The organism is Amphibacillus xylanus NBRC 15112, assembly GCF_000307165.1.
In the GTDB taxonomy this organism is placed as follows: domain Bacteria; phylum Bacillota; class Bacilli; order Bacillales; family Amphibacillaceae; genus Amphibacillus; species Amphibacillus xylanus.
In genome coordinates this window covers 922,742-1,038,084 of record NC_018704.1, presented here as the reverse complement: position 1 = coordinate 1,038,084, position 115,343 = coordinate 922,742, and the positions used below count along the sequence as shown (strand labels likewise).

General features: G+C 35.4%; 108 protein-coding genes, 2 tRNA genes, 1 pseudogene and 4 other annotated features (1 of these 115 cut by a window edge). Of the genes and pseudogenes, 28 read left to right on the top strand and 83 right to left on the bottom strand.

The window, feature by feature from the left end; genetic code table 11:
• The first annotated feature begins 74 nt into the window (after positions 1–74).
• Positions 75–254: an H-type small acid-soluble spore protein gene (locus AXY_RS05120; RefSeq protein WP_015009725.1), complete on the top strand. Its 180-nt coding sequence runs from the start codon at positions 75–77 to the stop codon at positions 252–254.
• 622 nt (positions 255–876) lie between these two features.
• Here the strand turns inward: AXY_RS05120 and AXY_RS05115 are convergent.
• Positions 877–1,815: a nuclease-related domain-containing protein gene (locus AXY_RS05115; protein ID WP_015009724.1), complete on the bottom strand. Its 939-nt coding sequence runs from the start codon at positions 1,813–1,815 to the stop codon at positions 877–879.
• A gap of 303 nt (positions 1,816–2,118) precedes the next feature.
• Here AXY_RS05115 and AXY_RS05110 point away from each other — a divergent pair.
• Positions 2,119–2,192, top strand: a tRNA-Gly gene (locus AXY_RS05110).
• Between the two features lie 5 nt (positions 2,193–2,197).
• Positions 2,198–2,271: transfer RNA gene (locus AXY_RS05105), tRNA-Arg, on the top strand.
• 208 nt (positions 2,272–2,479) lie between these two features.
• Here AXY_RS05105 and AXY_RS05100 read toward each other — a convergent pair.
• From AXY_RS05100 to AXY_RS05070, 7 genes are all read right to left on the bottom strand, one after another.
• Entirely contained in the window at positions 2,480–2,752 is a 273-nt protein-coding gene (locus AXY_RS05100; RefSeq protein WP_015009723.1) for a phage holin family protein, read from the bottom strand.
• Between the two features lie 374 nt (positions 2,753–3,126).
• Positions 3,127–3,645: a metallophosphoesterase family protein gene (locus AXY_RS05095; RefSeq protein ID WP_015009722.1), complete on the bottom strand. Its 519-nt coding sequence runs from the start codon at positions 3,643–3,645 to the stop codon at positions 3,127–3,129.
• Positions 3,645–4,256: an XTP/dITP diphosphatase gene (locus tag AXY_RS05090; RefSeq protein WP_015009721.1), complete on the bottom strand. Its 612-nt coding sequence runs from the start codon at positions 4,254–4,256 to the stop codon at positions 3,645–3,647. The genes AXY_RS05095 and AXY_RS05090 overlap by 1 nt, the downstream gene beginning before the upstream one ends.
• Positions 4,253–5,008 carry a ribonuclease PH gene (rph, locus tag AXY_RS05085; protein WP_015009720.1) on the bottom strand — a complete coding sequence of 252 codons (756 nt, stop codon included), beginning with the start codon at positions 5,006–5,008 and terminating at the stop codon, positions 4,253–4,255. Before rph ends, AXY_RS05090 begins: the two co-directional genes overlap by 4 nt.
• 106 nt (positions 5,009–5,114) lie before the next feature.
• Positions 5,115–6,173 carry a GerMN domain-containing protein gene (locus AXY_RS05080; protein ID WP_015009719.1) on the bottom strand — a complete coding sequence of 353 codons (1,059 nt, stop codon included), beginning with the start codon at positions 6,171–6,173 and terminating at the stop codon, positions 5,115–5,117.
• A gap of 90 nt (positions 6,174–6,263) precedes the next feature.
• Positions 6,264–7,082, bottom strand: coding sequence for a glutamate racemase (racE, locus tag AXY_RS05075; RefSeq protein ID WP_015009718.1), 819 nt, complete (start codon positions 7,080–7,082; stop codon positions 6,264–6,266).
• Positions 7,083–7,106: 24 nt separating this feature from the next.
• Positions 7,107–7,529, bottom strand: a complete 423-nt coding sequence (locus AXY_RS05070; protein WP_051007549.1) for a MarR family winged helix-turn-helix transcriptional regulator — start codon at positions 7,527–7,529, stop codon at positions 7,107–7,109.
• 260 nt (positions 7,530–7,789) lie between these two features.
• On the opposite strand from AXY_RS05070, the pseudogene AXY_RS05060 reads away from it, so the two are divergent.
• The 5 genes and pseudogenes from AXY_RS05060 to AXY_RS05045 form a co-directional block, all read left to right on the top strand.
• Positions 7,790–8,613, top strand: a pseudogene (locus AXY_RS05060) (IS3 family transposase); the annotation flags it as partial.
• Complete coding sequence (locus AXY_RS12770; RefSeq protein WP_155835469.1) at positions 8,606–8,749, top strand: hypothetical protein; 144 nt, start codon at positions 8,606–8,608, stop codon at positions 8,747–8,749. The pseudogene AXY_RS05060 and the gene AXY_RS12770, both read left to right, overlap by 8 nt.
• A 28-nt stretch (positions 8,750–8,777) precedes the next feature.
• A complete protein-coding gene (locus AXY_RS05055; RefSeq protein ID WP_015009714.1) occupies positions 8,778–9,107 on the top strand; it encodes a hypothetical protein in 330 nt (109 codons plus the stop codon).
• 27 nt (positions 9,108–9,134) lie between these two features.
• The gene (locus AXY_RS05050) at positions 9,135–9,368 is read left to right on the top strand and encodes a hypothetical protein (protein WP_015009713.1); all 234 of its coding nucleotides are present in this window, start codon (positions 9,135–9,137) and stop codon (positions 9,366–9,368) included.
• 307 nt (positions 9,369–9,675) lie between these two features.
• Positions 9,676–10,266: a hypothetical protein gene (locus AXY_RS05045; protein ID WP_015009712.1), complete on the top strand. Its 591-nt coding sequence runs from the start codon at positions 9,676–9,678 to the stop codon at positions 10,264–10,266.
• A 45-nt stretch (positions 10,267–10,311) separates the two neighbouring features.
• Here the strand turns inward: AXY_RS05045 and AXY_RS05040 are convergent, their stop codons facing one another.
• Complete coding sequence (locus tag AXY_RS05040; protein ID WP_407919031.1) at positions 10,312–10,560, bottom strand: helix-turn-helix domain-containing protein; 249 nt, start codon at positions 10,558–10,560, stop codon at positions 10,312–10,314.
• Between the two features lie 205 nt (positions 10,561–10,765).
• Here AXY_RS05040 and AXY_RS05035 point away from each other — a divergent pair, with 205 nt between their 5' ends.
• On the top strand, positions 10,766–11,200 hold the full coding sequence (locus tag AXY_RS05035) for a YslB family protein (protein ID WP_015009710.1): 435 nt from the start codon (positions 10,766–10,768) through the stop codon (positions 11,198–11,200).
• Between the two features lie 54 nt (positions 11,201–11,254).
• Here the strand turns inward: AXY_RS05035 and uvrC are convergent, their stop codons facing one another.
• The 6 genes from uvrC to zapA form a co-directional block, all read right to left on the bottom strand.
• Entirely contained in the window at positions 11,255–13,042 is a 1,788-nt protein-coding gene (gene uvrC / locus AXY_RS05030; RefSeq protein WP_015009709.1) for an excinuclease ABC subunit UvrC, read from the bottom strand.
• Positions 13,043–13,180: 138 nt separating this feature from the next.
• Positions 13,181–13,495, bottom strand: a complete 315-nt coding sequence (gene trxA / locus AXY_RS05025; RefSeq protein ID WP_015009708.1) for a thioredoxin — start codon at positions 13,493–13,495, stop codon at positions 13,181–13,183.
• Between the two features lie 177 nt (positions 13,496–13,672).
• Positions 13,673–16,024 carry an endonuclease MutS2 gene (locus AXY_RS05020; RefSeq protein ID WP_015009707.1) on the bottom strand — a complete coding sequence of 784 codons (2,352 nt, stop codon included), beginning with the start codon at positions 16,022–16,024 and terminating at the stop codon, positions 13,673–13,675.
• Between the two features lie 8 nt (positions 16,025–16,032).
• A complete protein-coding gene (polX, locus tag AXY_RS05015) occupies positions 16,033–17,757 on the bottom strand; it encodes a DNA polymerase/3'-5' exonuclease PolX (protein WP_015009706.1) in 1,725 nt (574 codons plus the stop codon).
• 55 nt (positions 17,758–17,812) lie between these two features.
• Entirely contained in the window at positions 17,813–18,355 is a 543-nt protein-coding gene (locus tag AXY_RS05010; RefSeq protein ID WP_015009705.1) for a CvpA family protein, read from the bottom strand.
• A 4-nt stretch (positions 18,356–18,359) separates the two neighbouring features.
• Positions 18,360–18,623, bottom strand: coding sequence for a cell division protein ZapA (gene zapA / locus AXY_RS05005; RefSeq protein ID WP_015009704.1), 264 nt, complete (start codon positions 18,621–18,623; stop codon positions 18,360–18,362).
• Positions 18,624–18,744: 121 nt separating this feature from the next.
• Here zapA and rnhC point away from each other — a divergent pair, with 121 nt between their 5' ends.
• Positions 18,745–19,677 (top strand): ribonuclease HIII, encoded by a 933-nt coding sequence (rnhC, locus tag AXY_RS05000; protein ID WP_015009703.1) that lies wholly within the window; start codon positions 18,745–18,747, stop codon positions 19,675–19,677.
• A 318-nt stretch (positions 19,678–19,995) separates the two neighbouring features.
• Here rnhC and pheT read toward each other — a convergent pair whose 3' ends face one another.
• Both pheT and pheS read right to left on the bottom strand, forming a co-directional pair.
• On the bottom strand, positions 19,996–22,422 hold the full coding sequence (gene pheT, locus AXY_RS04995; protein WP_015009702.1) for a phenylalanine--tRNA ligase subunit beta: 2,427 nt from the start codon (positions 22,420–22,422) through the stop codon (positions 19,996–19,998).
• 15 nt (positions 22,423–22,437) lie between these two features.
• Positions 22,438–23,472, bottom strand: coding sequence for a phenylalanine--tRNA ligase subunit alpha (gene pheS / locus AXY_RS04990; protein WP_015009701.1), 1,035 nt, complete (start codon positions 23,470–23,472; stop codon positions 22,438–22,440).
• Positions 23,473–23,555: 83 nt separating this feature from the next.
• Positions 23,556–23,796, bottom strand: a binding site (T-box leader).
• Positions 23,797–23,947: 151 nt separating this feature from the next.
• Here pheS and AXY_RS12550 point away from each other — a divergent pair.
• Positions 23,948–25,564 carry a LysM peptidoglycan-binding domain-containing protein gene (locus AXY_RS12550; RefSeq protein WP_015009700.1) on the top strand — a complete coding sequence of 539 codons (1,617 nt, stop codon included), beginning with the start codon at positions 23,948–23,950 and terminating at the stop codon, positions 25,562–25,564.
• Positions 25,565–25,596: 32 nt separating this feature from the next.
• Here the strand turns inward: AXY_RS12550 and AXY_RS04980 are convergent, their stop codons facing one another.
• Positions 25,597–26,337, bottom strand: a complete 741-nt coding sequence (locus AXY_RS04980) for a TrmH family RNA methyltransferase (RefSeq protein WP_015009699.1) — start codon at positions 26,335–26,337, stop codon at positions 25,597–25,599.
• Positions 26,338–26,439: 102 nt separating this feature from the next.
• Here AXY_RS04980 and sspI point away from each other — a divergent pair, with 102 nt between their 5' ends.
• The 5 genes from sspI (at position 26,440) to AXY_RS04955 (ending at position 30,085) form a co-directional block, all read left to right on the top strand.
• On the top strand, positions 26,440–26,658 hold the full coding sequence (sspI, locus tag AXY_RS04975) for a small acid-soluble spore protein SspI (RefSeq protein ID WP_015009698.1): 219 nt from the start codon (positions 26,440–26,442) through the stop codon (positions 26,656–26,658).
• Between the two features lie 217 nt (positions 26,659–26,875).
• A complete protein-coding gene (locus AXY_RS04970; RefSeq protein WP_015009697.1) occupies positions 26,876–27,487 on the top strand; it encodes a lytic transglycosylase domain-containing protein in 612 nt (203 codons plus the stop codon).
• Between the two features lie 116 nt (positions 27,488–27,603).
• Positions 27,604–28,248 (top strand): cobalamin B12-binding domain-containing protein, encoded by a 645-nt coding sequence (locus tag AXY_RS04965; RefSeq protein ID WP_015009696.1) that lies wholly within the window; start codon positions 27,604–27,606, stop codon positions 28,246–28,248.
• Entirely contained in the window at positions 28,249–29,406 is a 1,158-nt protein-coding gene (locus AXY_RS04960; RefSeq protein WP_015009695.1) for an ABC transporter permease, read from the top strand.
• Positions 29,399–30,085 carry an ABC transporter ATP-binding protein gene (locus AXY_RS04955; RefSeq protein ID WP_015009694.1) on the top strand — a complete coding sequence of 229 codons (687 nt, stop codon included), beginning with the start codon at positions 29,399–29,401 and terminating at the stop codon, positions 30,083–30,085. The genes AXY_RS04960 and AXY_RS04955 overlap by 8 nt, the downstream gene beginning before the upstream one ends.
• A gap of 83 nt (positions 30,086–30,168) precedes the next feature.
• Here AXY_RS04955 and AXY_RS04950 read toward each other — a convergent pair whose 3' ends face one another.
• From AXY_RS04950 to AXY_RS04840, 23 genes are all read right to left on the bottom strand, one after another.
• The gene (locus tag AXY_RS04950) at positions 30,169–31,245 is read right to left on the bottom strand and encodes a M42 family metallopeptidase (protein WP_015009693.1); all 1,077 of its coding nucleotides are present in this window, start codon (positions 31,243–31,245) and stop codon (positions 30,169–30,171) included.
• Positions 31,246–32,119: 874 nt separating this feature from the next.
• Positions 32,120–32,566 (bottom strand): dUTP diphosphatase, encoded by a 447-nt coding sequence (gene dut / locus AXY_RS04945; RefSeq protein WP_015009692.1) that lies wholly within the window; start codon positions 32,564–32,566, stop codon positions 32,120–32,122.
• A 72-nt stretch (positions 32,567–32,638) separates the two neighbouring features.
• Entirely contained in the window at positions 32,639–33,205 is a 567-nt protein-coding gene (locus tag AXY_RS04940; RefSeq protein ID WP_015009691.1) for a VTT domain-containing protein, read from the bottom strand.
• 73 nt (positions 33,206–33,278) lie between these two features.
• Positions 33,279–33,533: a DUF1294 domain-containing protein gene (locus tag AXY_RS04935; protein WP_015009690.1), complete on the bottom strand. Its 255-nt coding sequence runs from the start codon at positions 33,531–33,533 to the stop codon at positions 33,279–33,281.
• Between the two features lie 80 nt (positions 33,534–33,613).
• Positions 33,614–33,973, bottom strand: a complete 360-nt coding sequence (gene rplT / locus AXY_RS04930; RefSeq protein WP_015009689.1) for a 50S ribosomal protein L20 — start codon at positions 33,971–33,973, stop codon at positions 33,614–33,616.
• A gap of 42 nt (positions 33,974–34,015) precedes the next feature.
• On the bottom strand, positions 34,016–34,210 hold the full coding sequence (gene rpmI / locus AXY_RS04925) for a 50S ribosomal protein L35 (RefSeq protein WP_015009688.1): 195 nt from the start codon (positions 34,208–34,210) through the stop codon (positions 34,016–34,018).
• A gap of 33 nt (positions 34,211–34,243) precedes the next feature.
• Positions 34,244–34,747, bottom strand: coding sequence for a translation initiation factor IF-3 (gene infC, locus AXY_RS04920; RefSeq protein WP_041450268.1), 504 nt, complete (start codon positions 34,745–34,747; stop codon positions 34,244–34,246).
• A 173-nt stretch (positions 34,748–34,920) separates the two neighbouring features.
• Positions 34,921–35,049, bottom strand: a sequence feature (ribosomal protein L20 leader region).
• Between the two features lie 43 nt (positions 35,050–35,092).
• Positions 35,093–35,431, bottom strand: coding sequence for a hypothetical protein (locus tag AXY_RS12255; RefSeq protein ID WP_051007530.1), 339 nt, complete (start codon positions 35,429–35,431; stop codon positions 35,093–35,095).
• A gap of 107 nt (positions 35,432–35,538) precedes the next feature.
• Positions 35,539–37,488, bottom strand: coding sequence for a threonine--tRNA ligase (gene thrS, locus AXY_RS04910; RefSeq protein WP_015009685.1), 1,950 nt, complete (start codon positions 37,486–37,488; stop codon positions 35,539–35,541).
• 67 nt (positions 37,489–37,555) lie between these two features.
• Positions 37,556–37,783, bottom strand: a binding site (T-box leader).
• Positions 37,784–37,840: 57 nt separating this feature from the next.
• Entirely contained in the window at positions 37,841–38,641 is an 801-nt protein-coding gene (gene ytxC / locus AXY_RS04905; protein WP_015009684.1) for a sporulation protein YtxC, read from the bottom strand.
• A gap of 137 nt (positions 38,642–38,778) precedes the next feature.
• Positions 38,779–39,708: a primosomal protein DnaI gene (gene dnaI, locus AXY_RS04900; RefSeq protein ID WP_015009683.1), complete on the bottom strand. Its 930-nt coding sequence runs from the start codon at positions 39,706–39,708 to the stop codon at positions 38,779–38,781.
• A 22-nt stretch (positions 39,709–39,730) separates the two neighbouring features.
• The gene (locus AXY_RS04895) at positions 39,731–41,056 is read right to left on the bottom strand and encodes a replication initiation and membrane attachment family protein (RefSeq protein ID WP_015009682.1); all 1,326 of its coding nucleotides are present in this window, start codon (positions 41,054–41,056) and stop codon (positions 39,731–39,733) included.
• A 62-nt stretch (positions 41,057–41,118) separates the two neighbouring features.
• Entirely contained in the window at positions 41,119–41,589 is a 471-nt protein-coding gene (nrdR, locus tag AXY_RS04890; protein WP_015009681.1) for a transcriptional regulator NrdR, read from the bottom strand.
• A 22-nt stretch (positions 41,590–41,611) separates the two neighbouring features.
• Positions 41,612–42,007, bottom strand: a complete 396-nt coding sequence (locus AXY_RS04885) for a hypothetical protein (RefSeq protein WP_015009680.1) — start codon at positions 42,005–42,007, stop codon at positions 41,612–41,614.
• Between the two features lie 144 nt (positions 42,008–42,151).
• Positions 42,152–42,751, bottom strand: a complete 600-nt coding sequence (coaE, locus tag AXY_RS04880; protein WP_015009679.1) for a dephospho-CoA kinase — start codon at positions 42,749–42,751, stop codon at positions 42,152–42,154.
• A gap of 39 nt (positions 42,752–42,790) precedes the next feature.
• On the bottom strand, positions 42,791–43,414 hold the full coding sequence (gene ytaF / locus AXY_RS04875; RefSeq protein ID WP_015009678.1) for a sporulation membrane protein YtaF: 624 nt from the start codon (positions 43,412–43,414) through the stop codon (positions 42,791–42,793).
• 90 nt (positions 43,415–43,504) lie between these two features.
• The gene (mutM, locus tag AXY_RS04870; protein ID WP_015009677.1) at positions 43,505–44,335 is read right to left on the bottom strand and encodes a DNA-formamidopyrimidine glycosylase; all 831 of its coding nucleotides are present in this window, start codon (positions 44,333–44,335) and stop codon (positions 43,505–43,507) included.
• 13 nt (positions 44,336–44,348) lie between these two features.
• Positions 44,349–46,991, bottom strand: coding sequence for a DNA polymerase I (gene polA, locus AXY_RS04865; protein WP_015009676.1), 2,643 nt, complete (start codon positions 46,989–46,991; stop codon positions 44,349–44,351).
• Between the two features lie 79 nt (positions 46,992–47,070).
• Positions 47,071–48,459, bottom strand: coding sequence for a two-component system histidine kinase PnpS (gene pnpS, locus AXY_RS04860; RefSeq protein WP_041450109.1), 1,389 nt, complete (start codon positions 48,457–48,459; stop codon positions 47,071–47,073).
• Complete coding sequence (locus AXY_RS04855) at positions 48,443–49,150, bottom strand: response regulator transcription factor (RefSeq protein ID WP_015009674.1); 708 nt, start codon at positions 49,148–49,150, stop codon at positions 48,443–48,445. The genes pnpS and AXY_RS04855 overlap by 17 nt, the downstream gene beginning before the upstream one ends.
• Before the next feature lie 186 nt (positions 49,151–49,336).
• The gene (icd, locus tag AXY_RS04850; protein WP_015009673.1) at positions 49,337–50,608 is read right to left on the bottom strand and encodes an NADP-dependent isocitrate dehydrogenase; all 1,272 of its coding nucleotides are present in this window, start codon (positions 50,606–50,608) and stop codon (positions 49,337–49,339) included.
• 53 nt (positions 50,609–50,661) lie between these two features.
• Complete coding sequence (locus AXY_RS04845) at positions 50,662–51,777, bottom strand: citrate/2-methylcitrate synthase (protein ID WP_015009672.1); 1,116 nt, start codon at positions 51,775–51,777, stop codon at positions 50,662–50,664.
• Between the two features lie 111 nt (positions 51,778–51,888).
• Positions 51,889–52,356, bottom strand: coding sequence for a DUF441 domain-containing protein (locus AXY_RS04840; protein WP_015009671.1), 468 nt, complete (start codon positions 52,354–52,356; stop codon positions 51,889–51,891).
• A gap of 165 nt (positions 52,357–52,521) precedes the next feature.
• On the opposite strand from AXY_RS04840, the gene AXY_RS04835 reads away from it, so the two are divergent.
• Positions 52,522–53,622 (top strand): AI-2E family transporter, encoded by a 1,101-nt coding sequence (locus tag AXY_RS04835; RefSeq protein WP_155835468.1) that lies wholly within the window; start codon positions 52,522–52,524, stop codon positions 53,620–53,622.
• On the opposite strand, the gene AXY_RS04830 is transcribed toward AXY_RS04835, so the two are convergent.
• From AXY_RS04830 to dnaE, 7 genes are all read right to left on the bottom strand, one after another.
• The gene (locus AXY_RS04830) at positions 53,619–54,014 is read right to left on the bottom strand and encodes an FxsA family protein (protein WP_015009669.1); all 396 of its coding nucleotides are present in this window, start codon (positions 54,012–54,014) and stop codon (positions 53,619–53,621) included. The two genes, AXY_RS04835 and AXY_RS04830, sit on opposite strands and share 4 nt — an antisense overlap.
• Positions 54,015–54,100: 86 nt before the next feature.
• A complete protein-coding gene (gene pyk / locus AXY_RS04825; RefSeq protein WP_015009668.1) occupies positions 54,101–55,864 on the bottom strand; it encodes a pyruvate kinase in 1,764 nt (587 codons plus the stop codon).
• A gap of 51 nt (positions 55,865–55,915) precedes the next feature.
• A complete protein-coding gene (gene pfkA, locus AXY_RS04820; RefSeq protein WP_015009667.1) occupies positions 55,916–56,875 on the bottom strand; it encodes a 6-phosphofructokinase in 960 nt (319 codons plus the stop codon).
• Positions 56,876–57,075: 200 nt separating this feature from the next.
• Entirely contained in the window at positions 57,076–58,023 is a 948-nt protein-coding gene (locus tag AXY_RS04815; RefSeq protein WP_015009666.1) for an acetyl-CoA carboxylase carboxyltransferase subunit alpha, read from the bottom strand.
• Positions 58,020–58,886 (bottom strand): acetyl-CoA carboxylase, carboxyltransferase subunit beta, encoded by an 867-nt coding sequence (gene accD, locus AXY_RS04810; RefSeq protein ID WP_015009665.1) that lies wholly within the window; start codon positions 58,884–58,886, stop codon positions 58,020–58,022. Before accD ends, AXY_RS04815 begins: the two co-directional genes overlap by 4 nt.
• Positions 58,887–58,937: 51 nt before the next feature.
• The gene (locus tag AXY_RS04805; RefSeq protein WP_041450266.1) at positions 58,938–60,092 is read right to left on the bottom strand and encodes an NAD(P)-dependent malic enzyme; all 1,155 of its coding nucleotides are present in this window, start codon (positions 60,090–60,092) and stop codon (positions 58,938–58,940) included.
• 243 nt (positions 60,093–60,335) lie between these two features.
• Entirely contained in the window at positions 60,336–63,644 is a 3,309-nt protein-coding gene (gene dnaE / locus AXY_RS04800) for a DNA polymerase III subunit alpha (RefSeq protein WP_015009663.1), read from the bottom strand.
• Positions 63,645–63,807: 163 nt separating this feature from the next.
• On the opposite strand from dnaE, the gene AXY_RS04795 reads away from it, so the two are divergent.
• Positions 63,808–64,140 carry a YtrH family sporulation protein gene (locus AXY_RS04795; protein ID WP_015009662.1) on the top strand — a complete coding sequence of 111 codons (333 nt, stop codon included), beginning with the start codon at positions 63,808–63,810 and terminating at the stop codon, positions 64,138–64,140.
• Complete coding sequence (ytrI, locus tag AXY_RS04790) at positions 64,140–64,643, top strand: sporulation membrane protein YtrI (RefSeq protein ID WP_015009661.1); 504 nt, start codon at positions 64,140–64,142, stop codon at positions 64,641–64,643. The genes AXY_RS04795 and ytrI overlap by 1 nt, the downstream gene beginning before the upstream one ends.
• 70 nt (positions 64,644–64,713) lie before the next feature.
• Here ytrI and AXY_RS04785 read toward each other — a convergent pair whose 3' ends face one another.
• The gene (locus AXY_RS04785) at positions 64,714–65,655 is read right to left on the bottom strand and encodes a DHH family phosphoesterase (RefSeq protein WP_015009660.1); all 942 of its coding nucleotides are present in this window, start codon (positions 65,653–65,655) and stop codon (positions 64,714–64,716) included.
• 21 nt (positions 65,656–65,676) lie between these two features.
• Positions 65,677–66,990, bottom strand: a complete 1,314-nt coding sequence (locus AXY_RS04780) for a DRTGG domain-containing protein (protein ID WP_015009659.1) — start codon at positions 66,988–66,990, stop codon at positions 65,677–65,679.
• 206 nt (positions 66,991–67,196) lie between these two features.
• On the opposite strand from AXY_RS04780, the gene AXY_RS04775 reads away from it, so the two are divergent.
• Positions 67,197–67,646: a universal stress protein gene (locus AXY_RS04775; RefSeq protein WP_015009658.1), complete on the top strand. Its 450-nt coding sequence runs from the start codon at positions 67,197–67,199 to the stop codon at positions 67,644–67,646.
• Positions 67,647–67,716: 70 nt separating this feature from the next.
• Here the strand turns inward: AXY_RS04775 and AXY_RS04770 are convergent, their stop codons facing one another.
• From AXY_RS04770 to ezrA, 9 genes are all read right to left on the bottom strand, one after another.
• Positions 67,717–68,913, bottom strand: coding sequence for an acetate kinase (locus AXY_RS04770; protein ID WP_407919030.1), 1,197 nt, complete (start codon positions 68,911–68,913; stop codon positions 67,717–67,719).
• A gap of 118 nt (positions 68,914–69,031) precedes the next feature.
• Positions 69,032–69,994, bottom strand: a complete 963-nt coding sequence (locus tag AXY_RS04765) for a class I SAM-dependent methyltransferase (protein ID WP_015009656.1) — start codon at positions 69,992–69,994, stop codon at positions 69,032–69,034.
• Between the two features lie 146 nt (positions 69,995–70,140).
• The gene (ytfJ, locus tag AXY_RS04760) at positions 70,141–70,578 is read right to left on the bottom strand and encodes a GerW family sporulation protein (RefSeq protein WP_015009655.1); all 438 of its coding nucleotides are present in this window, start codon (positions 70,576–70,578) and stop codon (positions 70,141–70,143) included.
• A gap of 20 nt (positions 70,579–70,598) precedes the next feature.
• Positions 70,599–71,099 carry a DUF2953 domain-containing protein gene (locus tag AXY_RS04755; RefSeq protein ID WP_015009654.1) on the bottom strand — a complete coding sequence of 167 codons (501 nt, stop codon included), beginning with the start codon at positions 71,097–71,099 and terminating at the stop codon, positions 70,599–70,601.
• Positions 71,100–71,249: 150 nt separating this feature from the next.
• A complete protein-coding gene (locus tag AXY_RS04750) occupies positions 71,250–71,450 on the bottom strand; it encodes an alpha/beta-type small acid-soluble spore protein (RefSeq protein WP_015009653.1) in 201 nt (66 codons plus the stop codon).
• 111 nt (positions 71,451–71,561) lie between these two features.
• The gene (thiI, locus tag AXY_RS04745; protein WP_015009652.1) at positions 71,562–72,764 is read right to left on the bottom strand and encodes a tRNA uracil 4-sulfurtransferase ThiI; all 1,203 of its coding nucleotides are present in this window, start codon (positions 72,762–72,764) and stop codon (positions 71,562–71,564) included.
• 6 nt (positions 72,765–72,770) lie between these two features.
• Positions 72,771–73,910, bottom strand: a complete 1,140-nt coding sequence (locus AXY_RS04740; protein ID WP_015009651.1) for a cysteine desulfurase family protein — start codon at positions 73,908–73,910, stop codon at positions 72,771–72,773.
• A 204-nt stretch (positions 73,911–74,114) separates the two neighbouring features.
• Entirely contained in the window at positions 74,115–74,513 is a 399-nt protein-coding gene (locus AXY_RS04735) for a hypothetical protein (RefSeq protein ID WP_015009650.1), read from the bottom strand.
• Between the two features lie 13 nt (positions 74,514–74,526).
• Positions 74,527–76,227 carry a septation ring formation regulator EzrA gene (gene ezrA / locus AXY_RS04730; RefSeq protein WP_015009649.1) on the bottom strand — a complete coding sequence of 567 codons (1,701 nt, stop codon included), beginning with the start codon at positions 76,225–76,227 and terminating at the stop codon, positions 74,527–74,529.
• A gap of 187 nt (positions 76,228–76,414) precedes the next feature.
• Between ezrA and AXY_RS04725 the strand changes: the two genes are divergently transcribed.
• The gene (locus AXY_RS04725) at positions 76,415–76,906 is read left to right on the top strand and encodes a GAF domain-containing protein (RefSeq protein ID WP_015009648.1); all 492 of its coding nucleotides are present in this window, start codon (positions 76,415–76,417) and stop codon (positions 76,904–76,906) included.
• A 564-nt stretch (positions 76,907–77,470) separates the two neighbouring features.
• Here AXY_RS04725 and AXY_RS04720 read toward each other — a convergent pair.
• A complete protein-coding gene (locus tag AXY_RS04720) occupies positions 77,471–79,330 on the bottom strand; it encodes a sensor domain-containing diguanylate cyclase (protein ID WP_015009647.1) in 1,860 nt (619 codons plus the stop codon).
• A gap of 492 nt (positions 79,331–79,822) precedes the next feature.
• Here AXY_RS04720 and rpsD point away from each other — a divergent pair, with 492 nt between their 5' ends.
• Complete coding sequence (rpsD, locus tag AXY_RS04715; RefSeq protein WP_015009646.1) at positions 79,823–80,425, top strand: 30S ribosomal protein S4; 603 nt, start codon at positions 79,823–79,825, stop codon at positions 80,423–80,425.
• A 489-nt stretch (positions 80,426–80,914) separates the two neighbouring features.
• Here rpsD and tyrS read toward each other — a convergent pair whose 3' ends face one another.
• Positions 80,915–82,177: a tyrosine--tRNA ligase gene (tyrS, locus tag AXY_RS04705; RefSeq protein ID WP_015009645.1), complete on the bottom strand. Its 1,263-nt coding sequence runs from the start codon at positions 82,175–82,177 to the stop codon at positions 80,915–80,917.
• 56 nt (positions 82,178–82,233) lie between these two features.
• Positions 82,234–82,459, bottom strand: a binding site (T-box leader).
• Between the two features lie 131 nt (positions 82,460–82,590).
• Here tyrS and AXY_RS04700 point away from each other — a divergent pair.
• Entirely contained in the window at positions 82,591–85,584 is a 2,994-nt protein-coding gene (locus AXY_RS04700; RefSeq protein ID WP_015009644.1) for a transglycosylase domain-containing protein, read from the top strand.
• Positions 85,585–86,040: 456 nt separating this feature from the next.
• Here AXY_RS04700 and motS read toward each other — a convergent pair whose 3' ends face one another.
• The 4 genes from motS to AXY_RS04680 all read right to left on the bottom strand — a co-directional run bounded on the left by motS (position 86,041) and on the right by AXY_RS04680 (position 90,000).
• A complete protein-coding gene (motS, locus tag AXY_RS04695) occupies positions 86,041–86,802 on the bottom strand; it encodes a flagellar motor protein MotS (RefSeq protein ID WP_015009643.1) in 762 nt (253 codons plus the stop codon).
• On the bottom strand, positions 86,789–87,613 hold the full coding sequence (motP, locus tag AXY_RS04690; protein WP_015009642.1) for a flagellar motor protein MotP: 825 nt from the start codon (positions 87,611–87,613) through the stop codon (positions 86,789–86,791). Before motP ends, motS begins: the two co-directional genes overlap by 14 nt.
• 88 nt (positions 87,614–87,701) lie before the next feature.
• The gene (gene ccpA / locus AXY_RS04685; RefSeq protein WP_015009641.1) at positions 87,702–88,697 is read right to left on the bottom strand and encodes a catabolite control protein A; all 996 of its coding nucleotides are present in this window, start codon (positions 88,695–88,697) and stop codon (positions 87,702–87,704) included.
• A gap of 238 nt (positions 88,698–88,935) precedes the next feature.
• Positions 88,936–90,000, bottom strand: coding sequence for a bifunctional 3-deoxy-7-phosphoheptulonate synthase/chorismate mutase (locus tag AXY_RS04680; protein ID WP_015009640.1), 1,065 nt, complete (start codon positions 89,998–90,000; stop codon positions 88,936–88,938).
• A 302-nt stretch (positions 90,001–90,302) separates the two neighbouring features.
• On the opposite strand from AXY_RS04680, the gene AXY_RS04675 reads away from it, so the two are divergent.
• On the top strand, positions 90,303–92,438 hold the full coding sequence (locus AXY_RS04675; protein ID WP_041450107.1) for a cell division protein FtsA: 2,136 nt from the start codon (positions 90,303–90,305) through the stop codon (positions 92,436–92,438).
• Between the two features lie 297 nt (positions 92,439–92,735).
• Positions 92,736–94,475 (top strand): IS1182 family transposase, encoded by a 1,740-nt coding sequence (locus AXY_RS04670; RefSeq protein ID WP_015009638.1) that lies wholly within the window; start codon positions 92,736–92,738, stop codon positions 94,473–94,475.
• 277 nt (positions 94,476–94,752) lie between these two features.
• Here AXY_RS04670 and AXY_RS04665 read toward each other — a convergent pair whose 3' ends face one another.
• From AXY_RS04665 to AXY_RS04610, 12 genes are all read right to left on the bottom strand, one after another.
• Positions 94,753–95,238: a YtxH domain-containing protein gene (locus AXY_RS04665; RefSeq protein WP_015009637.1), complete on the bottom strand. Its 486-nt coding sequence runs from the start codon at positions 95,236–95,238 to the stop codon at positions 94,753–94,755.
• A 34-nt stretch (positions 95,239–95,272) separates the two neighbouring features.
• On the bottom strand, positions 95,273–95,695 hold the full coding sequence (locus tag AXY_RS04660) for a DUF948 domain-containing protein (RefSeq protein WP_015009636.1): 423 nt from the start codon (positions 95,693–95,695) through the stop codon (positions 95,273–95,275).
• Between the two features lie 177 nt (positions 95,696–95,872).
• Positions 95,873–97,171, bottom strand: a complete 1,299-nt coding sequence (gene murC / locus AXY_RS04655) for a UDP-N-acetylmuramate--L-alanine ligase (RefSeq protein WP_015009635.1) — start codon at positions 97,169–97,171, stop codon at positions 95,873–95,875.
• Positions 97,172–97,274: 103 nt separating this feature from the next.
• On the bottom strand, positions 97,275–98,384 hold the full coding sequence (locus tag AXY_RS04650) for a nicotinate phosphoribosyltransferase (protein ID WP_015009634.1): 1,110 nt from the start codon (positions 98,382–98,384) through the stop codon (positions 97,275–97,277).
• Between the two features lie 122 nt (positions 98,385–98,506).
• A complete protein-coding gene (locus AXY_RS04645) occupies positions 98,507–100,618 on the bottom strand; it encodes a DNA translocase FtsK (protein ID WP_015009633.1) in 2,112 nt (703 codons plus the stop codon).
• Positions 100,619–100,746: 128 nt separating this feature from the next.
• Entirely contained in the window at positions 100,747–101,352 is a 606-nt protein-coding gene (ytpR, locus tag AXY_RS04640) for a YtpR family tRNA-binding protein (RefSeq protein ID WP_015009632.1), read from the bottom strand.
• A 2-nt stretch (positions 101,353–101,354) separates the two neighbouring features.
• The gene (locus AXY_RS04635) at positions 101,355–102,182 is read right to left on the bottom strand and encodes a DUF1444 domain-containing protein (protein ID WP_015009631.1); all 828 of its coding nucleotides are present in this window, start codon (positions 102,180–102,182) and stop codon (positions 101,355–101,357) included.
• 113 nt (positions 102,183–102,295) lie between these two features.
• On the bottom strand, positions 102,296–102,616 hold the full coding sequence (locus tag AXY_RS04630; RefSeq protein WP_015009630.1) for a thioredoxin family protein: 321 nt from the start codon (positions 102,614–102,616) through the stop codon (positions 102,296–102,298).
• 20 nt (positions 102,617–102,636) lie between these two features.
• Entirely contained in the window at positions 102,637–103,677 is a 1,041-nt protein-coding gene (locus AXY_RS04625; RefSeq protein ID WP_015009629.1) for a PTS transporter subunit IIC, read from the bottom strand.
• A gap of 121 nt (positions 103,678–103,798) precedes the next feature.
• Positions 103,799–104,314, bottom strand: coding sequence for a hypothetical protein (locus tag AXY_RS04620; RefSeq protein ID WP_015009628.1), 516 nt, complete (start codon positions 104,312–104,314; stop codon positions 103,799–103,801).
• Between the two features lie 79 nt (positions 104,315–104,393).
• Positions 104,394–104,918, bottom strand: coding sequence for a DUF84 family protein (locus tag AXY_RS04615; protein ID WP_015009627.1), 525 nt, complete (start codon positions 104,916–104,918; stop codon positions 104,394–104,396).
• Between the two features lie 65 nt (positions 104,919–104,983).
• The gene (locus AXY_RS04610) at positions 104,984–106,051 is read right to left on the bottom strand and encodes a M42 family metallopeptidase (RefSeq protein WP_015009626.1); all 1,068 of its coding nucleotides are present in this window, start codon (positions 106,049–106,051) and stop codon (positions 104,984–104,986) included.
• A gap of 151 nt (positions 106,052–106,202) precedes the next feature.
• Between AXY_RS04610 and AXY_RS04605 the strand changes: the two genes are divergently transcribed.
• Complete coding sequence (locus AXY_RS04605) at positions 106,203–106,523, top strand: PepSY domain-containing protein (RefSeq protein WP_015009625.1); 321 nt, start codon at positions 106,203–106,205, stop codon at positions 106,521–106,523.
• Positions 106,524–106,563: 40 nt separating this feature from the next.
• Here the strand turns inward: AXY_RS04605 and AXY_RS04600 are convergent, their stop codons facing one another.
• Both AXY_RS04600 and AXY_RS04595 read right to left on the bottom strand, forming a co-directional pair.
• Entirely contained in the window at positions 106,564–107,358 is a 795-nt protein-coding gene (locus AXY_RS04600) for a phosphotransferase family protein (RefSeq protein ID WP_015009624.1), read from the bottom strand.
• A 115-nt stretch (positions 107,359–107,473) separates the two neighbouring features.
• On the bottom strand, positions 107,474–108,373 hold the full coding sequence (locus tag AXY_RS04595) for a hypothetical protein (RefSeq protein ID WP_015009623.1): 900 nt from the start codon (positions 108,371–108,373) through the stop codon (positions 107,474–107,476).
• 183 nt (positions 108,374–108,556) lie between these two features.
• Here AXY_RS04595 and AXY_RS04590 point away from each other — a divergent pair, with 183 nt between their 5' ends.
• Positions 108,557–108,775, top strand: coding sequence for a DeoR family transcriptional regulator (locus tag AXY_RS04590; protein WP_015009622.1), 219 nt, complete (start codon positions 108,557–108,559; stop codon positions 108,773–108,775).
• A 50-nt stretch (positions 108,776–108,825) separates the two neighbouring features.
• Here the strand turns inward: AXY_RS04590 and AXY_RS04585 are convergent, their stop codons facing one another.
• Both AXY_RS04585 and AXY_RS04580 read right to left on the bottom strand, forming a co-directional pair.
• The gene (locus AXY_RS04585; protein ID WP_015009621.1) at positions 108,826–109,539 is read right to left on the bottom strand and encodes a pseudouridine synthase; all 714 of its coding nucleotides are present in this window, start codon (positions 109,537–109,539) and stop codon (positions 108,826–108,828) included.
• A 13-nt stretch (positions 109,540–109,552) separates the two neighbouring features.
• Positions 109,553–111,184, bottom strand: a complete 1,632-nt coding sequence (locus tag AXY_RS04580) for a putative polysaccharide biosynthesis protein (RefSeq protein WP_015009620.1) — start codon at positions 111,182–111,184, stop codon at positions 109,553–109,555.
• A gap of 161 nt (positions 111,185–111,345) precedes the next feature.
• On the opposite strand from AXY_RS04580, the gene AXY_RS04575 reads away from it, so the two are divergent.
• Positions 111,346–112,602, top strand: a complete 1,257-nt coding sequence (locus AXY_RS04575) for a BaiN/RdsA family NAD(P)/FAD-dependent oxidoreductase (RefSeq protein WP_015009619.1) — start codon at positions 111,346–111,348, stop codon at positions 112,600–112,602.
• A 449-nt stretch (positions 112,603–113,051) separates the two neighbouring features.
• Here the strand turns inward: AXY_RS04575 and AXY_RS04570 are convergent, their stop codons facing one another.
• The gene (locus AXY_RS04570) at positions 113,052–114,437 is read right to left on the bottom strand and encodes an alanine/glycine:cation symporter family protein (protein ID WP_015009618.1); all 1,386 of its coding nucleotides are present in this window, start codon (positions 114,435–114,437) and stop codon (positions 113,052–113,054) included.
• 387 nt (positions 114,438–114,824) lie between these two features.
• A protein-coding gene (locus tag AXY_RS04565) for an HD domain-containing protein (RefSeq protein WP_015009617.1) crosses the window boundary here: on the bottom strand, positions 114,825–115,343 show its 3' portion. Its footprint extends 60 nt past the window's final position; 519 of the gene's 579 nt are visible here — the last part of the coding sequence; the start codon falls outside the window, past its right edge — the gene reads right to left on this strand; it ends in the stop codon at positions 114,825–114,827.

Sequence of the window (115,343 nt, the reverse complement as noted above, 5' to 3'; positions counted from 1 at the left end):
GAACAACTATAATCAAGTATGTTTTTATTTGATTAGTCAATATTATTAATGATTAAACTAAAGGAGTTGAAAATATGGATGCTGTAAGAGCCCAAGAAATTGTGATGATACCTGATATGGTGCATGTTACTTATCAAGGTCAGAAGGTTTTTATTGAGCACGTCGATGAAGATCAAGAATTAGCAACGATACACCCATTAGACAACCCCGAGGAAAAAATCAGCGTATCAGTTGATCAACTAGTCGAGCATTAAGTTTTAAACCTGCAAAGCAAATTGATGTTATGTAATCCATCCGTTTTTAAACATCGTCTCTTAATTTGAGGCGATGCTTTTTAGTTTAGCGTGAGATCTTTAACGAATCGGTTTAAATTTGGGTTGAGGGTTGATGATTGTGGCGAGATTTTTAATATTTGTGCGCTTTTTGTGGCTAAAAGTTCACGATTTGGGTGGAATCATTAACATTTGAGCATCTTCTCGGGAGAAAAGTTTAAGATTTGAGTGGAATCGTTAACGTTCCAGCACTTTTCTAAGCCAAAGGTTTACGATTTGGGCTGAATCCTTAACGTTTCGGCTTTATTATCTGTCAAACGTTTACGATTTAACCGAATATTTAACCTTTCTGCAATTTTCCCTGTCAAAGGTTCACGATTACAGCGGAATCTTCAACCTTTGTGATCTTTTTATGGCGAAACGTTAATGATTTGGGCAGAATCGTTAATGTTTTAGCATTTATCTAAGCCTAAAGTTAACGATTTTAAGCAAATCTTTAATGTTTCAGCAGTTTTTATGACAAAAAAATAAAGATTATAGCGGAATCTTCAACATTTGAGCAATTTTTCGACCCAAACGTTGAAGATTCCTAGTTAACCCATAGTTACATTGATTTAGCCGCTTCCTCATACTCAGTATAATATGACGCTGGGCCAAGTCGCTTTAAAATATAATTTTTATTTAGAGCTTTTCTAACTGTGTTAATCGAAACGAGCTTTCCCGATCCGCACCACTGATAAATATTATTAATCCTTAGCTTCTTCTCAGGAAAAAGAAAACGAAACTCTTCTATATTAGCTAGGACTGCCTCAATATTTGAAGAGACTTTTTTGCAATGCTGGCACTTCAACTTATTTGGACTAAACTTACCCATATAAGAATAACAATCAAAACAAATTACACCTTTTTTTAATTGATCAAAATCATAGCTAAAGCGAGTTTCATGCCGATTAGTTAAAAGTCGCTTGGTTAATAATTGATTAGCCAGTTTATGGTGCATTTGACTTAACTGATGAGATTCACTTTTTAACGATTTAATAAAGCGGTTAATTTGTGTGGGGAAAATCATTTCTGTATTGAGCGGGGCTTGATACAGGGTGAACTCTTGGTTGATAAAAACAAGTCTCGCGTTGACTTTAATATTAAAACCAACGCTTTGAAGAAATTGTCTTAGGAGTGAGGCGCAGCGATTCAGCTGTAGCAGTGGGTTGCGAATTTCTTTACCGTATATATTTTTAAATAGTTGTCCATCAAGATAATAGTCACCTTCTAAATTTTTCACTTCTAATAAATAAAGTTGATTTTCAAAAATCAACAACGTATCCACTTGAAAAATTGAATGACCTATTTCCAAAGTTAAATCTCGTAAAATCAAAACCTCCTCCGGTAATTCCTCTAATCGCTGATCTAGTTTTCTCTCCCCTTCCAATCCTTTTTCTAAGCTCAAATAATATTGATACTCATCCTTTGATAAGGCACTCCGCAGATTTAAAGATCGAAGTGTCCTTAGCTCATTTGATATTACGCGTTGATTGATAAACATTGCTCACTTCCTTTCTGTAAAAATATCATAGAATAATTTATTAATCGATTCAAATTGACAAATTAGCGAATCAACGGGATTATAAGGTTAGTTCTAATAAAATTTTAAATCAAAACAACAAAACACCTTAAATAATTAACGCAAAAATTTGTTTTCATTTTAAAAAAATTTGCTATAATAATCTATGTCAGGTAAGATTTTATTAATTTTTTAAATAAAAATGAAAAAAGTAATTGACAACAGATTGAAAAGTGACTATAATAAATCTTGTCCGTTAAAACAGACGAAAAAAATATGAATTATGCGGGTGTAGTTTAATGGTAAAACCTCAGCCTTCCAAGCTGATGACGAGAGTTCGATTCTCTTCACCCGCTCCAATTATGTCCCAGTAGCTCAGCAGGATAGAGCAACGGCCTTCTAAGCCGTCGGTCGGGCGTTCGAATCGCTCCTGGGACGCTACTAAGAACCCTTACAAACATTGAGTTTGTGAGGGTTTTTCCTTTTACCAAAAAACTTAATTCTTTTATCGTGTGACAAACATGTGCCATTTTTAAAATACAACTTTCTTTTTTATCATTAGGAAAGCCTTGCAAATATTGATTTTGCAAGGCTTTTTGTTCTTCCATAATTTGTTAGTGGAATTTTTTTATACAAGCGTCACTTTTTATTCTTCAGGATCGTCACTTTTACATTTTACTTGTTTGTACAGTTGATTACCAAAAACTGCTGATCCACTCACTAAAATCCCCTGAATAACACTGTCAAAACTAAAACCAATCATCCCAACCGCAAATACAACACCTATTACAAGTAAGATATAAGGGATTAACCAATCTTGAATATTCGGAGTATCTTTAATAATTTTCCCTAAAATCATCAAAGTAGGGATTATTACTAATGCATCTTCAATTAGATATTCTTTTAGTAAATCTACCATAATATATCACTCCTTTCCCTTTATCAATACGCTTTTAGGCTTGGCTTAATGACGTCATTTTACATGGTGATATGCTTGTTTTTTAAAACTTGGTCACAACTCCCGATAAACAAGAAAAAAAGCCGGGTCTATTGACCACGGCTTGATTTACTAAAAATTAAACACTACAAAATATAATTAATAAGGAACCATAAGATCCCGAAAAAAACAATCAATATTGCTGCTTATTTGATAAATGCAACAGCAACTCTACTAGGATCGCTTTTCGTTTCTTTGCGTTCTTTCTCTTTACGCTCATCCATGTTGTTCACCTCAATAATCAGAATTTATATTACTGATTACTGAATAACTCTTGAAATTATTACTAAAAATGACTAAACCAATTTTGTTGAAAAAGCTAGATCCTTAACTTCTTCACTATTGAGTCGGTAAAAGTGTACTTCATACTCATTGGCATCATTCCATTCTAAAAGAGCATAAGTTTCTTCTTTTCGACCACGTGGGTAACGAATACTCCCTGGATTAATGACAAGCTGATTTCCAATTTTTGTTGCACCAGCACGATGCGAATGACCATGGCAAATGATTCTTGCATGAAGCTCACTTGCACGATATGTAATGGGGTCTAAGGTGAAATTAATATTATGCATATGACCATGAGCAACATAAAAAGTCGTCCCTTTAACATCAAAAACAAGTTCTTCAGGAAAATCAATATCAAAATCGGTATTACCACCCACTCGTTTAAATCCTTGAATAGGCAATTGATGATAATCCAATTCTGAATCGCCGCAATGAATCATTTGATCAACTTCATCTTGGTAGCGATTTTTAAGATTCAGTAATTCCTTCATCCAACCATGACTATCACTAACAATTAAAACTTTTGGCATCAGTCAAAACCTTCTTTCCCCTCTAATTCTAACCAAGCTGCCATTTCTTTTAATGCCTTACCACGATGACTTATACGTCCTTTTTCCTCTGGTGATAATTGTGCCATCGTCAAATTATAGCCATCGGGCATAAAAATAGGATCATAGCCAAATCCATTTTCTCCTATCGGCTCTTCAACAATGACACCACTACATTTCCCATACTTAACGATAGTTTCCTTACCAGGTACTGCAAAAGCCAAAGCACAAATAAACGATGCTCCACGCTTTTCTAAAGGTACACCTTCTAGCTCACTTAATACCTTCTCAATATTGCGTTGATCGTCCTTATCGCTTCCTGCATAACGTGCCGAATAAACACCTGGACGTCCATCTAAATAATCAATTGATAAACCAGAATCATCTGCTAAAACAGGTAAATTCATCTGTTCAGCAATTCCCTCTGCTTTTAAGATAGCATTTTCCGAAAAAGTCTCACCTGTTTCTTCAATATCTTCAATAGAAGAGTCAAGATCTAATAATGAAATAATTTCAACACGATCTTGATCAAAAATTGCTCTAAAGTCATCTACTTTTCCTTTGTTTTTAGTTGCTATTAAAATCTTTTTCATGATTTTCCCTCTTTTTTCCCGATCCTTTCAGCTAGTTCTCCTAAAGCATCTTTCTGAATTTGGAAAATTTCTTCGATACCTTTCTTGCCTAGTTCAAGCATTTTCTCTAGTTCCTGATAAGAGAAGCTTGATTCCTCTCCAGTACCCTGAAGCTCGACAAATTCATTCTTTCCTGTCATGACAATGTTCATATCTACCTTAGCTTCAGAATCTTCAACATACTCTAAATCCAATACTGCTTCACCATCTGGTAAAATTCCAACAGAAATTGCACCTAAATAGTCCGTAATTGGCAGTTCTTCAATTGCCTCTTGCTCAAGCAGTTTCCCTAAAGCAAGTACAACAGCAACAAATGCACCAGTAATTGATGCAGTACGTGTGCCGCCATCTGCCTGAATAACATCACAATCTACCCAAATTGTTCTTTCACCGATCTTATCTAAATCGACTACTGCTCTTAAAGCACGGCCAATTAATCTCTGAATTTCCATTGTACGTCCAGAAACTTTACCGCGGGAAGATTCTCGGATGTTTCGTTGTTCAGTTGCTCGCGGTAGCATCGCGTATTCAGCTGTAATCCATCCCTTACCTTGTCCTCGTAAAAATGGTGGTACGCGATCTTCAATACTCGCATTACAGATTACTTTTGTTTCACCTATAGAAATCAAAACAGAACCCTCAGGATGTGTAATAAAGTCTGTTATGATTGATATTGGTCGTAATTCATTTGAATTTCTATTATTTGGTCTCATTTGACAATCCTCCTATTCTAAACAATCGTAACATATTTTTAGCTCAATCGATAATTTCATTCGAAAGTTTTTTAAAAAAGGGTAAAAAAAAAGCTGATAAATCAGCTTAGAAACGACCAGTAGGAACAAATGACTCGCGTGTGACTGGTTCACTATATGGAATGCCGTGTTCATTAAAAATTTGTTCAACATTCTCAACACTAATAGAAACACCATTTACATCAGGTAAATCCGTTAAAGTTAAAACTAATGTTTCAATTACTTCATCAGCAATATAAGCTTCATTTACATCAGCTAAGATTTCCTCAGTAAACTCAATTGTCATAATTCCTTCATCTGTAACGCTCACATCGATTAACTCGATATTCGGATTAAACACATGAAGTAATTTTGATTCATAAGTCGGTCCACTTAGTAGTGCTTCAACGATACCACGATTTAAATCATCAGACTCAATATGTTGCGTAACTGGAACATAGTACATGTTTGCACCCATTTGCGCTGGGTAATAGATTGTAACTGCCTCACTATTAATTAAATCGACTGCGTCTGTATCAAGAATATTAATTCCATTTGCACGACTATAGCCGTCGCGAATTGGCGTTCCATTTACAGGCATTGAATTTTGCTCAAATCCATTCACCCATAACTTCACACGTTCTACACTATCAAATTCCGTAAGTGTATACGTCATCGCTTGAATAATTTGTTGTTCCTTAGAGCCATCATACTCTAAAAACTCTTCAGACAAATCGACTACTAATGTACCATCTTCCTCTAAATTCAAACCAAGTACTTCAGTACCGGCAGGCAATACAGCTTCAAAGCCGTTAGGTAATAGATTCGTAATCGGTCCACCTTCTACTAAATATTCAACAGCTTGCGCAGCAACTTCATTTGTTTCTAGTTTTGGTAACTCAAATGTATGAGGTACCACTACTCCTTCTTTACTTAACAAATACAGTCTTCGTGAAACAGTTTCAGCTGATAAATCAGACGCATCCTCCTCCGAATCCTCAGTCAGCTCGTCCTCTACCAAATCTTGCGGTGCATCCATATCCTCTAAGTCGTCTTCCTTTGATGAATTACACCCTATAACAAAAAATAAAGTAGCGACAATTAATAAAAGTTGCATCGTTCGTTTCGTTAGTACTCGTATATTCATACGTACCCTCCTCTAGATGGTTTGTACTAATATGTATACGAGCCCTTTTTATAAATTAGACCTGCTTGTATTAAAAAACAAGTAGTTAAACTACTTGTTATCAATAGTTTGATTAATGACGACGTGTTTAACATTTTCCACCGGTTCATCCATCCAAACATTTGCGATTTGTTGAAACAGTTGAGCGGATCCTGTAGTGAAAAATTCATGCTGAGGCTGTCGATCACCTCGATACGCCAACTGGTTATAAGATAGTATCGTACTCACTTCTCGAGCTGTTTCTTCACCTGAAGAAATAATTTGAACTTGGTTACCCATCTCTAATTGAATCTGATCAGAAATAATCGGGTAATGAGTACAGCCTAGTATCAATGTATCAAGATTCTTTACCTGCTTTAACGAAGCTAATGATTCGCTGACAACTTCTTTCATTTCATGACTTGAAAAATCTCCACGTTCTACTAACGGGACAAATTGAGGACAAGCTAAGCTACTAACAGAAATCTTCGATGAAATTTGTTGAAGCGCCTGTGGATATGCTTCACTTTTAATCGTCCCTTCAGTCCCAATGACTGCAACTTCTTTTGTCTTTGTCACCTTAATTGCTGCCCTAGCACCCGGTTGAATAACACCAATTACCGGAATATCCAGCTTTTCCTTTAATAAGTCTAATGTAAATGCAGTTGCTGTGTTACACGCGATTACGAGTAACTTAATCTTCTTTTGCATTAAAAAGTCTACCATTTCTAATGTAAACTGAATCACTTCTTGTTCCGGTCGTGAACCATACGGACAGCGAAGCGTATCGCCTAAATAAATAATCTGTTCTTTTGGTAATTGACGCATTAATTCACGAGCTACAGTTAGACCACCAACCCCTGAATCAATCACTCCTATTGGTTGATCCAATTTTATCCCTCATTTTCTAACATTCTATTTATTTTCAAGATCTTTTTTCATTTTTTCTAGTAAAATTTTTAATAATTCATCGAGCATATCCACCTTATCAGTTGCTACATCTGATAGTACCTCACTTAAGTAAATTTGGCGCATTTTTATCACTTCACAAATAATTTTATGTCCGACTGGTAAGAGATGAATTCTTACAACACGTCGATCTTTCTCATCTCGTTTACGTTCAACTAACTTATTCCGCTCCATTCGATCTATTAAGTCCGTTGTCGTGCTAAAAGCTAAATTTAATTTGTGCGACAATTCACCGATTGTCAGATCTCCTTCTTCTAGTAACCACTGTAATGCAATAAACTGTGGTGTCGTAATCGAATAGTCTTTTAAAATCTCTCTACCTTTATGTTTTATTATACCGTTTATGTATCGTATATTTCGCTCTATCATAGCAATTGAATTTCCTTCACATTCCACCGTTACCTCGCCTCCTTTAAGATTTTATTTTCTCATTGTATCATAACATTATTTAAGGACAGAAGGTACTCTGAAGTTTGAATTGGGGGTTTATTATGTTTGTTAGTAGAGTTGGACTATGGGGAAAAATGTTGCTAGTGAAGGTGCGCGTTTAGTGTCTATGATGCTAGTATAGTTTCATGGACACATCTAAGTTAAATTATATACAATGAATTTAAGGAGGATGTGTCACAATGAATCAAAGAAAACATGGTCATCGGTATAATGATGACTTCAAAAAAATGTTGGTTGATCTTTATCATTCTGGAAGTTCTGTAAAGGATTTAAGTAGCGAATATGGCGTTTCTGAAGTTACTATTTATAAATGGATCAAGGACTTTACTCCAGTTGAAGGTGTTGATGGCAAAGAAGTGACACCTAAAGAAGTCGATGCCATTCAAAAAGAATACCTTCGCTTAAAACAGGAGCTTGAAATCTTAAAAAAGGCTATGGCCATATTCGCAAGAAAGTAAACAACAGTGAACTGACAGAGTTTATTTCAGAACACAAAGATGACTATCCTATCGCTACAATGTGTCAAACGCTTGATATACCAAGGTCTACCTATTATGAATCATTAACTAAAACAGAATCAAATCGTGATCGTGAAAACCGTGAATATACTGATAAAATCAGACACATTCATGAAGAGAGTAAAAAACGCTACGGTGCACCTAAGATTTCACAAGGCGTTAGAAAACAAGGCTATTCAATCAGTTTAAAACGCGTTCAACGCCTGATGAGAAAGGCTGGGATTAAGTCTATCACTGTAAAGAAATTTCGACCAACCGCTAGTAAACAAAAGGTTGTAGAAAAGGAAAATATCATCAACAGGGATTTTTCCACGACAACGATTAACGAGAAATGGGTTGGCGATATCACCTATATTCATACGTTTCGTCATGGTTGGTGCTACCTTGCATCTGTATTAGATTTGCACACTAAGAAAGTGATTGGTTACTCTTTTTCGCGATCAATGACAACAGAGATGGTAAAAAAAGCTTTAGAGAATGCTTATTGAATTTGGCCATGTACTCGGACTAGCTCATTTTAATAATGCTTACCAGATTATGCGCCCAGATCCTACAACTAGATGGATTAAAACGCCTAGTGTTGATGAGCTTAATGCGGTTGATTGGATCAATTCATATTAGTTATAAAAATTCATTAGGAGGTTAACCTGTGCGAAAAAATAGTTTAATACTTCTTATTTTCATTGGATTATTAATCATCGGATGTAGTAATGAAAAAAATTCAACAACTAATGAAAGCGTAATGCCACAAATTGTTCAAGGGGCATTACGAGAAGTTACCCTTGAACAAGCAACAGAAGAAGCAGATATCATTGCCAATATCACAATAACAGATATTGCTGATGTTGTAGAAGTCAGTTTTGATGAATGGACAACTCATGAATACACAATATACGAGGCAAAAATTAACCGTTACTTTTATGATGACCTTAGTTACGGAGAACAAATCAAGTTCTTACAACCTGGTGGGCCTAATTGACAATTTGATAATGATCCATTACTCGAAGTGGGAGAAACTTATATTGTCTTTTTAGATGAACGAGAAGATACTTACCTAGGAAGAAATTTAGCAATAACCGGTGGACCCCAAGGAAGGTATAATAAAGTAGGTGATGTATTTGTGAGACAAGTTAATCCTATCGGTGATAATGGTTTGAAAGAATTGACAGAACGTGAATTAATCCAAACATTAAACGAGCGCAATGAAGAATTAAACATTGATTTAAGTATAATAGAATAATACAGAAAACTTAAATAATAATCCTTTATCTTATTCAAAGACCGCTTTGTATTTACAGTAGTCCCTCGTCCCTCTATTGAGAGCTTTTATTCCGTTACATTTGAACACAGGCTCTTTAACCACATCAAGTCATATCATACTTGTTGATCTTTATCTTATTAAAGTATAAAACCTTAATATTAGAAGAGACATTACTAATTTTAAATTAAATAACAAGTAACTTACCACTGAAATTAATAGACCTAGTGTAGATGAGGTAAATGCAGCAAACAATATAAATTATTAAAATAATTTAGGAGGTTGCTTTGTGAGAAAAAGTTATTTATTCATTGCTATTGTCGTTAGTTTATTGCTTGTTGGGTGTAATCATACAGAAGATTCAACTATTAATGAAAATACAGAACCAACTATTGTTTATCCATCACGAATGACCTATTCACTTAGGGAACTAACTAAAGAAGCTGAAATTATCGCTGAGCTCACAGTAACTGAGCTCGTTGAAGTTATAGAAGTTGAACATCATGAATTCTTTACGCAAGAACACTCTGTTTATAAAGCAACAGTTAATAACTATCTTCATAACGAACTTGGTTATGATGATGAAATTGAAGTTTTACAAGTCGGTGGACCAAATTGGAGATATAGTGATGATCCACTTCTCGAAATTGGTGAAACCTATCTTCTTTTTCTAGATAATAGAGAAGACCCTAATTTGGGTACGAATTTAGTCATGACTGGTGGTCCAACAGGAAGATTTAATAAAATTGATGATGTTTATGTCAGACAGCTTGGTCATACGGGTGAAGGTAACTTAAGTCGATTGACTATACAAGATTTAGGTAAAGCAATCAATGATGTAAGTGAAGAAATTAACATTGATTTAAGTATATTAGAATAATAAATTAAAAAGTAACCGACTTCCTTAAAAAGAAGTCGGTTTTTGTTAGAGCTTTAGCTCTCCCATACGCAAAAGCTCAACAACAGCTTGCGCTCGCCCCTTTACACCAAGTTTCTGAATTGTATTAGAAATGTGATTTCTTACAGTTTTTTGGGATATGAATAGTTCATCTGCAATATCTTTCGTCGTTTTATCTTGTACGAGTAATTCGAAAACTTCTTTCTCACGTTTCGTTAATATTTGCTTCGGCTTGTAGTCGTGTTCTTTCAAGTCTAGACCCCTCCTTGCTGTCATTAAAGTTGCGGCTTTAGAGGGTATTAATACATGTAGTCATGGTATTTTATGTTGTAGTTTTGTTTCTGTGAAGGTGAATGAAACAAGTTTTGAAATAGTTTTTTAAAAAATTGCATTTTACATAAGTCGCAACAATGAAAGATATTGCAAACAAGCCCTGTAAAGGTGATAATGATTATAGGTATATATTTAGGGGGCTTTTGTTATGCAAAGAAATATTGAACAGATAGATAAAATCGTAAATGAAATCGAAACGACGGGCTCAGGTTATGATTTGTTAAGGTATGTTGCTTTGCCTGATCTGCTTGGAAAGGATGCTCCTCTTATCCTATATGTTATGGGTAAGAATTTAGCACGTGCACAGTCATTTGAGTCGATTGACCAGATTAGTGAGTTTTTTAAAAAAGTTGGTTGGGGAACTTTGGAGCTAATTAAAGAAAAAAGAGCAGAGCACATCTTTAAATTACAGACACGCGTGATCACAGAACGACACCGCTTAGGCATTGCAACAGATTATCGACTAGAGGCTGGCTTTTTAGCTGCGGCGATGGAGCAAATTCTCTCCTTTCAGTGTGAATGTGTTGACGAAGAAAAACCTCGAAAAAATTTCGTAGAATTACGCGTTCAGCACTACCGTTAATCGAATCATAAATAAAAATGAAGCGCCTATCATCATAATGATTAGGCGCTTATTTTATGTTTCGTCATGTTCATTCAAATATTGTTGAATCATCTTGGCTGTTGGCTCTGGGATTCCAAGGCGTTTAATTGTTTCAAGTGGGGCATCTTTTATTTCAGTAATTGATTTAAAGTGTGTTAATAATAGATTGCGTCTTTTAACGCCCACTCCAGGTATGTCATCTAAGATTGATTTAAATGCACTTTTGCCTCTTAATTGGCGGTGGAATGTGATTGCAAAGCGGTGTACTTCATCTTGGATTCGTTGAATTAAATAAAATTCTTGTGATTTTCGATCAAGATTAATCACTGTTGGAGGGTCGCCATATAATAACTCGCTCGTTTTATGACGCTCATCTTTTGCTAAACCACACAATGGGATATCAAGTCCTAGCTCATCTTCAAGTACACTTAGAGCTGCTGACATTTGTCCCTTACCACCATCAACAATAATTAAATCTGGCAGTGGTAAATTTTCTTTTAAAACTCTCGTATAACGACGTCTAATGACCTCTCGCATTGTTTCATAATCATCAGGGCCTTCAACGCTTCGAATTTTGTATTTTCGATATTCCTTTTTATCCGGCTTTCCGTCGATAAATACGACCATTGCTGAAACAGGGTCTGTTCCTTGAATATTCGAGTTGTCAAATGCTTCAATCCGGATTGGTGTTTGAATATTTAATTTTTCACCTAATCGTTCAATTGCCTTAATTGTTCGTTCTTCGTCTCGTTCAATTAAAGAGAATTTTTCTTCGAGGGCAATTTTCGCATTTTTACCTGCGAGTTCAAGTAGGTCTTTGCGTTTACCTCGATACGGAATCGTTACATCGACTTCAAGTAATTGTGATAATAGCTTATAATCAACTGGGGCTGGAACGAGTACTTCTTTAGGTCGAATATGATTGTGATGTAAGTAAAATCGACCAATAAATGTGACAAATGTTTCTTCTGCATCATTATAAAAAGGAAAAATTGACACATCTCGTTCAATTAACTTACCTTGTCGGATGAAAAAGACTTGAACGCACATCCAGCCTTTATTGTAGCTATAATTAAAAATATCACGATCAATCCGATCGCTTAGAATCATCGTTTGGCGTTCCATGATCACATCAATGTGCTGAATCTGATCACGAAGCTCTTTGGCTCGTTCAAAATTAAGATCGTCACTAGCTATTTGCATTTTTTCTTGTAGCTGCTTCCTAATAGCTTGATGATCTCCATTTAAGAATGAAACGACATCCTTTACAATCGCTAGATATTCTTCTTCAGATGGTGGTGTATCTGCACAGGCTAAGCACTGGCCTAAATGATAATACAGGCAATATTGACCTGGCTTATTGTTGCACTTTCTTAACGGATAAATCCGATCTAATAATTTTTTCGTTTCTCTTGCGGCTAGCACATTTGTATATGGCCCAAAATACTTCCCTTTATCTCTTATTACTTTTCGAGTAATGATTAAGCGTGGGTGGCGTTCGTTTGTTACTTTTAAGTAAGGGTAGCTTTTATCGTCTTTTAGTAGCACATTGTAGCGTGGATCATATTTTTTAATTAAGTTCATTTCTAAAATTAGTGCTTCAATTTCCGATGATGTGACCACATATTCAAAATCTACAATCTCTTGGACGAGTCGTTGTGTTTTTTGATCGTTTGCTCCAGTAAAGTATGAGCGTACACGATTTTTTAGTTTTTTTGATTTACCGACATAAATAACCGTCCCATTTTTGTCTTTCATCAAATAGCAACCTGGTTCTGCAGGTAAAACGGCTAATTTTTCTTGAATAGTCGTTGTTGACATACTCTAACACTCCATTATTAACAAGTAAATAGTATTTAAATAATTATAACATAAGTCCTTTTAAATATTACCGTTCGCTTGATTTGGCCTAATGAAAAAGATCACACCACTCAAAGAGTAAATGTGATCTTAATAAAATTATACATATTGTTCGATACGTGCTTGAAGGAGCTCTTTCGGTTGGAAACCAACAACTTGGTCTACAATTTCTCCATCTTTAAATAGAATTAATGTTGGGATACTCATTACACCGTATTTACTTGCAGTTTCTTGATTATCGTCAACATTTAATTTTACGATTTGAACTTTATCAGACATTTCTTCATCTAATTCCTCAAGGATAGGTCCGATCATTTTACACGGTCCACACCATGGTGCCCAAAAGTCTGCTAGAACTAGACCTGAACCTGTATCTTTTGCAAAGCTTGCATCTGTTGCATTGATAATTGCCATCAATATTCCTCCTTGTAATCACTTTGGATCATAATTAGTAGTTAGTATACCACCTAGGGCATCTGTTGGCTAGTAGACTGCTCATATTTAGTTTTGCCTAAGCCACGCTAGTTGATGCAAGTAGGTTAATTTAACTTACACTTGATTTTACATTTTTTTATTTTTCGACGCAATGAATTAGCTCAGCTCAAAAACTGTAACGCCACTTCCACCTTCATTCATCCCGCCAACACGTGAGCTTTTAATATTTGGATGACTTTGCGCAAAGCTTTGAACACCTTTTCGAAGTGCTCCAGTCCCTTTTCCGTGAATGATCGTGACTTTCTGATAACCGGCTAAAATCGCATCATCGATATAATTTTCTAATTCTGCTAATGCATCTTCATATCGTTCACCACGTAAATCAAGTTCTGGTTTAACATGATAATGAGAACCCTTAACAGTTGCGAGTGGTTTTGCAACGATTGGGTTTTCTCGTTTGATTAATCTTAAATCACGCTTTTTAACTTTTAACTTCATGACGCCAATTTGTACTTGGATATCATCGTCAGCATTAATCGCAATAATTGTACCATTTTGATTAAGTGTTAATACATTAACTTCATCACCAACCTCAAAGGTCTGTTTTGCTGAGGTGTGTAATGCTTTATTTTCTTGTCTTTTATCAGTTAAGTTTGGTGCTGCTTGATCAAGACGTTTTCTCGCTTCAATCCATTCATGCTCCTTCAAGCTTGCACCATGCTGCATTTGGCGAATTGACTCAACAATTTCTGTAGCCTCTTGACGTGCTTTTTCAATCGCTTTTTGAGCGGTTTCTTCTGCTTTTTGATATAGTCGCTCTCGTTCTTGATCGAACTTCTCAAGCTCTTTTCTTAATTGATCACGTAGAGCTTCTGCTTCTTGTAATGTGCGTTCTGCATCATCATAATCTTGCTCAGCTTGACGTCGTGCTGTATCTAGCGACTCAATCATATGTTCAACACTTTTAGTATCTGTACCGATTAATTGCTTTCCAGCTTCAATAATTTGATCATCTAACCCTAATCGTCGGGAGATTTCAAATGCATTACTTCGACCAGGAACACCTATTAGTAAACGATATGTTGGTTGGAGTGATTTAACATCAAATTCCACTGATGCATTTATTACCCCGTCACGATTGTATCCATAAGCTTTAAGCTCAGGGTAGTGCGTCGTAGCGATAACACGAGCTTTTTTATTAACTACATAATCTAATATCGCCATTGCAAGTGCTGCCCCTTCTTGCGGGTCTGTTCCTGCACCGAGTTCATCAAATAGAACTAAGCTTTTATGATTGACTTGTTTTAAAATCTTCACAATTTGTGTCATATGAGATGAAAAGGTACTTAAGCTTTGCTCGATTGATTGTTCATCACCAATATCAGCAAATACCTCATCAAATACTGCTAGACGGCAACCATCTAAAGCAGGCACTTGTAAACCAGATTGTGCCATCAGTGTAGCTAGACCAACTAGTTTTAATGTGACGGTTTTTCCACCGGTGTTTGGTCCAGTGATGACAATCGCGTGATAATCTTCACCTAAAAGAATGTCATTCGCTACAACCTCATCTTCATTTAATAATGGGTGGCGTGCTTGTTTAATATCTATTATTCCTTGATCGTTCATTTTAGGCATTGCTGCTTTCATCGAACGACCTAGCTTTGCTCTGGCAAAAATAAAATCTAGTTGCGTTAAAATTTTAACATTATGCGTTAGATATGGATGATGTGTGCCAATTTCTTGAGATAATTGTCTTAAAATCCGTTCGATTTCAGCTTTTTCTTGAGCCCTTGCTTCTGAAAGCTGATTGTTAATTTCAACGACTACTTGTGGTTCGATAAATAGTGTTTGTCCAGATGAAGATTGATCATGAACAATCCCACCAAATGCACCTCGATATTCCTGTTTAACAGGTAAGACATAACGGTCGTTTCGAATCGTCACAATTGCATCAGAGAGCATTTTACTCTTTGACTTTGTTAAGCTATCGAGTCGGTCTCGGATTCTGCTTTCATTTGTACGAATTTTCATTCGGATTTGGCGTAATTTACTTGATGCGCCATCTAAAACATGTCCATTATCATCAATACAACTCTTAATTTCACGTTCAAGATGATTTAAAAGCTCAATTTGACCAACCAATTCGCGAATAATTGGTATCGCGACTTCTTCTTCATCAATATTTTCAACAAAATTTCTTAATTGTTTACCCCCATAAATTGTTTCAGCTATTTGCAAACATTCTTGGGCATTCAAAACGCCGCCAATTTCAACCCGTTTTAGGCTTGGTTTAATATCAGTAATCCCACCAAATGGTACGTCACCATAAAGTCTAATTACTTGACCTGCTTGATCTGTCTCTGATTGGAGCAGTTCAACTTTTGTTAGCTCTGTCTCAGGTTTTAGTTGACGTGCACGCTCTTTTCCGAGTGAAGTTGCCGCGTGTTCAACTAATTGCTCTATCACCTTATCAAAATCTAATATTTGATAAATCCGTTTATTCATCTTATCACCTAGTTTTCTTTTTTGTTAAAAAAGTTCTGAAGTTCATCAATAGACCACGTGTTCACAACTGTTTCAGGCTTTAGCCAACCACGTCTAGCTACCTTGATGCCTTCTGTCATATAGTTTAATGTTTTCTTATTATGTGCATCTGTATTAATTGCAATCGGCACACCTTTTTCTTGTGCTTTATTCACCCATTCTGCTGATAAATCAAAACGTTTCGGGTTTGCATTTAATTCTAACATTGTATGAGTCTTTTTCGCATAATCAATTAATTCATCAAGATTGACAGCATATCCCTCACGTGTACCAATTAATCTCCCTGATGGATGGGCAATCATTTTTACATAAGGGTTATCCATCGCTGCTTTTAGTCGTTTCATAATTTCTGCTTCAGATTGATTAAAGCTTGAGTGAATCGCGCCAATTACAAAATCGAGCTCTTGTAAAAATTGGTCATCAAAATCAAGCTCACCATTTGGCAAGACATCCATTTCGACACCGGCTAATATGGTAATGTCAGGATATAGCGCTCGTAAACGTTCGATTTCCTCTCGTTGTTTACGTAATCGGTCCTCATTTAATCCATTTGCGACACGTAAAAATTTTGAGTGGTCGGTAATCGCCATATATTGATAGCCTTTATCAAGGCAAAATTTAATCATTTCCTCAACGGAGTGAGCGCCATCACTCCAAGTCGTATGCATGTGTAAATCACCACGAATTTGGTCTTCAGAAACTAATGAGACTTCCTCAGTAAATGCTTCTAGTTCCCCTTTAGCCTCTCGTAATTCAGGTGGAATATAATTTAAACCAAAATGCTTGAAAAAGTCTGCTTCCGATTCAAATGTCGTGACTTTTCCAGTTGATAAATCCGCAACACCATACTCACTAATTTTCTCACCTTGTTCTTTAGCTCTTTGACGCATGGCAACATTATGGTCTTTCGAGCCTGTAAAATGATGTAGTGTTGTTGCAAATTGATCAGCAGTCACTAATCTAAAGTCAACAGCTACATCATATTGATCTGCAAGAGTTACTGAGACTTTCGTATCGCCTTGTGAAATCACTTGTTTGATTGCTTCCATATTTAATAGTGATGCTTTCACACTCTCTGGTTGATCCGTTGCAATGATAAAATCAAGGTCTTTAATCGTTTCACGCATTCTTCTTATACTTCCTGCGATTGAAAATTTCTCTATTTCTTTAATTGTTTCAAGATAGTTTTCAATTTTTCTAGCTAAAGAGAGCATATAGTCAATTGGTAATCGTTCAGGACGTGTGCCTGATTCTTTAATCGCTTGCAAAATATTTGCTTCAGTCTTTTTACCAAAGCCTTTTAATGAAGATACTTCTCCTGCCTCACAGGCCTTTAATAGACTCGCTTGATCTGTAATATTAAGTTCTTGATAGAGTCGAGCTAACTTCTTACCGCCTAATCCTGGTAGTCTTAACAATGGAATTAATCCGCTTGGCACTTCTGCTTTAAGCTCTGAAAGTAAGCTAGATTGCCCTGACTCAATAAATTCATTAATCAGCTCTTGAGTCCCTTTACCAATTCCCTTAATTTGAGAAAAATCTTCAATTTCACTTAATGAGCGTTCATCTAATTCAAGCGCTTGAGCTGCTTTTCGATAAGCAGAGATTCGAAATGGATTTTCACCTTTTAATTCTAAATAGAGTGCAATTTCCTCTAATAATTGGATCAAATCTTTTTTATTTAATGGATTCATCTTCAGTCCTCCAATATTTTTACAAGAAAAACCCTTGTACGTGTTAGGTCAAGGGTTAACTGTTAATGATATGTTCAAACCATAATGTTTTGATTTGTTCTGAAAAAACAGGTGTTTGTTCAATCATAAATCGTGCCATACTTGAGTTTTCTAATAAATTTTGAATCATCGTAAGTGGTAATAGAGATGCAACGTAAATAACGATAAATAAAATGAGATATTGTTCGATAAAACCGAATAACGCACCAAGTCCACCATTAACGATGTTTAACACAGGTAATTCTGCGACGAAGTCTAACATTGAGCTGATGATGCTCATTGCTACTTTTGCAATAAAGAATAACATAGCAAATGAGATCATATTGTAGTATGCATTTTCAAGTGATAATGATTCACTAAAGAAGGCCCAATCTTCTGCCAAGATCCTTGGATAAGGAATGAGCATTTCTAAATGACTAGCTAAATTGTCGTAGAATTTTGTTGCGATATAGAAGGCGATAAAAAAGCCTGTAAAATGAAATAATTGTAAGATAAGACCACGTTTTAAGCCACGAAAAACACCTAAAACGAGTAATCCAAGTAAAATTAAATCTAACATGAGTCTAATGTTCCTCTTTCTCTTCTATTTTTTTTAGTAGTTCTTCATAATCTGCTTGTAGCTTAAGATAATCATGCATCGTATTTACTGCTGTTAAAACTGCTAATCGAGTCGTATCTAGACTTTTATTAGCTTGATAAATCTCTTTCATCTTATCATCAACCATACTTGCGACTAGACGGACATGATGTTTGTCTGCGTCGCCAACGATCGTATAAGTGCGGCCATAGATCTCAACAGTTGTTCGTGTTTTTTGTACATGGGACACACTAATTCCCCCTTTTATTCACTCTACACATTATCTTAACATGAACAGCTTATTTATGGAACTATTCTATTAACGGTTTATTTGATATAATAGACAAAATATTCATTTTCGAGGTGAGCGTATGGGGCATGTTGTAAAAATAGTTTCCGAACAAACAATAAATAAGATGAAAGAGTATTACCAATCCTCACTTAAACAAACACCACCGCACGCTCTTTTTTCAGCTAAAGTTAATCAAACAACGATTACTGCATATAAATCTGGAAAAGTCCTTTTTCAAGGCGGAAATTCTGAACAGGAAGCTAGCCGCTGGGATGGTAAAGAAGCGACTAAGAAGAAGTCCAATTCAGAAGCGGCTCAAACACATCATTACAGCCCTAGTCCGAGCTTATTTACACAATCAATTATCGGCTCTGACGAAGCTGGAACGGGTGATTATTTTGGACCGATTACAGTAGCCGCGGCCTATGTCAGAAGTGATCAAATTGAGCTACTGCGCGAGCTTGGTGTACGTGACTCAAAAAATTTAACCGACCAAAGTATTGAGAAAATAGCTCAAGATATATTACTTTGTGAGATTCCTTACTCATCAATGGTATTACCAAATCCAAAGTATAACCAATTACAAGCACGTGGTTGGACCCAAGGTAAAATGAAAACGATGATGCATGATGCGGTAATCAATTCATTATTAAAAAAGATTTCTCCAACTAAACCTGATGGAATTTTAATCGATCAATTCTCAGAACCAGGCGTTTATATCAATCATTTGAAAAAAGAAAATAAGCAATTACCAGAATCAACTTACTTTATAACGAAAGCAGAGAGTCATTCAATTGCAGTAGCGACCGCTTCAATCCTAGCACGTGCTAGATTTGTCCAAGAGATGGATCGTTTAAGTAAAAATGTTGGTTTCACTTTACCTAAAGGCGCATCAGCAAAAGTCGATCAAGCCGCCAGTTATATTATTCGTGATAAAGGTGAAGCATTTTTACAAAATATCGCCAAAGTTCATTTTGCCAATACAAACAAAGCAACAGCTTATTTAAAATAAGACTGTTGCTGTTTATTTTTAGTGAGTGATATGTTGGGCAATTCTGATGAGAGGAAATTTTAATTAAGACGCTCGGGCTTAATGTCGAGAATATTTGCTAATTATTAGTACGTTGATCTGGTTGTTAATCCCTTCAATTCGACCGTTGTTGTATGTGTGAATAAAACTATTCTGATTATATGATAAATGCTTACTTAAAATAAAAATAACGTTAGTAAGTTTTCAAACTCACCATCGTTATATATTGTACAACCGATAAAATGCGTGGCGATGACAGTTAACATTTGTTCTGTCAAAACCACGCATTTTTATAATTTATTATGCTCTTAATTCTGCATCGTGTTTAGCTTTAACTTGTTCTACAATTACTTCATATGAAGCTTCAACTTCTTCATCTTTAAGCGTTCGCTCTGGGTTGAAGTATAGTAGGCTAAATGCAATTGATTTTTTCCCTGCTTCTAGATTTTTACCTTGATAAACATCAAAGACATGAACATTCTGAAGCCACTCGCCACCTGCTTCTGTAATCGTTGCTTCTAATTCAGCTGCTGTAACTGACTCATTAACAACTAATGCAATGTCACGCTTAATTGATGGATAACGTGGGATTTTATTAAACGTTGGTTCATCATTATGAATTGAGAATAGATAGTCTAAGTCAAGATCAAACACATACGTCTCTTTTAGATCAAAATCTTTCTCTACAACTGGGTGTACTTGCCCAATAAATCCAACTGCTACATCACCAACATAAATTTGAGCCGTACGACCTGGATGCATTTCATTAATTACAGCTTGTTTGTATGTTGCTGTAATGTTCAGACGTGCAAATAGCTCATCCAGTATTCCTTTTAATACGTAAAAGTCAACTGCTTTTGTTTCTTGTTGCCATTCATGTGTGAGCCATTTTCCTGTAATCGCTCCACTTAAGCGCAGTTTTTCTTCAGGCTGTGATGTCACTTTATCTTCTTTTCCGATAAAGATTTTACCAATTTCATAGTAGCCTAAGTTTTGTTGTTTTCTAGCTACGTTATATGATAAAACGTGCAACATTTCTGGAAGTAAGCTTTGTCTTAATGTACTATGTTCTTCTGTCATTGGTCTTGATAAACGAACAGCACTTTTAGAAATTGCTGCAACCTCTGGGCTAACTAACATTTTCGCACGTTCATCTGTCGTTAACGAATATGTGATTGCCTCCATTAAGCCAGCACCTTCCATGAATCGTTTTACATAACGCTTCAATTGCTGGTTCTTCGTTAACTTTCCTGCCTGTTGGCCCCCTTCAGGTAATGTGTATGGCAAGTGATCGTAGCCATACATTCTGGCAACCTCTTCAACGATATCTTCAAAGATGCTAATATCTTGACGACGTGTTGGAATCGTAATATCAAACGTGTCATCGTTTTGAACATATTTGAAGCGTAACTTATCAAAGATAGCCGCAATTTCGCTTGCTTGAATGTCTGTTCCTAAGCGATTATTGATGCGATCAACTGTTACTGTGATCTGCTTTTCTGAACGATCTAGTTCATCAAATTCACTAACTCCACTGAGCACCGTTCCATTTGCATATTCAGCTAACAAGCGCGCTGCTCTAAGTCCTGCTTTTCTCACACGATTTGGATCTACTCCTTTTTCAAAACGTGTGCTTGATTCGCTTCTTAATTGATGATCTCTCGAACCGATACGAACTCGCTTCGGATCAAAGTAAGCCGCTTCCAGTAAGACAGTTGTTGTTTCATCAGTTACTTCTGAATCTGCTCCACCCATAACACCAGCGATTGCTGTTGGTTCAGATCCGTTTGTAATGACTAAATGCTCAGTTGTTAACTTTCGTTCAACACCATCAAGCGTAACAATTTTTTCTTGATCAGTTGCTCGACGAATAACAACCTCATTTGATCCAAATTTATCAAAGTCAAATGCGTGTAATGGTTGACCATATTCGAGTAATACGTAGTTTGTAATATCGACAACGTTATTAATCGGACGAATTCCAGCTGCCATGAGATAATTTTGCATCCAGCTTGGTGCAGGACCTACTTTAATATCTTTAATAATAAACGCACCGTAGTATGGATTATCCTCTTTTGCTTCTACTTTAACGGTCACGTGATCTGTTGCTTTTTCGTCAATTGTTTCAACCTCTTCTTCTGGAAGGCGAACTTCACGATCAAGGATTGCTGCTACTTCATAAGCAACACCGATCATACTTAACGCATCTGCACGGTTTGGTGTTAAATCAAATTCAAGAATTGCATCATCTAAGTTTAGATAATCAGTAACTTCCGCACCAATTTCAGCATCTTCATTAAATACATAAATGCCATCTTCAATTTCTTTTGGCAGGTAGTCTTCTTTGATACCTAATTCTTGAAGTGAACAAATCATTCCATGTGATTCTACACCACGTAATTTGGCTTTTTTAATTTTAAAGTTACCTGGAAGTACCGCTCCTGGTTTAGCAACTGCAACTTTCTGTCCTTGTGCTACATTCGGTGCTCCACAGATAATTTGTAATGTCTCTTCTCCTACATCTACTTGGCATAGTCTTAATTTATCAGCATTTGGATGTTGCTCACAAGAGAGCACATGACCAACAACTACATTCGTGCTTTTCTCTGCAACATAAGCAACACCATCAACTTCAATTCCTGCTTTTGTAATCAGGCTTGCTAATTCATCTGGTGTATAACCATCTAGATCTACATATTTTTTCAACCAATTTAAAGATACTTGCATCTTAATCCTCCTCGTTTAAGCTTGATGATATTGCTCTAAAAAGCGACGATCATTTGTATAGAAATGGCGAATATCATCAACACCATATTTCAACATCGCAATTCGATCCGGTCCCATTCCAAACGCAAATCCACTGTATACCTCTGGATCGTAGCCAGCCATTTCTAATACTTTTGGATGAACCATACCGCCACCTAATATTTCAATCCAGCCTGTCTGCTTACATACAGAACAGCCTTCTCCCTGACAAACTTTACAAGAGATATCCATCTCAACAGACGGTTCTGTAAATGGGAAGAAGCTTGGGCGTAAGCGAATTTCTCGTTCTGGTCCAAAGAATTGCTTAGCAAATTGATTAAGAACACCTTTGAGATCACTCATGCGAACATTCTTATCAACGTAAAGACCTTCAATTTGCGTAAATTGGTGTGAGTGTGTCGCATCATCTGAGTCACGACGATAAACTTTTCCTGGACAAATCATTTTAACAGGCTTACTTCCTTTATATTCACCCATTGTACGTGCTTGAACTGGTGAGGTATGTGTACGCATCAACAATTCCTCAGTAATATAAAATGAATCCTGCATATCTCGAGCTGGGTGATCTTTAGGAATATTTAATGCTTCAAAGTTATAATAATCAGTCTCAACCTCTGGTCCTTCTCTGACTTCAAAGCCCATTCCAATAAAGAGGTCTTCAATCTCTTCAATTAATTGTGTTAGTAAGTGCGGGCCTCCAACTTGAATAGGACGTCCTGGTAATGTAACATCGATTGTTTCCGTTTTTAATCGCTCATTTAATGCAGCTTCTTCTAAAGTAGCCTTTTCCTTCTCAATCGCATCAGCAATTGCACCTCGTACCTTATTAGCAAGCTCACCGATTACTGGGCGCTCTTCTGGTGATAATTTACCCATCCCTCTTAGCACTTCTGTGATTGGACCTTTTTTTCCTAGGTAAGCGACACGAACTTTTTCTAAGTCAGCTAAAGATGTTGCTTGTTCTATCTGTTCGAGCGCTTCAGTTTGCAGTGCTGTTAATTTCTCTTTCATTAAGACAACCTCCTTGAATTAAATAAAAAATTTATGAACTGGTTCCACTTTTTTAATAAAAATAAAAAAACCTCAATCCCAAAAAAAGGGACGAGGTTTGTAAATTTCGCGGTACCACCCTAGTTGGCAAAATTAATTGCCCACTTGATTGTTGTAACGGACATAATCCGGAACGTTCTTTACTTGATTGTTCTATCAAGGTCCCGAACGTCAGCTCCAGAGTGAAACTTCAGCTTTTTATCAATGTGCTTGCTTCCAGTCGCGGCAAGGCATCCCTGTATCATTGATCAGTAAAAAGCTTACTGGCTCTTTCAATGCTTTTCATATATGCATATCATTATAGAAAAGTTCGGATGATTTTGCAACTTTTTTTAAAAATTAGACAATATTCTAAGTTTCGAGATCTCTAATAAAAGAATAAAATCTAAATTCTATCTAAAACTATTGGCGATAACTATAAAAAGGAGCAACTCATATGACTCAAATACAAAGATTTGAACTCAGGCAGATCAATCAAGCTAGTGATGAGTATGAAATTCTACTTTACTTAGATCAGCCAAGCTACGAGTTTGCCAATGAGTTTATCTCATCAGCAGAAAATCAAGAAGATCTTATTACGCAAGCGAAAAAGATTATTAAAGAGAAATATCCAAATATAAAGGTATCAATGATGAAAGTGATCATTGGTGGTATTGCCTTGACCTCTATTCCTTTAATGAATCTTACTAACCATTCCGTTTCTGCAGCGTCAGCACCTAAAACAAGTCAACAAATCCAGAACGACTCGATTCATTATCAAGTGAAATCCGGGGACACACTTTGGAAGATTGCAAATAGATTTGGTTCGACGATTGCTAACATCAGGCAGGCTAATCAATTAAAATCAGATCTGATTAAAGTTAATCAAAGTTTAATTATTCCAAAAGCATACCACACCGTTCAGACGGGTGATTATTTATCGGTACTTGCGAAGCGCTATGGTGTCACGGTTGATTCGATAAAAGAAGCTAACAATTTATCTAGTGATTTAGTTCGCCTTGGCCAAAAACTAATTATTCCTACATTAGTTAACGATACAGCTGCTCCAGCGCAGACTGAACAAATTCAACAACCTGAGCAAGCGGAACAAACTGAACAAAAGGCAACAACTTATACCGTCGTATCAGGCGACAGTTTATTTTTAATTGCGCAAAAATTTGGCACGACGATTGATGCGATCAAAAGTGCCAATAAATTAGATTCTGTCGTACTGCAAATTGGACAGAAGTTAACCATCCCTGGCGCTCAACAACAAAGTCAAGAAATCAATCAAGAACAAACGAGACCAAGTCGTTATACTGTAAAAGCTGGCGATACACTTTCTGCAATTGCAAAGCGGTTTAATGTTACAGTCAGCGCTCTTAAATCAAACAATAACTTAAATTCAGATTTAATCCGAGTCGGTCAAGTATTAATCATTGCAGATGAGCAAACCGGAGAAACACAACAGCAAACTGAAGAGAAAAAAGTAACATATACAACACATACAGTCGTTTCTGGTGATAACATCTGGAATTTAAGTATCCAATATGGTATCCCACAAAAAGAGCTGTTAGAGGTAAATAATTTAACGACAAGAAGTATGCTATCCATTGGCCAACAATTGAAGGTACCGGTTCACCATATTCCCGTCAAATCTGTTGTTAGTGAAAAGCATGGTGAATATTTAGATTGGTGGACTGAGGCTCAATATCTCTTTACAATCGGAAAAACCGCAAAAGTAACTGATATTGAAACAGGAAAAAGCTTTAATATTACAAGGACGATTGGGGCAAATCATGCAGATGCTGAAACGAATACCGTCGCGGATACAAACGTAGCTAAATCAATTTGGGGCGGATTTTCGTGGAAAACACGAGCGATTATTCTTGAGGTTGATGGCAGACAACTAGCTGCCAGTATGAGTTTTATGCCTCATGATGTCGAGTATATTTCTAACAATGGAATCTCTGGACACTTTGATGTTTATTTTGGCAATAGTACTCGACACGTTGATGGTAGACCTGATCCATTACATCAAGCACAGGTCGAAAAAGCTGCTGGAATTAGATAATACAAAAGCTCCCATGCTAAGGAGCTTATTTTTTAATTCAGTTGCATTTGATACATCATAATTGCTGCTGCAATACTAACATTAAGTGATTCTGCCTTGCCGTAGATTGGAATGTGCACAAGCTGATCAGCTTTTTCAATGAATGTCTGATTAACACCTGATCCTTCATTCCCAACAATTAATCCAGCTTGTTTTGGCCATTCAATTGTTTGAACAGGTACAGCTCTCTCTAATGTCGATGCAAAAACAGTCACACCGTCTGCTTGTAGGTTAAAAATAGCAGCTTCAAGTGACGATTCAATAATTGGAATGTGGAAAATTGAGCCTTGTGATGCTCGAATAACTTTATCATTATATAAATCAACAGTTCCATCTCCTAGAATGATTGCATCAAATCCAGCTGCATCTGCTGTTCGAATCATTGTCCCTAAATTCCCTGGATCTTGAACAGCATCAAGTAATAAGAGTCTATTTTTCTCATAATCATGTGTTGATTTAATTTTAACAATTGCTAAAATCCCTTGTGGCGATTTTGTTTGTGCTAAGTGAGCAAATACATGATCACTGACGGTTTCAACTTGAATATTTGTTAAATCAATGCTCGCTTCAAACGTCGATTCAACGACAATCGTCTCAACCTCCCACTCACTCTTTAATGCTTCTTCAACAAGATGCTCTCCTTCGACAATAAAACACCCTTGTTCTTTGCGATATTTTTTCTGTTTTAGTTTTGCCCAATTTTTTATCTGTTGATTTTTTACTGACGTGATCATTTACTTCATCCTTTAATCGTATTCTTTTTCTCTATCATACATAGTTGAATTAAAGTTGGTCAAACTATTTTCAACTGATTATTTCATGTGAGGTGATAAATTATGGATTTGAATTTAAGAAAAGCTATTTTAGCAAATGTGTCTGACAATAGTCAAGATGAGCTAGAGGCAACAATTGTCGATGCCATTCAAAGTGGTGAAGAGAAAATGTTACCTGGTCTTGGTGTACTATTTGAACTCATTTGGAAACAAGCTGATCAAACTAAGAAAAAAGACCTTGTTCAATTACTAGCAACAGGGGTTCAACACGCTGGAGCATAGCTAAACAGATACTAAAGCATGGGAAATAACTAATTCCCGTGCTTTTTTCATGTCATCTACTCATCATAGGATTACGTCGTTTTTTTATTAAACATGATATGTAAGCAAATTATTTGGATGTCGAGATAAATTCACCTATAATGGAAACAATTGATGTTGCTTATTGTCAATACTTGTCTTAAAATGATATTTAATAGTACTTGTGACAAGGAGTGTTATGATGAACATTCGAATGCTTCAGAGTTTAATTGAAAGTCAAACGATTCATCAATTTTTACCTGTTAATCAAACGCGCAGTGGACTTTCATTTAATCATTTATTTTCTCAAACTTTAAATCAGCCAACACATATATCAGCACAATCGGCGATGTCTATACGTGAAATACTTCATGGTCGTCCGTCGATCTTGGCTCAAACTTCTTCTATTACAACACCAGTTGAAGCAAACCTTTCTAAGGATTTAAATACAATTATTAAGGAAGCAGCACAAACATATCAGATTGATGAGAAGTTGATCCGTTCTGTGATTAAAGCAGAATCAAACTTTAATCAATTTGCTGTGAGTCGTGCTGGCGCTCAAGGTTATATGCAGTTGATGCCAGCGACTGCAAGAGGATTAGGTGTAACGAACTCATTTGATGCGCGACAAAATATCTTTGGCGGAACAAAATACTTAAGACAAATGTTAAATCGATATAATGGTAATACTAGCTTAGCTCTGGCTGCTTATAACGCGGGTCCAGGTAATGTGGACAAGTATAATGGCATTCCACCTTTTCGTGAGACACAGAATTATGTTAGAAAAGTTATGGAACAATATCGGGGTTAACAATTCAGGCTTGAATATGCTCCATTTAGGGTAGATAGATACAGGATCTATTTACTTTAAATGGAGCATTTTTTCCCTCAAAAAGAACACTATTTAATTAAAAGGAGCGTTGAATTATGAATGAATATTACCTAAAACTACTTCATTTTTTGCAAAATGAAGATAAAGAGAAATCCTTATCTTACTGCATGAACTTACTCAGTGAGAAGAAAGTCACTGTAGTTGAATTGTATGAGCAAATTTTGCGACCAGCATTAAATAATATTATTGCTGAATATTCCGATCCAGATGAATTAATTTGGCGTGAGCATGTGAGAAGTAGTATTGTCAGAACGATTATTGAATGTGCTTATCCGTATGTAATTAAAGAAGCAAAGCAGAGTGATACGAAAAAAAGTGTGATCGTGACGTGTCCAGAGTATGAACACCATGAGCTTGGTGCTCGAATCGTAGCAGATTTCTTTACAATCGCAGGCTATAAGTCTGTTTTCATCGGGGCTCTCACTCCTCATGCTACATTATTAAAGGCAATCGACATCATCAAGCCAAAGTATCTTTCACTAAGTGTGACAAATACTTATCATTTAACAACGACAAAATCAACAATTGAAGCGATCAAACAACACATTGATCAAGAATTAACCTTCTTAGTTGGTGGAAGCGCATTTGCGATTAATCCAACTGCTCATATTGATGTAGGCGGAGATTTTTTACTTCATACATATGAAGATATAAAAAATCTTCATAAGGAGGTTTTTTAATTGAAACTAGCATTTAGTATCGCTAAGCGATTTTTATTATCTAGTAAGGGACAGACATTACTTATTCTAATTGGCATTGTCATTGGCGTTTCGGTTCAAATATTTATTGGTTCATTAATTACTGGCTTACAGGCTTCTTTAGTTGACACAACGATTGGGAATTCATCACAAATTACCATTGAAGCAGCTGGAACTCAAAATTATTTTACAGATGATAATACATTATTTGACCAACTTAAAAACGATCAAAGACTAACTGCTGTGTCTAAATCATTTGATGGTTCTGGTTTTATCGTGCTAGATGAGGATGACACATACCCTGTCCTCATGAGAGGCTTTGAATTTGAACAAGCCAATCAAATTTATGATTTTGAAAGCTCATTAGTTGAAGGACATATTCCAGCTAGTGAAAATGAAATTATGATCGGGACTAACTTAGCTAAAGACTTAGAGCTAAGCTTAAATGATAGCGTTAATTTCTTAACAACTAGTTTTAATGAAGTAGAATTAGAGATTGTCGGTATTTTTGACTTAGGAGTCGCAAGTTTGAACAAATCTTGGATGATCAGTCCATTAAATAATGCGCAAAAGTTTTTTAATGAGGAAAATCAGCTTTCAGCAATTGAAACTCAAGTTGATGACGTATTTGCGGCTGATGTCATAGCGGAGGATATCGCCTCACATTTGGATGATAATTTAATCACAACAAATTGGAAAGATCAAAATGAGCAGTTATTATCAGGTTTAACTGGTCAATCCATTTCAAGCTATATGATTCAAGTATTTGTTTTACTGGCTGTGCTACTCGGTATCGCATCAGTTCTAGCTATTTCTGTTGTTCAAAAATCTAAACAACTCGGTATTTTAAAAGCAATGGGGATTAAGGATCGAACGGCTAGTTTTATCTTCTTATTCCAAGGATTTATGCTAGGGTTAGTTGGGAGTCTGATCGGAGTTGCAGTCGGGATTGGCTTGTCTTACGCATTTTCATTCTTTGTAAAAAATCCTGATGGAACAGCATTGGTGCCATTTAATTTAAATATTCCATTTATCGTGATTTCATTTGTAATTGCTGTTGTTGCGACTACGGTTGCTGCAGTTATCCCAGCTAAAAATTCTTCTAAGTTGAATCCAATCGAGGTGATTAAAAATGGCTAAGCTACTAGAACTAAAAAATATTACAAAAGTTTACGGTACTAAAGTAAAGAATCAAGTTTTATTTGATATAAATTTAGATTTTGAGGAATCATCGTTTAATTCAATTATTGGTACTTCAGGTAGTGGTAAATCAACGCTGATGAATATCATTGGGACACTAGATACACCGACGAGTGGTGAAGTGATCATCGATGGTAGAAGTACAGCCAATATGAATAAAGATGAATTGGCGATTCTCCGGAATGAAACGATCGGCTTTATCTTTCAGTTCCATCACCTGCTCCCTGAGTTTACGGTGCTTGAGAATGTCTTAATGCCATATCGAATCAAGCATAATAAAGTGACGAAAGAAGCGCTAGAGTTGGCTGATGAATTAATTGAAACAGTTGGATTAACAAAAGTTAAACATAATAAAGCAACAGATTTGTCTGGTGGCCAACAGCAAAGAGCCGCAATCGCCCGCTCTCTAATTAACCGTCCTAAAATCATTTTAGGTGATGAGCCCACTGGTAACCTTGATACAGAAACAACTAAAATCGTTTTTAATTTATTGAAGAAAATCAACGAAGAGTTTAAGTCAACTTTTATCTTAATCACCCACGATCAAAAGGTTGCTCAGCTCGCTGATCGGATCATTGATATTAAAGACGGAAGAATAAATATGGATATTATGAATTAATTAGTGATTTTTTAACTAATCAATGAAAAAACCCTGATAAGAGGCATTCGCAAAAGCCTTTTTATCAGGGTTTTATTTACTAATTAATCAAATGTTATTTTGTGTACTGTATCTTTGTCTAATTGCTTAATAACTTCTACAATTAGTTTCACTGTATTGTCAAAGTCATCTTCATGAATAATGCCAGCATGTGAATGAATATATCTTGTTGCGATACCAATTGATAACGCTGGTACACCATTTGCTGTTAGGTGAATTGAACCACTATCTGTTCCACCTGCAGCAATTGATGCATACTGATATGGAATGTTATTATCATCAGCAGTTTTAATGACAAAATCTCTTAATCCCTTATGCGAAACCATTGATGCATCATAGATGATGATTTGTGGACCTTTACCAATCTTACCATCGGCATCATTTGGCGAAATTCCTGGTGTATCTCCAGCAATTCCTGTATCAACTGCAATTCCAATATCTGGTTCGATCATGTTTGTCGAAGTTTTAGCTCCACGTAAACCAACTTCTTCTTGAACAGTTCCTACACCGTAAACAACGTTTGGATGATCTACGTCTTTCAATTGTTTTAGTACTTCAATTGCAATCGCACAACCTACTCGGTTATCCCACGCTTTTGCAAGTAATAGTTTTTCGTTTTTCATTGGTTGGAATTCGAAGTAAGGAACGACAGAGTCACCTGGTCTAACGCCGAATGATTCTGCTTCTTCTTTACTTGTTGCACCAATATCGATGAACATATCTTTAATTTCATATGGCTTTCTACGAGCTTCAGCTGGCATAATATGTGGTGGTTTTGAACCAATCACACCTACAATATCTCCTTTTTGCGTACAAACAGTTACACGTTGAGCGAGCATTACTTGGCTCCACCAACCACCGATTGTTTGGAAATAAAGGAAACCGTTATCGTCAATTCGAGTGACCATCAGTCCGATTTCATCTAAGTGACCAGCAACCATCACTTTAGGGCCATCCTCTTGACCTACTTTTTTAGCAATTAAGCTTCCTAAATGATCTGTAAAAACTTCAGTCGCATAAGGTTCAATATATTTTTTCATAACCTCACGCGCTTCTTTTTCATTACCTGAAATACCTTTAGCTTCAGTTAATTCTTTAAACATTGTTAATTTTTCATTCATTATGTATGACCTCCTCCTCATGATATTATAACGGACTTTTCTGAATATTGACAGTGAGGAGTTTTATGTTTTTTTGCATTGTTATTAGCAGCGACCTTGACATTTTGTAGGCGTGTCTATATTTTTGAGGTATCTTAAACGTTTTTGCATATTTTTAAGCAAAATGTTTAAGATTCTGGCGTTATCTTTGATGTTTGTGACTTTTTTTAGGCAAAACGTTTACGATTAGGGCTTAATCCTTAACGTTTGCGACTTTTTTTTGGTAAAACATTAACGATTAGGGCTTAATCTTCATCGTTTGCGACTTTTTTATAGCTAAACGTTTACGATTAGGGCTTAATCCTTAACGTTTGCGACTTTTTTTTGGTAAAACATTAACGATTAGGGCTTAATCTTCATCGTTTGCGACTTTTTTATGGCAAAACATTAACGATTAGGTTTAATCCTTAACGTTTGCGACTTTTTTTTGATAAAACATTAACGATTGGAGCATAATCTTCAATCTTTGCGACTTTTTTATGGTAAAACATTAACGATTGGAGCATAATCTTTAACGTTTAAAACTTTTTTTGGAAAAACATTAACGATTAGGGCTTAATCTTTAACGTTTAAAACTTTTTTTAGACAAAACATTAACGATTAGTGCTTAATCTTCATCGTTTGCGACTTTTTATAGACTAAACGTTTACGATTAATGCATAATCTTTAACCTTTTCGAATCTCTTTAGACCTAACTTTAATGATTAGCGCATTTTCTTCAACATTTTCAGCAATTTTTAAACTAAACATTAAAGATAGCCATTATCTGATAAACAAAAAAGACGAGCTGAGCTAGTTTGCTAGTCGTCTTGTGCTAATAAATTTTTCAGAACGATTATTTAGTTCCTGTTTTGCCTGATGAGCCGAATCCGCCTTGATCTCGATCTGTTTTAGATAGATCGCTTGTTTCAACTAGTTCAACTTTAAGGACTGGAGCGATCACCATTTGGGCAATTCTCATATGTTTTTCAATCTTAAACTCTTCTTTACCATGATTGATTAAGATCACTTTGATTTCGCCACGGTAACCTTCGTCGATTGTTCCAGGACTATTTAACACAGTAATTGAGTGTTTTAAAGCTAAGCCGCTTCTAGGTCTAATCTGTGCTTCTGTCCCTTTAGGTAATTCAATTTGTAAGCCTGTTCTTACTAATGCTGATTCTCCTGGGTTAATGATTTGCTCTTCAATAGAAAATAAATCAAGACCAGCATCACCTTCGTTTGCACGATATGGTAATTTTGCATCTTCGTGTATCAAATTAATTAACAATTTATACTCCATCTATATCCCTCATTCTTAGTAAATCTATCTGCTGTTTTTTATATAAAATTAAGTAATAAATATGTTACCCGATCATCTCAAAAATTCACGTACGCTAACACGTTCGGTTTTTTTCCGTGAGATAAATAATAATAAAGTCGTTAAGCTGGCCAATAAGATTAACGATACAAGCGGTGAAAAATTAATTACTGATTGACCGATTGTTGTATAAACAACCGACATTGGTATTACCGTATAAAATGATGCACTGACATACGATTGAAAGTCATCGGTCGATTCGTATAGTAAAAATGATAACAAATGATAATGAATAAACGGTATTAATCTTAAGATTGTAATTTGACCGACTGTTAATTGTTTGTCATTTGTTTTTATTTTTGATTTCATTTTCATTAGTCGATTAGTTAGGAAGGGCATTTTTTTCGCCATTGCATAAAAAATAATACTAGATAATAATAACCCAATAATAGATAGGATGATGCCAGGAATGATACCAAATATCATTCCACCTGCGATACAAATTGCAATAACAGGTATGAAAAATATTGATCGAACGCCATGAAGAACAATAAACAATAACGGTGCAATTAATATATGCGTATTACGTAAAAATTCAATATATTGTTCGATTTGGTCCATTTCATTTTGGCCTCCTCTCCCTTTCGGTTATATTTATGAAAAACGCTTATCGTTTATGATCAGTTAAAGATTATTATAGCATAATTAAGGTCAATGCTTGAATTAAAATCAATAACGGAATGCCTATTTTAAATGATAAGTGTTTTGTTTTATGACGAAAAAGCTTCATTCCAATATATGTACCAACTGAACCTCCGAGTAAGCTAATGAGCCATATGTTCATTTCAGGGATGCGCCACTGATTATTTCTCGCCCGTGACTTATCCACCTTCATAATGATTAAACTGCATAGATTGATGATGATAAGCAACATATATATTTTTTTCATTTCAATCCTCATTTTTACGATCATTTTTTTATAAAAATAAAAGAGTTGTCTCTTAGATAAGAAAACAACTCTTAAGTTTATTATTTATTTAATGCTGCTTTAGCTTGCTCCGTTAATTGTGTGAATGCAGCTGCATCAGAAACAGCTAGTTCTGCAAGCATCTTACGGTTTACTTCAATACCTGCTAATTTCAAACCGTGCATTAGACGGCTATATGAAATATCGTTTAGACGTGCAGCAGCATTAATACGTGCGATCCATAATTTACGGAAGTCGCGTTTTCTCTGCTTACGGTCACGATATGCGTATTGACCTGATTTCCATACTTGTTGTTTTGCTACTTTAAATAGACTATGTTTTGAACCATAGTAACCTTTAGCTAATTTTAATATACGTTTACGACGCTTGCGTGTAACTGTTCCACCTTTAACACGTGCCATAATAATTCCCTCCTATATATAACCAAAAACCAATCTTCAGTATTATCTTGGTAACATTTGATCAATGCGCTTTTGATCGCCTTTAGAAACGAGCGCATTTTTACGTAGTTTTCTTTTTTGTTTTTGTGATTTATTTGCAAACAAGTGACTTGTATAACCTTGAGCACGTTTTAGCTTTCCAGAAGCTGTTCTTTTAAAACGTTTTTGTGTGCCCTTGTGTGTTTTCATTTTTGGCATAGTTGTTCCTCCTTAAAAACATCAAAATAAAACTTATTTATCATTTGTTGGTGCAAGCATTAAGAACATGCTGCGACCTTCCATTTTCGGCTTTTGTTCAACAGTTGAAATGTCATTACATGCTTCAGCCATACGCTCTAGCACATCACGTCCAAGATCTTTGTGCGTGATTGCTCGTCCTCTGAATCGGATTGATACTTTAACTTTATCTCCCTTTTCCAAGAACTTGCGTGCATTACGAAGTTTTGTATTAAAGTCATGATCTTCAATACCAGGACTTAAACGAACTTCTTTAATGTTAATAACTTTTTGCTTCTTGCGTGCTTCTCTATCTTTCTTCTGTTGTTCAAAGCGATATTTTCCGTAGTCCATGATGCGACATACAGGTGGCTTAGCGTTTGGTGCAACTAATACAAGATCTAAGTTACGAGTTGCAGCAATCTCTAAAGCCTCTTGACGAGATTTAACACCTAGTTGATCCCCATTTGAATCAATTAAACGAACTTCACGTGCACGAATCCCCTCATTAACGTTCATTTCTTTGCTAATAGCCATTCACCTCCGAGAATATTTAAAACGTGTGATGATTGACAAAAATTTAAAGTGTAGTCATCCGACCATTTAAGTGTGATTCTCTGATAAAATAAGCATATTTACGTCACGGTTTGTTTCATGTCGAAACATGCTATCCTCTCTTATTTGAATAAAATCAAATAAAAAAAGTGTCGGTACCAATGCACCCACACTTATCCTGTTTAATCAGAATAACGACTGTTAAATAACCTGGCAACTACTTGATGTGTCGAACAGGCGAGAAGCGGGTGCCTCTACTTGTCAATTGATCATATTTAAATTTCACACTAGATTATCTTAACACTCTATTTAATGATTGTCAAGGTTTTTTAAAGGACGTTCATAAATAAAATAAGAGTATAGACGATAGGCAATTGGAATTAAACTTGCAAAAAACAGAATCGCCATACTTTCAAAAAACACAAGACTGATAATAGCAAGGATAACACACAATATAGTAGTAATATTTGAATAAAGTCCGTTAATTGGAACACCTGATAGGATAAAGCCTCGACTACCTTTTAAGTGATCGACAAAACAATCTTCATGGTAAGCGACAACTGGTAAAAATAGCGTCGTTGTCACAAGGTCTTCACCTGATTCTACAACACCATTACACTTTTCACAAATGACTTTAGTGTTTTTCATCAAATTCCCTCCACTCCCAATTAGTTATAGTATAACATACGTAAAACAGAGGGACAACAAACAAACAAAATAGAACCGCCCTTAATCAAGGGCAGTTCCACTTAAATTTAATTATTTCTTGATTTTGTTTCAATTTCTTCTTTAACCATTGCGATAAAAGCATCAAGGCTTAAGGTTTCTGATTTTTTCTTACCATAGCGACGAACATTAACAGCACCAGCTTCTACCTCATTATCACCAACAACTAAAGCGAATGGTAATTTCTCAGTTTGCGCTTCGCGAATTTTGTAACCCATCTTTTCATCACGTAAGTCAACCTCAACACGCATCCCCGCCATGCGAAGTGCATCTTCAACCTTCTTCGCATAGTCAGCATGGGCTTCATTGGAAACAGGAATAATGCGTGCTTGAACAGGTGCTAACCATGTTGGGAAAGCTCCCTTATACTCTTCAATTAAGAAAGCAACGAAACGTTCCATCGTTCCTACAATTCCACGGTGAATAACAACTGGTCTGTGTTCTTGACCATCCTCACCAATATATGATAAGTCAAAGCGTTCTGCAGCCTGGTAGTCTAGTTGAACTGTTGATAATGTTTCATCTTTACCTAGCGCAGTTTTTACTTGTACATCAAGCTTCGGACCATAGAATGCCGCTTCTCCTACAGCTTCAACATACTCCAAATTCATTTCTTCCATTGTCTCTTTTAATGTTGCTTGTGCCATTTCCCACATTTCATCATTATCGATATATTTCTCTTTATCTTCTGGGTCACGATATGATAAACGGAAGTAGAAGTCTTCAATGCCAAAGTCACGATAAACATTTTGAACAAGCTCTACAACTCGAATAAATTCTTCTTTCAACTGATCTGGTCTAGCAAAAATATGTGCATCATTTAAAGTCATCGCACGTACACGTTGTAAACCTGCAAGTGCACCTGACATTTCATGACGGTGCATCATACCAAGTTCAGCAATTCTAACTGGTAAATGACGGTAGCTGTACAGTTGATTTTTGTATACCATCATATGGTGTGGACAGTTCATTGGACGAAGCACAAGATCTTCGTTATCCATTTCTAATGTTGGGAACATATCATCTTTATAGTGATCCCAGTGTCCACTTGTTTTATATAGCTCTACACTACCTAAAACAGGTGTATAAACGTGATCATAGCCTAGTTTTTCTTCAATATCAACGATATAGCGCTCAATAATACGGCGAATTGTAGCTCCTTTTGGTAACCAAATTGGTAATCCTTGACCTACTTTTTGTGATACAGTAAATAGACCTAATTCTTTACCTAATTTACGATGGTCACGCTCTTTAGCCTCTTCACGTAAGCGCAAGTATTCATCTAAATCAGCCTGTTTATTAAAGACTGTTCCATAAATACGCTGAAGCATTTTGTTATTACTATCTCCACGCCAGTACGCACCTGAAATACTCAATAGCTTAAATACTTTGATTTTGCTCGTTGATGGGACGTGTACACCACGGCAAAGGTCGAAAAATTCACCTTGCTCATAAATCGTTACTGTCTCATCTTCTGGAATAGCTTCAAGTAGTTCTAGCTTTAAGTTATCGCCTTCATCACGATAAAGTCTCTCCGCTTCAGCACGGCTCACTTCAACTCGTCTAATTTCAAGATTTTCATCAATAATACGTTGCATTTCTTTTTCAATCTTAGGTAAATCTTCTGGTGTTAATGATTGGTCTAAATCAAAATCATAATAAAAACCATCCTCAATTGTTGGACCTACACCAAGTTTGACATCATGGCCATACAAGCGTTTAATCGCTTGTGCCATTACGTGGGCTGCTGAGTGACGCATGATTTCTAAGCCCTCAGGTTGTTTATTTGTAATAATCGCGATTTCACCATCTCCTGGTAGTGGTGTTTTTAAATCGTAATACACTTGGTCCAGTGTTACTGCTAAAGCTTGCTTTCTTAAACCTGGAGAAATTGATTGTGCAATGTCTTCTCCTGTTGTTCCTTTTGGAAACGCCTTTTGTGCTCCGTCAGGAAATGTAATTAAAATTTGATTTTCCATTCTGTGTACGCTCCTTTATTTATAAAAATCTGTGCAATAAAAAAAGCCTATCTCTCTGCGTCATACGCAAAGGGACAAGCATTAACTCGTGGTTCCACCCTCGTTCCCAAACAAAGTCATACCATTGTTTGGCTCATAGGCTCTGTAACGTAGAGTGACGCCATTTTCTACTATTATGTTCAAAAATGGAGTTCAAAGGTGGTAACTATTAGTAGATTGAACAGGAAGATTTCAGCACGACTTCCCTCTCTTTTGAACATCAGACTAATAATCATGTCCTTATCATAACTTATCGTTATCAAATTATGCTTTAGATTATAAAGGTTTAATTATGAAAAATCAAGTCAAACTATTAAGTTTGATTTTCAAACGGAAATGTGTGATTGTGAATCATGACTAGACGTTCATCAAATATGTTTTGAAGTGATATAAGTACAGGATCCGTTTCATTGTCTGGATAAACTAATATTTGTCTTGGATTAAGTGCCAGAAAAGGACTGAGCTTCTGTTCGTTTTGAGCAAATTGGTAGATATGAATGGGTGTTTCTAATACTTTTCGATTTAGTTCTTCTTTTGTGTAATAATGCCCATTTTCATGATAAATATCTCCTTCACCATTTCTCCACTTAACAAAACAAAGTGGTCCCTTATCTCGTGCCCTCACGTACTCCCTAAGCGATTCTAAAAATACTTGGTAACGTTCTTCTTGTTTCTTTTCATCAATCGACCGTGCTACGACTTCCTCTAACAACCAACCTGCTTGCTCAAAAAATATATGCTTTTGTTTATCATAGTAGAAGAATGATTGATCTGGATCAACAGTAAAGTACTGTTGCATTGTTGCTCTTAAGTCTGATAAGAAAGTTACATCTCGATATTGGTCAGTTAAGAGCATTTGTGCTGCAAAGGATAAAATTGCATTCATTTCATCAAAATCATAATAAAAATATTGATTGATCAAAATCTCGATAAGCATCGGTTTTAGATCAACAGAATAAAACATTTGGGTTAACATCTGACTCGTTTTATCATGATCCTGATCAAGAATTTCTAACTTTTGATCATCTAGTACTCGCCACATTCGCTGCTCTTTAATCAGCTTGTCTTTAAACATCGTTAGGTCAAGTTCATGATCAAATTTAATTTTCACCATTTAATCACATCCATCTCTTCTAACACTGTTATATTGTATGGATGTTATTTTAAAAAAATGATTAAATATCGGTTGATATTAAAATAGGTGGACGAGATTAACGAATCCCCCACCTATTAACTAAATAAAATCTAAGCTTATCGTTGACTTTCACCATTAATTTCAACAGGAATACTTAATTGATGAATCCGTTCAATAATTCTTCCTGCTTTAACCTGTTCAATGTCACCTCTTGTAGTTGTTGAAAGATGTTTTTCGAGTTGGCTGAGTGAATAATTTGAACTGAAGAATGTTGGTAATCCTTCCATCATGCGATATTGTAAAATTGAGCCTAATACTTCATCTCTAAACCAAGCAGAAATTGACTCTGCACCAATATCATCTAACATCAAAACTGATACCTTTTTGAATTGATCAATCTTTTCACTAATTGAATCATCTTTAATCGATGATTTAATTTCTCGGACAAATTCAGGCATGTAAATTAACATCGATTCAATCCCACGATCCGCTAATTCATTTGCAATGGCGCCGAGGAAGTATGTTTTTCCAACGCCGAAGGGACCGTAGAAATACAGCCCTTTTTGAGGAAGCTTCTCACCAGCTTCATTTAAAAACCTTGATATCTCAACAATTGCTCGGTGTCTTGCTGAATCATTACCGTGAATGTTTGCAATTGAGGCGTGGAGAATATCTTTAGGCATATATAAGCTTTTGATAAGTGATGCTCTCTCTTGCTGTGCTTCTCTAATTATCGTATATTTACATTTTTCATAGCTAACATGGATATGCTTCCCGTCCACTTCTAATCGTGGTTTGTAGCCTGGTAAAATATTGTTTGAACATCCATTTTCCGGACAATTAGTACAATCCTTATTTTGTGATTGATATTCGTACAGTTTAATTAATTGTCGATCAATTGATTCCTGATCCAATTGAGGATTAGCTTGCAGGATTTGCTGAATTTCTGGATCATTGATTATATCAGTACGCATTTTTTGATAAACGTCTTGAAATGACGCATTGTCCTTCATCCACTTCTTTAAAGATGCTTGTATGGATTCCACGGCTTATTCACCTCTACTCAGTTTAGTTTTTATTTTTGAAAGATTGTAAAATTTGATCAATATCTGCTGTAACTTCGGCTGGTTGACTATCTTCTTTTTTCTTACGATTCTTAAACCATTCAGGCACGACTTCTTGACTCTTTCGTCTTTGACCATAGTTTGTTTGTTTTTTCTGATCCCATTGTTGGTATTTATTATTTTCTGATTTTGCTAAAGTCATCGCTTGTTGGACTGTTTTAACATTTTTCCGTGACCAATGACTTGCGATTTTCTCTAAATAGGAACGAGTTAATTTCATATCTGTTTTAAGCATTACGTAATGAATCAAAACATTCATAACGCCCGGCTCAAGTCCTTGTGCATCCATAATATTAGCAATCATTTTTAGATCTTGTTGAGATGCTTGACGACCACTGGATAAATCTTCTAACAATTCTTTTGGACTAATTGTCTCCATTCGTTCAACAAATAAATCTCTTTTTGATTTCTTCGGTTCTTGATCAGTCGTCTTAATTCGTTCTCTCTGATTAACGATATTCACTTGTTGTGCAGGCAATGTTTCAACTAAATCGAGACAGGCATTCTTAAATTCTTCACGATTTAAATCATGCTGACTCGTAAGCGCCCATTGGATTGCTTTATCGAGTTGCGTTGTCGATAACTGATAAAGCCCGCCCATTTGCTCTATTAATTTAATATTGTCATCAGTTAAAATTCTTTCTACTGGTAACATTCGATCAGCTAGGCTCTTCTCTAGCCACTTCCAGTCAATGTTATGATGCTGAACATTAGGCTCTGCTTGTGTTTCTTCTTCTTGATTAATTTTTACAAATGATTGTGCTGCACCGTCATATTTAAACACATCAGAGAATTGAGCTGTTACGTTTTTGCCTAGCTGATTTTTATCTTGAACTTCAAAAATTGAACTAACAGATTCTTTAATTGCCTGATATTTAATTCGGCCAATTTGATGACGTAATAATTGCGTTAATAAATCATGCTTTAAAAATTGTTTAACTTTAAGTGGTTCATTTAATTGATAGTGATAAATCGAACCGTGCTCCAGTTCATGTTTATATGTATGAATCAAGCCAATTGCCTCACATTTTAACCGAGCTTGATAGATGACTGTCAATGGTCGATCTAGTAGTTGCATTAAATGATGGTGGCTATGCTTTTGATTCGCTTGAATAAGATGATATAAAGTAACGTAAAGCGCCGTTGCATCCACACCAATAATCGGTTGATACAATTGATAGAGTGCTTGATAGTGATCATCTGTAATTGAACACTGGTTAATAATTGTGAAATGATCAGAGGGGAGTATTTTCCCAATTGATTGGTGCATGGTATGCCTCCTTTATTAATGTTGACTCTATTATAGCACAAAGAAAAAAGAGCCTATATGGCTCATTTATCTTTTTTATTCGAATAATTCATAATTTCTTTTAGTTCATCTAAAAAGACATTAATGTCTTTAAATTGGCGATAGACAGATGCAAAACGAACATAAGCAACTTCGTCAATTTGAGCCAAATGATCCATTACAAGCTCTCCGACATCTTTACTTTCTACCTCAGCAGAGCCTCTACTACGTAATTCTCTCTCGACATCTATAGCCAGTTGTTTTAATTGTTCATGAGATACTGGTCTTTTCTCACAAGCTTTAATTAAGCCTCGAATTAACTTCTCACGACTAAACGCCTCTCTAACGCCTTCTTTCTTCACGACGATTAATGGCATTTCTTCAATGCGTTCAAAAGTTGTAAATCGATAGCTACACTCTTCACATTCACGACGTCTTCGAATCGCGTCCCCTTCTTCAATTGGACGAGAATCTAAAACACGGGTATTCTTATTTTGACAGGTTGGACAGCGCATATTCTTTCATTCCCACCTTTAATTAATAGATTTGTTCTTGTTGATCTAGTTCTTGTAATTCTTTTGATAAAGCTTTATATAGTTTAGGGATTAAATTATGACTAAACCCTAAGTCAAATAGGCCGCCTTCTGTCGTAATTGAAAAGTCTACTGCAGTTCTATACGGCTTGACCATAATGATGGTAACAATAATAAAGGCACGTCGCTTGCCTTTATAGTTAATACTAATTTCACCATGTTTTTCTGATTCTGAGTTAATTTCGCAATTTGGAAGTTGTCTAAAATAGCGAAGTACTGTATCAAATGCTTTATCTTTTGTTGTTCGATAGTATTTCGTTCTTAAATTCTTGTCCCAATGATTATCTCTAGATTCTGAATGATTATTAAAATATTTATTCAGTGTTTCCTTAAATCCCATGTATGACACCCCATTAATATAATAATTTGTAAAACAAGTATTTACCGAGTATAAGTATAATAGTCTAGTTCTAATTATAGCATCAATTCATGATAAATACGATATTTTTAGTAAAACCGGTTACATCTTAATACTTAGTAAGATTTAATCTGTTTTGAGACTATTTAAAAGCTGTTCAAATTGTTCAGCTGTCACTTCTTTGGTGCCATTATTATCAATCACATAATCTGCTTTTTGCTTCTTCTCTTCTATTGAAATCTGTGAATTAATTCTTTGTTCTGCTTCTAATTTGGTCAATTGATCTCGATTCATTAATCGGTCAAGTTGTGTCATTCGTGTCGTGTAAACGACAATAACTTTATCGACTAAATTAGTTAAGTTAAGCTCGTACAATAAAGGAATATCAAGTACAACGAGCGCATGTCCTTCACTAATCAATCGATCCCTTTCCTCGATTAATTGATCAATTATAATTGGATGAACAATTTGATTAAGTAAGTCACGTTTTGCTTTATCGTTAAAAATTAATTCGGCTAATTTCTTGCGATTAATTTTTTGATCACTTGATAAAATATCATCGCCAAATGCACGCAATACTTGTTGATATGCGCGCTGATTTGGTTCGATTACTTGATGTGAAATCTGATCAGCATCAATAATCGGAATATTTTCACGGATAAAAAGTTGAGCAACAGTACTTTTGCCAGTCGCAATACTTCCAGTTAAACCAAGAACCTTTGTCATTTTATCACCTACATAAATATAATTACGGTAAATTTATTCTTAGCCAATCCAAAAACGACTTATTCCAATGATAATTAGTAAAATACCAGGAATATAGCGAACCCATGGAGCTAATTCTTCTTTGGCAAACTTTCTTCCAATGTATAGTCCAATAGCTAAAAATGTTGCCGTCATAAAAATAATAAAAATGATTGCGGTTAAATCGATTCCTACAAGTGAAGCACCTAGTCCTGCAGCACTTGCATCTATTGATAACGCCATTGCTAACCAAACAACTTCTAAACCAGTAATATCTCCAGACTGATCAAGGTCAGCTAAGACTGGTTTTTTCAAAATACTTATTACAATTCCTAACCGTTTAAGTTCAATATTATACTGTTTTTCAACTGTTTGTTTCGGTTGATCAAATGAGACGAGATTATATATACCTAAACCGATCAATAATATGGCACCGATAAATGTAATCAATGTTTCATTTATCAATAATGATAATAATTGACCAGCAAGCATCGCTATTCCAAAAGCTAATCCTGAACAAATACCGATAACGAGTATCATCGGTTTAGATAGAGTCATCTTTTTTAATCCATAGCTAAAAGCAACCATAAAACAATCGATACTAACTGCGATTCCTAAAAATAATAAGGAGAATATTTCAATCATCTCCACCCACAACTCCTTCAAGTCTTAAGTACAATAACTTAACTCGAAATAGTATATGGGTGGATGAAAAAAGGTGTGAGTCTTGATTGACTAAGAAATGAGTTGACAGCTAGGACAAATATGGGTACCACGGTTTGAGACTTTAAATTTCTCGATTTCTGAACCACAAGTCTTACATGGCTCACCTGTCTGACCGTAGACGTATAACTCTTGTTGGAATAACCCGATCTCACCTAAACTATTTGTATAACTTCTGATCGTTGTTCCACCTTGCTTGACAGCCTCTCTTAGTGTATCTTTTGCTTCTTTTAAAATGAATTGAACTTCTGTTTCAGATAATGATGTACCTTGACGTAGTGGATGGATTTTTGCTCTAAATAATGTCTCATCAACATAAATATTGCCCAACCCTGAAATAATTGTTTGATCGAGTAAAATATTTTTAATCGCTCGTGAGCTTTTTTTGATTTTTGGATAAATATCTTCAAATAAATACCCGGGTTCAAAAGGATCTGGACCAACCTTCGCAAGTGGCAGTTCAAGGTGAGCCTCGCCCTTGTTAAAAAGGTGCATCGTCCCAAACTTTCTAACGTCATGATAATGTAGTGATCTTCCACTCTCAAAATTAAAGATCACATGTGTATGCTTGTCCTTAATTGCTTCTTTAGGATAAATACCATACTTTCCTTCCATACGTAGATGAGATACTAATGAATAGTGATCTAGTTCAAAAATTAGAAATTTCCCTTTTCGGTTAATATCCTTGATTGATTGACCGATTAGTAACTGTTTAAAGATTGATACATCATCTGGTTTTTTAATAATCTTTGGCCAAAACACATCAACTGATGTAATCACTTCATCTTTAACTAGTTTTAATAATGTTTGTCTAACTGTTTCGACCTCTGGTAATTCTGGCATAACTATTTCCTTTCTATTTAGCGTCGTACCATGATTCGCCTTGTGAAGCATCAACTTTAAGCGGCACATTTAATGTGACCGTTTCAGTCATTACTTTCGGTACTAGCTCTAACAATTTGTCTGCTTCTTCTCTTGGCGCTTCAATAATTAACTCATCATGAACTTGTAGTAATAAGCGTGCTTCAAAATTCCCGGCTTTTAATGCATGATCTAAATCGATCATTGCTTTCTTAATAATGTCAGCTGCACTTCCTTGGATTGGCGTATTCATTGCGGTACGCTCAGCAAAACTACGTTGATTAAAGTTTCGGCTCGTGATCTCAGGTAAGTAACGTCGTCGATTCATCAATGTCGTCACATAGCCATCAAGTTTTGCTTTATGAACAATATCATCCATATATTGTTTAACTCCAGGGTAGCTAACAAAGTATTGATCGATAAATGCTTGCGCTTCTTTTCGAGTGATTTTTAAGTTTTGTGATAAGCCATAATCACTAATTCCATAAACGATGCCAAAGTTAACGGCTTTAGCTTGTCTACGCATTAAGCTATCAACTTCATCTGCTGTAACATTAAAGACATCCATCGCAGTTTGAGTATGGATATCACGATCTGATTTAAATGCTTCAATTAGCTTCTCGTCATTAGCAATATGAGCTAATACTCTTAATTCAATTTGTGAATAGTCAAACGCTAAAATAATCCAATCGTTTTCACTTGGAATAAACGCTTTTCTAATTTTGCGTCCTTCTTCCAATCGAATTGGGATGTTCTGTAAGTTTGGATCTACGGAACTTAAGCGGCCAGTCTGTGTTAGCGCCTGATTAAATCGTGTGTGAATTTTTTTATCATCATGAATTACTTTTAGCAAGCCTTCAATATATGTCGATTGTAATTTGCCAAGCTGACGATATAGTAAAATACTAGGGATAATTGGGTGTTTGTCCTCAAGCTTTTCTAATACGTCTGCTGATGTTGAATATCCCGTTTTAGTCTTCTTAATAACCGGAAGATTAAGCTTTTCAAATAAAATTTCACTTAACTGTTTCGGTGAATTAATATTAAAGGCCACTCCTGCTTGCTCATGGATCTCTGTTTCGATTGCACTTAATCGTGCTTTTAATTCACTTTGCATCACTTCTAATTGTTTTTCGTCAACTTTTACACCAGTTGACTCCATGTCAGCTAAGATCGATGCTAGTGGTAATTCAAGTTCTTTAAATAGGCTTTCTTGTTCATTTTCTTGTAATTTTGCCTCAGCATCTTTTTGCAATTGGAATAATGCTTTAGCTTTTCTTACTACGTGATCAGCAACAATTGCTTGCTCAGGTACAGACATTTTGGCTCCCTTGCCATATACTTCTTCATCAAATAACAGATTCTGATAACCTAATCGATGACTAATCGCTGGAATATCGTGACTATTTTCAGCTGGATTAATTAAATATGAAGCCAGTAATAAATCAAAGATAATCCCCTTTACCTGAATACCATATCGTCTTAAGCTAACCATTACTTTTTTAGCATCGAAGGTAATCTTTTTCTTTGTTGAACCCTCAAGCCATTGTTTAAATTGATCTGATCCTAGTGCGACATCTGTTGGAATAAAGTAATTTCCTTGATCATTTGCAAGTCCAAAGCCGATAATCTCGCCAGTATGATAATTCTCTTCTAAGATTTCCACAGTAAACGCATCTGTTCCAGTAAGCTTAACCTCATCAAATGACGAGATAATCTTCAAATCGATTGGGCTTAATGTCTCTGTTTGTTCTGATTCATCACTTGACTCACCATCAAGTGAACTTAATAACGATTTAAAGCCTAAATCCTTAAATAATGCTGTTAATCTTGATTGATCATAGCCTTTATATGCAATTTGATCTAATTCTATCTCAACAGGTGAATCTTGGTTAATCGTCACTAACTCTTTACTTAGAAAAGCTAAGTCTTTCTGATTTGTTAGATTCTCTTTTAGCTTTTTACCACTAACTTGATCAAGGTTTTGATAGATATTTTCTAAAGTACCAAATTGATTTAACAGCTTAATCGCTGTTTTCTCACCGACACCTGTTACACCTGGGATGTTATCAGAACTATCTCCCATTAGTGCTTTCATATCAATAACTTGTTCAGGTTTAATCGTTAGCTTTTCCTCAAGGAATTCTGGCGTATAAATATCTAGCTCACTAATACCTTTTCTCGTAATTTGGACATGAACATCTTCAGATACGAGTTGAAGCATATCTTTATCACCAGTAATAACTTGAACATTAAAGTTAGCTTGAGCTGCTTTTTTAGCTAGAGTCCCAATAATATCATCTGCTTCATATTGTTCAAGCTCATAATGAACAATTGAGCTCGCATCTAACAACTCTCTCACTAATAAAAATTGCTCTGATAACTCAGGTGGCGTTTTTTGTCGACCACCTTTATAGTCTTTATATTTTGCATGGCGAAAAGTCGTTTTGCCTGCATCAAAAGCAATCATGATATGACTTGGACTTTCTTCTTCTAATACTTTCATCAGCATTTTCGTAAAACCAAATACTGCATTTGTATAAACACCTTTATCATTTGATAATAAAGGAAGGGCAAAAAAGGCACGATATAAAATACTATTCCCATCAATTAATATCAGTTTTTGTTTATCAGTCATGATTCGTCTCCTTTATTTTCAGTGCTATTAGTATTTTAACATGTTTAGAGCAAATAAAAAAACGAGTCGTTCAACTCGTTTAGTTTGTTAATCCATGTGTAATGGGTAAATTTATTGTAAATGTTGACCCTACGCCATACTGACTGTCAACTTCAATAAAACCATCATGTGCTTCAACTATATGTTTTACAATCGCTAAGCCAAGCCCAGTACCACCTGTTTCTCGACTGCGCCCTTGATCAACTCGATAAAATCGTTCAAAAATTCGACCAATCAATGATTCAGGAATACCAATACCATTATCTTTAACTGTTAATGTTAACCACTGTTGGTTCTTATAAGCCGAAACATGCACTTTACCATCTTTTTTTGAATAGCTAATTGCATTGTAAAGTAGATTTAAAATAACTTGTTTTAGACGTTGCTCATCACCAGTTAAATTTAAATCATCATTAACATCCAAGATTAGCTCAACATTCCGCTTATTGGCCATATCTTTAACGATTGTAACACTCTCACGAACAATTGATGAAAAATTTATTCTATTAAGATTAATTTTAAATTCATCTCGTTCTAGTTTACTTAATTCTAATAAATCGTGAATTAGAGATTGGAGTCGATCACTTTCTTTATAGATAATCGTCAGGAATTTCCGTAACATTTCTGGATCAATCGAATCATCGTCTAGCATTGTCTCGGCAAAACCTTTAATTGAGGTAACTGGTGTCTTTAATTCATGCGATACATTCGCAACAAAATCTTTACGAATTTGTTCAACTTGTTTTAATTCACTAATATCATGAAATACGAAGACAAGGCCTCTTAATTCTCTACTTTCATTAAAAAATGGAACAGCAACGATCTCAATATAAATCTTTGCATTTCCTTTTGTTAAAGTGATTGAATTTTTGATTGTATCTTCATATAAGAAGGCATCTTGAACTGCTTGATAAATACTATCATGGGTTAAAACATGGTAGTACAGCTTATTCTTAACCTCTTGTTCGGTCAAATCAAATAAATTTGTAAATTTGCGATTAATTAATTGAACGTAACCCTGTGTATCTAGTAGCATAATTCCGCTTTCCATATTATCAATCACGGTATGCAGTTGTCTTGAATGCATTTTATCCTGTCGGTTTAAATTTTGTAAATTAAATGCAAGCTTATTCACTGCATATCCTAATCGATCTATGCCATGATGACTTTTCTCATAGGCACGGGCACTATAGTTACCTTTAATTAATTCATCTAAGACTACTTTAATTTGCTCATTTGGTTTTAAATAGGTTAGATATATTTGATAGATTAAGATGAAAATGACCGCATGTGCACCGATTAAAGCTAACACAACAATAATACGGTCGCTGCCTTGGACAAGTGGAACGAATACATATAAGAGACTTAGAAAAAGAACGGTCAATATAGTTACGAAAATAACAAATGTGAATTTACTCGATCTTTTCAAACGTAGGCTCCTCCATTTTATAACCTAATCCTCTGATTGTTTTAATATAGATAGGTTGCTTCGTATCTGGCTCAATTTTTTCTCGAATATGGCTGACATGAACATCAACAATTCGTGTATCACCTGAGAAATCATAATTCCATACTGCACTAAGTAATTGATCGCGTGATAGCACTTTGCCTTTGTGTTTCGCTAAATAAACAAGTAATTCAAACTCTTTCCTAGTAAAGGTGAGTTCTTCTCCATTTTGTAACACTTCATATCGATCTGGGAAAATTACGATTTCTCCTACTTTTAGTTGCGAGGAATCATTTTCTACTTGCTTATTTGTCCGACGTAAAATAGCTTTAATTCTAGCAACAACTTCCTTAGGGCTGAACGGCTTAGTCAAATAGTCGTCTGCTCCAAGCTCTAAACCAAGAACTTTATCAAACTCATCACCCTTAGCAGTCAACATTAGAATTGGTGTATCTACTTTCTCCTGTCTCAACCGTTTACAAACCTCGGTTCCTTCCATTCCTGGTAGCATCAAGTCAAGGACAATGAGATCAAATGACTCTTTCATCGCCTTGTCGAAAGCTTCTGTTCCAGAATATGCAACAGCGGTATCAAATCCTGCTTTTTCAATATTGTATTGTAATAATGTAACGATTGAATCCTCATCATCCACAATCAGTATTCTTTGATTCATTTCTCTACCCCCATTGTCTTTAGCTTAATCATACAACTTAACTATGAAATTGTGAATTATAAAGCTATCAAAACCATGTAAAATATCCTTTACAATGTAAATATTCCGTAAATTTTCTGCATATATGTCATAATATTTTGCTAAGAAAAAATGCTGACAACTTTAGCATTGTCAGCATTGTTATAATTAATTCATATTCTTGATTAATTCATCAGCAAACTCTGATGTTTTCACTTCTTTAGCGTCGTCCATTAAACGTGCAAAGTCATATGTAACGACTTTTGAGCTAATTGTTTTATTCATTGATTCAATAATTAAATCAGCTGCTTCATTCCATCCTAAGTGCTCTAACATCAATACACCGGATAAAATCACTGATGATGGGTTAACTTTATCAAGACCCGCATACTTTGGAGCTGTCCCATGTGTAGCTTCAAAAATAGCATGCCCTGTCTCATAATTAATATTTGCGCCTGGCGCAATACCAATTCCACCTACTTGCGCTGCTAAAGCATCAGAAATATAGTCACCATTTAAGTTCATAGTTGCAACTACATCGAACTCTCTTGGACGAGTAAGAATTTGTTGTAAGAAGATATCTGCAATAACGTCTTTTACAATAATTTTCCCTGCTGCTTCAGCTTCTTGTTGAGCTTTATTAGCAGCTTCTCGACCTTCTTTTTCAGCAATTTTATCATACTGAGCCCAAGTAAATACTTTATCACCATATTCTCTTTCCGCTAATTCATAACCCCAATTTTTGAAGGCTCCCTCAGTGAACTTCATAATGTTGCCTTTATGAACGAGAGTCACACTCTTTCTATTTTCTTTAATAGCGTATTCAATCGCTGCTTTTACTAAACGATGTGTACCTTCTTCAGAAACTGGCTTAATACCAATACCTGATGTTTCCGGGAAGCGAATATTCGTTACGCCCATTTCATCTTTTAAGAATTTAATGATCTTTTCAACTTCTTCAGTACCTTTTTCCCACTCAATTCCCGCATAAATATCCTCAGTATTCTCACGGAAAATAACCATATCTGTATCTTCAGGACGTTTTACAGGTGATGGAACACCGTCAAAATAACGCACTGGACGAAGACATGTGAATAAATCTAATTTTTGGCGTAGTGCGACGTTTAATGAACGGAATCCACCGCCAATTGGTGTCGTTAGAGGACCTTTAATTGCAATTTTATATTCGCGAATTGTCTCTAAAGTTTCTTCTGGTAACCATTCACCAGTCGTTTCAAACGCCTTTTCACCAGCTAAAACTTCTTTCCAAACGATACTTCGCTTGCCTTCGTAAGCTTTATCAACAGCCGCTTCTAATACACGACTAGATGCAGCCCAAATATCTGGACCAGTTCCGTCTCCTTCGATAAATGGAATTGTTACGTGGTCTGGTGTTTTTACTACACCATCTACAACTGTTACTTTTTCTCCTTGTACCATAAAACCCCTCCTAATATAGTCTAAAACCAAATCACTAAATTATTTTAATATAATTAGCGTTTGGATATTGGAATAAATTCAAGCTTTTTAGGTCCAACATAGTTTGCCCGTGGTCGAATCAATCGATTATCGTCATATTGTTCAAGCATATGAGCAATCCAACCAGAAGTTCGACTCATAGCAAATATTGGTGTGAACAAATCATGTTCAATTCCCATAGAATGATAGGTTGATGCTGAATAAAAATCAACATTTGCAGGTAATCCTTTTTCTTTTTTAATATATTCTTCAATAATTTCAGATATTTGATACCATTTCTCTTGTCCGGCTTTTCGAGTTAGTTCCTTTGACATCTTTTTCAGATATTTGGCTCGTGGATCACCTTTTTTATAAACTCGGTGGCCCATTCCCATGATTTTTTCTTTATTATTAATTTTTTCTTGAATATAGGGAATAGCGCGATCTACCTCACCAATTTCCATTAGCATCTTGATCACTTGCTCATTCGCCCCACCATGTAACTCTCCTTTTAAAGCACTAATCGCTGCTGTGATACCAGAATATAAATCTGATAAAGTTGCCACACAAACACGAGCTGTAAAAGTTGAAGCATTTAATTCATGATCAGCATGCAATATTAATGCCTGATCAAATGCTCTGGCTTCGATTGGATCAACAGGATCACCTTTTAATAAATACAAGAAGTTCTCTGCGTAACCATATTCTTTCTTAGGATGTAGGATCTCTTTTCCATTACGCAATCGTGAGAGTGTCGTAATCACTGTTAATATGCGCGCTTGTAATCGAAGTGCCTTTTCCATTGTTGCATCTTTGTGAGTCAAAGAATCCTCAGGATCATAAGCACCCAACAATGAAATAACAGAACGTAAAGCAGACATTGGATGAATTTTATTTAAATCCATATGTTCAATATGTGGATAGATTTCTTCTGGTAATTCCATCACTTCGAATAAATTTTCTTTAAATTCAGTTAATTCAGCTTGGTTTGGTAGACGTTTATACCAAAGCAAGAAGACTACTTCTTCAAATGTAGCATAGTTAACGAGATCATCTAAATCATAACCAACGTATGATAACTTTGTTCCCGAAATTGAAGTGATCTTCGTATCCGTTAAAACTACGCCTTCAAGACCTCGCGCTTTAATCATACTATTTCCTCCTTTTACAATAAAATTAAAAGGTAATCAGCTGTAATTTGAGTTGATTTCATTTTGAGCCAACAAAATCTAGCAAACTATTTAAATCTCAAACTATCTTTCTTAATTTGCTATAAAGAAGTCTACAATTCGCATGATCATATATGCAATTCCAGCTCCAATTAATGGACCAACAGCAACACCTTGGAGGAAGACAACTGCAATAATTGTACCCATAACAAGTGCTGTTGTTAAGTGAGGATCATTAGTTAATAAATCAAGGCCACCACGTGCTACAATGGCAACGAACATACCTGATCCTAGTGCAATCCAACCATAATAGCCTTTTACACTATCAATTAACTCTTTAAAGCCAATATCACCTGTTGCGATCGGGATCAGTACCGATACCGTAATAACCGTTATACCGATTGTCATGCCTTTTTGCTGTAAAAACGGGAAGACTTTGTCATTTAGGTTTAACAACTGTATTCCTAACAAAATGTATACAGCAATCATAATCGATTGGTTTTTACCAATATAGCCAAGAATAAATATTAAAATTAAAAATAATGTCGATAAGTTTAGCATATATGATCCCTCGGTCTAGGTGATTTAATAGTTAAATTCTATCTTACCACAGATAATTAAATATTAGCAAAATTCAAGCATGATCTGTTATATAATATCATATTTTAATTTATAAGCATAGTAAGAGACAAGCAGGTGATAAAACTGATTTCAGAGTATAAACCAATGTTATTAAGACTTTTCTTCGTTATATTAATAGCTACAGCATTAGTCGCAGCGGTCTATTATGTGATCCAAAATTTATTTATCTTTGTTCTTGTCATCGGTATCAGTGCAATACTTCAGAAGCCAATTCAATTAATTGTAGCTAAAATGCGCGTCAATCGGATGATGGCAATAATCATTTGCTTACTTAGCTTTATGATTACTATTTCAATTAGTTTCAGCTTAATTTTAATTTACCTAATTGATATTTTTAATGCGATTGTCATTCAAATTCCAGATTACTTTGAAACAATCATCGAGTTCTTCAAACAATGGATTTATAATTTCACCAACTATACCTTGCCTAATATAGATTTTCTACCAACACCATTAAATGATCAACTCTCAAGTCAATTAATTAAATTAATCGATTACTTATATAGTCTTGTAATGACGATTAGCCATAACTTAGCTAATCAGTTTATCCCTTTTGTCTCTAATGCGTTTATTCAAACAATCGAATTGACGTCCTCAACAATCATCGTCATAATCTTGACCATCCTATTGTGTAAGGATTGGGAGAAATATAAATACTATTTAACAAAATGGCTACCTAAAAAAGCAGTCAAGAAAATAAGTGAGTTTTCACGACACTTTTTCAGTATGGGCTGGGGATATATAAAAGCACAATTACTCGTCTGTTTAGCGACAACGATTGTGCTTATCATTGGGTTTTATTTTATTAATATTGACCGTGCATTTGGAGTTGGAGTTGCCTTTGGCTTAATTGACTTTATTCCAATAATTGGAGTTGGTATTTTACTTTGGCCATGGATTATTTATTGCTTAGTAACGAGTCAATTTATTGTCGCAATTGAGCTTGCCGTAATATATATCATCATTGTTTGTTTAAGGCAATTTTTAGAACCCAAATTAGTCTCTGAACAAATTGGAATGAATTCTTTCTTCATTATTAGCATTGGTTATCTTTGCATTTTGTATTTTGGTCTTTGGGGTATTTTGTATACACCGATCGTACTGATTACGATTCAATCAATTAAACGTAGTCAATTAGATCAGATCGTCTACCGTTATATAGTAAATGGACAACTAAACATTTAAAAACGACGATATATAATTCGATGATTTTTATTAATCATATTTTGGAAGATTGCTTTTAGCCATGACTTAAATAAGCGTCTTGACAGAGGTATAAGTAAAGCAAAGCCAAATAAATCAGTCAAAAATCCTGGCATTAATAAAGCAATGCCACCGATCAGTATGCATATACCGTCAATAAATAGGTCACTAGGTAGGTCACCATTTTGCATGCTAATTTGGGCACGACGAAGTGCTTCAATTCCTTGTTGCTTTGCTAGAGTCGCGCCGATGAAACCAGTTAAGATAATCATACCAATAATTGACCAACCACTTATATATGTGCTTGCCCAAACGATAATGGCTAATTCAATTAGCGGTACTGTTATTAAAAGTAAAAACAACCATCTAAACATAACCGCACCTCCATGACACAAATATTTTTAGATGAAAAAAGGGGGTTAGCCCCCCTCTTTCATTTTATTATAACTTGTTATTAATATTATAAGATACTTGCTCTACCACTGTAGATATCGCCACGTTTAGCGTCAACAGTGATTTCTTTACCTTCTTCTAGAACTGAAAGTGCATTATCAACACCAACAATTACAGGAATTGATAAATCAAGACCTACAACTGCAGCATGTGAAGTTAAACCACCTTCAACTGTAATAATACCATTTGCTTTTTCTAAAGCAGGCATCATATCTTTATCAGTTGCTTGAGTTACTAAAATGTCACCATAGTTTACTTTTTCATTTGCTTCTTTAGCATCCTTAGCAATTACAACACGACCGAATGAGCTACCTTTACCTACTCCTTGGCCCTTTGTTAAAACATCGCCAATGATGTGAACTTTCATCATATTAGTTGTACCACTTTCACCTACTGGTACACCTGCAGTAATAACTACACGATCTCCGCGTTTTAGAAGGTTAGTTTCTAAACCACGATCGATAGCAACGTTTAATACTTTATCTGTCGTGTATGCTACGTCACCTACGATTGAGTGAACACCCCATACTAATGAAAGACCACGGCTAACTCTTTCGTCAAATGTTACTGCAATGATTGGTGCTTTAGGACGGTATTTTGAAATAACACGTGCTGTATGACCACTTACAGTTGGAGCTAAAATAGCATTAACATCTAAATTCATAGCTGTGTGGTTAACTGATTGACTAATTGCATCAGTCATTGAAACCTCAGTTGATTTCGTACGCTTAGCTAGAATTGCTTTATGATCTAATACAGATTCTGTTTTAATTGCAATATTGTGCATTGTTTGTACTGCTTGAACTGGGTAATCACCCGCTGCTGTTTCACCAGATAACATAATTGCATCTGTACCGTCAAAAATCGCGTTAGCAACGTCTGAAGCTTCAGCACGAGTAGGTCTTGGGTTACGCTCCATTGAGTCTAGCATTTGTGTAGCTGTAATAACTGGCTTACCTGCTAGATTACATTTTTGGATCATAAGTTTTTGAACAACTGGAACATCCTCAGGTGGAATTTCAACCCCTAAGTCCCCACGAGCAACCATAATTCCATCTGATACTTGTAGAATAGCGTCTAGGTTGTCAACACCCTCTTGGTTTTCAATTTTTGAAATGATTTGAATGTCTTTACCACCATTTTTATCTAGGTGCTCACGGATTGCTAATACGTCAGAAGCACGGCGAATAAATGATGCAGCGATAAAGTCTACACCTTGCTCAATACCGAATAGAATATCTTTAGCATCTTTTTCAGTCATACCAGGTAAGTTAACACTAACATTAGGTACGTTTACACCTTTTTTATCTTTTAAGATACCTGAGTTTAATGCTTTTGTTTCAATTTCATTTTCTTCTTTTAGAATTGCAGTTACTTCTAATTCAACTAAACCGTCGTCTAGAAGGATTTTTGATCCAACGTGAACATCGTTAATTAAATCTGGATAAGTTACTGCAAAGCGCTCTTTAGTACCTTTAACAGTTTCGTCCATAGAAATGTTAATTGTTTGACCTTTAACAATTTCCACTTTACCTTCAGCCATTACACCAGTACGGATTTCTGGACCTTTAGTATCTAAAAGGATAGCTACTGTTTTACCTAATTTTTTCGCTGATTCGCGAATGTTTTTAATTCTATTACCATGCTCTTCGAAATCACCATGTGAAAAGTTCAGACGTGCAACGTTCATACCTGCTGCAATCAATTCTGTTGTTTTTTCTAATGATTCTGAAACTGGTCCTATCGTACATACGATTTTTGTTTTTCTCATTACTAATTTCCTCCTTGGTATTTGTAAAACACTAAAATATCTATAATAAATTTAGATAGATAGTTCTCCCATAAGTTTGTACAAGCTCATATCTATGTTGTGTGGCTTATTAAGGATATCCTTGATTTTATGATGAGTAAGTTTATTTGACTCAATACCAACCATCACACCTGATTGACCTTCAATTAACAAATCGATTGCCTTAGCGCCTAAACGACTTGCTAATACACGATCTGCACCAGTTGGTTGTCCACCACGTTGGATGTGTCCTAATACGGTTACGCGTGTTTCTAGATTAGCTGTTTCTTCAATTCTCTTGCCTAGTTCAATCCCACTACCGACACCTTCAGCTAAAATGATAATACTATGCTTTTTCCCACGTGCTCGTCCTCTATTTAGACGATCAATGATGTTTTCAAAAGGTTCGTCGCGTTCTGGAATGATTACGCTTTCTGCACCATTAGCTAAACCTGACCAAAGTGCTAAATCTCCCGCATCTCGGCCCATAACCTCGATAACATATGTACGTTCATGAGAAGTTGCTGTATCTCTTATTTTATCGGCAGCTTCTACAATAGTGTTTAATGCTGTATCAAAACCGATTGTAAAATCAGTTCCTGGAATATCATTATCAATTGTACAAGGAATGCAGACACATGGAAAGCCTTTCTCAGTCAATTTTAACGCACCTGTAAATGAACCGTCACCGCCAAGAACTACTAAACCTTCAATACCTCTATCTCTCAATTGTTTAATGGCACGTTCTTGACCTTCATCGGTTTTAAATTCCTCAGAGCGCGCAGAAAACAGAATCGTACCTCCGCGTTGAATGATATCTCCAACAGAGCCGAGTTCCATTTTTTTGATCTTACCTTCCATCAAGCCTTGAAAACCGTTTGATACACCGTATATTTCAATACCATGATAGATACCTTTTCTGACTACCGCTCGAATAGCTGCGTTCATACCTGGAGCATCTCCACCGCTTGTCAAAACAGCTATTTTCTTCATATAATCACCTCAATCTTAAATCTACATCTATTAGCTTAACATAAACATGTAGATATATCCTAATATCACGCCCATAAAGATTATACATGAAAGTCGACAAAATCTCACCCCTAAATATACACTTTTAGGGGTGAAAATGAAATAATTTTACTAACATTTTGAGTTTGTTAAATTATTTACAATAATTTTATTAAATATACTTAAAAACTGCCAATATTTTTATACTTTTGCCAACGTTTTTCAATCAACTGATCTTTAGGTAGGCCCTGTAAGTATTTTAATGATTTATTAATATGAAGATCTAAGTATGCGACTTGCAATTGAAAATCTCGATGAGCCCCGCCCTTTGGCTCTGGGATAATATCATCAATAATATTCATTTGTTTTAAATCTTTAGCATTTAGCTTTAACGATTTTGCTGCTTCCTTTGCTTTAGTGGCATCCTTCCACAAAATACTCGCTGCACCTTCTGGTGAAATTACTGAGTAAATCGAATTTTCCAGCATATAAATATGATCCGTAACTCCAACACCCAATGCACCACCACTTCCACCTTCGCCAATCACAATTGACAGTGTTGGAACAGCAAGTTGTGCCATAACTTTTAAGTTTCTAGCAATCGCTTCACCTTGGCCGCGCTCTTCTGCACCTTTACCTGGATGAGCTCCTTTTGTATCAATAAATGAAATAATCGGGCGATTAAATTTCTCTGCTAATTTCATTTGTCTTAATGCTTTACGATAGCCTTCTGGATGCGCACTTGCAAAATTACGGTAAATATTTTCTTTTGTGTTCTTTCCCCTTTGTTGACCGATTACTGTAACTGGTAATCCTTTATATTTCGCAATACCTGTAATTATTGCTGGATCATCACGGAATAAACGATCTCCATGTAGCTCAATAAAATCAGTAAAAAGCTCTTGAATATAGTCTAACGCTGTCGGGCGTTCTGGATGTCTAGCAATTTGGACTCGATCCCATGGTGATAAATTTTGATAAACATTTTGTTCTAAATTAACTAGCCTCATCTCAAGACGACTGATATCTTCTGTTAAATCAAGTTCACTTTCTTCAGCCATCTGTTTTAATTCAGCTATTTTATCTTTTAATTCATAGATTGGTTTTTCGAAATCTAAAATATATTTCAAGTCCGTTCACCCCCTACAGCGTGTAGGTCAAGTACTGTTGTTAAGAACTGCTTTAATTCTGGTCGTTTAACAATTCGATCAATTTGACCTTGTTTCAATTGAAATTCTGCTGTTTGGAAATCATCAGGAAGCTTTTCGCGAATTGTTTGTTCGATAATTCTTCGTCCGGCAAAACCAATTAAAGCATTTGGCTCTGCAAAGTGATAATCACCAATTGAAGCAAAGCTTGCTGTCACGCCGCCTGTTGTTGGATTAGTCATCACCACAATTAAACAACCACCTGCTTGATCAAAGCGATCAATTGCAAATGCTGTTTTTGCCATTTGCATTAAACTAATCATCCCCTCTTGCATTCTAGCTCCACCAGAGGCAGTAAATATAATTACAGGTAAGTTTTCATCTTTTGCTCGTTCTAACGCTCGTGCAATTTTCTCACCAACTACTGCTCCCATACTAGCCATGCGGAAAAAAGGATCCATTACAATTAGGACTGCTTCAAATTGATTAATTGTGCCTTTTCCTGTTACAACAGCATCATTTAAGCCTGTTTTCTTTTGATCTGAAATTAGTTTTTGTTGATATTCTGGGAAATTAAGTGGATTATCAGTGACTAATTCAGCGTCCCACTCATCAAAGCTGTCAATATCATCAACAATACTTGCAATTCTCTCCCAAGCCGTCATCTTATGATGTGTTCCACAGGATGGACAAACGCGAAGATTATTTTTCCATTCTTTTTCATAAAAAATCTTAGAGCAATACGAACACTTTTCCACAAGACCTTCTGGTATATCTTGTTTTGCTTTTTCTGTTGGAATTGTCGCATATTTTCGCTGTTTCTTAAAAATACGTTTAAAAGGCATCCTGAGTCCCCCTCATATCAAGATTTTCTGGATTTGATAAATAACTCAAAGTTACTTAATTTGTTTAGCAACTCCAGTTTCTATGGCTGCTTTTGCAACTGCTTGACTAACGGCTACTGCCACTCGTTGATCGAATGGATCCGGAATGATATAGTTCTCTGTTAAGTCAGCTTCAGCAATAATCCCAGCAATCGCATGAACTGCTGCAACCTTCATTTCATCATTGATTTCATTTGCCATAACGGATAACGCACCCTTAAAGATTCCTGGAAAAGCAAGTACATTATTTACTTGATTAGGATAATCAGATCGACCCGTACCTACAATTCTTGCTCCTGCTGCTAGGGCATCTTCTGGCATGATTTCAGGATTTGGGTTTGCCATTGCAAAGATAATCGGATCATCATTCATTGAACGAACCATTTCTTGATCAACTAAGTTAGCTAAAGATACACCGATAAAAACGTCTGCACCTTTCATGACAGATCTTAAATCACCTGTTTCCATCTGCTGATTCGTTTCTTTAGCAATCATTTCTTTAATGGGGTTCATCCCAAACTCTCTACCTTGATAAATCGCACCTTGCGAATCACAAATAACGATTTGATTTACACCAAATTTATTTAGTAATTTAACAATCGCAATACCTGCAGCACCTGCGCCATTAATTACAACTTTAATTTGATCTGTCTGTTTATTTACTAATTTGAGTGCATTAACTAAACCAGCTACAGTAACAATAGCTGTTCCATGTTGATCATCATGGAAAACTGGGATATCTAATCGTTTCTTCAATTCTTCTTCGACATAAAAACAATCCGGAGCTGCAATATCCTCAAGATTTATTCCGCCAAAGTTTGGCGCAAGCATTTCAACTGTTTCAATTAATTTATCTGGATCAGCGGTATCAAGACAAATTGGAAACGCATCTACATTAGCAAAATTTTTAAACAAGACAGCCTTACCTTCCATAACCGGTAATGCAGCTTGAGCTCCAATATTACCCAATCCTAGTACTGCGGTCCCATTTGATACAACAGCGACCATATGACTTTTCATTGTATATAAATATGCATTCTCTTTACCTTTATTAATTTCTAAACAAGGTTCTGCTACTCCTGGAGAATATGCTAAACTTAGATCCTCAGAGTTTGTTACCTTTACTTTTGATTCAACCATTAACTTTCCTTGATGATCTCGATGCATTTTTAATGCTTTTTCTCTTAAATTTGTCAATCTAAACCGCACCCTTCATATTTTCTATATCATTTTGTATATTAACGATTTATTGAATTAACTTCTCTATTATACCAAATTAGTACCTGGTGTAAATAACAAGAGCTTATTTTTAGAAAAAACAGTTTATTCACCGCTTAATAAATAGAAATGGAACTCATTAATTAACTAAGTGTTGAGTTCCATTTCTTCCGTAAATCAAGGGAATGAAATCTATTTAAGCACAACATTCTCTGTGCCGAATTGTTTTTTCAATTCATTTAGTACCTCATAATGATTTGAGATAAAATATTGCTCCGATAACTTAAATGTTTGATTTTGATCTTTCTGATGAACAATAATTTCAATCGGACCTGGATGACGTCGAGCTAGTCGTTCCAATGTGTGAATAGCTAATTTTAGTTTAGCGGCATCAGCTACTTGTAAATATAGACGAGCTGAATGAGAGTCGATCGAACTGATCTCAGCTAAATCTAGTGGTGTAATTTGATCAATAATTAGTTGTTCTTTGCCATTACGGATGTCCTTTTTACCCGTTACAAGACAAAACATCTGTTCACTTAACATCACCTTTACTTCCCGATATAAATTAGGGAAAATAACACCGTCTACTTCAAAATTCTCATCAGTAAGCTTTACGAACGCCATTGAATCACCGCGCTTCGTGCGAATTTGATTAATATCTTGGATTAATGTAGCAAAACGAATGTCTTTCACCTGCTCTTGTTGATAGAAATAGTGGAAATCCATAATTCCATTCGCTCGTAAATGACGACGATTCACTTCAAGTGGGTGGTCAGAGATATAAACTCCGAGTAACTCCTTTTCAAAGCTGAGCTTTTCTAATAATTCAAATGGTTCAACTTTTTGATAATCGTCTTCCAAGTTTAATGCATCTCCAAATAATGAGTCTTCTCCTTCAAGTCCACCAAACAGCTCACCTTGCTCAATCGCTTGATCAACAGATGCTAATAAAGAAGCACGCTCAATACCAAATTCATCAAAAGCTCCTGCTAAAATTAAAGTTTCAATTGCACCACGATTAACAATTTTTAGTGAGACACGCATACAAAAGTCAAATAAACTCTTGAACCTTCCTTGCTGTCTCGCTTGAATAATCTCATTAACGATTGGATAGCCGATTGCTTTAATCGATGATAAGCCCATTCGAATATGACCGTGATCAGGTTGATAATAATAATGACTTTTATTAATTGATGGCGGGAGTAGCTTAATTTTTTTCTGCTTAGCTTCTTTAAAATACTCGATCGTTTTTGACTGGTCACCAATTACCGTATTTAGTAATTCTGTAATGAAATAGACTGGATAATTGGCCTTTAAATAAGCTAACTGATACGCTATCTTACTGTATGCAACTGCGTGACTACGGTTAAATCCATAATTGGCAAATCTGACAATCCAAGAAAATAACTCTTCAGCAAGATCTGCTGTATAGCCCCGTGATACACTTCCATTAATAAAGTCAGATTTTAAACCCTGTAAGTCATCATGATTCTTTTTTGAAACGGCTCGGCGTAATAAATCGGCCTTACCTAAACTAAAACCAGCAAAACGGTGTGCGATCTGAATAATTTGTTCTTGATAAATCAGTACACCATACGTTGTTGCTAGAATCGGGATTAAATCATTGTGAGGAAAGTTAACTTTTTCCCGTTTATGTTTACGATTTATATACGTATCAATAAAGTCCATTGGCCCTGGACGATACAGTGCGTTAACAGCTACAATATCTTCAAATTGTGTTGGTTTTAGGCGTGTTAATACTCTTTTCATCCCTTGTGATTCAAATTGGAAAATACCGTTTGTTTGTCCAGTTTGAAAAATAGCATAAGTCTTCTGATCATCTAATGGAATTTGCTCTAAATCTATCTCTTTAGCATCATATCGCGAAACCATTTTTAGAATCCGCTCAATCGTTGTTAAATTACGTAATCCTAAAAAATCCATCTTCAGTAAACCAATTCGTTCTACATCATTCATTGAAAACTGCGTCAGTTGATTACCAGAACCATCTGAAATTAGTGGAACAAAATCGACTAATGGATGATCATGGATAATAACCCCTGCAGCATGTGTAGACATATTTCTAGGTAGACCTTCCAATATTCTTGCCACTTTGAAAAAATCTTTTAAATGATCATGATTTTGAATATAATCTAATAATGCTTTTGAAGCCTTAACAGCTTGCGTAATTGATCCTGCCCCTTGCGCAGGTATTTCTCCTAGAATAAAATCTAGATCTACTTTCGGTAATGAAAATGCTTTTGCAAGTTCCCGAATAATTGAACGTGTTTTAAATGAGCCGAATGTGCCGATTTGAGCCACTGACTGGTGTCCATATTTTTGTTTTACATATTCAATCACTTCATTACGACGGTAATCTGAAAAATCAATATCAATATCCGGCATCGAGATTCTTTCCGGATTTAAAAATCGTTCAAATAATAGATTATATTCAATTGGATCGATCTCAGTAATCGATAATAAATAAGCGACTAATGATCCTGCAGCTGAACCTCGACCTGGCCCTACTAAAATACCTTTACTTTTAGCAAACCGAACAAAATCCCATACAATTAAGAAATAATCACTAAATCCCATCTTCTCAATGACAGATAGTTCATAGTCTAACCGTTGCTGTGCTTTTTCTCTCATTTGATTTGAATATTTTTCATTTAATGACTTAAGACACAATTGTTTTAAATAAGATGCTGAAGAATAGCCTTCTGGTACCGGAAATTTAGGTAAATGATTTTGACCAAGATCAAATGATACTTCACATTGTTCGGCAATCCTTACTGTTTGACTGAGTAAATCAGGATATGCTTGAAAATATGAGCTTGCTTCACTCTGAGTGAAAAAATGTCGATAAGGCTGATCTTCTTTAACAAATATTTTTTCTTTTTGATCAATTGCTCTAAGGTAGCGATAGGCTTGTTGGTCGGTTTGTTCTAAATAACGAACATCACCAAGCGCTACTAAATCTACACCACTTTTATGTAATATTTGAATTAAATCGAGCTCAAAGCGAGTCACACCAACGACAGGTCTAACTGGCCACATATTTAGAAATCCTTGAATGGCGTTGATGTCACCATTTTGAATTAACCCTTTTAAACTAGTTGATCCGATCGGTAAAATAATCAGACAATCAGTTAAAATGGTTGATAAATCATTAAATGATATTTGTTTGACATCACTCGTTTGAATTAGACTGGAGATTTTGAGTAAAGATTGATAACCATGATTATTCTTAGCCAAAATAATGAGCTCATTAACCCGATCGTTTATCACAACACTCGTTTCCATTCCAATTATAGGTTTAATGTTCTCTCTTTTACACGCTTGATAAAATTCAATCGCACCATGAAGGACGTTATGATCAGTTAGCGCAATCGCCGTCATCTTATCTTGCTTGGCTTTTTTAACTAGTTGATCCAAATTTATTGTACTATGCATAAAAGTATAGCCACTTTTAACTTGTAAATGAACAAACGACATGAAAACGACCTCCTTTTTAAAAAGAACTTACTGACTTCATTATAGCTGAAGTTTCAACGTTTGAAAAAAAATAAAAACATAGACACAAACGATTAAACATACAATGAAATATAGTCATATAGCACAATTAAGGACTCGGAAACGAAGATAAAGGAGTAAAGCAATGGAAGAACGTTTTTTCGCTACTATTATTCAATGTTTTTTCCTCGCACTAGGTGTCATAATTGGTGGGGCCTTTATTGGGAGTATCGGGGCGTTTGCCAGTGGGGAACCACCCTTAACATCGATCGCAAGAATCGCAAAAAGTCTCAGAATCTGGGCGATTGTTGCCGCAATTGGTGGAACGTTTGATGTTATTTCAAATTTTGAGCGTGGGCTTATGCAAGGTTCTACAATTGATATTATTAAGCAAATATTAGTCATTATTACTGCTATGGGCGGTGTTCAGGTTGCACTTTTTGTGATTGAATGGTTTACACAAGAGGAGTTAAGCTAATGCATCTAGTACCATATTATAAGAATAAAAATTGGCAGCGATTTTTGGCTGGTCTTTTCGTTGGCGCTCTTTTAAGTTATTTCGTCTTTATTTATATGTACGGTCAACTATTAGAAAAACGCATTGAAGAAAATTTGCAATTGAGAATAGAGAAACAAGAGTTACAATTAGCTTACCAAACTTTAGAACAGAAAATGTCTGATCTAAATCAAAAGTATCAAGAAAAATTAACTGTCCATTCAATTGAGATTAAAATTACTAATGCTGAAACATTTAAACTAGATCGTTTTAGTTTACATGAATTACAGGAGCTATTAAGAAATGAAGTAAATGTAATACTCGGTAAAGAAGTTACAACGTTGACAGAGCATTACCCGTTGCTAATTCGCACAGTTGAAAATAAACCATATAAAGTTGATGATTTCTCCTACCAGGCTAAAGTTAAGCATCTGTTTATTAATGAACACAGTGAAATTCATATAGAGCTTGATAAAGCAAGGTAATGAAAGCTGGGAAATATTTCGATTCAATTTGCATCATTGATTATCAAAATAGCATTTCCCAGCATATCAATTATTTACTGCAAACTTGCTTTAATGTAGCTAAAAGTTGATCCGCTTCCTCCCAGCTATATACAGTTGCACCTGATGCTAGAGGATGACCTCCGCCATTAAACTGCTCAGCTACATGATTAATTTTCTTCCCTTTGGAACGGATCCGAACACGAATTTGATCATCTTCCTCAACAAACATTGCCCAGCAATTAATCCCTTTAATATTGCCATAGACTTGAATCAACGAACTCGATTGATCTACAGTTACTTGATACTTATCTAACAACTCCTTCGTTAGCTTGATGCCAACAACACCTGTCTCATCAATTGCTAACTGATCAAGTAACCTGCCTTGTAGCTTCGCAATGTGAGGTTCAAGTTCATAAAGGTTCTGATAGATTTCCGAACGATCGAATGGATACTTAACTAATTCCGATGCAACTTCAAATGTTCTCGGCGTTGTACTTGGAAATAAAAACCGACCCGTATCACCAATAATTCCAGCATAAATTAATTGTGCAACCTTTGTTGTTAACTTATATTCTTGATCATGATTTTCGGTAATTAATTGATAAATCATTTCTGAAGTTGAGCTTGCTTCTGTATCAACCCAATTGGTATGACCGTACTGATCAACGATTGGATGGTGATCAATTTTAATGATTTCTTTACCTAAGTGATATCGATCATCGTCAATTCGTGGATGATTCGCAGTATCACAGACGATAACTAGTGCATCGTTATATGTGTCATCTTCGATTTGATCCATCGTCGCTAAGTAGCTTAATGATTGATCATCTTCTCCTACACAATAAACTTGTTTTTCAGGGAAATTGTCCCTAATCCACGTTGCCAATCCGACCTGAGAACCAATAGCGTCTAGGTCTGGGCGGACATGACGATGGATAATTATTTTATCGTTTTGTTTAATTTTCTCTCTAATTTCAGCTGTAACGTTCATTTACTAAATAACCTTCCCTTCTTAATACCTTTCAATTAATTGACCGATTAACACTGCTTTACCAACGATATCTTTTTCATGATAAAGCTCAACATCTATTTTTACCGATTTACGGCCAATTTCAAGGACTTTCGGAATGATCTCGACAACACTTTCTATTTGTACCGGCCTAATAAAATAGACTGAAATATTTTCTGCTACTAAGTCACCCTTTTTCATGTTTGTAATGAGTCGCGTACAAACTTCTGACACAAAAGAAACAAACACACCATTTGATAAAGTACCTAAGGCATTTGTCATTTGCGGCGTAATCTTTGTTTTAAAAGAGATTTGATGACCATCTTGTTGCATTGAAAATCCACTTGTTGCAATATCATCTATCGTTTCTCCTACTTGTGGCTGACGTTGCACATGTTGTAGCGCTTTTAAAACATCTTGTCTTGAAATCAAGCCAATTAATTGATGATTCTGCTCAACTACTGGAACAAGTTCAATCGCTTCCCAAATCATCATATGGGCAGCGTATGCGAGTGATGTTTGCTTAAAGACTGTTTTCGGTGCTTTAGTCATCACTTTATCAATTAAAGTGTCTTCACCTTTACCAATTACATCTTTAGAAGTTACAATACCGACCACTTTATTCTGATCATCAACTACTGGATAGCGTGTGTGAGTCGTTTCTTGATTTAATTGATACCATTTCGCTAAAGTGTCATTACGATTTAAGTAGTGAGTTTTGCTTAATGGCGTATATATATCACCTACAAGGACAATTTCCTTTTTAATTAACTGATCATAAATCGCTCGGTTAATCATCGTTGCCACGGTAAATGTGTCATAGCTCGTTGATATAATCGGCAACTTTAATTCATCAGCTAAGCGTTTAATATCTTCTGCTGTATCAAACCCGCCGGTAATTAAGACAGCAGCACCCTTTTCTAAAGCAAGCTGATGTGCATCAGTTCTATTTCCGATAATTAGTAATGAGTCCTTTTCTAAATAACGTAGCATAGCATCTTTTTTCATAGCGCCAATTACAAATTTGTGTAATGTCTTATGAAGTCCGTCTCGACCACCTAATACTTGGCCGTCTACAATACCGATAATCTCAGCAAATGTCAGATGCTCAAAATTCTCTTTACTTTTCTGTTCGATTCGGATCGTTCCAACTCGCTCAATTGTACTAACTAATCCTTGGTTTTCTGCTTCCTTAATTGCTCGATAAGCAGTTCCTTCACTTACACTTAAATCTTTAGCAGTTTGTCTAACTGAGATCTTAGTTCCAACGCTTAATGTTTCAATGTGTTTCAATATTTGCTCGTGCTTTGTCGCCACGTTTATCACCTGTCCTTAAGAATCTGTACCACTAAAATTTGAATTAGTGTTATTATACAGTTAATTATGTAAAGTATCAATTCATGCTTAAAAACAGCTTATTTTTATGCTAACTGAGTTAATTTTTTTACGTTTGACTATAACAGTTGTTTAGTTTTATGGCTGTTGTGGTATATTATCAGTATAAAAGTCAGGGAGTGATTATGATGTTATTAGATGAGACTTATAAAAACATTGTCGTTGCCATTGATGGTTCACAAGCTTCATTAAGAGCTTTTAAAAAGGCTTTAATGGTTTGTAAGCGTAACAATGCTAATTTAGTTATTGCGCATGTCGTCGATACTAAGACCATTTCAACGGCAGAAACATATGATCAGACGATGATCAATCGATCTGAAACTTATGCAACACAATTACTTAACGATTACAAACAACAAGCAGAGGCAGCAGGACTCACAAACGTCAAAACCCATATCGACTATGGCTCTCCCAAAGTAAGAATTCCTAAGCATGTCGCAAAAGCATTTAAAGCTGATCTAATTATTTGTGGCGCTACGGGATTAAATGCAGTTGAACGCTTCTTAATCGGTAGTGTTTCTGAAAATATCGTTCGATATGCACCATGCGATGTTCTTGTCATTCGTTCTGATGATTGATGATATCTAAGTAAAATCCCACAAAAATAACGGCGAGAAACCAATTTTATTGGTGTCCCGCCGTCTCTTTTTATTTCTGAAGTGCTAATCTGTTAACATCACGTGCAATCATAACTTCTTCGTTTGTTGGGATTACTAATACTTTAACTGGTGAGTGAGGATAGTTGATCATTGTTTCCTTACCTCTAGTCTCATTTAGAACTGGATCCCAATAAACACCCATGAACTCTAGTCCTTGTAAAATTAATTTTCTAACAACGACACTATTTTCACCAATACCAGCTGTAAATACAATTGCATCTACACCGTTCATTTTTGAAGCGTATGAGCCAATGTATTGATGGATACGATCAGCAAAGATGTTTAATGCTAAAATAGCACGTTCGTTTCCTTCATTTGCTTCCTTCTCAATATCACGTAAATCACTAGAAAAACCAGATAAAGCTAACATTCCACTTTCTTTATTAAGAACTTGTAGAACTTCGTTAACGTCTTTACCTGTTTTGTCCATAATATATGGAATAAGCGCAGGGTCTAGACTTCCTGAACGCGTCCCCATTGTTACACCTTCTAGTGGTGTAAAGCCCATTGATGTATCAATTGACTTACCATTTTCAACTGCTGCAACACTTGCACCATTTCCAATATGGCAAGTAATTAAACGTAATCGATCAAGTGGCTCATCTAACATTTCTGCAGCTCGCTCTGATACATATTTATGACTTGTTCCGTGGAAACCATACTTACGGATACCATATTTCTCATAGTATTCATACGGTAAACTATACAGATATGATTCAGCTGGCATTGTCTGGTGGAAAGCAGTATCGAACACAGCTACTGCTGGAACATTTGGTAATACTTCTTTAAATGCTTTAATACCAGTAATATTTGCTGGGTTGTGTAATGGAGCTAATTCAGAAACCTTTTCAATTTCTTCTAATACTTCATCTGTAACTAATACAGAATCACTAAATTTCTCTCCACCATGCACAACACGGTGTCCAACACCATCAATTTCATCTAGTGACTTAATAACACCAGATGCTTGCAAGTTTTCTAAAAGTAATTGTACAGCTTTATCATGATTTGGGATGTCTAAAACTTGCTCATCCTCTTTATCTCCATAGCTTAAACCGAAAATTGAATTTTCAAGTCCAATACGCTCTACTAATCCTTTTGCTAACACTTTTTCTCCTGGCATTTCAATCAATTGAAACTTTAACGACGAACTCCCAGCATTAATTGATAATACTTTATACAACATTATCCTATCCTTTCAAATACCTATTTAATCAATTTTTCTTACCTACCCTATATTAACGAACAAACAATATAAAATGCAACTAGAACGCAATTCATTTTTCGGCATTTTCGAACAAATTTTATTGATCGTATCCTGCCTCTTTAAACCATTGATTCATTTTAGCGACTATATTTTCTGTTGCCTGCAAATCTTTAAATGACGGCAACTGTGCTAATAACGCTTCTTTAGGCGCTTTTGTATCTTTCCCCTTTTTCTGTAGAACAAATAAACTTTTTGCATTTTGTTTTGATTTAAAGATCGTATTAGGTAATTGCAATAAACCAACAACATGAGCCGACTGATGAATGAGCGCGTGTAATTGAGTTGCTTGATCACTAGAGAACAGTGAGTTTGGAATAACAAAAATACAGAAACCTGCTTCTTTTGTATAATTTAAACTTTGTTCAATTAGTAGGTGATGAGCGTATGTATGTTCATCCTCGACATAGACTTTAAATGATTTTGCACGATCATTATCAGGGTAATAACCAATTGGTAAATCAGCAATTACTAAATCAACTGGATCTAGTAAAAAAGGTTGCAAACTATCTTGATGGAAAAATTCAATCACATTTTGTTGTAAATTTGCACTTAATACACTTAACTCAATCAAAGTAGGATCAACTTCACTACCATAGGCATGAACTGTACGTTCTAACTGATTCATTACCGCTGTAAGCAGATTTCCTGATCCTGAAACAATATCAAATATCCTTAATTCCTGTCTTTTAGGAAAAATCTTTTCAATCAGATAAACCATATAACTCGCAATTGTATCTGGTGTAATCAAATGTTGCGTTTGAACAGCTCCTTGTAGTCCTTTGAGGCTAGCTAATTCAATTACTTTACGAATTTGATCCTTCTCTAATTGATCAAATTGTAGTTGCTTCACTTTTTCAAACAAAGATTGGTCCGATATTTGATCTTTATCAGCTAAAGTCAATTCTAAAACATCAATTAAGCTATCTAAATAATTTTGTGTTTTTTGGTTTGCATGTTCTTCTACTATCACGTCTAATTGATTAAAATGCTGTTCAATCAAATTCGCTCTCCTCCTCTACCCAGTAATATAGTATAACATAAACCAACAAAAAAACATTAAATTTACCCTTCGCGTAAAAAAAGACTTTTGAATTTATCAATTGATAAAACCAAGAGTCTTTTTAAGAGTATCGTTAGCGCTATGGGTTAAGACTTTCTACTATCTTCTTTTTCACTTTTTCGATCCGCTAACATTTCTTTAATTTTATCTACTGCCTGTGGTGCTACTTCAAACAACTTATCATATAAATGAATACGATCATGCAAGTGGATAATTTCATGACCTTGTCTATGGGTAACTAAAAAAGCAATTGGTGTAATTGATACACCGCCACCACTACCACCGCCAAATGGTAATTCAGATTCACCTTGGTTGCCTTGACTCTCATCGTTTGAGCTATTCTGTTGACTAGAAAACTCACTTCCCCCTGCCACAAAGCCAAAACTAACCTTTGATATTGGAATGATCGTACTGCCGTCAGCTGTTTGAATTGGTTCACCGATAATTGTCCTTACATCGATTAAATGTTTTAATTGTTCCATTGTTTCAGACATTAACCCTTCAATTGGGTGCTGTTGATGCATTTTTCTCGATCTCCTTTTCCTTATTGTCGTTTATATTTCATATAAATAGCTTGCCAAAGTGGTGTTGATATTATGCATTCACACTCAGATTGAATAACGAATTGATCAAAGCTTGGCTTTACTTGATATTGATAATCCTTTGGTTGATTCATTAAGGAAAATATATATTGACAAGCCATTCCTTTAATTAACCATAATCCACTTGCACTTAATGTCGTAATCGCTGCATCTTCTAATCCTATCGTTGAGTACCATGTTAGTTGGTTTAGTTTTAACCTATTAAATTGAATTGATGATTTTGGCAGTTCTTTATTAAAGAGTTTTGGAATTATCTCATCTATTACAGCTTCTAAAGAATACTCGATTGTTTTTGAGTAAACTTGAATCTTCGCCAGCTTTACGCTAATTTCAATTTCAATCTCATGTGTGAGATATATTGAAAGTTGGCAAACGAGAGGTAGGAATAAACTTAAAGATAAAACTATAACTAGAAAAATAATAATCAATATTAGCCAAATCATGAGAACGTTCCTACCTTTCGGACAATATCCAAGTAAATAACGATTACCTCTAACTCAATTATGACCTGAAGTGAGGAAATTCATTCTTAAAATGAAGAAAAGGATAGTACTAAAATTCAGTACTATCCTTTATTTTATTATTGATTTAAATTAATTTGATTGTCCACTTAATTGTTGTTCTGCCATTTGTACTAGACGTTTTGTAATTTCACCACCAACAGAACCATTAGCACGTGAAGTTGTATCAGGGCCGAGCGTTACACCGAATTCTTGTGCAATTTCATACTTCATTTGATCAAGTGCTTGACTTACACCAGGTACAAGTAATTGATTACTATTGTTATTTGCCATTTCTGTATTCACCTCCTCCTTGATGCATTTCTAGATTGTGCAGATTCAGAGGTTTCATACAAAAATTTAGTTGGTAGTTGTTACATACTTAGGCTGAGATTACCGCCCATACTAGAACAATTCATCTAAAGTGTCTTTCGCTTGAGCACTAGAGCTGACCTGAACAACTTCAATATTTGCTAACAGCTCATCTAGCTCTTTAGTTAAATCTAGTTGATTTTCATAATATTCAACTTTATCTTTTTTCGGCTTTGTTTTTGGTGATCGCGGTACAAAAACTGTACAACAATCATCAAATGGACGAATCGAGATCGGATATGTGTCAATTTTTTTTGCGATCTCAATTATTTCATTTTTGTCCGTTGTAATAAGCGGTCGTATTACTGGGTATGATGTCACAGCATTAATCGCATGCATACTCTCTAGGGTTTGACTAGCTACTTGCCCTAAGCTTTCACCTGTCGCAATCGAGAGAATCCCTCGTTTTGAGGCAACAATTTCACTAATGCGTAGCATCATTCTGCGCATGACTGTCATTGAATACCCGAATGGGATTTCACGATGGATTTTTTGTTGCATTGCAGTAAATGGAACAATATGAATATTGATATCATGACCATACTCTGCAAGTTTGCGAGCTAAATCAAGTACTTTTTGTTTAGCTCCGTCACTAGTATATGGTGGTGAATGAAAATGAATCGCTTCTATTCTAAGACCTCGACTCATCGCTAAATAGCCAGCAACTGGACTATCGATTCCACCAGATAGCTGTAATAATGTGCTACCTGACGATCCAACAGGTAATCCACCCGCTCCTGGATATTGTTTTGACGTAATAAATGTGTGATCTTCTCGGATATTTACCTTAAGTTCTAAATCTGGATGATGAACGTCAACTTTAAATCCGTCTGTATTTGATAATAAGTGCGCACCTAGGATTTGGTTCATTTCAGGAGAACGGTGCGGGAATTTTTTATTGGCTCTTCTAACAGATATTTTAAATGTTTTAACATCTTCTGCTTCTTTCAACGCAAATAGAGCCGCTTCTTTAATCGACTCTACGTCATTACTTACCTTCATGGCCACACTGATATTTTGAATACCAAATATACGTTGGCAAATCGGAATAATTTCTTCTGGATCTTCACCATTCAGTGTAATTGTAATCCAGTCTCTTGAGCTTTTAATCTCAAGGTTAGTAAATGCTTTAAGAAGCTTTTTTACATTTCGATGTAATTGAAAAATAAATTCTTTGCGGTTTTTTTGTTTCAGGGAAATTTCCCCATATTTTAAAATTATATGATCATATAACATTATTATTTACCTCATATCCTGTTTTAATTCTGTAATTATTGCTTTTAATGATTGAACAAATTTGTCGACCTGATCAGGCGTATTTTGATATGAAAAACTAATTCTAAGGGCTGAATTTCTTTGATTTGGTGGTAAATGAATAGCCCTTAGTACAGAACTTTCATCTGCCTTTTTAGATGAACACGCAGATTGTGTTGATACATAAATTCCACGTTCCTCTAATGCGTGTAAGATTATTTCCGGTTTAAAACCAGGAATTGAGAAATTGATAATATGTGGTGCTTGATCTTCTGGTGTGTTAATCACAACATCCTCAATTTCATTTAGCCTCTCACGGAGTAATTGATTCAGTTGTCTTAATTGAATAACTTGATTAGTTTGCTTTTCTAAGATTAGTCGCATTGCCCTTGCTAATGAGACAATCCCGGCAATATCTTCCGTTCCCGAATGACGATTATCCTGTTGTCCACCACCATGTAACAATGGAAACAGTCGGACACCTTCCCTCTGATAAAGAAGACCTGTCCCTTTTAAGCCGTGAATTTTATGACCAGAGATTGTTGCTAGATCAACATAACTTGCTTTTAAATCTAACTCAACTTTCCCAAACCCTTGAACATTATCAACATGGAAAAAGGTGTACTTTCTATTCTTTAACACTTCTCCAATTGCTCGGATTGGTTGAATTGTCCCGAGTTCATTATTAACATGCATGACACTGACAAGGATGGTATCATCACGTAAGGCTTGCTTTAAATCGTCAACTGATACGATACCAGACTGATCGACTGGTAAATAAGTAACCTCAAAACCCAATTCTTCTAATGCTTTAAATGGATTTAAAACTGAAGGGTGCTCGATTGACGTAGTAATTAAGTGTTTACCTCGACTTTGATAGGCAAGCGCGATTCCTTTTATCGCTAAATTGTTTCCTTCTGTTCCCCCAGAAGTGTAAATAATTTCTGTCGGTTTAACTGATAGTAATCGACTAATATGTTGATAAGATTTTCTTAATAACTGTTCTGCATTTAGGCCTAGCTGATGAGCTGATGAAGCATTACCATAATACCTTTTTGACACTTCAACAAAAGTAGCTAAAACTTCTTCATTTGGCTCTGTTGTAGCACTATTATCAAAATAGATCATCTTTTTCCCCTTCAATCTTTTATCTTTATTATTGGATCATCATGAATTATTACGTTCTTATGCAATGAATTATTTTATCATAATCAATTGATAAATTAAATAGAAAGATCATAAGTGTTAAAATATGGAGTGTTAAAATATGGAGTGTTAAAATATGCTCTAAATTAAGACATAAAAAAACCCCAAGCTCACGCTGGGATTTAATTATTCAACTAAAGATAGTAAATCAAGTAAATCATCGACTGATACAGGGTTGTCCTTTTCGAAATCGTATAAAATATCGTTGTAAGGACTACTTGCCCTCGCTACCAAGTCCTCCGGTTTATTTTCAGTAGTTTGTGTTGAATGTGTTACTTTGTCTACTGATTTTTCAGCTTGATCATTAGTCTGAACTAATTCTTCTACTTTTGATTTAACTTCCTGCTCAATTTTTTCGCGCTCATCTAGCGCTTCTTCTTCATTTAGTTCTTGAATTTCTTCTGTAATTTCTTCCGTTGCTATCGTATCTTGTTGGTTTTCATTATTAAGATGAAAAATAGTAAAAAATAATGACCAAATACTAACTGCTAAAATAGCGATACTAAATACAGATATAACTCGCATCTGTATTCCCTCCTTAACTTGGGATCTTCACATTAATTTTAACTTCAAGGCGTCGCAAAGCACCTGGCTCTACTTCCTCTAACGATTCAGAGGCAATTTCCAATGATTGCTCATATTGACACTCTCTGAACAATTTCTCTGCCTCAGACAGTCGCGCTGATAAAACTGGATACTGGCTACGATATCTATTCGCATATTGAATGATGCGTTCAATTAAGTAAGCCTGCTCCATCATTGTCTCTGTTTGCTTTATTAAAGTTTCTACTGATGATGTTGCCTCATTTAAACAATGACTGACTTGTCCCATATCTAAAGGTTCTTCAGCTAATTTCTCTAATACACGTTCACACTTCTCACTCGCATCATCCATTTGATTCCATATGAATGAAGGGATACCAGGTAAATTACTCTTTTCAATATGGCGATTCACTTCAAATAAATCGCGCTTAAGTACTGTAATTTTTTCCTTTGCTTCAATCTCATCTTTACGAATTGTACTAATTTGTTCTTTAAATTCTTGATGAACCTCTTTTAATTTTTGGAGATCTTGATAATTTGTCTCCAATTCGTCTTTTAATGCTGTGTATGTTTGTTGTTCATCAGCTAGATCTTGTTTTATTTTCATATGTTGACGCTCTAATTGGTGGATCCATTTCTCTAAGTTCTCATAAAGTTCTAGATCGCTGCCCTCTAAGTAATATGTCTTTTGCAATTCTGTTACTTCTTCATCCGTTAATTTAAACTCATCAACAACTTCTTCAATTAACTTCTCGAAATTCTGCAAATGCTTATCAACATAATTTCTAGCTTTCGATTCTTCCTCGAGGATGTGATAAATTTCTGAAATGCGTTCATCGATTGTCGCCACAAAGTCAAAAACGGTTTGATCATCTTGTTCTTCAATTCGTGTTACATATACAGAAAGTTGCTCTTCTAAATCACGTAATTCCTTTTGGAAGTTATGGTGTTCAATTTGATAACCATCAGCCTTCATCTGCTCAATTCCATTTTTCAATTGATGAATTTGATCCGGTAGTTCTACTTTACACTGACGATAAATAGCCGGGAAAGTTTCTAAGCGTTCCTCAAGATCATTGAGTTCTTGTTGGAGATTTGTAATTATTTGATGCGCTTCATAGTAATTCCCTTGTTCCGTTTCATAATAAAAATGCTCAAGCTTTAATTGGCACTTGTTAATTTCTTCTTCAAATCGCGCTTCTGCGGCCCCATAAGCATATAAATCCTGCAATAATAAATTTCTTAGGCTTCTTATGTGTGGCACCACTTCTTCTGCAATTTTGCGACTTTGCTTTTCGGAGTCAAGTAAATCATCTAATTCGCTGTACATATTCTCAATAACTTTTTCAGTATCGTTTAAAATTTTCTCAGCTGCTTCTAATATCCTATTAGCAGTTGGTACTCTAAATCGATCCGCAGCATCCTCTGCATCAAAAAGATATTCCTCGATATCTGGCAACTCTTGTGTTAATATACGGTCCCAATTATCTTTCCAAGATTCAAATTTTTCTTGGGTCTCACCAGCTAGTCGCAACGCTTTAACTCGCTGAAGTTCTGCCGTAACATTTCGATTCATAATATCTAATTTCCAAGCTTCTAATTTATCCACACGATCATAAATAATTTTTCTGAAAATAAGTCCAGTAATAATTAATGCTATAATAATGAGAATGAACCCTATAATATAGGCAACCATGTTAATCCTCCTCAGTGACCTCGACATTCAATCCTGTTATGTAATATTAATTGTTAATTTAACTTAATTATGTCATAGTTATAATTATCATACCATGAACAGCAAAGATTTTGCTAAAAAAAATCAAAATTAATCGATTTTTGGCACAAATATATTCTAATTTTTTATATATAGGGGGTTTTATACCATGTTTGAACAAATTGAGTACAGTCAATCACTAGAAAAAAATTATCAATTATTAATTAAGCAGCTAGAAGCTCTTATTGAAGACGAGTCAGATCCAATCGCAAACTTATCTAACAGTGCAGCTTTATTAAATCAATTTTTAGATCGGATTAACTGGGTTGGATTCTATCTATTGAGAGAAGATCAATTAGTATTAGGACCATTTCAAGGTCTTCCAGCGTGTGTGAGAATTGATATTGGTAAAGGTGTATGTGGGACTGCAGTAGCAGAGGAAAAAACACAACTTGTAGCAGATGTTCATCAATTTCCTGGTCATATCGCTTGTGACGCACGAAGCCAATCTGAAATTGTGATTCCGCTCTTTAAAAATAAAAAAGTAATTGGTGTATTAGATATTGATAGTCCAGAAAAGAATCGTTTCACTAAACAAGATCAGATTCATCTTGAGCAATTTTGCGAAAAGCTTATGGCATATCTTCCTGAAATTATTTGAATGAAAAAACAAACAAAATGAGGTTGTGATCATTTTGGGTTCATTGTCAAATAGTGTTGGTAGGTTTTATAATTAGTCGAGAATAGATTTATGTTAGTTTTAATAAAGATACAACTTGTTCACCGCAGGTGAAATACACTCACTTTCCGCGGGCACGGCTTCAGCTAACTAAGGCAAGCAAAGAGCGCTTGCCTTAGTGGATCTTCAGCTCGTGCTATTCCCGCAGGAGTCTCGTGTATTTCACCTGCTGTTTTTCACTTCTAAATTAAATGGCTGCTTCATATCGTGTTTCTATTTGCATTTTTTACTCAAATTTGTTTCTATTGCTTTAAACTTGAGGTGAATCAAAATTCATTTCTTGAAATTATAAAAATTACGATAACCGTATGTGACTTTTCTTAACTGAGTTAGCTAAAAGCCGTGTCCATGGAACGCGGTGGTTCGGCTAACTGCGATTTATAACGTGAGCAATTAAATTAAATATACTTAAAATAAAAATATAACGTTAGTAAGTCTTCAAACTCACCAACGTTATATATTGTACAACCTCATTTTGTCTGTTTTTTAATAATTTGAGATGATTTGATATTGATTTTTCCCTAGACGCTTTGCTCGATATAGCGCTTGGTCAGCTTTATCTAATAGCTCATCTAACGTTAATTTCATTGTATGGTCCCAGTGTGCGAGACCGATTGAAGCGGTGATTCTTGGCTTTGTAGACTGTTCAATTAATGAAAGTAATTTATTTGCAAGGACTCTTCCCATCTGCATATTTTTTTCTGGTAGATAAATTGCAAGCTCCTCGCCACCCCACCGAGCAGCAAATCCTTGTCCATCAATTTCGCGTCGAATAATATTCGATACTTGAATTAAGACCATATCTCCAACATCATGACCAAATGAATCATTGACAAGCTTAAAGTCATCAAGGTCTATTAACAAGAACACGCCTTGTTCATCGACATTCAAATGCTCCTGACACTTCTCATCTAAATATTCCCGAGAGTATAGTTTCGTTAAGTAATCTGTGATGACAGATTGCTCTAGTTTTTCACGTAAAATGATGTTGTCAAAGGCGAGCGTCGAATGCTGCACAAGTGATATCATCAATTTATATTGGTCAAAGGTAAAATAATATGAATCCGAATGTAAGACAATTATGATTCCAATTAAATGATCTGTCTGTACCATTGGTAACAAGATAACGGAGCTAAAAGGTAACAAAACATCCTCAAAACGATCTTTGAAATCACTAATGAAAATTGCTTCTTTTTCATTCTTCACTTTATCAAGTAAAAATGTAATAAGTTCAGTATTATTTACAGAATGAAAGAATGAAGTTGATGCATCTTCTATTTCATATTTTCCCAGATCATTTATTAATACAAAACCTACTTCTTCAGCGTTAAAAGAAGAACGGAATTGTTTTCTAATAAATTGAGTAATTGATGTTAAACATTCTAATTTATTTAATTCGTGTGCAAATGTATTGATTAATTGTAAATCTTGAATTAAGAAATTGGACTGTTGATATAACTGAGCATTTTCAAGTGCATTACCAGCAGTATTAGCTAATAGGCGAATAAACTCTACTTCACTATTTGGTATATGACTGATTTCATTTGAAGTTAACTGCATGACACCGTAGACACCCTGTTTCCCATTAAAGGGAGCATAGAGTGTGATTGAATCATTCGTCGACTCAATCTTTAATTTTCCTGTCAAGAATGCTTGCGCACTTGCTTTATCAGCATATCGCTCATTATAAATAAATTCTTTTATAGGTAAGGATAAATCTTCTTGATAGTTTTTTGATAAATATAGTTCACATTTGAAGTTAGGATAAATTGAGTAGATAATTTCAGTTATTTCAGCCAATACATCTCGCGGGTTCATAGATGAGTGAAATTTCTGGGTGATATTATACATATTTTCATACTTATTGGCTTGCGCAACTGATTGACGAGCTTTTCTCATTTCATAAATAATTAATTCCATATCTTTCACGATTTGAGTGATGTAGTGCTTTTTATCACTCGCAAGTTGATGCTTATCTTTGGCGAAAAATAAAAAGTACCCAAATACATCGCCATCTTCTTCTAAGCTAGCGATTGCAATTCGCTCAAACTCATTATCTCCCATCAGTAATTGAGCTGATTTAGTCGACAACTTTTTGTACTGATGGACTTTGTTTAGAATCGACATTGGTAGATGATGGGGTAATTCTATCTCGTCATCACTTATCGATTGAACACAGGTATATTGATCTGCCCAAAAGTCAAATAAGTATAAAGCTACACTATTCACATTCAACAACAATTTCATCTGTTTTAATATTGCATTTAGCCATTCACTATTCTTATAGTATCGCTTTGGGTCATAGATGAATAATTCATGATCGTCAGTTAGCGTATATGATTTCATTAACCACTTCCACCCGCCTCATGTATATAATCCTGTTTGTTCTTTATTCATTATAACCGAAATATTACAAATTGCCTACTAAAAAAACAGTATTTTATACTTACTACATTTTTCGACTAAAATCATCAAAACTCTTAGATATCATTAATGTTGAGGGCGATATTAGCGTTAAAAATATATCCGTGACTTTTTTCCTTATCAATGTTCAATAATTATCAACTTGAAAATTGTTGACTTCATACGCAGAAAATCATATAATAGACTTTGTGTAAAAAAGGTAGCCTATGTGAACCACCGGTTGTTCATTTTATTCCTTACAATTCATCTTCAATCGACTACCGCGTCGTCTAAATATTGAAGATACTTCATTAGTAAGGTGTATCGTGTAACTCTCTGCTGCTGGAGCGATGGTACATGAAAATAAAATGTCAAGCGATAATGGAACACAGTATCTTGTTTATGCAAATTTTAATATAAAGGAGAGAATGCACTATGGCTCGATATACAGGTCCTGTATGGAAAAAGTCTCGTCGTCTCGGAATTTCGTTAACAGGTACAGGTAAGGAATTAGAAAAACGTCCTTACGCACCAGGACAACATGGTCCTAACCAACGTACAAAATTAAGTGAATATGGTTTACAGCTTCAAGAAAAACAAAAATTACGCTTCATGTATGGATTAAATGAGCGTCAATTTAGAACACTTTTCAATAAAGCTGCTAAACTTAAAGGGGTTCACGGTGAAAACTTTATGATCCTTTTAGAATCACGTCTGGATAATATCGTTTATCGCCTAGGCTTAGCACGTACTCGTCGCCAAGCTCGTCAATTAGTTAACCACGGACACATCCTTGTAGATGGTAGCCGTGTTGACATCCCATCTTACTTAGTACAACCTGGACAAACAATTAGCGTTCGTGAAAAATCACGTAAGCTTACAATTATTCAAGAATCAATTGAAGCTAACGCATTTGTACCTGAGTATTTAACTTTTAATGCAGATAATTTAGAAGGAACATACTCACGTTACCCAGAACGTTCTGAGTTACCAGCAGAAATTAACGAAGCTCTTATCGTTGAGTGGTACTCACGTTAATAGATTCAATAATCAAAACCTTGAACATCTTAAATCGGTGTTCAAGGTTTTTTATTATTAATAACCACTATATATTTTTTAAACCGAGTATGCTCTACTTTATTTTAGAAGTTTATCTAACTCTCCAACTATGGCCACAATTCTGACAGACTGCATGCTTACTCATCTTTTGCGAATAATTTTTAGGTTTAATTATTTTTATGACTAACCATGGCAATGTAAAGAATATCCACATAATCATTTCAAGCCACCAACCTATGAATAACCAGTAGATACATCCTTTACCCTTACTTTTAATATGATTGACTGCTTGAACATTAATACGTTCACTTTTACACCTAGGACAAATCACTATTTTTCCTCCTAATGATTTTATAACTTTATTATCCCCACAATAGAAAAATAATAAAAGATTTTTAAGCATACAAAAATCCCTCAGAAGTTGTTATTAGCACTTAAACTCCTGAAGGATTTAATTCTATTTTTCAGTTAGATAAATTTAATTAGGAAGTACTTTTTCTTTCCTCGTCGAATAATAGTGAACTGACCATCAATTCGATCATCATCTGATAATTCGTATTGGAGATCTTGTTGGCGATCACCATTGATGTAAATCGCGCCATTCGAGATATCCTCTCTAGCTTGGCGTTTAGATGAAGATATTTTTGCTTCAACTAATAGATCTACTAATGGTTTTGCTTCTTTTGTCATTTCTACGTTAGGAACATCTTTAAACCCTTGTTTAATCTCTTCGGCATTTAGTTGTTTGATGTCACCACTAAATAATGCTTCAGTAATGCGCTCTGCTTGACGTAAAGCTTCTTCTCCGTGGACGAGAATTGTTAACTCTTCTGCTAAGCGTTTATGAGGAATTCTTTTCTCTGGTGCTCTTTCTAATTCTTCAGTTAAAGCCTCGATTTCAGCATGTGATAGGAATGTGAAGTATTTCAAGAATTTGATTACATCACGATCATCTGTATTAATCCAGAACTGATAAAACTCATATGGAGTTGTTTTTTCAGGGTCTAACCAAACTGCTCCCCCAGCTGTTTTACCAAATTTAGTACCATCTGCTTTCGTAATTAGCGGTACAGTAAGACCGAAGACTTTTACTTCTTCATCACGTGTCCGGCGTATCAATTCCATACCAGCCGTAATATTCCCCCATTGATCACTACCACCAATTTGTAGTGTACAATTTTCTCGCTCAAATAAATTCATAAAGTCATATGATTGTAAAATCATGTAACTAAATTCAGTAAAGCTAATTCCTTGCTCTAGGCGTGATTGAACAGAATCTTTTGCTAGCATATAATTTACACCAAAATGCTTACCAGTATCACGTAAGAAATCAATGATTTTCAACTCACCTAACCACTCGCCGTTATTCTTAGCGATCGCTCCATTTTCTTCATCATCAAAATCAAGTATTTTGGCAAGTTGCTTCTCAATTTGCTCACTAAAATAGTTTACTGTCTCAGCATCATTTAATTGACGTTCACTCGTTCTACCGCTCGGGTCACCAATCATGCCAGTTCCGCCACCAATAAGCGCAATTGGACGATGCCCTGCTAGTTGAAATCTTTTTAACATCAATGCAGGAACTAAATGACCAATATGCAAACTATCTGCTGTTGGGTCAAAACCACAATACAAAGTCACTACATTTTCAGCTAAATGCTTTTTTAAGCCTTCATAATCTGTTGTTTGTTGAACAAGTCCTCTTAATTCTAGATCTTTAATAATATCCATTAGTCATTCTCCTTTTTAGAATTAAATTCAAATAAAAAAGTAGATCACATCCCTAAAAAAGGGACGAGATCTACTCGCGGTACCACCCTCGTTGCAATATAAATTGCCACTCTATTTGATAACGGTACACCCCGTACCGTCTTTTATACCGTAAAATGCCATGTATAAAAGAAACAGCTCAAGAATTGTAATTCGCTTTATTACTTACACTGATTTACACCAACCATCAGCTCTCTTAAACGTAGCGGTAATAAAACTACTGGATTCCTTCATCGCAAAAAATATATATTGTTAACTATTATTATCACATTTTCATGACAAACGCAAGATCAAATGAAATAATATTTACAAAAATCTAATGACAACTAGGTAAATATGTTATAATATTAATTGGAAATTTAGGAGGTAATCATATGAATTTTCAAGATAGATTAAAGCAATTTGGTCGAAAAGTAATTGCACTTATTGATAAGGGTGTTATCCAAAGATTCTTCCGAATATCCTATGATGTCATTTGGAATATTATCCTCTATTTTATCGTCATAGGTTTACTTGGATTCTTCTTTATTGGTGGGATCGGTGCTGGTTATTTCGCCTCACTCATAAAGGACGAGCCTTTGCGACCAAGTGAAGAAATGGTTAATGCAATTTATAATTACGAAGAAACATCTGAGATTTATTTCGCAAATAATGTCTATTTAGGAGAAGTTAGTTCTGATCTTCATCGTGAAGTTACAACGTTAGATCAAGTCTCAGAAGATATTATTAATGGAATTATTGCAACTGAAGATGAATACTTTGAAACGCACGAAGGAATTGTTCCAAAAGCAATATTAAGAGCAGTATTCCAAGAGGTAACAGGATCAGATGTCCAGACTGGTGGAAGTACCTTAACGCAACAGATTATTAAAAATCAAATTCTAACAAATGAAGTTTCCTTCGATCGTAAGGCTAAAGAAATTGTTCTAGCTATGAGATTAGAGAACTTTCTGGAAAAGGATGAGATTTTAGAAGCTTATCTTAACATTGTACCTTTTGGGCGTAATGCTAATGGTCGAAACATCGCTGGAATTCAAACAGCAGCACAAGGTATTTTTGGTGTTAATGCAAATGAAGTCAATCTTGCCCAAGCAGCCTATTTAGCTGGTTTACCACAAAGTCCAATTGCTTACAGTCCATTCACAAACATCGGTGTACTTAAATCAGAAGAAGGACTGGAAGCTGGTTTAAATCGGATGGAGACGGTATTATCAAGAATGCTCTCTGGAGGATATATTACAGAAGCAGAATATGAAGAGGCATTAAAATTTGACCTAGTAGCTAGTTTTACAAAACGTAAACCTTCCGCTTATGAAGAATATCCATACTTATCTGAGGAAGTACGTAGACGTGTTGAAATTATTTTCAAAGAAAAACTTGCACTTGAAGACGGCTATACCCTTGAAGAGTTGAAATCAAATAGTGATCTGAATGAACAATATCAAATTAAAGCCGCTCGTGAAATTTCACAAGGTGGCTACAAAATTCATACGACAATCAACAAAGAGATTTACGATGTTTTTCAAGAAGTAACAGCAAATTATAATAATTATGGTCGAGATAAAACAGCGATTGTACGTGAAAATAATGAAACTAAAACAATTATGACCGAAGATCCTGAAACAGGTGAATTAGTTCCCCTCGTACAGCAACAACAGGCTGGTGCTGTATTAAGAAATAACGCAACTGGCGCTATCATAGCGTTTGTTGGAGGTCGTGATTTTGAACGAGATAACGTTAACTTTGCTGTTGGTACTGCTAGACGACAACTAGGTAGTACAGCAAAACCATTGATTGTCTATGCTCCTGCATTTGAAGAAGGTACACTTCAACCGGGATCAATTTTACCTGATGCTAAATTTAATTACTTTGACGGTACGAATACATGGAGCCCAAGTAACTTTAATCGCAGTAGATTTTATGGTTTAGTTACAGCTAGAACTGCAATGACACATTCATATAACGTCTCTACAGCTTATGGTTATATTGATTTATTATCTAAACATAACCCAGTACCAGATTATTTAGTAAAAATGGGATTTGATCATATTCCTGAAAGTCAATATTCTTATGCATCAATGGCTTTAGGATCCTTTGAAGCAACAGTAGAAGAAAACACTAGCGCTTTTTCTACATTTGGTAATAACGGTAAATTTATTGAAGGTTATATGATTGAGAAAATTGAAACAATTGATGGTGAAGTAGTTTATCAACATGAAGTTGAGCCTGTAGATGTATTTAGTCCTCAAACAAGTTACTTAATTATTGATATTATGCGTGATGTACTTGCTAAAGGTACTGGACGTACTGCTCGAGCAAACTTAAGATACCCTAATGTCGATTGGGCTGGTAAAACGGGTACGTCTGACGATCTTGTCGATGCATGGTTTGTTGCAACAAACCCTAATGTCACACTCGGAACATGGATGGGTTATGGTTATCGTCAGTCACTTGATGATGGATATAGTGGACGAAACCAAGCTTACTGGGCACAGTTAGTTAACGCAGCTACAGAAATTGATCCAGAATTAATGGCACCATCTAATCGATTCAAACAACCTGAAGGAATCGTTTCACGATCATTCTCTTTAGTCTCTGGTTTACCACCTTCAGGAGTTGCAAAATCGCTTGGATTGGTAGGTTCAGATATCTTTAATGCAAAATATTTACCTAGTGGTGAAGATAACAGCTTAATTGAAGGTAACTACGTATTAGTTGACGATAAAGCTGTCATTCCTGGTGATAAAACACCACGTGAGTTTATCCAAGGTGATGGTATAATCTTTAACCCTAAATGGTTAAGTGAAATGGGTTATGATAAATTTGGAGACTTAAGTCAATTGATTCCAATTAATAACCCTGCCTGGGAAGGTATTGAATTCCCAGAACTAGAGGCAAGTGATATAGAGGATACTGGTAAGGCACCAAGTGCTCCACAATCATTATCTAAATCTGGAAACAAGTTGGAGTGGAGTGCTCCATCAAGTCGCAATATTGTTGGTTACCGTGTGTACCGAGCTAACAGTCCAGAGGATGAAACATTTAAGTTTGTTGAATCAACCATTGAGACTGAGTTAAATGTTGGTAATAAGCCTGCTCTTTATACTGTCGTTGCCGTTGATTACTTCGGACGAGAATCTGAGCCAAGTACTGTCTATATTGATGGTAAATTTGATGATGATAAGGACAAGGATAAAGATAAAGGCAAAGATAAAGGCAAAGATAAAGGTAATGACAATAAAGCACCAGATAAGAAAAATGATGATTCCAAAGGGAATAATAAACCAGACGACAAACCTGGAAATAACGATAACAAACAGGAACCTGATAACGGAGATAGTAATGATACTCCTGAAAATGGTGAATAAATATTTAGCGTAAAACAGATTCTATAATTTTTGGTGTTGGTGAGTTCTTTTTTCGAATTCACTGACACCTTTTTTGTGTTTCCATAGAAAAAGGCCAGTAGATTCCTTTATAATTTAGTTGACGAAAACCAATTTAAAGGAGAATCTACATAGCCTACGCTCTTTGTATACGAAAAACATTTAATATTAAGGAGGAAGGGTTAGATCCCTTACAGTTACAGAGGAACGAAAGCAAGAGAAAACTGCTTAGTTAGCTAAAAGCCGTGCCCGTGGAAAGCGAGTGTATTTCACCTGCGGTGAACAAGTTGTATCTTTATTAAAGCTAATATATATTTATTCTCGACTAATTATAAAACCTACCAACAATACTTGACTTTGAAGCAAAAAAACAGAGCACTTAGCGTCGGATCTCCGACAGCTAAGTGCTCTATTGCTTTTCATATACGTTCATATTTATTAATTTTGACCTTCTGATAATTCTAAGATTACAATTTCAACACGACGGTTTTTTTGCCAGTTTTCTGATGATGTATTTGGTACAATCGGTCTTGTATCACCATAACCAGCAGCTATAAATCGCGAAGGATTAAACTCACCTGAATCTAGAATGTGACGAATTACACTACTCGCACGAGCACCAGACAATTCCCAGTTTGATGGGTACTGTACTGTTGAAATCGGTCGATTATCTGTATGACCCTCTACACGAACATAGTTAGGTATTTTACTTAATAATAGCGATATTTTATCTAAAAACGGTAACCCGTCAGGTTTTAACTCTGCTTGTCCCGAATCAAAGAGAATTCGTTCTTGTAGTATAAGTACTACACCTTGATCAGTTCGATTTGCTGAAATTACATCTCGTAATTGATTTTCTTCTAGAAATCCTTCAACTTCATTCAAGAGTTCCTCCAACGAACGTTGGTTTGACGTAACTCTATCTGGATCAAGGATATTATCTTTTTCAATATCCTTATTCGGTTCGCGAATTGTTGCACTTTCACCAGTCTGTTCAAAATCGATCTTTGATGGTGAACCATCAAAGAAAATTACTCGATTACGAAATGATTCAGCCACCGCTTCAAAACGTGCAATATCAAGCTGTGACATTGAATATAGCAAAACAAAGAAACATAGTAGTAATGTGACCAAATCTGAGTATGTGGTCATCCAACCTGCACTTCCACCTTCTTGTGTGTTTTTATCACGACGCTTCATTTGATAACTCACCCACCGAATCTTCATTTAATTCATTACGACGTTTTCTCATATCGCTTGATAAAAATGCACTTAACTTCTCTTTAAGAATACGTGGGTTTTGCCCAGATTGGACACCTATAACACCTTCAATAATAATTTGCTTCATAAAGACTTCTTCATCTGTCTTAGTTTCAAGCTTACTAGCCATTGGTAAGAAAATTAAATTGGCTAAAACAACACCATAAAAAGTTGTGATTAAAGCAACAGCCATTTGAGGACCAACCATAGATGGATCATTTAAATCAATAAGCATTAAAACAAGGCCTATTAAAGTCCCCACCATTCCCCATGCTGGAGCATATTCACCGGCTTTTTGAAGAATCTTACGTCCAACAGTATGACGATCCTCCATTGCGATTATTTCAGCATTCATAATATCTTGAATAACTTCTGGTTCAATACCATCAATTGCAAGCAGAACACCTTTCTTAATAAACGGATCTTCTACTTCCTCTAATTCATTTTCTAACGCTAATAAACCTTCTCTTCGGGCTCTTTCAGATAACTGTTCAAATAAGGCGATTAATTCAGGAAGATCATAATGGTTCTTCCTAAATGATTCCTTAACAACTTTACCCATAAGCTTTACTTGATCGACATTAAAGTTAATCAGAATCCCAGCAATAACCCCACCTAATACAATAATTAAGGATGGTATATTGATAAAGCTTAGAAATCCCTTTAAACCAGCACTTGAAAAGATACCAAAGGAAATCATTAGAAGTCCAAATAAAATACCAAATGATGTTAAAATATCTCTACGTTTCATAAACTCTCTCCCCAACATGAATACTTATCTTTTTCTCTGATGTTACAAATTCATATAAAGACTAGTACTTCTATTATCGGAAAGTTTATTATTTTGTTGAGTTTCTTTTAATAATTTGATGCGGTAAAATAACGTTAGAATATTCCACTTCTTCCTTATTCATATATTTAGTCAGTAATCGCATTGCGACAGCACCGATATCATAAATTGGCTGAACAACAGTTGAAAGTGTTGGACGAATCATTGTTGCTAAACGTGTATTATCAAATCCAATCACTTCAACATCATTTGGCACGCTTAAGCCAAGATCTTGTATACCATGAATTACACCTAAGGCAATTTCATCTGATGATGCAAAGATAGCTGTTGGTTTATTATCTAACTTAAATAACTCTTCAACTGCTTTAACACCTGAATCATAAGATAAATCACCTGAATAAATGAAATCAGGACTAACAGATAGACCCGCTTCTTCTAGCGCACGATTAAAACCAACCGACTTAGCTATATTTGCTGTTGTCTCATCAGTACCAGTGATAAAGGCAATTTGTTTATGACCATTATCAATTAATAGCTTAGTTGCGGCATAACCAGCTGCTTCATAATCAATATTAACAGAAGGAATTGCATTAGTAGGTTCAATTGTTGCTGCAAGAACAATTGGAACTGGTGACGTTTTAAATTCTTTTAAATGCTCATCCTGAATTTTACTTCCCATATAAACAATACCATCAACTTGTTTTTCAAGCATACTATTAATCAATTTAATTTCTTTATCGATATTTTGATCAGAGTTGCTTAAGATAATGTTGTACTTATACATATTGGCAATATCATCAATTCCACGAGCTAATTCAGCTAAAAACATATTCGAAATATCTGGAATGATAACTCCGACAGTTGTCGTACGTTTACTTGCTAATCCTCTAGCAACTGCATTTGGACGATAGCCTAATTCTTCAATTGTTTTTAATACTTTTTTCCGCGTAGCGGGTTTTACATTTGGATTTCCGTTTACAACTCTAGAAACTGTAGCCATAGATACATTCGCTTCTCGAGCAACATCGTATATTGTTACGTTCATTTCAGTAACCTCCGTTTAAAAATATTTTACTTTTATAATAGTTACAGTATAGCATAATTCATGCTTTTCCATACTTGAGACAACCTGACTAATTATACGCCATTCAAGCAGTTTGTGACCAGTTTTCTACCTTATAGTATAGCAAATTATTTGAATCTAGTCTGTTATTATTTTTCAAAGCAAAACAAAAGACCCTCATTATTCCTAATAACGGAATTAACTTGGGTCTAAGTGTCTGTTATTTTTTGACTACTTCGTTGTAGAATTGATCAAATTGATCAAAATCCATCTGTTGTTGAGCATCAGAAAGGGCAACTGCTGGATCTGGGTGAACTTCTGCCATGATACCATCAGCACCAATTGCTAAGGCCGCTTTAGCTGCAGGGATAAGAAGATCTCTTCGACCAGTAGAGTGTGTTACATCTACAATGACAGGTAAATGTGTTTCTTGTTTTAGAATTGGTACTGCTGTGATATCTAATGTGTTTCTCGTAGAAGTTTCATACGTTCTAATACCACGCTCACATAAGATAATCTCACCATTACCACGTGAATGGATATACTCTGCCGCATTAATAAAATCAGACACCGTTGCTGACATACCCCGTTTTAAGACAATAGGTTTATTTACTTCTCCAGCTGCTTTTAGTAATTCAAAGTTTTGCATATTACGAGCACCGATTTGAATCACATCTAAGTATTCAGCTGCTTTTTCAACATCTGAAGGACTTACTATCTCACTCACAACAGCTAAACCAAACTCATCAGCAATTTCTTTTAAGATTTTCAATCCATCAAATCCTAAACCTTGGAAATCGTAAGGTGAAGTTCTTGGTTTAAATGCGCCACCACGAATAATCTTCAATCCCTTATTTTTAATTTGCTCAGCGACTTGTGCGACTTGCTCATAGCTTTCTACTGCACAAGGTCCAAAAATATAGTGAGGAGCACCATCACCAAATTTCGCACCGTTGACGTCAATGATCGTATTATCATTTTTGTGTTTTCGTGATACAAGTAAATCATTCGTATGATCTTTCTCTTGTAATTCTAGGCCTGCTTTAAAGATTTCTTTAAATAGATGGATAATTGTTGCATTCTTAAAAGGACCTGTGTTGTTTTTCTTAATTAACTCTAGCATGTCTCGTTCTCTAACAGGGTCATAATTCTTGTCTGCACCATGATTTTCTTTTGCTTGTGCTGTTTGTTTAACCAATTCGCCTCGTTTGTTAATCAATTCTAAGATTTCAAGATTAACCTTGTCTAACTCACTTCTCAATTGTTCCAATTTTGCTTTACTCACTATAAGTCCCCCAATCCCTTACTTTTATTTATCCAATATGCTGTCATTAAAAAATTCGTCTAGCTAAGCTGACACGACTAATTAAATAAGAATTAAAAATCATTATAGCTAAAAAATGCTCACTTGTCACTATATTGTTAAAATATTTTGTATTTTCTCTTAATTAAGTCAACTAATCTATCACCTTAAATAAAGAATTATCATTTCAAACAACGAAAAAGATCAAAGCAATTCATTTATAGAACGATTTAAATATGCTAAACTGATTAGTATGAGTATCGGGTATGAAAGGATAAAAAATGATGAGTGAAATGATTTTTACACTTGATATTGGAACACGATCAGTCATTGGATTGTTAATAGAAGATCATGTTGACAGTTATAAATTGATTGATTACGTGATGAAAGAACATTCGAAACGCTCGATGATAGACGGTCAAATTCATGATATTGCCCTCGTAGCTGACGTGATAAAAAAAGTCAAAACAGAACTCGAGAATCGACACTCAATTAAACTAACAAAAGTCAGTGTCGCGGCAGCAGGGCGTGCATTAAAAACAAAACGGACAAGCATTTCTAAGGAGATTGAACAACAGCCACTTATGAGTAAAGAGGATATTTTATTCCTTGAATACAGTGCTGTTCAGCAAGCTCAACATGATTTAGCAATTGAAGAATCTAATCAAAACAATGATACGCACTATTACTGTGTCGGGTATTCTGTACTTGAATATCGCTTAGATAATCAATCTATCGGTTCTTTAATTGATCAAGAAGGTAAACTAGCAGAAGTTGAAATTATCGCAACTTTCTTACCGAAGGTTGTGGTCGAGTCATTACTTTCAGCCCTACAGCATGCTGATTTAGAGATGGAGGCACTAACATTAGAGCCAATTGCAGCAATTAATGTGCTGATACCTGAATCTATGCGACGACTTAATATTGCTTTAGTTGATATTGGTGCAGGGACTAGTGATATTGCGATAACGAAGGAAGGTACGGTAACTGCCTATGGAATGGTGTCTAAGGCTGGCGATGAAATGACAGAAGCAATCAGCGATCACTATTTACTAGACTTTAATGAGGCAGAACGAGTTAAACGTGATATAACGACACACGGATCAACAAATATGACTGATATACTTGGATTTGAACAGACTGTTTCATTAGACCAATTAGCAAAAGACATCGAACCAGCAATTAATAGTTTAGCTAAATGTATTTCAGATGAAATCCTTTTACTAAATAATCAGCCGCCAATGGCTATTATGTTAGTTGGTGGAGGAAGCTTAACTCCACGGTTAGAGCAAGCCATTAGCACATACTTAAATTTACCTCCTAATCGAATTGCAACGCGAGGTATCGACGCAATCAAAAATTTTGAAGCACTTGTAGAGATTCCATCTGGACCTTTATTTATTACACCGATTGGAATTGGAATCGCAGCAAAGCAAAACCCTGTCCACTACATTAGTGTTACAGTCAATGATCGAGCTGTTCGCTTATTTGACATGAATCAATTAACCGTTGGAGATTGTTTACTCGCTGCTGGGATTGAAATAGATAAAATGTATGGTCGTCCTGGAATGGCGTATATGATCAAGTTTAATGGCCACACAGTTACATTACCAGGTACATATGGAAAACCACCACAACTCGAACTAAATGGTGAGTCTATTAGTGTAGATCATCCGATCAAGCACGGCGATATTTTACATGTTCGAAAAGGTGCAGATGGAGAAGAACCAAATGTAACAGTAAGAGAAATTGTTGATGATTATGATCAATTTTCCATTCATTTTAATGGTGAAGTATACCATGTTGAGCCAAGTCTCTATGTAAATGATCGTAAAGTAAATCTTGATTATCAGTTACAAGATCATGATTTACTGACTGTGCAAAATACGACGACATTAGCAGATTGGCTCCATCTTATAGGTAAGCAATCAATGTTATCCAATTTAGATAAGTATGTTGTCTATATCAATGATGAGTATACAGTGCTTGAACAATTTTCTGGTCAGATTGAAATCAACGGCAGACCAGGTAGCTTAACGCATACTTTAAAACCGAATGATCAAATTAATTTAAGCTCGACTAAGCAAGTAACTGTCGATGATCTTGTTCAAGTATTAAACATTCAAATGAAAGAAACAATCAATGTCGTTTATAACGGGCAACGCATTACACTTGATAAGGATGTTACGGTCATCGAGCAAGATAATCGTACCCTTTCGAGGTCTGATCTCGTTAAATCTGGAGATAGGCTTACTGTACGGAAGCTTGATGATGAACCATTTATTTTTCAAGATTTGTTCAGGTTTATTTCGATTGACTTATCACAAGTTAAAGCAAATCTTCGCATTCTTAAAAATGGCGAGCCGACAACATTTTTAGACCCACTAGAAAACAATGATCAAATCGAGATTATATTTTAACAAAAAAAAGGGGCTGGGACAAAACCCAGTAAAATAACAACGGTGTTCAGTATAAGACTGTACACCGTTGTTTTATGAAAAATATTGACCTCCACTTCAGACATTTGCTTTCCGCGGGAACGGCCTCAGCTTCTGTATCGACTCCTCCAGAGTCGATACAGTGATCTTCGGACACGTTCTTTTCCCGCTGGAGTCAAATGTCTTTCGTTCCAGTCAATATACATAATTTTATTCAACAAAAAGAGCACCTTTTGGTAAAATTAAAGTACCACACAATAACTACCGGAGGTGCCCTTTATGTATCAAAATTATAACATGAATCAATTGGTTTTGCCTATAGATTTGGAAGTGAAACTTCAGGAAAATGATATTGCTTTTGTCATTAATGATTTAGTAGAGAGTATTCCTGAAGAAGCTTTTGAAAATTTTCTTCGAAAAACAGGTCGTCCTTCATATCATCCACGAATGATGTTAAAAATAACATTATGTGCTTACTCTCAATCAGTATTTTCCGGCAGGAAAATCGAAGCTCTCCTCAAAGACAGTATTCGTATGATGTGGCTTGCACAAGGTTATGAACCAAGTTATCGCACAATCAATCGTTTCCGAGTCGATCCAGATGTACAAGAATTATTACGACAATTATTCATCCAATTTCGCTGTCAATTGGTTGAAGAAAAAATCATCGATCATGATGCAATATTTATTGATGGAACAAAAATTGAAGCTAATGCAAATAAATTTACTTTTGTATGGAAAAAAGCAGTTAAAAATTATAGTGAGAAGTTAATCGAAAACTCAAATAAAATATATGATGAGCTACTTGAAAAAGAAATTATCCCGGAAATTAAACGTGAAAGTCCTGACGAACTTTCCATTACTGAACTTGAAGAAATAGCTGAAAGATTAGAAGAAACGGTGAACGATTATAATAAGAAAATTGAGGAATGTGAACTTGGAAGTGAACGTAAAAAAATTCGTTCAGAGAGAAAGTTTCCTAAGCAAGCATTGAAACGAATAAAGGACTTTATTGATCGAAAGAAGAAATACGCACAAGATATGGATATATTTGGAGAAAGAAACAGTTATTCTAAAACCGATCATGATGCTACTTTTATGCGTATGAAAGATGACTATATGAGGAATGGACAATTGAAGCCTGGATACAATGTTCAAATCGCAACAGAAGGTCAATACACGCTTGCTTACGATGTTTTTCCAAATCCAACGGATACACGTACATTCATTCCTTTTTTAGATAAAATTGAAAAGCACTTTTTTGATTTACCTGACTATATCGTCGCTGATGCTGGATATGGTAGTGAACAAAATTATCATGATGTTTTAGAGAATCGCAACCGGACACCTCTTATTACATATAACAGTTATAGGAAAGAGCAGAAAAGAAAATATAAGAATGATCCATTTAAGACGGACAATTGGGAGTACAATGGAGAGCATGACTATTACGTTTGTCCGAACGGACAAAAATTAACTTTCCAGTACTTTTTTAATCGTACAGATCGTTATGGATTTACAAGGGAATTTAGGGTATATCAATCTGAAAATTGTAATGATTGTCCATTACGCTCTCATTGCACAAAAGCAAAAGAGGGGAACAATCGAAGGTTGTTTATTAATAAAAAGTGGGAAGAGCAAAAAGAATATATAAGAACTAAGCTTTCGGAAGAAGAAACTGGAGACATTTATAAAAAACGCAAAATAGATGTTGAACCAGTTTTTGGATTCTTGAAGGCTAATTTGTCGTTCACTCGATTTTCCGTTAGAGGAAAATCGAAAGTAGAAAATGAATTAGCATTTGCCTTAATGGCGGTAAACTTAAGAAAGTATACCGCCAAAATCCAAAATGAAAATAATCCTAACAATCCAAAACAAAATAGAAATTGCGGAAACAACAATTCAATGTTGATTCCGCAATTTTTCTCATCTAAGACTGGTTATGTCCCAGCCTCTTTTTTATTATTTTTTGTTCAATGTCAAATAGTGTTGGTAGGTTTTATATTTAGTCGGGAATAAATTTATATTAAGTTTAATTAAGATACAACTTGTTCATCAAAGGTGAAATACACGAGACTCCTGCGGGAACTGCACGAGCTGAAGATCCACTAAGGCAAGCGATCTTTGCTTGCCTTAGTTAGCTAAAAGCCGTGCCCGCGGAAAGCGAGTGTATTTCACCTGCTGTTTTTCGTCAACTTAATTCTAAAGGAATCTATGGGCCTTTTACTATGGAAACACAAAAAAGGTGCCAGCGAATTCGAAAAAAGAACTCACCAACACCAAAAATTATAGAACTTTATTTTTCTTTTACGTCTTCTATCGCTTCTTCAACAGCTTCTTTAACCTTTTCAGATGCTTCAACTACCGCTTCAGCTTTGTCACTCACTTTATCTTTTGCATCTTCTACTTTGTCTTTAGCTTCAGCTTTTTTGAATTCTAGTTTTTCTTGTAGATCCTCAGCCTTATTTTTCACGATCTTTTTAGCTTCTTGATATTTATCTTGTAAGCCTTGTGTTTTCTCGCTAACTACTTCTTGTAGGTGAGCTGTTTGTTCTTTAGCGTAACTTTTTAGTTCGTCTGTTTTTTCATAAGCTACGTTTTTTAATTCATGCGCTTTATCTTTTAATTCATGAGCACCTTTATTGATATCTTGTCGAAGTTCTTTACCCGATTTAGGTGCGAATAAAAGCGCTAAGGAAGCACCTACTAACGTTCCGACTAAAGATCCAATTAAAAAGTCTTTTGCATTAATATTATCGTTTTTATTACTGTTGTTTGTCATTTGATCATTCCTCCTCATTGATATTTATGATTTATTAGATTGAGTTATTCTTTTTACTTTTTCTTTTATTGATTAACTCCATGATGACTGTGCCCCATTTTACTAGTTGGGCTGTTTCTTCAGTATTATCTAATGCGATACCTGTAACGGATTTTGAGAATTGTTGTAGTGACTGATTAAATCCTGTAATTGTTGTACCTAATCCCGTCACACTATCAACTAATCCATTTAAACGTTGTGATTTATCACTAATATCTTCAGCTAAAGCATTCGTTCGGTTTAATAATATAGTAGTTTCTGTTGTGATGCCAACCATCTGTTTTTCTAGACCTTCAAGTGTATTGGCAACACTACTCATAGTCCGTTCAGTTTCTTTTAATACTTTGATTAAGTATACAACTAAAGCAACAAATGCTAGTGCAAAAATAATTGCTGAGATGTATAGAAGGTTTTCCATTAAATCGTCTCCTTTATATATGTATGTATTATTAACTTAGTGTTATTTACCCTATTTAACAACTAATAAACATGCTCTTCTTATAAAATGATCCTTAACTAACTAATTTATACATGGATAAAAACCGCTCAAAAACACTACAAACATAGATGTATTTTTGAGCGGTTGTTTAATTGACTATTCTGTCACTAACTCTTTATATGCTTTTTGGAATTTTTGAATATCTCCCGCACCCATAAATACTAATACACCATTTTCATTTAATTTTAACTGATCGGTAGTATCAATTGTAAGTAACTTACTTTCGGGTATTAAAACTTGCAAATCTTCAATGGATAGTTTCTTATCGGCTTCACGTGCTGAGCCAAAAATATCACATAAAAATACTTCATCAGCAAGCGATAAAGCTTGTGCAAACTCGTTTAAGAATATCTTCGTCCGAGTATAAGTATGGGGCTGAAAAATTGCTGTTACTTTCAAGCCTGGGTATTTCTTACGGACTGACTCAATCGTTGCTTCAATCTCTTTAGGATGGTGTGCATAATCATCAATAATGATTTGATCATTCAACTTATATTCTGAAAAACGGCGCTTTACTCCTGAGAAAGTAGCTAAATGCTTCATATCTTCTGCGTTCATACCCTCATAGTGACATAAAGCAATGACAGCAAGAGCATTCAATACATTATGATTTCCATACATCGGTATTGTGAAGGTTTCATAAAAATGATGTCTTACATATACATCAAATTGTGTTCCTCCCTCGACTTCAACCACATTTTTTGCTTGAAAATCATTTGTATCGCTAAATCCGTAATAAACCACTGGAACTTTTGCCTGAATTTTTTGTAGATGATCATCGTCACCATAAGCAATAATGCCTTGTTTCGCCTGATGTGCCATTTCTTGAAACGCTGAAAAGACATCATCAATACTTGAAAAATAGTCTGGATGATCAAAGTCAATGTTTGTCATAATCAAATAGTCTGGTTCGTAGGCTAAAAAATGTCGCTTATATTCACATGCTTCAAATACAAAATAATCACTATCTTGATGCCCTAATCCTGTTCCATCACCAATTAAATAAGATATTGGATGTGTTTGACTTAAAACATGCGCTAATAAGCCTGTTGTCGATGTTTTGCCGTGTGAGCCTGTTACGGCTACACTTTTATAATTCTTTAGCCATTCACCTAGAAAGTCATGATAACGATAAATCGGTAAACCTAGCCTCTTAGCCTCTACAATTTCTTCATGTTCATCAGAAAATGCGTTACCTGCAATTATCGTAAATCCTTCTTTAATATTATCTTTAGCAAATGGAAAAATAGGTATATTTTTTTCTTTTAATGCTGCATCTGTGAAAAATGTTTTGTTGACATCTGAACCTTGAACACTTTTACCAGCGTCATATAAGATATGAGCAAGTGCACTCATACCTGTTCCTTTAATGCCTATAAAATGGTAAGTAGTCATAAACGTGTACCTCCAAGGTTTTTCTACATTCAAAGTAAATAACAATGATTAACCAATAAATTATTATATCATAAAATTAATTCGTTCACAGTTTGAACAGCATTTATTTTTTATATTCTACTTTTTCTAATCTTGGGTTCGGTTGATATTGACGTCCTGCTTTGGACTCTGGCTTTCCGTTTAAGATAACGTTATCGCCTGTAAAACCAATATTTATATCTAATAAGTTTCTACCGACCCCATATAAATCAACTGGTACGTTTCGTTTTTCAAACATACGAATTTTCTCTTCTGTAAAACCACCGCTTGCCATAATCTTCACATGATGATAACCCTCATCATCTAAAGCTTTTCTTAATGCAAAGATTAATTCTGGATTAACTCCACGTGGATCAAATTTACCTAATAGATGTGCATTTCTTAAGAAATATTTGTCAACCATATTATTTGATGTATCTAAACGGACACACTTTAACGTATCGCCAAATTCTCGAGCAACTTTTAAAGCATCTGTTATGACGTCATTATTGTAATCAATTAATACGGTTAAATCATCTTCAGGGTACACCTCATGATATGCTTTGGCAGCAGCAACGGTATCTCCTTCAAATAACTGAATCAATGCATGTGGCATCGTACCCATTCCCGTCTTACCCCACCACTCATTCATAGCATGTGTGGCTTGAGCAGTAGATCCACCAATAAATGCAGCATAACCATCACCAGCCTGTTGCGTGTAGTGATCATCACGATCACCCATAAATATAATCGGCTTCTGCTTACCTGATGTTCGTCCCGCCTTTACAACATTATATACATTTGTTGCCACGGATGTACGTCTTGCTAGGATTCCATCGATAACCCCTTCTAAATAACCAAATGATTGATAAGGTCCCTTTATTGTTAGTACCGTTTCAAATGGAGAAATCTTATCTCCATCCTTTAATGAATGGATCTCAAGATTTTCTGGGTTATCTGCAAATGTATGTAGTAATGCGATAGCCTCATCTGTACCGCACAATACTGCATTCTCTTTTTGGAAAAACTGCATAACAACTTCATTATTAGGCTTTGTTTTCTCAGCTATTTCTTTAGTTTTTAAGAAATAGACAGCTGAAAACCAACCCTCTTTTAGGCGCTGATCAAATTTAAATGTTTCGTTCGTTAGTCGATCAATCTCGCCATTTAATTTTCTCGTAAGTTCTTTTTCCATTGGTAAAACACCTCGTTAACTTATCCTAAAGATTGTTGTCATTTTGTTTATCATATAAGAAAACATAAGATTACTCAAGCACTAAATCAAATGAGCAATTGCTAGAAATTAATAATTGGTGATCATGAATGGTAGTCTTCTTTTGAGATAAGAACTGTTCTAGGTTTACTACCATTTTGACCAGATATGATACCATTATACTCTAATGTATCAATCAATCTTGCAGCACGGTTATAACCAATTTTAAAACGACGCTGTAATAGTGATGTAGAAGCACTATTATGATCTAGTACGAATGCAACGACATCTTCGTAGAGTTCATCTTCGCTTTCTTCTTGTTCAATTTTTTCTAATAAGTCCTCTTGCTCGAATAAATAATTTACTTGTTCTCTTTTCCGCGCATCTGCGGTAATTCTGTCGATCTCCTCATCAGATACATATGCACCTTGAACCCTTAATGGGTGTCTAGCACCATTCTCAACAAATAGCATGTCGCCTTTTCCTAATAATCGTTCTGCTCCAGCGTGATCAATAATCGTTCTTGAATCAATTTGAGATGCTACACTAAATGCGATTCGTGTTGGAATATTTGCTTTAATCAAGCCAGTAATAACATCGACTGATGGACGTTGTGTAGCAAGGATTAAGTGGATCCCACAAGCTCTAGCCTTTTGAGCAATCCGGCTAATTGAATCTTCAACATCCTGTGGTGCGACCATCATTAAATCTGCTAACTCATCAATTACAATAACGATATAAGGCATTTTTCCTTCAGGATTATTTTGCTCTAGCATCTTTTGATTGTAGCGATTGATATCACGAGCACCTGTCTGAACAAATTTCTGATAGCGTTCTTCCATTTCTTCTACTGCCCACTTTAATGCTTGGGTAGCAGCTTTCACATCGGTAATAACAGGTGATACTAGATGTGGGATATCATTATACGATGCCAGTTCAACCATTTTCGGGTCAATTAATAACAATCGAACTTCTCTTGGTGTTGCTTTGAAAATGATGGAAGTTAAGATCGTGTTAATACAAACACTTTTTCCTGATCCTGTTGCACCTGCAATTAATCCATGCGGCATTTTGTTAATATTCGTTATCACTGGTCGCCCAGCAATATCTAAGCCTAATCCAATGGTTAACGGCGATTTAGCTTCTTTGAATTGATCAGTAGCAAAAATCTCATGCAAGCTTACTGGTGAAGCCACTTTATTTGGTATTTCAATCCCTACTGCGTTTTTCCCTGGGATTGGTGCTTCGATTCGAATATCCTTTGCCGCCATATTTAGCTTAATATCATCACTTAAATTACGAATTTTACTAACCTTAACGCCCATTTCAGGTTTAATCTCAAAACGAGTGACAGCAGGTCCCTGCATCACGTTAACTACTTGTGCATTTACATTAAATTCAGCCAACGTTTCTGTTAGTTTTTTTGCTTGATCATCAATCCATGCTTGATCTTGATTTAAACCAGTTGGCTGATCATTTAACAGATGTAAACTTGGTAATTCACGTTTTTCTGTGCTAACTTGTTGAATCTTTTTTTCACGTAATCGGCGCTTATCACTAGGTGTCATGATGACATTGTATGGCCTCATTTTTTCTTGTATTCGTGATGTTTGTTCTTGTTTTGTATCTTTAGTTGAAATCACTGGTTCTTGATGTTCCAACTTATCGTCTGGTTCGGTTTCAGTATGCTGAACTTTCTCTTTTAGTAACGGCATATCACTCGTTATCTGACTCTTACGTTTTTCACTTATTAACTCATTTAGATCAACATCAACTGCAGGTTCACTTTGACGATTATCTTGTTGATTATCAACTTCTGCATTTTGTAATCTGTCCTTGATCCGAGATTCACGGTCACGTCGTAAAAATGCTGGCTTATCTAGTAAATCTTCATTATCATGTTCATATGATTGGAATCCATGAATTGGTGAAGCAACCACAGATGGCTTAAATGGTCGCTTCGTAGATGGAACTGGGGCTTCAATTTGGCGTTCGTGATAACGACGATCACGCCTTATTGTCTCACGTTCCATATCCCCTACTGTCGGTTGATCTATTGGCATTGGAAAACGGAAAGAGTCATTTTTCGGATATTGGTAAGATACTCTTGCTTTAATAGTTTCACTACTTTTTTGCTTTGGTATTGCGACTTGTTTTTCCTCTTGTTGCTCAGAAGAAAAAAATTGCTTAATTTTACCGATAAATCTTTCTCTCATTAGCTTTCACTCTTCCATAACAATCATTACTTCTTATTTTAACAGACTTTATCAAGAGAATCTTCCGTTAGTCATTTATTCAACGACAAAAAGCGTAAAAGAATTCGGCTCTTTTACGCTTGACTGAATTAATTAAATTTAAACGGTTGACCCGCTTCAACGTCACCTGATAAAACATAAATTCCTTTTTCTTCTGGTGAGGTAGGTAATCCTAATTCTTTCTTAGAGCAAATCATGCCATATGAATCTACATCTCTTAATTTTGCTTCTTTTATTTCCATTCCGCTCGGCATAACCGCCCCTACTTTTGCAACGACAACGTGCTGACCAGCATCGACATTAGCTGCTCCACAGACGATTTGTACCGTTTCATCACCTAAATCAACTTGACAGACACTTAATTTATCTGCATTTTTATGTTTTTCTTTTGACTTTACATAACCGACTACGAATTTAGGTGACAAATCAACTTCTAATGGATTAGGCGCACCGTTTTTTTCAAAGATCTCATTAATTTGCTTTAATAATTCCTCAGTTAATTCATGTTTTCCATCTGTTAATTCAATGTACTTTGAGCTATTAAAAATATTGTAGCCGTTAATTTGGTTTGATTCTGTATCATAAATCTCTACAACATCGCCATATTTACGAAAATCAGTCGTATCTCGATTCCCTTCCTTTAAAGGTATCAATAGTACATCACCGATTCCAACTGTATTATAGTAAATCAACATTTTCACTCATCCTTTTGCTTATTTTTTTGATCGATTGGTTTTTTCTTTGCTAAAATAAATATTGGCTCTAGCTTTTTATTTTCATACAGAAAAGATAAAGCTGTAATTGGGACGCGTCCCTCAGCAAAATATTGCATCGCCATCTGTGCTAGAATATCATAGCCCATATCATTTTGTACATCTGCGATAATTAATGTATCTTGATGTGGCACAGCAAGTGCTAATTCGCCTTTTACTCTTTCTTTCATTTCAATTAGCCAGGATTCATTTAGAATTCTACTTGCATCATAGCCATCATTTGCTGACACAAAATAAAAATCATTTCCAGCTACTGTATCCTTTTTCAAATCTATTGGTAATGATCTCAAATTAAATGTCGCCATTTCTTTCAACTGACTTTCTGACCAATTTGCTTGATCTAGCAAATCCTGATCGATTAATTGATAGGTTTGGCCAAAGTCAATTGCATAATATATCCGTGTTTCAGCTGTATGGTCTTGGTAAACTAACTTTTTCCCCGTTTTAGATTCTTTAGGAAAAGAAGTACTACGGATTACTGGGAAAATATTTTTTTCATTTCCAATTAACTCCGCCTTTTGACTTATCATTTGTAATGACAATTTTACATGAGATACGATCTCTTTAATTGCCTGTTCACCATGCTTTTCATACTTAGCTACAAGGTTAGGTAATGCAATATTAACACCTTTGCCTGTATCTTTCCATTCAACTCGATATTGATCCTTGTCACGTTTAAAAGATGTTCTCCACTCATTTTCTGAAAACATCTGATCAAGTTTCTTTTTTAGTTGAAGTGTTGTTATAGCCATGATATCGTCCCTTTTCGAGGTCTTTTAATTTTCGTAGTATATTGTAACATGACTTTCATTTAGTTGAAAATAAAAGCACCCTTAGGCGCTTTTATTAAAATTTTATTTTGATTTTAGGCTGCACTTATCTTTGATAAGAAGGCTTCAATTTCCTCACGAGTCTTTCGATCTTTACTCACAAAACGAGCTACTTCTTCTCCTTGATCAAAAGCTAAGAAACTAGGAATGCCGAAAATATCATATTTTATACACAGATCGATAAATTGATCACGATCTACTGAGATAAATGTGATATCACTAAACGTCTCTTCTAACTCTGGTAAAAACGGTTCAATTACTCGGCAATCTGAGCACCATTCAGCAGTAAATAAAAATACAGTTTTCCCTGTTTCTAATAGTTCGTAGAATTGTGCTTCTGTCTGTAAACTTTTCAATTAAATAATCCCCCTAGATTTTAATCATATACAAGTGCTAAATCGCCATATTTAATTAAACCTTTTCTTCTCATCCATTCAGAAACAAGTAGACTGACAAGAGCTGGACCAATAATATGAACGAATAAGACTTGTAGAAAAACCGGGAAAGTAAAACCCATTGTTTGAAAGGCCATCATTTGACCAACTAACCCCGAAGTTCCCATGCCTGCTCCTGATGGGTTATTAGTCATTTGAAGCCATACTGTTCCAATCGGTGCCATAACTATCGAGGCAACAGTTGGTGGGATCATGATCAATGGACGCTTAATGATATTGGCAACTTGGAGCATTGAAGTCCCAATCCCTTGTGCGAGTAGTCCACCAACTCCATTTTCGCGGTAGCTACTCACAGCAAATCCTACCATTTGTGCTGAACAACCGATCACAGCTGCACCTGCGGCTAGACCGTCTAGCGATAGCATAATTGCAATCGCAGCACTAGAGATTGGTGCTGTTAGCGCCCAGCCCATTAATACAGACACAATAATCCCCATTACGAATGGCTGTTGATTCGTTGACCAGTTAATTATTTCACCTAAGCCAGTCATAAAAGCACCTATCGGCGGGCCAATAAATTTCCCTACTACATATCCTACCACAATCGTGACAAGAGGTGTTACGATTATGTCGACTCTAGTTTCCTTTGAAACTATTTTACCAAACTCTGTCGCAAATATAACACTAACGTAAGCACCAACTGGACCACCTAAGCTATAACCAAATGCACCAGCAAATAAAGTAGAAAATAACACAAGTGGTGGTGCTTTTAAACTATAAGCAACAGCAATCCCAATTGCACCACCAACGATTTTACCATCCATTGCGAATGTACCCATTTCAATGAAAAACTCACTAATTGAAGAAGCACCAAGAAAATGCTCAAGTTGCTCTCCAAGCGTATTAATGATAAGTCCAATAATGAGAGATGAGAATAAACCTAATGCCATGTAACTTAACGCAGTAATAAAATAAGCATATGCGGATAATTCAATATTTTTTCTTTTTAGAAATGTTTGCATTTTAATTCCCCCTTTTCAATTCTCATTTATTTTACAACAAGATTATACAACTGACAAGACAGTAGTTAAGTAATAAAGAAAACTCTAGCTAATATAGCTAGAGTTTGCATGATATTACTTATTATTCTTCAATTTTAACTAATTCAATAGAATTAATCATGTCTACCATTTGATTGAACGTTTCTTCTAACTCTTTTAAATCTGTCTGTGCTGTTAAGCGTAAGCCACCCATACCGACTTGAAGCTCATAATCACGATCTACTTCACTAACCTTAACATATAGAAAGCGTTCATCATCTTGATAGCTTTCTAAAAAGAGATAATTACCTCTTCTTTCTTCCGCTAAATAAAATGCATCACTTGTAGGTGGTTCTAACACATTATAAAATAAAATATAAGTTTGATCTTGTGTATCAAAGATCAAATTACCCTCAGATTCTTCGATAATCGTATGATCTTCGGGAAAATATATTTTAAAATTCTCAATGTCTTTGTTAGGTTCAGGACTTTGACGATTAAAAGCTTCGTGCATCGTCTCACTAATATTTTCAATCACTTCTTCTTCTGAAAGCCCGCATCCAGAAACAATCATGACTGTAAAACCAATGATGAGCAGGCTCATTATTTTTTTAACCATGATTGGCCTCCTTTCTTAAAAAATATTCACAACCATATTACTACAACAAAGTAGAATAACAAATCTTTTGAATTATTCTTCATATTTTATCCACATTATATTGTTGTTTTGCCAACATATATTGCCCTTTTAATTGTTTAACCACATGCTCAAACATTTCACTACGGGTCAGTTCTTCGTTCGTTAATATCCCAATCGTCCCTTCATGATGGCGGACATTTTCTTTTTTCGCAAATTCATCAATAATTTCACCTAATTCACGACCTGATCGCAAAGCTTTAGTAATTTGATCTGGCAATGGAATTCTTGCTCCACTTGCTATATAGACATTTCCTGATGGATCAACCAATGCTCCCCAATTGCACAAGAGCAACTGATGATTTAATTGCATCACTCCACCTTCTAAGCCAATGCCAATTACACCTAGTTCAGATTCCTGACAATACCTTGCACGGTTGATAGATCCGGTTAGTGTCTCTTGATCAGACATGGGCTGATCAGATACTCCAGAAGGAGCTTGGATGCCGATAATTTCACTTGTTCTAAATATATTTTTTACAGCTGTTATTTTAGCTTTATTTTGTGAACCAATGATTATTTTCATACGTTATAATTTATCCTCCTCGAAAAATAGTCGAAGACATAAAAAAAGTGGGATACCCCACTTTTTTAACTATTATTTCTTAAGTATTCCACCATATTAGCATCTGTATGCTTAACTAGCTCAACGATTAGTTCTTTCGCAGCTGCATAGTCATCTACATGAATAATTGATGCATGTGTGTGAATATAGCGTGATGGAATACCGATAACTGCTGAAGGTACACCATCGTTTGAAAGATGAACGCGCCCTGCGTCCGTTCCTCCCTGAGAAATGAAGTATTGGTATTTAATATTATTAGACTCAGCAATATCTAATACAAACTCACGTATACCTCGATGAGTGATCATCGTGCGGTCAAAAATACGTAATAAGGCTCCCTTACCGATTTGACCAAACTCTTTATCATCACCTGACATATCATTTGCTGGAGACGCATCAAGCGCATAAAAGATATCTGGCTTAATCATATTAGCCGCTACCTGTGCTCCACGTAAGCCAACCTCTTCTTGAACTGTTGCTCCAGAGTAAAGCTCATTCGGTAACTCTACGTCTTTTAACTCTTTTAATAATTCAATCGCAAGACCGCAACCGTAGCGATTATCCCATGCTTTAGCTAATATTTTTTTAGGGTTACTCATTGGTGTAAATGGTGTAACCGGTAAAATCGATTGACCAGGTCGAATACCAATTGCTTTTGCATCTTCTTCATCATCCGCACCAATATCAATCAACATATTTTTCATTTCCATAGGCTTCGCACGTTGTTCAGGCGTTAAGTTATGTGGTGGTATTGAACCAATCACACCAATAACCGGACCATTGTCAGTCATGATTTGTACACGTTGAGCCAACATGACTTGATTCCACCAACCACCTAATGGTTGAAATTTGATCATACCGTTCTTCGTAATTTGAGTAACCATAAAGCCGACTTCATCCATGTGACCAGCCACTAAAACTTTAGGTCCTTTACCTTTTCTAACACCAAAAATGCCACCTAGACGATCCTGAATGATCTCATCAGAATATTTTTCTAACTCCGTTCGCATATATTGACGTACAAGGTGTTCGTTTCCTGGCGCTCCTTGTAATTCTGTCAATGTTTTAAACATATCCAAGGTTTCTTGTTTCAATATGTACAACCTCCCATTTTATAACCTCATGCTTTATTGTATCGAAAGATCAAATTCTTTTCCACTTTTTAAGAAATCTCGTCCAAGCTGTTTTCTTATTAGAGTTAAATAAGGTATACTATCATTAACTTTAATATTCGAGGTGAAGTAGATGAATTGGAAGAAGGCGTTGGGCATTTTAGGGCTCGGCATTACAATTGGTTATATTGCAAAATCAAAAATTAATGATATGCCTATTCAAGCAGAACAAGCACTAAAAATAGCAAAGGAAAAATTTAAAGAAGGCGGAGCTGTTAGTGGCTCTTGGATCTATATGAAAAGCGAAGAAATCACATTGCACGGCTTAAATTATCTTGTTTACCGTGGTGGGATTACTCGAACGATTAACGAAGAAAACAAACAGTATGAATTTTATGTAGATGCCCATACCGGAACAATTATTTCAACAGAGGAAACAAATAACATTATTTAAATAATAAAAGAGATAACTTTTTATATAAGTTATCTCTTTATTATTGGGTTATATAATTATTAGCTCTTGCTAGCATTTCTATTAATCTTGCTTTTTGTACTTGATATTCATCTTCATTTGAAGAATGTATTTCTCTTATTACTTGATAGAGCATATACCAATGAATCCGAAGATACAATGATCGATTACCCTTCACACCATAATTCATTAACCACGTATCCCACTCTTTATTCTCAACATAAGTAGAAAATAGCATGGCTAAATCAATTGCTGGATCACCGATTGCGGCATTATCCCAGTCAATTAAATAAAGTTGTCCCTTATTAGTAATCAGCCAATTGTTGTGGTTTAAATCACCATGACAGACAACTGGTTTTATATGAATAAGTTTGGAAAGTTGTGCTCGCATCCAAGCAAGTGCATCATTAATAATTAGATCTGAGTTAGTTCTATCATTTTCTAACACAGTTTGTTCAATTTCTCGATAAAGCGTTGTTGGCCTTAATGGCTTTTTGCCCATTCGGGTGAGCATGTCAAGCAATTCTGCAGAATGATGGATCCGACCTAATAATTCCGCAACTTTAGGGTGATGGATCACTTCAGGTTGCATCTCTCTGCCATCATGCCATTCTTGTGCAGTAATGACATCGCCATTTTCTAAACGTTTTGTCCAAATTAACTTAGGAACAATTCCTTGTGCAGATAGAACTGCTAGAAACGGTGAAGAATTTCTCTTTAAAAATATACGCTTTTGTTTAGATTGCGCATAGTACGCTTCACCACTAGAGCCACCAGCAGATTTAATTACCCAATCTTTACCTAATACATGTTGCACAGGAATTCACCTCACAATTAAGCTAGCATTTTATTAATCTAATAAGTTCAAAAAAAAGTCCAATTCTAGATTACCCCATCAAGAGGGTAAAGATCAAGAGGAATTTTTCCTGATTTTATTCTTTTCCTTCATTTCGATCCCATTCTGGTCGATAAACAGAAACTGTGTCGGAATGCTTTAGTAATACTTCAGCTACTTTTAATTGCTGATGTTTTAACGGAGAGCTTAATTGCCGTTGTCGCATAAGCCAACTTTCATGTTGATCACGATCAATATATTGCGTTTGAAATGGCTCTAAATCAAATTTTATCTGATTTGTTCTAGATAGTACAACTTTTTTTATCGGCATCTCTATTCCATAAAAATCAAAAATAGAACGAATAATTTTATCAGTTCTTTTTAATGAGAGCATTGGACTTAAAAATTTCGCTTTAACACGATTATGCTCACTAAACCATGATCGATCATCACCTGCAATAATCGTATGATCTGATGACATTTCTACGACATTAATCACCTGAACATCTATTGGTGTAATCATGATTATATCTGCATCAACCGCCGCATTTTTTAATTTGAAAACTGGACGATACATAAATAAATATGTATCAGGGAATCTTTGCATAAAATACTTTAATCTTAAATCGTGATGATAGTTATGATCTAAAAACGACATCTGAGTTAAAGTTGTTGAAGCCCAATTTAATTGAAATTTAAAAATAGAATCCAAGAAAAAGCGTTTAAGTTGTTCTTCAGTTTCTGGTATTGAATCTTGCTCATAATCTATTTCAGAAGTTTGATCTTTTTTCAAAAGGTCATTTAAACGCTTAAAAATAGATGAACTTGACTTTTCCTCTATCGTGGACTCCAATTTTAGTTCTTCTTGTCTTTGCTGCCATAGATCGAGTAAACTTTTCCAGTTTTCCTGTTTTAAGCGAATGAAGTGACCTGGATAATGGTATACATCATTTTGATAACGTGAAATATAATTTTCTAATTTTATCAACTGCCCCATTGGCATCTAGCTCCTTTACTTCATGAAGTTTTAATTAACACTAAAAGGAAATATTAAATTCTCTTTAAGTGTTTGTAAAAAATAGGTCACAAAGGTAGCCTTATTAGTAAAAAAGGTGTAAAATAATAGTATGAGATTAAGTAACACCAATAGACTACAGATAAAAAACCGGGGAGTGGTTCTTTGAGTCAACCAACAACAAGGATGCTTACAAGGATCAAGGCAGTCTACTTATTTATTCGCGATGAAGGCCCTGTATCAACTTCTGATATTGCTGAAGAATTTGATATAACAGAGCGTACCGTACAAAGAGACTTGAATATTCTTGCCTATAATGATCTTGTTGTAAGCCCAAGTAGAGGTAAATGGTCAATTACGAAAAAGAAGGTAAAGATCTCATAAGTTAATTTTCTTATAATGCTGACAGTTGTCGTCAGCTTATTTTTTTGTCATTAATTCAGTTGTTTTAAATATGAAATCTCTTCCTCAGTTAAACGACGATACTTTCCCTTGCCTAAATCTGGGTCTAGCTTCCATTCTGCCATTGCAATACGCTTCAAATAAATCACACGTTTCCCTACTGCTTCAAACATCCGCTTTACTTGATGGAATTTTCCTTCAGTAATGGTTAACTCCACTTCAGATGTCCCGTCATTGGTCAAAATAACTAGTTCAGCCGGTTTCGTTTGATAACCATCATCAAGTACGACACCATTTTTAAATGCAATTTGGTCTGCTTCTGTTACTTCTTGATTAATAATCGCGTAGTAGGTCTTACCAATATTATTTTTCGGTGAGAGCAGCTGATGAGCTAATTTCCCGTCATTGGTCAACAAGAGTAAACCCTCAGTATCTTTATCCAACCGCCCTACCGGAAAAGGTGATTTTGACTGATCAATCGGATCTAATAAATCAATTACTGTTTTATCTTTAAAATCCTCTGTCGCACTAATGACACCCGCTGGCTTGTTAAGCAAAAAGTATACAAATTCCTCATAAACGACACGTTCACCATCGACATAAACCTGATCAAGCTCTGGATTCACATGAATTTTTCCTGAACTCGCCTTTTTATCATTTACTGTAACACGTGCAGACTTCAATAGTTGTTTAACATCTTTCCGACTGCCAAAACCTGAATGAGCTAATAATTTATCTAAACGCAATTTAAAAATCATCCTATCTGTTAAAAATTCGGTCTAAAAAGCGAATTCTGCTCCCTACAACACGTTCAATTAAAGTTGAATGATAACTCAACAATAAATAGACTCCTGCACCCGCAGTAACCGTTATTAATAAAATAAAGATATTTGCTAATCGACCATCTTGATAAGTGACAAAGAAATTTACAATATACTTCATCACTATTACGGCAATTGCCATTAGCCCACTAAAGATCGACATCAGTAATGTGCGCTTAAACAATTGTTTTAATGAAAAATTAATTGCTGTTTTAATGCACCATAAGTTAGCTGCGACAGTCGCAAATGATGCTAAGCCAGTTGCAACAACAGCTCCTGTCGGTCCTAGCCAATTCAGCAATGGAACGTTAAGAATACTTTTTAAAACTAGACCTAATACTAAACTGTAAATCGCAAAGCGTTGCTGATTAATCCCTTGTAAAATGGATGAGCTCACTGTAAATAGAGCAAAGAATAAAGCTACTGGTGCATACCAACTTAATAAGTCTGCATTTAATGGGGTATATTCATTGACTGAATAAAAAGCGCCCCAAATCTCAGTAGATAGTAACGACATACCAATCACGGCAGGTAAGATTAAAAGCATAATAATTTGCAATGATTGATTGATTTGACGAAATAATAAATCTCGATTTCGATCAACATATGATTTCGTTAATGTTGGTAGTGCAGATAAAGACATACCAGTAGCAAGCGTAATCGGTATCATAATTAATTTGTGACCGTATAAATTTATCGTTGAAAAACTATTGTCAATCACAGCTTGTGAATAATCTAAATTGACCAAAGTTCTCATAAACGTAATTGCATCAATTTGTTGATACAAAGGGATTGCCAAACCAACAAATACAAACGGACCAGCATAGCTTAATAGCTCTTTAAATAATTCCTGATTTGTCATCGGTACCGATACGATAGATTGATTGTCTATATATTTGTTTAAATGTCGTTGTCTCTTTCTCCAATACCAAACCAATACAATAGCTGATGCTGCTGCACCTATGAAAGCTGAAAACGTTGCAAAGCCAACTGCTGTCGTAATTGAGCCTTTAAAGACGTTGATCACAATATATACCGAGATAAGTAAAAATGAAATTCTTACAATTTGTTCGATAACTTGAGAAATCGCTGTTGGCCCCATTGATTGATGCCCTTGGAAGAAACCACGTGTAATACTCATTGGCGGGATAATAATTAAAGCAAAACTCACCATTCTAATTACCATGGTAACGTCTTCTACTGTAATCCCTTCTGAATTATCAGGGATATAAATTCCAGCAAGCCATTTTGCGCCAATAAATAATGCTAGAAATGATAATACCCCAGTTACCATCATTAATCTTAGGGCAAGCTTGTACATGCGATGGCTCGTCTGATAGTCTCCCAATGAGTTATATTTTGCCACGAATTTTGATACAGCTAATGGGATACCAATTGTTGATAAACTAATAAAAATTGTATAAGGTCCATAAGCTAACCCATATAACTTTCCACCTGTTGCACCTACCAAGCTTTCAAATGGAATCGTATAAATCATCCCTAAGAATTTCGAAATAAATGTAGCTGAAGTTAGTAGAATTGTTCCGCGAATCATTGTGTTTTTATTCATAAGTTCACCTTTATTCATATTCAATTTAATCAATCACTAAATATCTTATCTTAAATATAACAATTTGCTTATCTATTCATTCTAACATATATTTTACTGTATAATTGAATACTAAACAATCTACGCACAATTTTCACATAATTGTAGAAAGGAAGTACATGATGAATTATGATGTCGCAGTCATTGGTGGTGGGCCTTCAGGTTTAATGGCCGCAATTGGAGCAGCTGAACAAGGTGCCCGAACCATCTTAATCGAAAAAGGTAAACGATTAGGAACTAAGTTAATGATTTCCGGAGGTGGACGTTGTAACGTAACAAGTCGTTTACCGAAAGAAGAGATTATCGAACATATACCAGGTAATGGTCGTTTTCTATATAGTGCTTTTTCTGTTTTTGATAATGAAGATATTATTGAATTCTTTGAGGATTTAGGTGTGCCATTAAAGGAAGAGGATCATGGAAGGATGTTTCCTGTATCAAACTCTGCACGAGATGTTGTTCAAGCGTTATTAACTAAGTTAAAGCAATTAGATGTGATGATTATGACTAATAGTACTGTTGCTGCACTTGATTACGGGGAAACATCACATACTGTCATTCTAGCAGATCAATCAAAGATAACTGTAAAATCAATTGTCGTTGCAGTTGGAGGTAAAGCAGTACCACATACAGGCTCTACTGGTGACGGATATCCATGGGCGAAAAAAGCAGGTCACACGATTACTGACTTATACCCAACAGAAGTTGCGCTCACATCAAATGAGCCATTTATAAAAGAAAAAACATTACAAGGATTATCATTACGGGACGTAAAGCTTACAGTTAAAGATAAAACTAATAAATCGGTTATTTCACATCGAATGGACATGATTTTCACACATTTTGGATTATCAGGACCCGCTGTCCTTAGATGTTCACAGTTTGTTGTCAAATTACTAAAAGATGATCATCAGTTTGTTAGTATTTTTATTGATGCAGTACCAGATACAAATCAAGAGCAGCTTTATCAAACTTATCGAACTATAATCGAGCAATCTGCGAAAAAATCAATTAAAAATGTTTTCAAAGGTATTGTACCTGAACGTTATTTACTCTATATTTTTGAAAAGAATAAGCTTGATCCAGAACTAAAAGCTGCAAACCTTGCGAATGAACAACTACGCCAAATTATTACTGATTTGAAAGAGTTTGAAGTTCGGATTCACGGAAGCCTACCTCTAGAAAAAGCCTTTGTAACTGGTGGTGGCATATCTATTAAGGAAATTAATCCGACAACGATGGCATCAAAACTAGTTGAACGACTATTTTTCTGTGGTGAAATATTAGACATTCACGGTTATACAGGTGGATATAATATAACTGCAGCGCTAATTACAGGTCGACTCGCTGGACAAAACGCCGCATGGCAAAGCTTTTAATAAAAGATCTGAACTGCCCCCTGTCAAGTAGACAGGTAAATAAACAAAATATTTTGTGCCATGTATGACTTTCATACATGGCTTTTCTTATGCTGGAATTTTATATTTACGAGCTAATTGAATGATAGGTATGCCTTCTTGGATGTGCTCTCTAACAATTAGGTCCTTGAACTCTTTACTGTAATAATTAATTCTCAACTTCGTTTGAATGCCTTCAAGACCATTTTCTTGGTATCTTAGTACCTTATCATTAAAGATCGCTTCACTTAAGTTCCGATAACTTCATCCTTCATGTAGATACATTTGAATATATCTTTCAAGTTCATCAACAGTATATTTGCTATTAGAACGCATAAAAATCCCCCTAAGAGCAGATTTTCGGTCTAACTTTAGGGGTGCACAGCAAAAACGAATGACACCTTTTTCCAAGGCATCATTCGCTTAATGTACTAATTCTTTTTATGATGATCAGTTGTATATGTTGCAGGATTATTTAATAAAAAATTCTCCTCATAATCTTTGGTTACTTTAACGACAAGTGAGCCCAAGCCAAGTAAGGCGATTAAGTTTGGAATCACCATTAAGCCATTAAAAACATCCGCTAATTCCCAAACAATTTCAGCTGTCATACTCGTGCCAAAAACAATAAAGATTAGCACGAGTATTTGATATGGCATAACGCCTTTTTTTCCAAAGAGGAACTTAATGTTTGCTTCAGCAAAATAATACCAACTAATAATTGTTGAAATTGCAAAAAAGAACAAACAAATTGCGATAAAAGTTACCCCAAAACTGCCAAATCCGGCTGAAAACCCAGCCTGTGTCAATTGTGTTCCAAACAAACCACTTGAAAAAGCATCAGTCGTTAAAATAACAAGTGCGGTCATCGTACAAACAACACCGGTATCAATCACAACACCAATCATCGCCGTCAGACCCTGTTCCCCTGGATGCTTAACTTTTGCAACTGCATGAGCGTGCGGTGTCGAACCCATGCCGGCTTCATTCGAAAACAAACCGCGTGCAACTCCATAACGCATTGCTTCCTTAATTGAGACACCAACCACTCCACCTGCCACCGCCGACGACTTAAATGCCTCTTGAAAAATCATTTGAAATGCAGGTAAAATCATCTCATAATGCATAAAAATAATCGTCAACGAACCGATAATGTAAAATGTTACCATAATCGGGACAATTTTTTCTGTAAACGAAGCAATCCGTGCAACACCACCAATGACGATTAAGCCAACTATAACAGCGATGATTATTCCAGTCAGAAACTTCGGCATCCCAAACGCTGTATATGTTGCCTCCGCGATCGAACTTGATTGTACCATGTTTCCCATAAATCCTAGGGCGATAATTAAGAGTACCGCAAAAATACTGGCCAACAACTTACTGCCAAGACCTTTCTTTATATAATATGCAGGCCCACCAGTCACTTCGCCATCTTTGCGCTCAGTATGTAACTGCGCTAAAATCGCTTCAGCAAAAATCGTTCCCATCCCAAAAAATCCACTTATCCACATCCAAAATACTGCACCAGGACCACCAGACGCTACTGCTGTTGCAACCCCAGCAATATTCCCCGTACCAACTTGCGCTGCAATCGCAGTAGCCAGCGCTTGAAACGAACTCATTCCATCCGCATCCGCTCGATCACCCTTCTTAAATAAACCACCAAAAGTTTGTTTAAATGCTCGCTTAAACTGACGAACTTGTAACCCTTTTAGTCGAATTGTAAAAAGTACACCCGTTCCAACCAATAAGATTAACATTGGTGGTCCCCACAAAATACTGTTAATATACTCAATCACTGTTGAAAAATTCATTTGCTCCCCCTTACCTTTCATTTTCTTCTGAATATACTGAATTTTTAATCTTGTTTAATTATGCGTTTTTATGTTTTTTTATGAAACACATGATTATTGATCAATATACTCGAAGTGAATGAATTTGGGAAGTCTTTTTTGATTTGTTCATAGAATTGTTGGAATTCAGATAATTATTCATATATCTTTTCTTATGACTGATTCATTTCTAATTTTAAATGAACATAAACAATGATCCAAGATAAAAAGATAGCGATAAAATAAATTGTAATTGCAACAGGAATAGTTGAAATGATTATACCTAGTTTTTTTACTTACTTTTATTATACATGACACAATAGTATGAAACAATGTAAGAAAAAAAGACGCCTGACAGTCGTTTCGGCATCATTTGTTTTCTGAATCGCTATTTGTTTCTTTTCCTTCAAAAACTCTCCTGATTAAGTCTCGATATTCTCTATATTCGTTTGTGTCCTTAACTTGAGAGAATGATTCGGCAATCGATTGGTAATACCAATGTTGTGATTCTTTTCCGGCATTAAATTTATTCCAAAGTTGTTCACTTTCCACTTCGTAATCTCTGAAAATCGATCTTATGTTTGATAATTTATCAGCTAGTGTGGCAATTTCAACGTCCTTAGACTGATTTGACTTTAAAAAACTGATTGTCTCCTTTTTACGGTCAATCCACTCTTTAGACTTGTCTTCACTCTGCCTTTTGACTAAGTTTGCAATGTTTTCATTAAACACTTCTTTGAGTGTTTCATAGGATACATTCGCATCCTCAATTGTATCATGTAGAATGGCTGCACAGACGACATCACTGTCGACATGACCGTCTTTGTTTGTCATGTTAGCGGCAATAATGCCCGCTTCAAGACAGTGTAGAATATATGGGATGTCTGT

Excerpts from the sequence above, each read along its gene's own strand:
- AXY_RS05120 (WP_015009725.1), top strand. The coding sequence starts at position 75 with ATGGATGCTGTAAGAGCCCAAGAAATTGTGATGATACCTGATATGGTG.
- AXY_RS05115 (WP_015009724.1), bottom strand. The coding sequence starts at position 1,815 with ATGTTTATCAATCAACGCGTAATATCAAATGAGCTAAGGACACTTCGA.
- AXY_RS05100 (WP_015009723.1), bottom strand. The coding sequence starts at position 2,752 with ATGGTAGATTTACTAAAAGAATATCTAATTGAAGATGCATTAGTAATA.
- AXY_RS05095 (WP_015009722.1), bottom strand. The coding sequence starts at position 3,645 with ATGCCAAAAGTTTTAATTGTTAGTGATAGTCATGGTTGGATGAAGGAA.
- AXY_RS05090 (WP_015009721.1), bottom strand. The coding sequence starts at position 4,256 with ATGAAAAAGATTTTAATAGCAACTAAAAACAAAGGAAAAGTAGATGAC.
- rph (WP_015009720.1), bottom strand. The coding sequence starts at position 5,008 with ATGAGACCAAATAATAGAAATTCAAATGAATTACGACCAATATCAATC.
- AXY_RS05080 (WP_015009719.1), bottom strand. The coding sequence starts at position 6,173 with ATGAATATACGAGTACTAACGAAACGAACGATGCAACTTTTATTAATT.
- AXY_RS05070 (WP_051007549.1), bottom strand. The coding sequence starts at position 7,529 with ATGATAGAGCGAAATATACGATACATAAACGGTATAATAAAACATAAA.
- AXY_RS12770 (WP_155835469.1), top strand. The coding sequence starts at position 8,606 with ATGCTTATTGAATTTGGCCATGTACTCGGACTAGCTCATTTTAATAAT.
- AXY_RS05040 (WP_407919031.1), bottom strand. The coding sequence starts at position 10,560 with ATGACAGCAAGGAGGGGTCTAGACTTGAAAGAACACGACTACAAGCCG.
- AXY_RS05035 (WP_015009710.1), top strand. The coding sequence starts at position 10,766 with ATGCAAAGAAATATTGAACAGATAGATAAAATCGTAAATGAAATCGAA.
- uvrC (WP_015009709.1), bottom strand. The coding sequence starts at position 13,042 with ATGTCAACAACGACTATTCAAGAAAAATTAGCCGTTTTACCTGCAGAA.
- trxA (WP_015009708.1), bottom strand. The coding sequence starts at position 13,495 with ATGGCAATTATCAATGCAACAGATGCAAGCTTTGCAAAAGATACAGGT.
- AXY_RS05020 (WP_015009707.1), bottom strand. The coding sequence starts at position 16,024 with ATGAATAAACGGATTTATCAAATATTAGATTTTGATAAGGTGATAGAG.
- polX (WP_015009706.1), bottom strand. The coding sequence starts at position 17,757 with ATGAATCCATTAAATAAAAAAGATTTGATCCAATTATTAGAGGAAATT.
- AXY_RS05010 (WP_015009705.1), bottom strand. The coding sequence starts at position 18,355 with ATGTTAGATTTAATTTTACTTGGATTACTCGTTTTAGGTGTTTTTCGT.
- rnhC (WP_015009703.1), top strand. The coding sequence starts at position 18,745 with ATGGGGCATGTTGTAAAAATAGTTTCCGAACAAACAATAAATAAGATG.
- pheT (WP_015009702.1), bottom strand. The coding sequence starts at position 22,422 with ATGCAAGTATCTTTAAATTGGTTGAAAAAATATGTAGATCTAGATGGT.
- pheS (WP_015009701.1), bottom strand. The coding sequence starts at position 23,472 with ATGAAAGAGAAATTAACAGCACTGCAAACTGAAGCGCTCGAACAGATA.
- AXY_RS12550 (WP_015009700.1), top strand. The coding sequence starts at position 23,948 with ATGACTCAAATACAAAGATTTGAACTCAGGCAGATCAATCAAGCTAGT.
- AXY_RS04980 (WP_015009699.1), bottom strand. The coding sequence starts at position 26,337 with ATGATCACGTCAGTAAAAAATCAACAGATAAAAAATTGGGCAAAACTA.
- sspI (WP_015009698.1), top strand. The coding sequence starts at position 26,440 with ATGGATTTGAATTTAAGAAAAGCTATTTTAGCAAATGTGTCTGACAAT.
- AXY_RS04970 (WP_015009697.1), top strand. The coding sequence starts at position 26,876 with ATGATGAACATTCGAATGCTTCAGAGTTTAATTGAAAGTCAAACGATT.
- AXY_RS04965 (WP_015009696.1), top strand. The coding sequence starts at position 27,604 with ATGAATGAATATTACCTAAAACTACTTCATTTTTTGCAAAATGAAGAT.
- AXY_RS04955 (WP_015009694.1), top strand. The coding sequence starts at position 29,399 with ATGGCTAAGCTACTAGAACTAAAAAATATTACAAAAGTTTACGGTACT.
- AXY_RS04950 (WP_015009693.1), bottom strand. The coding sequence starts at position 31,245 with ATGAATGAAAAATTAACAATGTTTAAAGAATTAACTGAAGCTAAAGGT.
- dut (WP_015009692.1), bottom strand. The coding sequence starts at position 32,566 with ATGGAGTATAAATTGTTAATTAATTTGATACACGAAGATGCAAAATTA.
- AXY_RS04940 (WP_015009691.1), bottom strand. The coding sequence starts at position 33,205 with ATGGACCAAATCGAACAATATATTGAATTTTTACGTAATACGCATATA.
- AXY_RS04935 (WP_015009690.1), bottom strand. The coding sequence starts at position 33,533 with ATGAAAAAAATATATATGTTGCTTATCATCATCAATCTATGCAGTTTA.
- rplT (WP_015009689.1), bottom strand. The coding sequence starts at position 33,973 with ATGGCACGTGTTAAAGGTGGAACAGTTACACGCAAGCGTCGTAAACGT.
- rpmI (WP_015009688.1), bottom strand. The coding sequence starts at position 34,210 with ATGCCAAAAATGAAAACACACAAGGGCACACAAAAACGTTTTAAAAGA.
- infC (WP_041450268.1), bottom strand. The coding sequence starts at position 34,747 with ATGAACGTTAATGAGGGGATTCGTGCACGTGAAGTTCGTTTAATTGAT.
- AXY_RS12255 (WP_051007530.1), bottom strand. The coding sequence starts at position 35,431 with ATGAAAAACACTAAAGTCATTTGTGAAAAGTGTAATGGTGTTGTAGAA.
- thrS (WP_015009685.1), bottom strand. The coding sequence starts at position 37,488 with ATGGAAAATCAAATTTTAATTACATTTCCTGACGGAGCACAAAAGGCG.
- ytxC (WP_015009684.1), bottom strand. The coding sequence starts at position 38,641 with ATGGTGAAAATTAAATTTGATCATGAACTTGACCTAACGATGTTTAAA.
- AXY_RS04895 (WP_015009682.1), bottom strand. The coding sequence starts at position 41,056 with ATGCACCAATCAATTGGGAAAATACTCCCCTCTGATCATTTCACAATT.
- nrdR (WP_015009681.1), bottom strand. The coding sequence starts at position 41,589 with ATGCGCTGTCCAACCTGTCAAAATAAGAATACCCGTGTTTTAGATTCT.
- AXY_RS04885 (WP_015009680.1), bottom strand. The coding sequence starts at position 42,007 with ATGGGATTTAAGGAAACACTGAATAAATATTTTAATAATCATTCAGAA.
- coaE (WP_015009679.1), bottom strand. The coding sequence starts at position 42,751 with ATGACAAAGGTTCTTGGTTTAACTGGAAGTATTGCGACTGGCAAAAGT.
- ytaF (WP_015009678.1), bottom strand. The coding sequence starts at position 43,414 with ATGATTGAAATATTCTCCTTATTATTTTTAGGAATCGCAGTTAGTATC.
- mutM (WP_015009677.1), bottom strand. The coding sequence starts at position 44,335 with ATGCCAGAATTACCAGAGGTCGAAACAGTTAGACAAACATTATTAAAA.
- polA (WP_015009676.1), bottom strand. The coding sequence starts at position 46,991 with ATGACTGATAAACAAAAACTGATATTAATTGATGGGAATAGTATTTTA.
- AXY_RS04855 (WP_015009674.1), bottom strand. The coding sequence starts at position 49,150 with ATGAATCAAAGAATACTGATTGTGGATGATGAGGATTCAATCGTTACA.
- icd (WP_015009673.1), bottom strand. The coding sequence starts at position 50,608 with ATGGTACAAGGAGAAAAAGTAACAGTTGTAGATGGTGTAGTAAAAACA.
- AXY_RS04845 (WP_015009672.1), bottom strand. The coding sequence starts at position 51,777 with ATGATTAAAGCGCGAGGTCTTGAAGGCGTAGTTTTAACGGATACGAAG.
- AXY_RS04840 (WP_015009671.1), bottom strand. The coding sequence starts at position 52,356 with ATGCTAAACTTATCGACATTATTTTTAATTTTAATATTTATTCTTGGC.
- AXY_RS04835 (WP_155835468.1), top strand. The coding sequence starts at position 52,522 with ATGTTATTAAGACTTTTCTTCGTTATATTAATAGCTACAGCATTAGTC.
- AXY_RS04830 (WP_015009669.1), bottom strand. The coding sequence starts at position 54,014 with ATGTTTAGATGGTTGTTTTTACTTTTAATAACAGTACCGCTAATTGAA.
- pyk (WP_015009668.1), bottom strand. The coding sequence starts at position 55,864 with ATGAGAAAAACAAAAATCGTATGTACGATAGGACCAGTTTCAGAATCA.
- pfkA (WP_015009667.1), bottom strand. The coding sequence starts at position 56,875 with ATGAAGAAAATAGCTGTTTTGACAAGCGGTGGAGATGCTCCAGGTATG.
- accD (WP_015009665.1), bottom strand. The coding sequence starts at position 58,886 with ATGCCTTTTAAACGTATTTTTAAGAAACAGCGAAAATATGCGACAATT.
- AXY_RS04805 (WP_041450266.1), bottom strand. The coding sequence starts at position 60,092 with ATGCATCGAGATCATCAAGGAAAGTTAATGGTTGAATCAAAAGTAAAG.
- dnaE (WP_015009663.1), bottom strand. The coding sequence starts at position 63,644 with ATGTCGTTTGTTCATTTACAAGTTAAAAGTGGCTATACTTTTATGCAT.
- AXY_RS04795 (WP_015009662.1), top strand. The coding sequence starts at position 63,808 with ATGGAAGAACGTTTTTTCGCTACTATTATTCAATGTTTTTTCCTCGCA.
- ytrI (WP_015009661.1), top strand. The coding sequence starts at position 64,140 with ATGCATCTAGTACCATATTATAAGAATAAAAATTGGCAGCGATTTTTG.
- AXY_RS04785 (WP_015009660.1), bottom strand. The coding sequence starts at position 65,655 with ATGAACGTTACAGCTGAAATTAGAGAGAAAATTAAACAAAACGATAAA.
- AXY_RS04775 (WP_015009658.1), top strand. The coding sequence starts at position 67,197 with ATGTTATTAGATGAGACTTATAAAAACATTGTCGTTGCCATTGATGGT.
- AXY_RS04770 (WP_407919030.1), bottom strand. The coding sequence starts at position 68,913 with ATGTTGTATAAAGTATTATCAATTAATGCTGGGAGTTCGTCGTTAAAG.
- ytfJ (WP_015009655.1), bottom strand. The coding sequence starts at position 70,578 with ATGCATCAACAGCACCCAATTGAAGGGTTAATGTCTGAAACAATGGAA.
- AXY_RS04755 (WP_015009654.1), bottom strand. The coding sequence starts at position 71,099 with ATGATTTGGCTAATATTGATTATTATTTTTCTAGTTATAGTTTTATCT.
- AXY_RS04750 (WP_015009653.1), bottom strand. The coding sequence starts at position 71,450 with ATGGCAAATAACAATAGTAATCAATTACTTGTACCTGGTGTAAGTCAA.
- thiI (WP_015009652.1), bottom strand. The coding sequence starts at position 72,764 with ATGTTATATGATCATATAATTTTAAAATATGGGGAAATTTCCCTGAAA.
- AXY_RS04740 (WP_015009651.1), bottom strand. The coding sequence starts at position 73,910 with ATGATCTATTTTGATAATAGTGCTACAACAGAGCCAAATGAAGAAGTT.
- AXY_RS04735 (WP_015009650.1), bottom strand. The coding sequence starts at position 74,513 with ATGCGAGTTATATCTGTATTTAGTATCGCTATTTTAGCAGTTAGTATT.
- ezrA (WP_015009649.1), bottom strand. The coding sequence starts at position 76,227 with ATGGTTGCCTATATTATAGGGTTCATTCTCATTATTATAGCATTAATT.
- AXY_RS04725 (WP_015009648.1), top strand. The coding sequence starts at position 76,415 with ATGTTTGAACAAATTGAGTACAGTCAATCACTAGAAAAAAATTATCAA.
- AXY_RS04720 (WP_015009647.1), bottom strand. The coding sequence starts at position 79,330 with ATGAAATCATATACGCTAACTGACGATCATGAATTATTCATCTATGAC.
- rpsD (WP_015009646.1), top strand. The coding sequence starts at position 79,823 with ATGGCTCGATATACAGGTCCTGTATGGAAAAAGTCTCGTCGTCTCGGA.
- tyrS (WP_015009645.1), bottom strand. The coding sequence starts at position 82,177 with ATGGATATTATTAAAGATCTAGAATTAAGAGGACTTGTTCAACAAACA.
- AXY_RS04700 (WP_015009644.1), top strand. The coding sequence starts at position 82,591 with ATGAATTTTCAAGATAGATTAAAGCAATTTGGTCGAAAAGTAATTGCA.
- motS (WP_015009643.1), bottom strand. The coding sequence starts at position 86,802 with ATGAAGCGTCGTGATAAAAACACACAAGAAGGTGGAAGTGCAGGTTGG.
- motP (WP_015009642.1), bottom strand. The coding sequence starts at position 87,613 with ATGAAACGTAGAGATATTTTAACATCATTTGGTATTTTATTTGGACTT.
- ccpA (WP_015009641.1), bottom strand. The coding sequence starts at position 88,697 with ATGAACGTAACAATATACGATGTTGCTCGAGAAGCGAATGTATCTATG.
- AXY_RS04675 (WP_041450107.1), top strand. The coding sequence starts at position 90,303 with ATGAGTGAAATGATTTTTACACTTGATATTGGAACACGATCAGTCATT.
- AXY_RS04670 (WP_015009638.1), top strand. The coding sequence starts at position 92,736 with ATGTATCAAAATTATAACATGAATCAATTGGTTTTGCCTATAGATTTG.
- AXY_RS04665 (WP_015009637.1), bottom strand. The coding sequence starts at position 95,238 with ATGACAAACAACAGTAATAAAAACGATAATATTAATGCAAAAGACTTT.
- AXY_RS04660 (WP_015009636.1), bottom strand. The coding sequence starts at position 95,695 with ATGGAAAACCTTCTATACATCTCAGCAATTATTTTTGCACTAGCATTT.
- murC (WP_015009635.1), bottom strand. The coding sequence starts at position 97,171 with ATGACTACTTACCATTTTATAGGCATTAAAGGAACAGGTATGAGTGCA.
- AXY_RS04650 (WP_015009634.1), bottom strand. The coding sequence starts at position 98,384 with ATGGAAAAAGAACTTACGAGAAAATTAAATGGCGAGATTGATCGACTA.
- AXY_RS04645 (WP_015009633.1), bottom strand. The coding sequence starts at position 100,618 with ATGAGAGAAAGATTTATCGGTAAAATTAAGCAATTTTTTTCTTCTGAG.
- ytpR (WP_015009632.1), bottom strand. The coding sequence starts at position 101,352 with ATGTTGATTTACTATAATACAGTTGGAATCGGTGATGTACTATTGATA.
- AXY_RS04635 (WP_015009631.1), bottom strand. The coding sequence starts at position 102,182 with ATGGCTATAACAACACTTCAACTAAAAAAGAAACTTGATCAGATGTTT.
- AXY_RS04625 (WP_015009629.1), bottom strand. The coding sequence starts at position 103,677 with ATGCAAACATTTCTAAAAAGAAAAAATATTGAATTATCCGCATATGCT.
- AXY_RS04620 (WP_015009628.1), bottom strand. The coding sequence starts at position 104,314 with ATGGTTAAAAAAATAATGAGCCTGCTCATCATTGGTTTTACAGTCATG.
- AXY_RS04615 (WP_015009627.1), bottom strand. The coding sequence starts at position 104,918 with ATGAAAATAATCATTGGTTCACAAAATAAAGCTAAAATAACAGCTGTA.
- AXY_RS04605 (WP_015009625.1), top strand. The coding sequence starts at position 106,203 with ATGAATTGGAAGAAGGCGTTGGGCATTTTAGGGCTCGGCATTACAATT.
- AXY_RS04595 (WP_015009623.1), bottom strand. The coding sequence starts at position 108,373 with ATGGGGCAGTTGATAAAATTAGAAAATTATATTTCACGTTATCAAAAT.
- AXY_RS04580 (WP_015009620.1), bottom strand. The coding sequence starts at position 111,184 with ATGAATAAAAACACAATGATTCGCGGAACAATTCTACTAACTTCAGCT.
- AXY_RS04575 (WP_015009619.1), top strand. The coding sequence starts at position 111,346 with ATGAATTATGATGTCGCAGTCATTGGTGGTGGGCCTTCAGGTTTAATG.
- AXY_RS04570 (WP_015009618.1), bottom strand. The coding sequence starts at position 114,437 with ATGAATTTTTCAACAGTGATTGAGTATATTAACAGTATTTTGTGGGGA.